Source organism: Mesorhizobium sp. NZP2298, from assembly GCF_013170825.1.
Classification (GTDB): Bacteria; Pseudomonadota; Alphaproteobacteria; order Rhizobiales; family Rhizobiaceae; genus Mesorhizobium.
Genome location: NZ_CP033365.1, coordinates 2493063 through 2604034, shown reverse-complemented (window position 1 = coordinate 2604034; position 110972 = coordinate 2493063). Strand labels below are relative to the sequence as shown.

Genomic DNA, 110972 nt, shown 5'->3' with positions numbered 1-110972 from the left:
TGCTGCGTGCCCGAGGGAACGCTTGCCGAAGCCCTTTCATGGAATATCGCCGCGCCGGCCGGGGACAATCTCGGGGCAGCCGCGGGCGCGATCGGCCTGCTCGACGACGCGCTGTTGCCCGGCGGCCTCGAAGTCAGGCTGGACCGGGGCGGAGCCAACCTTTCCGGAGGGCAACGGCTGCGCATCGCGGTCGCCCGCGCGCAGCTTTCCGGCCGGACCGTGTTGGCTGACGAACCCACGGCAAAGCTCGACCGCCAGACGGCCGAAGCGGTGCGACGCATGCTGCTTGCGATCTCGCGATCACGGCTGGTCGTCGTGGCCACCCATGACCGCGACCTCGCCGCCACCGCAGACATGACGGTCGATCTCACCCCCAACGATGCCATCGAGGTGGCGGCATGAACACTCTCCTTCAATCCTCAAGCCGGAAGTCGTGGCGGCTGGCGACGGGCTTTGCTTTCTCGGCCCTCTGCTGCGGCGTATTGCTCGGCGGTGTTTCCGCCTGGCTGTTGGGATCGGTGGCGATCGCCGGCCTTTCCGCCACCGCCTTCACCTTCAACTTCCACATACCGGCGGCGCTGGTCAGGCTGTTCGCGGTGGGCCGCACGGTCGCCCGCTATGGTGAGCGGCTGGCCGGCCACAAGGCAGCACTCGCGGACCAGGTCGCGCATCGCGTCGAACTTTTCGCCGCGATGGCGGCGGCGCCTGCCGTGCGCAGGGCCGGATGGCAGCTCGGCGATGACGCAAGGCTGGCCGATTATCTCGACGATGTCGAGGACCTCGACTACGCCCGGCTGCGTGCCGGACTGCCTGCGCTGACGCTGGCCTGCGGCATCGCCGTCCTCATTGCGGGTTCGGCGATGCTCGCGCCGCTCTCCCTTCTACCGATCATGCTTCTGCTGCTCGCCATCCTGTTCGCGGGGAACGGGGTGGCCAAGGCTGGCGCCATGGCATGGGAGCGCGCCAGGTCGATGCGTCGCGGGGGCGCAGGCAGGCTTGGCACGGCCATGGCGTCAGCCGTTCCGCTCAAGGCCGAAGGTGCCTGGCGCCATGAGTGTGGCGAAGCGCTTGCCACGCTCTCGCGCGCGGATGGCGAGATGCTTGCGCTTCGCCGCCTGCAGGCCGGGCTCGACACGCTCTGCGCCGCCTTCGGTCCGCTTGCCGGCATCAGCGTGATGGCCGCCGCCTGGTATGCCGGACGGCAGGGCACGGAGCTTCTCCTGCCGATGCTGCTTGGCTTTTCGTGGCTGGCGCTTGGCGAAGCGCTGAACGGCGCGTCGCGCATGCTGGTTGCCGTGCTTCGCCGCAATGCCGCCCGGGCCGAGATCGGCAAGTGGACCGAGGTCGGTTCGGCGGACAGGCAAGCGCACGTGTCGGACGAACCGCGCCAACTGCGCCACGGCGCCCTGCAGCGCCGCGCGCCGGACGGCCGGCCCATTGGGGCACCGGTCGCGCTTACGCTCGAAAGAGGTCGGCCAACGGTACTCGTCGGCGCCAGCGGCTCGGGCAAGACCAGTCTGCTCAAGCAGGTTGCCGGCTGGATCGGCGAGGATGGATTTGCCGCCGGCGACCGCATCCTGTCGGCAGGCGAGCGGCGGGCGCTCTCGGCACTGGTGTTGCATGATGCGGTCATCCTCGAGGACACGGTTCGCGCCAACCTCTTCGTCGGCGACGCTCCGGACGCGGCCCTGTGGCGTGCGCTGGAAGCCGTAGAGATGGACGGCCGAATCCGTGAAGCCGGCGGGCTGGATGCCTGGATCAGGCAGGACCGGTTTTCGCTCGGCGAGGTGCAGCGCATCAACCTCGCGCGCGCCTGGCTGTCCTCCATGCCGCTGGTGCTGCTCGACGAGCCGACAGAGCATCTCGACGACGAGCAGGGCGAGCGCATCCTGGAGCGGCTGCTCGCCCACCTGAGCGACCGGATCGTCGCCATTTCCACCCACCGCGCTTTCCCGCTTCGCGACATAGGCACAATCGAGCTGAAACCTTGAACCCTCGACAAGGACGGGCCTTTCATGGCCTGGGCGAGCGTCGCGCGTTTCGACGCTTGGCCGCGCCAGCATTTTCTTCCTCTGGTGCAATGCGAGCGGTCGACTCGATCAGTCCGCCTACCCGAAGATCCGATCGCCCTGTTCATCCACCAGTTGGATGCCCTTCTTGATCGAAATGTCGACGGCATCGTCGAGCCCGGCGAAACGGTCGGCGCGGATGAATTTGTGTTCCTTCACCACGCCGTCGATCTCCTTGGAGACGATGCCGCAGGTCTGGTACTGGCCATCGGCCTTGTAGGGCGTGGCGCTGATCATGAAACCCTTGTGCTCGACCTGCTTGGCCGGTGCCGCACTTTTGGGCTCGGCCGTCTCACCGCCGCCGCCACCGCCGAAAAGACGTTTCAGAAAAGACATGGCTCAAATCTCCTTGTTCGTCCTGCAAACCACGGTCCGTTCGCGATTCACGACGTTGTTGTTCCAGCATGCGCGAATGTGCCGCCGCGTTCCAGCCCCCTGATGAAGACGGCGACCAGCAGTTCGATCTGCTGGTCGATCTCGTCGGCCTGCCGGCGAACGGATCTGGCCGCATAGCCGCTGGTGACGATTCCATGCACGCTTGACCACAAGGTGCGCGCGGCGATCCGGCGCGTGTCGGCGTCGAGGTCGAAATCGCCCCCAGCGAGCACGCCGGCAATGATCTCGAACAACTGGTCGAGCCGAGCCTCATAGGCATCCGGTTCGGCCAGTGTCGGACGCCGCCTGTTGAAGGCAAGCAATGCGGGCCAGCTGCCCGGATGCGCCTCGACGAAGCGCACATAGGCGCCGGCCAGCGCCAGCAGGCGCTGGCGCACATCGGTGATTCCGCGCCGGGAAAGATCGGCCATCGCCGCCGCCCCTGCCGCACCGAGTCGATCAAGCAACCGCATGTTGACGGCACGGTGCACCCCCTCGAGATCGGAAAACAGATTGTAGACCGAACCAACCGAGATGCCCGCCTGCTCGGCGATGGTCCTGGCCTTCAGATTGTCCATGCCGCCCTCGTTGAGCAGCACTTCGGCAATCGCCAGCACCCGCTCGCCCGTCTCTTCCTTGTCCAGTGCCATATCAGTCCTTGTGGATGCGAATGCCTTGCGAGGCACGCTGGTTCGAACGGCGATTTCCCCTTGTTTACCATACAAGGGGTTTCGTGAACAGCGTTCAAAAATCTCTTGAACAATGTTCATTTCCTGTTATGTTGGCTTCGTGAACATTGTTCACAGCACAATTCGAAGGGAGAAGAACCATGCTTAGCCTGATCAGAACACTGCTTGATGGCGCCAGCGCACGGGCCGAGGACGGCCTCAAGGATCGCTTCGCCATCGACCTTCTGGCGCAGCGCATCCGCGACGCCGAGGCGGGTCTTGCCGCCGCCAAGCAGACGCTCGCCACGCTGATCGTGCGCCACCGTGCCGAGCAGGCCGGTCTCGACCAACTCGAGCGCCGCCATGCCGATCTGGAAACCCGCACGATCAGCGCGCTCGCCGCCGGCAACAAGGGGCTGGCCGAAAGCGGTGCCGCGGCTGTCGCCGAGTTGGAGAATGAACGCGAGGTCCGCCGCGCCACCGTGCAGAGCCTTGGCGAAAAGACGTTGCGGATGCGCGTTTCGGTGGAGCGGGCGCATCGGCGCATCATCGACCTCAACCAGGGCATGATCTCGGCCCGGGCCATCGATGCCGAGCGCAAGGCGCAGTCGCGCCTCGTCAGGTCGATCGGCAATTCTGGAAGCCTCAACGACGCCGAGGAGCTCTTGGCCCGCATCAAGGGAGCCAGCGACCCGTTCGAGGAGTCCGGCATTCTCGACGAGATCGACGGCGAGCTGCGTCACGAAGCAATCCGCGACCGGCTTGCCGACGCCGGGCACGGCGCGGCGGTGAAGGTGCGCGCCAAGGACGTGCTCGAGCGCCTGAAGACCATCAACTGAAAACCAGCCTTTGCAGACCTGATCTCATCAAAACCCAACCATCAAATCAACGGAGAACTCCAATGAACGCCAATCAGACCTACATCATGTTCAACACCGCCTCGGTCGGTGCCGCCTATTTCATGCTCGGCCTGTCGCTTTGGCTGGCGCCGGTCGACCTGGCGACCAAGGGTTACTGGGCCATGGGCATTTTGCTGCTCACCGGCAGCCTGGTGAACCTGGTCAAGTACCGCACGGATGAACGCCTGTCGGCCGAGATGACCGCCAAGATCGAAAAGGCGCGCAACGAAAAGCTGATCAGTGAGTATGTCGGCAAGGAATGATGCCCTCCGCATCATCGCCAACAAAAAAGCCCGGGTCTCCCCGGGCTTTTTTTGCGTACCGCGAAATGCCGCCCGCCTCAGCGGGGCGACAGCGCTTCCAGCGCTTCCGCCGCGGCTTCTAGAATGGCGATCGCCTCGGCCTGCTTTTCAGCGGGGGCATCGACGATCTCGCCCAGCGCCGCGCGCAGGCGGTGGCGGATGGCGCGGAATTCGTCGCGCGTTTCCGAACGTTCGCCACGGCCACCACGGCGGTCCTCGCCATCGTCATTCCAGCCGAACCAGTCGCGCGCCTTGGCCATCTTGCGGCCGAAACGCTCGAGGTGTTCGAGCACGCCGTCGATCATCTCGCGGTTGTCGGCGAGATGCGCCCGGCCGGCCTCGGTGATGGAGAACACCTTCTTGTTGCCTTCGCTCGACGAGACGGCATAGCCAGCCTCTTCCAGGAAGGTCAGCGTCGGGTAGACCACGCCCGGGCTCGGGCTATAGATGCCGCTGGTGCGCTCTTCCAGCGCCTTGATGATGTCGTAGCCGTGGCGCGGCGCCTCGGCCAGCAGCGACAGCGTGATCAGCTTGAGGTCGCCGTCGGCCAGCATCCGCCCGGCGCGGAACATGTCCCCCGGCCCGCCGCGTCCGCCACCGCGACCACCATGTCCGAACGGGCCAAAGCCGCCACCCCCTCTGCCACCGAACTTGCCGGCCATGTGCATGAACATGCGTTCGCCAAAATGGCCGCGTCCGCAATGATTGTCTTTGTGCATTGTTTGCTCCTTGAGTTCTATCTTACGATATAACTTAAGTAGGCGCACGCCTCCATGGAGTCAAGATATATCTTACGATGTATCTGAGTGCGTGCCAGCCGAGCCGATCTCCCGGTTCGGGGCGTTCCATTCAACGAGATGAAGTCGCTACCAGCGGCCCTTGCGCCGGTTCCAGGCGTAGAGCAGATCGGCGAAACGATCATAGGCAAAGCGGGTCAGCGGCAAGGCAACCGGATTGCCGAAAAGCGTGGCCAGCCAGCCTTCGCCTGGCGTTATCCGCCACACGGCGATGGCGACGTCGGCGCCGACCAGCAAGCGGCCATCCGCATCGGTGGCGTGCAGCCGCCGGCGGATGTCCTCCACCGAGGCGCCGCGTCCGGCCAGGGCCGCCGGCTCCAGATTGATGTCGCGAAATTCGATCCGCCCGGCCCTGACCGCTTCGATCAGCCGCCGCTTCTGCCTGGCAATGCCGGCATCGCAGACGGGGCATCGCGTGTTGTACCAGACGGTCAGTTCAGGCCTGGGGGTTTGCTTGAGCATGATCCTGGCGTGCTCAGCCGTGGCCGTGCCTGTGGTGCAGGTCCGGATAATGCGGATGGCGGTGGCGCATCGGCGCATGCCGGTGCCAGTGCGAATGGGGCTCGCTCACCGGCCCGTCATGATCGTGCTGGTGGTGTTCGTCATGCACATGGCTGTGCTCATGTTCCAACGCCTCGTGGTCGTGCTCATGGTCGTGGCGCTCCGACAGATGCAGCCACAGGCCGATGCCCATCAGAAGTCCCGCCAACGCCAGCTTGAAGGTGACGGCATCGCCCAGGATGACGATGGCCAGCAGCGCGCCAATGAACGGAGCCAGCGAGTAATAGGCGCCTGTCCGCGCGGTACCAAGATGGCGCAACGCCAGGATGAACATCACAAGGCTGACGCCGATGCCAAGGAAGCCGACGGCGGCCGTGGCAGCGACAATGGATATCGCGGGAAACGACGCTCCGGCAGCAAGCGCCAACCCGACATTGGCCGCGCCCGCCACCAGGCCCTTCAGCATGGCGATCACCACCGGGTCGGTCGCCGAGATCTTGCGGGTGAAGTTGTTGTCCAGTCCCCATGCCAGGCAGGCCCCGGCGACTAGCAGCGCGCCGAGATTGAAGGCGACACCCTCACCCTGCCATGACAACAGTACCGCGCCCGCCAGAATGGCGAAGGCGCCAACCAGCAGGCGCCGGTCGACATTCTCGCGATAGACGAGCCAGGCGATAGCCATCGTCGCCAGCCCTTCCAGGTTGAGCAGCAGCGCTGAACTGGATGCCGTGTTGAGGCTGAGGCCGAACATCAACAGCACCGGCGCGAGGATGCCGCCCATGCCGATCGCCAGCGCCAGCCAGGGGAAATCCCTGGCGGCCAGTTGCGCTTCGCCGGCCGCGGCCTGTTTGCCGCGAAACAGGCGATAGAGAGCAAGGCCAATGCCCGCGCCGAGATAGAGCAGGCCAGCCAGCATGAAGGGGCTGACGCTGTTGAGCAGCAGCTTGGAAAGGGGCGGCGTGGCGCCAAACAATGCGGCCGAAAACAGGGCAAGCGGCACGCCGGGCCACAGATGGGAATGCGAGTGCGGCTCTGACATGGTCCTATCCTTGTACCAGGGCGACGACGTGGCTGCTATTTGCGGCGCATCGCGGCCTTTGGGCCGATGCATTTGTTGTCGCGAAACAGCGCCCATTCCTCGCACAGGCGCCCGTTAGGCAAGCGGCAGAAGCCGTATTCGTTGCCGGCCTTGTCCTTCCTGACCATGAAACGTCCGCCGATCTCGCTGCAATGGACCGATGCCGGATTGGCCATGCCGACAGGTTTTTGCGCGGCGGCGCCGACGTCGATCGGCATGGATGATATCAAGGCAAGGGCGACGGCCAGTATCGAAAAATTGTTCATTGCGATCCCTCTTGGCCGCATATCTACCACGGCGAGGCATCCTGTCCCGAGGCAACAGTCAAATATGTCGGAACGCGCCGGATCAGGTGCCATCAAGGCAGCACCCGATCCGGTTGTCCGCGAACACTATCCGAGCGAAGTGATGATCTCGCGATAAGCGAATTCGGGGAAGGCCTTGAGCGTTCGCGTCCGGATATTACCGCTCGCCGCCAGCATCAGCGAGAAACGCGCGAGCACCGCGTCGTCGGGGGCTTCGACCACTGCCACCATGTCGTATTCGCCCATGGTCAGATAGAACGACTTGAACGAGCCGCCCATATCTCCCAACTGCTTCCTGGCGGCGTCGAGCCGCTTGGGTGAATCGCGCACGTTTCTGGCGCCCTGCTCCGTCCAGTTCATCAGCACGATGTAGCTTGTCATGGCTCACCTCCCTCCGGGGCCACGGAGCACGGCGGCTTCGCCGGGGCGGGCATCCGGGTTGTCGCCCAGAAAATGCATCCGAAGTGGAATTATCCTCCTGCGGCGAACGTCCTGCAAGGACGCATCCACGCCATCATTTGCGGGCTGGAAGTGACACTCGGCGGCGACCAGGGAAAGCCGGTTTGAAAACCTGCCTGATTGCTGCAATCTCCGTCGTGGCCATGGTGGAAATCCCAGGCTGATGTCCAGGACCGATCCAGCCGCCGGAGGGCTTCATGCGCGAGACAACAGACCTGCCACCGGCATCGATCGAAATTCCCGCCGCGTGGGCCGGCGAGCTCATGGCGAAGCATCCCGACCGTTGGCTGGTCGAACTGGACCCTCGCGACGTCGCCGAGCTGGAATTGGCGGCAACCAGCTTTCTCGCCGGCTCTCGGGACATAGGCGGCCTGACCAAGGCCGATTTCCCCTTGCCCCGGCTTGCCGGCCATCTTGCCGCCCTTCGCGAAAAACTGATCGCCGGCATCGGGTTCGAGGTGCTTCGCGGCCTCCCGGTCGAGAGATATTCCGCTGCAATGACGGCAACCATCTTCTGCGGGATTGGCGCGCATCTGGGAAGCGCACGCTCGCAGAATGCCCAGGGCCATATACTCGGCCATGTCCGCGACATCGGCGCCGACGCCAGGGACGCCACGACACGCATCTACCAGACTGCCGAGCGCCAGACGTTTCACACCGATTCCGCCGATGTCGTCGGCCTGCTCTGCCTGAGCGATGCCATGCAAGGCGGCGAGTCCCTGCTGGTCAGCACGGTGACGATCTACAACGAGATGCGCAAAAGCCGGCCTGATCTGGTACGCCTGCTGTTCGATCCGATCGCCACCGACCGGCGCGGCGAGATTCCGGAAGGCGAAAAGCCCTACTTCGAAATCCCGGTCCTCAACTGGCATGCGGGACTGCTGACCGGCATCTATCAGCGCCAGTACATCGACAGCGCGCAGCGCTTCCCCGATGCCATGCGGCTGAGCGCCGCCCATGTCGAAGCGCTGGATCTCTTCGACAGCCTTGCCAACGATCCGAAGCTGAACCTGTCGATGCGGCTTCGGCCCGGCGACATGCAGTTCGTCTACAATCATTCGCTGCTTCACGACCGCATGGGGTTTCGCGACTGGCCGGAACCCGACAAGCGGCGCCACATGCTGCGCCTGTGGTTGTCAATTCCCGGCGACCGCCCGCTGCCCGAATGCTTCAGGCAGCGTTATGGCTCGATCGAGATCGGCGACCGGGGCGGCATCATCGTCAGGGGGACGCGGCTGAACGTGCCGTTGAGACCAATTCCCGGCAAGTCTGAAAACGGCTTTCCGTCGATGCAGAAAAACGAAAAAGGGCGCCAATCGGCGCCCTCAATTCCTCGCGGCAGATAAAACTCAGCTGTCGAGGAAGCTGCGCAGCTTGCGCGACCTGCTCGGGTGCTTGAGCTTGCGCAGCGCCTTGGCTTCGATCTGGCGGATACGCTCGCGGGTGACCGAGAACTGCTGGCCGACTTCTTCCAGCGTGTGGTCGGTGTTCATGCCGATGCCGAAGCGCATGCGCAGGACACGCTCCTCGCGCGGCGTCAGCGAGGCCAGAACGCGCGTGGTGGTCTCGCGCAGATTGGCCTGGATCGCCGCGTCGATCGGCAGGATCGCCATCTTGTCCTCGATGAAATCGCCCAGATGCGAATCCTCCTCGTCGCCGACCGGCGTTTCGAGCGAGATCGGCTCCTTGGCGATCTTCAAGACCTTGCGCACTTTTTCGAGCGGCATTGCGAGCTTTTCGGCCAGTTCTTCCGGCGTCGGCTCGCGGCCGATCTCGTGCAGCATCTGGCGCGAGGTCCGCACGATCTTGTTGATCGTCTCGATCATGTGCACCGGGATGCGGATGGTGCGGGCCTGGTCGGCGATCGAACGCGTGATCGCCTGCCGGATCCACCATGTCGCGTAGGTCGAGAACTTGTAGCCGCGGCGGTATTCGAATTTGTCGACCGCCTTCATCAGGCCGATATTGCCTTCCTGGATCAGGTCGAGGAATTGCAGGCCGCGATTGGTGTATTTCTTGGCGATGGAGATGACGAGGCGCAGGTTGGCCTCGACCATTTCCTTCTTGGCGATCGCGGCTTCGCGCTCGCCCTTCTGCACCTGGTTGACGATCTTGCGGAATTCCAGGATCGAGATCGCCGTTTCGGTGGCCAGGTGCTGGATCTCGGCGCGCAGATCCTTGATCGCATCCTTCTCGTTCTTGGTGAATTCCTTCCAGCCGCGCGAGGTCAGATTAGCGATCGAGCGCGTCCAGTTCGGGTCGAGCTCCGAGCCCTGATATTCCTTCAGGAATTCCTCGCGGCGCACGCCATAGCTTTCGGCCAGCCGCAACAGCTTGCCCTCGTTCTGCACCAGGCGCTTGTTGATGTCGTAGAGCTGCTCGACCAGCGCCTCGATGCGCGCCGTGTTGAGCGACAGCGACTTCACCGCCTTGATCAGCTGGTCCTTCAGCTCCTTCAGCCGGCGGTCCTGGCTGGGCGACAGCGTGCCGGCGGCGGCCAGACGGTTCTCGACCTGCTGGTCCTGCAGCTTGCGCAGCTTCTTGTAGGTGTCGGCGATGACGTCGAGCGTCTCCATCACCTGCGGGCGGAGTTCCGCTTCCATCGCCGCCAGCGACAGGCTGGCCTCGTCTTCGTCTTCCTCGTCGTCGTCCCCGATGCCGCGCGTATCGGCGCCGACATTGGTGATGTCGTCTTCATCGTCGCGCCCGCGACGCGGCTTTTCCTCGGCCTTGGGCGCTTCCTCGATGCGCTCGACCACCGGCGCCTGCTTGGCTTCGGGGCCGGCATAGGTGGCTTCGAGATCGATGATCTCGCGCAGCAGGATCTTGGATTCGTTGAGCTCGTCGCGCCAGATGATGATGGCCTGGAAGGTCAGCGGGCTCTCGCACAGGCCCGCGATCATCGTCTCGCGGCCGGCCTCGATGCGCTTGGCGATGGCGATCTCGCCCTCGCGCGACAGAAGCTCCACCGAACCCATCTCGCGCAGATACATGCGCACGGGATCGTCGGTGCGGTCGGTCGGCTCTTTCTTGGTGGTGGTGGCGGCAACCGCCGTACCGGTCTGTTCGGCCAGTTCGTTGGCGTCTTCCTCGGCGTCCGCCGCGGTGTCGCCAGCCTCGGCCTCTTCGCCCTGCTCGTCATCCTCGACGACATTGATGCCCATGTCGGACAGCATTGCCATCGTGTCCTCGATCTGCTCGGAGGTCACTTCCTCGGAAGGCAGCACCGAATTCAGCTCGTCCATCGTGACATAGCCGCGCTTCTTGGCGGCCTTGATCATCTTCTTGACAGCATCATCGGAAAGGTCGAGCAAAGGGCCATCGGTGGCGCCTTCGCGTTCGGTCTCGACCTCTTCCTTTTCCTTAGTCGCCATAATTTTTATCTTCTCCAAGCGGCTGCCATCGAAGCCGCGTAAGCTGTCGGACCAGTCGAAACCGGATGTGCTCGCTTATGAAACGCGCTTCACCGGGCCAGAACCGCATCTACCTTGTTTGGTACATGTCGTTGCCCCAAAACCGGTTTCCACTCTTGGGCGACATGCATTAAGTCCAGATTAACCCTGATATCTGTGGCAGGCGGCCTGCCTGTCCAGTGACCAGTACCTCACATCGCTCATTTCCCGTCGGCGCGGGTGCGGGTTAACGTTTCGAATCGTCCTGATTCCGCCATTCTGTCGGAAGGTCAAGCGCCTCTGGCATGATTCGCATGAAAAAAGCGAATCAATTACCCGACTTAGCGCGCCCTGCCCCTTGGGGAAGTCCGGCCACGCTCTCATTCCTGTACTCAGCTGCACTTAGGCTCGCCCGGCCCTGCCCGACGAAACGCCAAATCCTTCGATCAGCGCTTCCGTCGCCTGTACATCCTGAAACTGCGCCTGAATTTCGATCAGATGGCGGAAGTTTTCGTCCGAAGGATCCGCTTCGAGAGCCGCTTCCGCCTGTTTCAGTTCCTTATGTAAGGTGCGCGCGCTGCGCTGCAAGTGCAGTGCCTGGTTCAGAGCATCGCGGGCATCGTCGAGTGCGGCCGTCTCCAGCGCCGGCCATTGCCGCGCCCGCCGGATCAGGCCGACGGCGCGCTCCCAGATCTCCGCGCAGCCGGCGCGTTCGATCGTCGCCACCACGGCATGGCGGTCATTGGCCATGTCATGCGCCATCGCGTCGAGGATGGCGGCATGCAGCCGCTGCAGCTCGGAATTGGCGAGGTCGAGAAATTCGACATGGGCGAAATTCTCGTCGATCAGCGCCGGATGGTTGACCAGCGCCACGATGATCGTCGCCTCGCGCACCGACATGCCCTCGCTGCCGCGCTTGACCAGCGCCGACTGGCCGAGGCTTTCGGTGATCGCCATGCGGCCGCCACCAGGCTTGGCGAATTGTCCGCCGGGTGCGGCTGCCTTGCCCTGCCCCGGTTTCCAGTCCTGGCGCCCTTGCCGCGCATCGCGCTGCGAGCCGAAGAAGCTCTTTTCCCGCTCACGCATTTCCTGCTGGTAGTGATAGCGCGTGCTTTCGTCGCGGATGCGGCTGGTCAACTCCCGCAGCGTCTTTCCCAGTTCCGCCCGCCGTTCCGGCGTGTCGAAGACACCGCCCGCCGTCTCCCGCATCCACAACAGGTCGACCAGAGGCCGCGCATCGGCTAGCACCGCGCGGAAAGCGTCCGGCCCCTCGGCCTTGACGAGGTCGTCGGGATCCTTGCCTTCCGGCAGCAGCGCAAAACGCGCCGAACGGCCGGCCTGCACCGAGGGCAATGCCAGATCCGCGGCACGCCATGCCGCCTTCAGCCCGGCCTTGTCGCCGTCGAAGCACAGCATCGGCTCCGGCGCCATGCGCCACAGCAATTCTAGCTGGTTTTCGGTGAGCGCGGTGCCAAGCGGCGCCACGACATTCTCGAAGCCGGCCTGCGCCAGCGCGATCACGTCCATGTACCCTTCGACGGCAATCACCGTGCCGCCCTTGGCCAGAGCCTTGCGGGCACGGGCGAAATTGTAGAGCACATTGCCCTTGTGGAAGAGCTCCGTGTCGGGCGAGTTCATGTATTTGGCCAGCGCATCGGGCGCCAGCGCCCGGCCGCCAAAGGCGATGATCTTGCCGCGCGAATCCGGGATCGGAAACATGATGCGGTCGCGAAACCAGTCATAGGAGACCGGAATGTCGTCGCCATGGCGCACCAGTCCGCAGGCCTCGATATCGGCTTTCGGCACGCCTTTTGCCGCCAGATGCTCCTTCAAGGCGTTGCGGCTGTCGGGCGCGAAGCCGAGCCGGAACGAATGCTGCGTCGCCGGCGTCAGCCCGCGGTCGCGCAGATACGCGCGGGCCTTGGCGCCCTCGGGTCCCTGCAGCCGTTCCTGGAAGAAGGCGGTCGCCATTTCCATGACGTCGGTCAGGCTGGCGCGTTCCTTCTCGCGCCGTTCCTCCTGGACGTCGCGGACTGGCATCGGGACGCCGGCCATTTCGGCGATCTTCTCGACCGCTTCGGGAAAGCTCATTCCGTCGAGTTCGGTGAGGAATTTGAAATGGTCGCCCGAGACCGAGCAGCCGAAGCAATGGTAGCGGCCCTTCTTGTCCTCGCAGTGGAAGGACGGGCTCTTCTCGCCATGGAACGGACAACAGGCCCAATAATCGCCGCGCGACGTATTGGTCTTCTTGCGATCCCACGCGACGCGCTGGCCGACAACAGATGAAATCGGCACGCGGTCGCGGATCTCGTCGAGAAAGGCGGGCGGAAAGCGCATTGAGGGAACTCGTTTTCCCACCATATAAGCATACCCTCGAAATCCGACGACCCCCAATGCGGACGATGCCCGGTTTCCACAGGGCAAAAAGAAAGGCGGCCCTTGCAGGCCGCCCTTCCCAGCTCAATCCAGCGATCGAACCTTACTGCGCGGCAAGCGCGCCGAAGATGACGCCGGAGAGGATGCCGACCAGGACATAGTCGTTGCCGACGCGGATCCATTCCTGGCCGCGGCCGGGACGGTGCAGGCCGTAGCGGCCATAGTCGCGGATCGGCTGGTGCTGCCTCCAGCCGGAATATTTCTGGCCGTTGCGCCAGTTGTTGCGCTTCACGACGACCTTCTTCTTGTAGACGCGCTTCCTCACGTCGTTGTGGTGGCCTGGCTTCTGCCAGTCGACCTTGGTGTAATTCGACTGTGGCGCGACCGGCGCGTTCATCGGCGCGGCCTGACCGGTCATGGAGGTGGCGGCCAGCATCGCGACAGCGAGAGCGGAAAGGACAATGCGTTTCATAAGAAGTCTCCTTGGTTGTCGATGCCCGAGGAATAGCGGCCAAGGGATGAACTGAAACTGAACGGCAGCATTACAATTGTGTAATGAAATCCTTCGCTTATTTCGAATATTTGAACATCATCGCAAAGACAGATGCCACAAGCACGGCAGGCCGGCTGCTTCCCGCCCCGCCGCGACCCGGCGATGCAACCATTTGCGCACCCGTCCATTTCCCGACACGGCCTGTCGTCCTGCGGCGGCCCCTTGAGATCGACAAGATTTTATTATCCGGCTAAAATATTCTAGCTATATATGACGACTGCCATGATCATGATTCGTACCCTCGCTTCCCTTCCTGATCGCCGCGCCGCCCGCACCGCGCGCCCCGCCCGCATGCAGGCGCCGCAATGAGCGGTTCCGTCGTCCTTCTGCATTTGGCCGGCGCGGTCGCGCTGATGCTGTTTGCCACCCGCATGGTCAAGACCGGCGTCGAACGCGCTTATGGTGATGTGCTGCGCCATCGTCTGCGCGCCACCATGCGCAATCCAATCATGGCGGTGCTGGCCGGCACCGGCCTTGCGATCGCGCTGCAAAGCTCGACCGCCGTGACGCTTCTGGTAGGCTCCTTCGCCGGCTCCGGCATCGTTTCGGGTGCCGCCGGCCAATTGGCCGTGCGTGGCGCCGAGATCGGCTCGGCGCTGGTGGTCAAGCTGCTGACCTTCGACCTCACGCTTTTGGTGCCGCTCTGCCTGATCACTGGCACGGTGATGTTCATGGCCACCGAACGGCGCGACTGGCGCCAGACCGGCCGCATCCTGGTCGGCATCGGCCTTTTGATCCTGTCGCTGGAAATGATCGGCCAGGCGTCGGAGCCGCTGCGCAACAGCCAGCTCATGCCGGTCATCATCAATTACTTCTCCAGCGATTCCATCACCGCCTACCTGCTGGCGGCGCTGATCACCTGGCTGTTCCAGTCGAGCATCGCGGCGGTTCTGCTGATGGCGACGCTGGCCGGCCGTGGCCTGATCAGCCCGGAACTCGGTGTCGTCCTCATTCTCGGCGTCAATCTCGGCTCCTCCATCATCGCGCCGATGCTGACCCGCTCGGCCGGACCCGCCGTGCGCGTCGTGCCGATCGGCAATCTCCTGATGCGCGGGCTTGGCTCGCTGGTCATGCTGATCCTGTTCATGATCTTCCGGCCGCATGTCGGCTTCCTCGGCGCGACGGCCGCGGATCAGATCGTCAACGCCCACATCCTGTTCAACGTCATCATCCTGCTCGCAGGCCTGCCGCTGGCCGGTTTCGTCTACCGCGCCTCGGAGAAGATCGTGGCACTTGGCACCAAGCCGGAGCCAACGGCCTCGCTCGACGTCATCGAGTTGTCCGCCCTCAACGACAGCGCGCTCGACGTGCCGAGCCAGGCGCTGGCCAACGCCACGCGCGAGGTGGTGCGGGTCTGCGAGACGGTCGAGATCATGCTGAAACGCATCATCGAGCTCTATGAGAGCGCCGACGCCGACAAGATCAAGGCGCTGGCCGCCCTCGACGACCGCGTCGACCGCAAGCATGCCGCTATAAAACTCTACCTCGCCAAGGTCACCAAGAACCCGCTGACCGAGGACGAGGCGCTGCGTTGCCAGGAGCTGATCGGCGCCTGCGTCAAGCTCGAGCAGGTCGGCGACATCATCGTTCGCAACATGCTGGTGCATGTGAAGAAGAAGTTCGATCGCGGGCTGGAATTCACCGACGAAGGCTGGAGCGAATTGTGCGCCTTCCACAGCTCGGTGCTGGCCAATGCAAGGCTTGCCTTCAACGTGCTGGTCTCGCGCGACCCAGAAACCGCCCGCCAGCTGGTGCTGGAAAAGGACCAGTTGCGCGACCGCGAGAAGGAAACCAGCGCCAGCCATTTCCTGCGGCTGCGCGAAGGCACCGCCAAGAGCGTCGAGACCAGCTCGATCCATCTCGACACCATCCGCGACCTGAAGCAGATCAACTCGCTGCTGGCGTCGATGGCCTATCCGGTGCTCGAAGAGCGCGGCCTGCTGACGGGGTCAAGGTTGAAGGCGAGCTGAGGTCACCCCACCGGCTGCGGTCTTCACGTGACGGCAAAATACCTTTGCTCCGCTTCCGCCAAGCAGGATAAGGATCGACCGCCCAGGCTTTCGGAGGAATCGATGGACACCCATTCGCGCAGTTTTGCCAAGGCGCTATCCTGGCGTGTGACCGGCACCATCGACACGCTGATCATTTCCCTGGTCGTGACAGGAAGCGTCAAACTGGCCGCGGCCATCGGCATAACCGAGGTTTTCACCAAGTCCCTGCTCTACTATTTCCACGAGCGGGCGTGGTTGAAGATCCCCTATGGCCGCAAGACCACAGCCTGAAGCTGCCGGTCAAGAAAACCTAAAGTCGCGACAAAAATTTCTGGATTGCCCCAGCAGTCCATCCGTGGTTTGAGGCCGTTCCAGCCAAGGCTTCCCCATGTCGCTTCCGCTTGTCGCCCTGTTCATCGCCGCTTTCGCTTTCGGCACCACCGAATTCGTCATTGCCGGCGTGCTGCCGCAGGTGGCGCAAGGGCTTGGCGTCTCGGTCCCATCCGCTGGCTATCTCGTTTCCGGCTATGCTTGCGGCATCGCCATTGGCGGCCCGCTGCTGGCGCTCGCGACCAAGTCCTTGCCGCGCAAGACCTTGCTGCTCGGCCTCGCCGTCGCTTTCACCATCGGCCAGGCGGCCTGCGCGCTGGCGCCCGACTTCATTTCCATGTTGCTTCTGCGCATTGCCGTCGCGGTCGCGCACGGCGCCTATTTCGGCGTCGCCATGGTGGTCGCTGTCGGCCTCGTTCCGGAAGACAAACGCGGCATGGCGGTGGCGGTCATCCTGTCCGGCCTCACCGTCTCCAACGTCATCGGCGTGCCGGCCGGCACCGCGATCGGCAACATCTGGGGCTGGCGCGCCACCTTCTGGGTGATGTGCGGGCTGGGCGTGGCGGCAACTTTTGCCATGGCCGCCCTGTTGCCGCGCACCACCGGCTCATCGGCCAAGCCCGCCGGCCTTGCCCGAGAGGTCCGCGTGCTGGCACGCCAGCAGGTCTGGACCTCGTTGATCCTGATGCTGATGCTGATGCTCGGCCAGTTCTGCCTGTTCACCTACATCACCCCGACTTTGCTGGAGATCACCGGACTCGACGAGAACCTGGTGCCGTGGGTGCTGCTGCTCAATGGCGTCGGCGCCACGCTTGGCGTCTTCCTCGGCGGCAAGCTGTCGGACTGGAAGCTGATGCCGTCGCTGATCACCATGCTCGCCTTGCAGGCGGTGACGTTGGCGGTAATCTACGCCGTCAGCCCCTACCCCGTGCCGATGGTCATCGCGATCGTCATCTGGGGCGGCCTCAACTTCGCCATCGGCACGCCGATCCAGACCCGCATCCTGGCGTGGACGGCGGATGCCGCCAACCTCGCCTCCTCGCTGATCCCGTCCGGCTTCAATGTCGGCATCGCGCTTGCCGCGTCGTTGGGCGCCGCCATGCTCAATGCCGGCTACGGCTACCGCAGCCTGCCGGTGGTCGGAGCTTTGGCGATGCTGGTCGCCGTCGTGGTCGCAATTGTCTCCCAGGTCTGGGAAGGGCGCAGCAACACCACGCCGCCGCTCACCGCTCCAGCCGAGTAGCGGCCTCAGTTTTCGGTCTCCTTCAGCACATCGATGAAGGCCCGCAGCGCCGGCGGCACCAGCCGATGGCCCGGATAGTAGAGGAACAGGCCGGGAATGGGCGGACACCAATCGTCCAGCACAGTGACAAGCGCCCCCCGGTCGAGGTGAGCCTTGGCGGATTTGTCAGAGATGTAAGCGATCCCCATGCCGCCGGCGGCTGCCTCGGCCATCAACTCCATATTGTCGAGCGTCAGTGCGCCAGGGACATCGATGGCGATCTCCTGGCCATGTTTCTCGAACTCCCATCGGTAGGGTTTGCCACTTGGCAACCGAAAGCGGATGCAGGTTTGATCCCTAAGATCATCCGGGACGCGCGGAACCGGGCGGCCGGCCAGATAGGCCGGCGATGCAACGGCAATGAAGCGTGTCGGCCCGCCGAAGCGCACCGCAACCATGTCTTGCGGCACAGCCTCGCCCAGACGGATACCGGCATCAAAGCCTTCAGCGACGATATCGACCAGTCTTCCCTCGGTGACGAGATCGAGCGAGACCTGGGGGTAGCGCTGAAGAAAGACCGACACCACGGATCCGAGCAACAGTCGCGCGCCGATCTCGCTGGTGTTGATCCGCAGCGTCCCTGACGCAAGACCACGGAAGTCGTCGACCTCAGCCAATGCGGCGTCGATATCCGACAGAAGCGGCCGCAGCCGCGTGACGAGCCGCTCGCCCGCCTCGGTCGGCGCAACGCTGCGCGTGGTGCGATTGAGCAGGCGCACACCCATGCCCCGTTCCAGCGTCCGCATCATGTGGCTGAGCGTGGAAGGCGAAAGGCCGAGATCGTCGGCTGCCTTGCGGAAGCTGCGATGCGAGACAATCGCGGCTAGCGCCGTCAATTCCGGAAGTCCGGGCTTGCCATTCATGGGAAATCTTCATCAAGCCATATGAAATTGAACGGATAGTATCATGAGTTGGATGGCGTAGTCTTGGCCGAACTCAGCAATGAAAGGACATCTCCCATGACCAGGACATGGTTCATCACCGGCACCTCATCCGGTTTCGGGCGGCTTTTGACAGAAAGGCTTCTGGCCCGTGGCGACCGTGTCGCCGCGACCGTACGAAAGCCACGGACGCTCGCCGATTTGAAGGCGCAACATGGCGATCGGCTCTGGATCGCTTCGCTCGAAATGACCGACACCGATGCGATCCGGGCGACGATCAGCAGGGCCTTTGGCGAATTGGGGCGCATCGATGTCATCGTCAGCAATGCCGGCTATGGCCTCTTCGGCGCCGCTGAAGAACTGGAGGACAGCCAGATCCGCGACCTGATCGACACAAACCTCGTCGGCTCGATCCAGCTGATCCGGGCAGCACTGCCGCATCTGAGGAAACAGCAGGGCGGCCGCATCCTGCAAGTCTCCTCGGAGGGCGGACAGATGGCCTATCCCGGCTTCAGCCTCTATCACGCCACCAAATGGGGCATCGAGGGCTTCGTCGAATCCGTTCGCCAGGAGGTTGAGCCGTTCGGCATCGGGCTGACGCTCGTCGAGCCCGGGCCGACACGCACGAACTTCGGTGCCAGCCTGGTCAGCTCCGGGTCCACGGATGCCTATGACAACACCCCGGTCGCGGACTTACGCCGGGCTTTTTCCGAGGGTTCGTTCGACATCAAGGGCGATCCCGGCAAGATGGTCGAGGCGATGATCGCCTCGGTGGAGCAGGATCCCGCGCCTCGACGTTTGACCTTCGGCGCCGCCGCCTACGCCTCGATCCGCAGCGCGCTGCAGGGCAGGCTTGCGGAGTTGGAGAACCGGAAGGACGCGGCACTCGCCATGGATATCGACCCCTGACCAACGGTAGCGTGCCGGTCACCCGCGCCAGCGCAAGAGGCGCATGGCGTTGGCGGTGACCAGCACCGTGGCGCCGGTGTCGGCCAGGATCGCCGGCCAGAGGCCGGTGATGCCTAAGATGGTCGTGACCAGGAAGACTGCCTTCAGCCCCAGCGCCACGGTGATATTCTGGCCGATATTGGCCATCACCGCCCGCGACAGCCGCACCATCCGGACAACGTCCGTGACGCGGCCATGCAGGATCGCGGCATCCGCCGTTTCCAGCGCCACATCGGTGCCGCCGCCCATGGCGATGCCGATGTCGGCGGCGGCGAGCGCCGGTGCGTCATTGATGCCGTCACCGACCTTGGCCACTGTCAGCCCTTCGCGCTGCAACTCGCCGATCATCCGCTGCTTGTCTTGCGGCAGCAGTTCCGCCCGCGCCTCGATGCCGAGCGAGACGGCGATGGCTTCAGCGGTACGACGATTGTCACCGGTCAGCATTACCGCGCGGATGCCCTCGGCCTTCAGCGCCGCGATGCCCGCCGCCGCGTCCGGCCGCGGCTCGTCACGCATTGCGATCAGCCCGGCCAGCACACCATCGGCCACCAGCACCGACACGGTCTTGCCCTGGCCGTTGAGGCTATCGACGGCAAGGCGCTGCGCTTGCGTCATGTCCGTGCGTTCACCCGCCGCCGGGCCGGAACCGAGGAAGACGGCGACGCCGCCGACGCTGCCCTCGACTCCCTTGCCGGAGATCGCCTTGGCCGAGAGCGCCGGCGGCACCGGTGCCTTGTCCGCCTTTGCCCTGTCCAGGATCGCCACCGCCAGCGGATGGCTGGAGCCCTGCTCGAGTGCCGCTGCCAGCGCCAGCACGCTGCGTTCGTCGCGGCCATAAGCGACGATGTCGGTCACGACGGGCTTGCCCGCGGTCAGCGTTCCGGTCTTGTCGAAGGCCACCGCCGTGATCCGGCGGAAACTTTCCAGGACCGCGCCGCCCTTCATCAGCAGGCCCCGCCGGGCGCCGGTCGCCAGGCCCGCGGCGATCGCGGCCGGCGTCGAGATGACCAGCGCGCAGGGACAGCCGATCAACAGGATCGCCAGGCCCTTGTAGATCCATTCATTCCAGTCGCCGTTGGCGACGAGCGGCGGCAGCACCGCCACCAGCGCGCCGACCGCCAGCACGCCCGGCGTGTAGTAGCGCGAGAATCGATCGATGAAGCGTTCGGTCGGCGCCTTGGCTTCCTGCGCCTCCTCCACCAGCCGCACCACGCGGGCGATGGTGTTGTCGGAAGCGGCCGCCGTCACTCGCACTTTCAACACGCCGTCGCTGTTGATCGTGCCGGCGAAGACCGGCTCTCCAACGCTCTTGCGCTTCGGCGTGCTCTCGCCGGTCACCGGCGCCTCGTCAATGTCGCTCGAACCCTCTGTTATCTCGCCATCGGCCGGGATGCGGTCACCCGGCCGCACCGTGATGACGTCGCCGACGGCAAGCTGTTCGGCGGGAACTTCAACCGTGCCGCCTCCCCGCTCGACCAGCGCCGTCTTCGGCACCAGATCAGCCAGACCCTGGATGCTGGCCCGCGCACGGCCGGCGGCGACACCCTCGAGAAGCTCCCCGATCAGGAACAGCACCACGACGGCTGCCGCTTCTTCCGTGGCACCGATCATCACGGCCCCAACGGCGGCGATGGTCATCAGCATCTCGATCGAGAACGGCGTGCCGGCCAATGCCGCCATCAGCGCGCGCCTCGCGATCGGAACGAGACCGACCAGCAAGGCAGCCAGGAAGACCCAACGCTCGGTCGTGGGATACAGATGACCGATGCCATAGGCGGCCAGAAGCGCTGCCGCGCAGGCCAGCGTCAGCGCCGCGCGACGGCCGCGCCACCACGCCTGCCCAGGCTCGGCATGGCTGTGGAGATGGGATGATCCTGCAGCCTCCTCGGTGATTTGTCGGCTGCCGCCATGGTCATGGCCCTCGTGGTCGTGACCTTCATGGTCATGGCCTTCGTGATCATGAGCGGAATGATCATGCGCCTTGGCCGCTGGCCCACCGGTCCCGGCCTCCGCCTTGACGATGCCGTAGCCCAGCCGCGCCACCTGCTGCAGCACCTTGTCATCGTTGAGCGGACCGCCATGGCTGACGGTCATCGAGGCGCCGGTCACCGAAACCGAGACATCGGCCACTCCGTCGAGGCGACGCACCGCCGTATCGATCTTGGCCGCGCAGGAGCCGCAATCCATGCCGCCGATCCTGAACCGTGTCTGCTTTAGAGGAGCCGTCATCACATTACCTGTCTGCTCTTTCACCGGCTTGGCGCGCCGGGCCTTGAACCTTGATGTCAGCCAATGTAATTGCTCTAGTCACTAGAGCTTCAAGAGGCAAAACGCATGTTTTCGATCGGTGATCTCTCCCGCCGCACCGGGGTCAAGGTGCCGACCATCCGCTATTACGAGCAGATGGGCCTGGTTGCGGCGCCCGAGCGCTCGGAAGGCAACCAGCGTCGCTACTCCAGGCAGGAGCTGGAACGGCTGGCCTTCATCCGCCACGCCCGCGACTTGGGCTTCGCCGTCGAGGACATCCGTTCGCTGATCGAGCTTAGCAGCCATCCCGAGCAGCCTTGTGGCCATGCCGACAAGATCGCGCAGGAGCAGCTGGTTTCCGTGCGCGAGAAGATCGCCCAGTTGAAGCGGCTGGAAACCGAGCTCGAGCGCATCGCCTCTTGCTGCGACGGCAAGACGGTCGGCGACTGCTACGTCATCCGCGCGCTGTCCGACCACGCGCTCTGCGCCGACGAGCACATCTGACCCATGACCGGGACCGTCAGGGATTTCGGCCTGATTTGCGGCACCTTGCCGCCGGGCACGCTGAGTGCGATCACCGACGTGCCCGGTGTGCGCGTCGGTCACCGCACGCTGCGCGGCGGCGACATCAACACCGGCGTGACCGCGATCTTGCCGCATGGCGGAAATCTGTTCCGCAAGAAGGTGACGGCGGCAAGCCATGTCATCAACGGTTTCGGCAAGACGGTCGGCCTGACGCAGGTGCAGGAACTCGGCACCATCGAAACGCCTGTTCTCTTGACCAACACGCTCTCGGTCGGCATCTGCGCCACGGCGCTGATCCGCGACGCCATCCGCCAGAATCCGGATATCGGCCGCACCACCGGAACCGTCAACCCGGTGGTCGGCGAATGCAATGACGGTCCGCTGAATGACATCCAGGCCCTGGCGGTAACCGAAGAACACGCCCTCGCCGCACTGGCGGACGCTCACCAAGGCGCGGTCGAACAGGGCAATGTCGGCGCCGGAACGGGAATGAGCTGCTTTGGCTTCAAGGGCGGCATCGGCTCGGCGTCCAGAAGAATCGCGCTTGGCGGCGAACATCACCTTGGCGTTCTCGTGCTCTCGAATTTCGGCAGGCCGGGCGACCTCATTCTGCCTGATGGGCGCCGGCCCGATCCCAGGCGGCCGGCCGGAGCCGAACGCGGCTCGATCATGGTCGTGCTGGCAACCGATGTGCCGCTCGAACACCGCCAGCTCGAGAGAGTGGCACGCCGCGCCGGAGCAGGCATCGCCACGCTTGGCTCCTTCTGGGGCCATGGCAGCGGCGACATCGCCATTGCCTTCAGCACCGGCAATCTGGTCGACCACGATGAAAGCCGCGATCTTGTACCGCTGCTGGCGCTCAACGAAGCGCGCATCGATATCCTTTTTCGGGCGGCGGCGGAAGCCACGCAGGAGGCCGTGCTGAACTCCATGCTGTCGGCCGAAGCCTTCACCGGCAGGGCGGGCAAGCATCGCGCATCGCTGGCCGACTGGCTGCGCGATCAGGCCGGGTGACAAGGCGCCCTACAAATCGATCCGGAACCGCAGACTCTCGACCCCGCCATAGGCGGCGTCCTCGAGGAAGCGCCCGACGAGCTTGCCGCCATTGGCCAGGATCACCTTGTGTGACGCCGGATTGCCCGGTTTGGCGGTAATCTCGACGTAGGGAAGGCCGACCGCCCTTGCCTCGTCGAGCATCAATCGCAAGGCCTCGGTGGCGTAGCCGCGCCGCTGCTTCCAGGGCACCACCGCATAGCCGATATGGCCAAGCACATGCGACGGCAACATCGCCGTTCCCTTCTGCCAGCGAAAGCCGATCGAGCCTGACGCCTCGCCATCCCAGATCCAGCGGCGAAATCCCGGCAGGCGCGGCACTTGCGTGCCATCGGGCAAGGTGATCGGGTCGCCCCTGGCCTCGGGGTCATCTAGGCTGGCCAGGAAGGCCACCGGATCCTGCTCTATCGCCGCGAGCTGCTCGCGCGTTGCCTCCATGAGCCGAACATTGTCCGGCGACCAGCCGCGCTCGAGCGCCGCCTTGTAGGACGGCAGATGTTCAAGCGCCGGTTTGACGATCTCGATCATGATCCATGCTCTCTCAGTCACGCGAGGGATAGCCTTGGCCGCCGGAGCGCTCAAGCCGCCTGGAAGCGTATCTCGCCCTCGTTCAGGAAGCAGGCCTTGTCGAAGAGGGACAAATCAAGCGGGTTGGGCAGGCGAACATCACTGATATCCGGGACCGGCTTCTTCGCGGGATCGTAGGACCGGTCGATCTGCGAGATGAAGACCAAGATCACGCCGCTATCGCGCGCGAAAGCCTTCAGCGTGCGGACCTGGTCCATCAGGCCGGGGTTCTCTCGTTTCTGATCGAGCAGTTGCAGATAATCGATGACCGCCAGCGTGCCGCGCGGCGCCGACCCCAACATCCTGACGATATAGCCGGCGCTGATGGCATCGGAAGTGTCGAACTCGAACAGTCGGTCGAACCGGGCCGGCTCGACGCCGATGGCGCGGAACCGCTCCAGCACATCGCGTTGCGTATATTCCAGCGTGAAGAACATGCTGCGATGGCCCGACTTCATCGCTTCGACCGCCAGTTCGAGGCTCATCAGCGTCTTGCCATGGCCCGGCCGCGCGCCGACCAGAACGAGATCTCCAGGTGTCAGTCGCGCGAACAACCTGCTGGCGGGCGCCGTCTCGGACAGCTTCGCCGCAAGCAGGCTCCAACTGGCAAATCCCTCTTGCGTGGCAATACGGTCGAGCGCCTGGTGGAGCGGGATTTTTGCCTCGCGCGACAACAGCCTGGCTTGACGCTTCAGATGGTAGACGGGCGCGGATAGAATCATCTCAAAAACCTCCTGGTGCGAGCAGTCTTCGCAACCCCTCCTTATGCCTGGTGCTCGAACAGTCGGTTCGGTGATGAGAGTGCCCCGCATGAACGAATGCTTTCCCGGTGGAGGGAGGAGGCGTGGGCCACGCCAGAATCAGATGATAGCTCAATCCGAACGGACGTAGAATTGGCGGGACGAAAATCGTTGAACCCCGCACGCACCGGGAGACTTCAGCCAGCGTTTGCGAGGGCGACCGCATCCTGGCCTGCCGGAAAACGGAGCTTGCCCGAAGTGTCGTGGGCAGCGGCCCAGATAGCTTCGGCAACGTCGCTTTCCTTGGTGGTCAGCGCGGGCTGGGCGAAGGCCGCGAAGATCGGGGCCGCGAAATCGGCATAGGCTTCCGGGATCATGTCTTCGATGCGCACCGAAGTGTTTTGCGTAAATCGCGTTGTCGGCGCGTATCCTGGCTCGACCAGCTTTGCGCGGATACCGAAATAGGCAAGTTCGTGCGCGAGCGATCCAGTGAAGCCCTCGATGGCCTGCTTGCTGGCGGTGTAGGCGGCCGCCAAGGGCATTGCAGCGAGGGTAACGCTTGAGGTGACGTTGACGATCGCGCCGGACCGGCGCTCGCGCATCTGCGGTATCACGGCCTGCGCCATGGCCATCACGCCAAGCGTATTGGTCTCGAAGACCTTGCGGATGTGCGACATGGTCGTCGCTTCAAAGGCGCCGACCACGCCGATGCCTGCATTGTTGACAAGAACGTCGATCGGGCCCGCGGCTTCGACAGTCGCCGAGATGCTGGCCTCGCTGGTGACGTCCAGCGGCAGTATCCTCAGGCGCTCCGAGCGCGGCAGTATGTCCTCCCGCGGTGTCCGCATGGTGGCGATGACGTTCCACCCGTTGACGAGAAAATGGCGGGCAGTCTCAAGGCCATAGCCAGATGAACAGCCGGTGATGAGGATCGTTTGCATGCTAAGCTCCGTTGGTTTCAATGCACCTTTCGTAGGCTTGCAAACGCAGACGATCTATAATCAATAGTCCTGTTTTTATTTCCAACTGTCCAAAAATGGCTCATCCCGAGCAGGGAGCAAGTGATCAGCGTCGATCAGCGAAATCTTTTGAAGAAGCCACGCCGCGCGAGGCACGGCCTTACGCGGTCAAGCGGACACCACCGTCGCGGGCGAACTTTCCCGGCGAACAACCAAGCCGTTTCCTGAAAGCAGTGCTGAAGGCGCTGGCGGACTCGTAGCCGATCTCACCGGCTATTTTGTCCAGGGTTTTCGAGCCTCGAATGAGAGCATCCTTCGCCAGCGCCATGCGCCAGCGGGCCAGGTACTCGATCGGGCCGCAACCGAGCGCGTCCACGAAGCGAGCCGCGAAGGCCGACCGAGAGAGTCCCGCGATCCTGGCAAGTTCCGCGACCGTCCAGCCCGCCCGGACATCCTCGTGCATGGCGCGGAGCACGCGCGCCAGCGCCGGATCCCGCATCCCGCCGAGCAGGCCGGCCGCGCCGGAACCGATGCCACGCCATCGCAACGCTTCGACGAGCAGAACCTCGAGCAATCGCTGCAAGACCATCTCCTTGCCCGGATCTTCGTTCTCGCACTCCTCCATGATGAGGCTGACGACCCTGCCAAGCCTGGAGGAACGGCCCTGCGATCCGGGCACCTGGATGACGCTCGGAAGGAGCGCGAGCAGGAGCGCGGCGTTGACCGGCTCGATTCGAAACGTCCCGCCGAGCGCGACAAAATCCGGGTCTCCATCTTGCTCGCCATGCTGGATGGCAACGTCCATTGGCGTCCGGAGCTCACAGTCGATGCCTGGATGGCTGCTGAGCGAGAAGGCCGGCGTGGAAGGCACCAGGAGGAAGTCTCCCTTCTCGAACTTGACTGGATCCTGACCCGCAAACGCGATCCAGCACGCGCCCTCCACGATTATTGTAAAACCAGGCGCATCATAAGCGGCGTAACGCACGCCCCATCGGCCACGCCCCTTGATGGGCTTGGAAATCGCCGTGCTGGGTTGCAAAAGGGCAATGATGTCACTGAGGGGATCCATTTCGGACGATCCGTAATTATTTTGCGCCCGATAATTATAAATCGTCCTCCCAGCCTGTCCAGTTTGGCTTGGTGGCGCGCAAGCGTGCGGGTTGTCCTGCAATGCGTCATGCGCTGCCGATCGCAAAACGGCCGTTGTCAGGCACGCTAAACAAGATGTGTCTCGCCGATGGGCGCGGGACATTTTATGATTGGTTGCGGATATGACGCCGCAAGGATTCGCATGGCTTTGGCAGGAGAATTGATCCGGTGCGGTTGAGATCTGTCCCGTTGGGTGTGGTCGTCACCCTCAGCCTTCTTGTCATCGTCATCGCCTTGACGGCGACTGCCCGATCCTTCGCCGCACTGCAGCCATCAGCTGTTCCGGCCTGGCTGCAGGTCCATGTCGGCGACAGCGACGGCCAGATCTCGGCCGTGGTGCTGGAGCGGGCGCGTGCGCTCTACCTGAAAAAGGTGGCGCAAGGCGCGGTCAGGAATCCCTGTTACTTCGCCATGGACGCTACACGTCCCGGCGATCTCGGCAATGGCGTGCTGGGGCGCCGGTACTATGTCATCTGCGAGGCCAGCCAATCGTTTCGCGCCATCGCGTCAGGTCACGGCAGCGGAAAAAATCTGAAAGGCACGGCCGATTTTTCAAATGGCAGGCGCTGCTCCAAGAACTTCGGCAATGCCATGGATTCGGAGCTGACCGCCGGCGGCGCCTATGTCACCCGCGAGGCGAAGACCTCCTTCAAGGGCTTTTACAGCGCCAGCGCGAAACAGAATGCCGCCTTCCTGCGCACCTTCATCCAGTTCGACGGCGAGGGCGAAGCCGCCAATGCGAGACAACGGGTGATCGGCGGCCATGCGGCACAGGTGCTGCGCGCCACGTGCATGCGCAAAAGCCCGAACAGCTCCTACGCCGACCATGATGGCCTGGTACCGTTCGGCAAGCTGGTGGACTATGCCGGCGGCCGCAGCAATGGCTGCACCAGCTGGTCGCCGGCGGACGCGCGGCAGATCATCGCGATGGTGAAGGACAATCCGACGACACTCTACATCTATCCGGAATCGCGCGACATCGCCGCCGTCGCGCAGGCGGCCAAAGGCCATTCGCCATCCGGCGAGGCGCCCTATTGGAACGCATCCTGCCTTAAGGAAATCGGCGCGCCGAAATTCTGGCCGCGAAAAACCCTCGAGCCGATGATCGCCCAGTACAAGAAGGATCACCCCGCACCGCCCGCGCAGCCGCTGCCAATGTGCAAGGAGCCGTAAGGTCCCGCTTCAGGTCGTGAGACAGCGGACCCCACGAGACCAGACTCTCGGTCCGCGCAAGAAATCGAGCACGGCCTCTATGAGCTCTGCCGGATACTCCACGTTCGACAGGTGAACCGCGGGCAGGACAAGCGGCTTCGCGCCGGCACGGCTGCGGCGATCAATTCGCCATGGCTGGCCGCCGTCACCGTGTCGTGCTGGCCAGCGATCACCAGCGTCGGCCGGTTGATCAGCGCTACCGTACTCCGAAGGTCGGCATCGCGAACGGCGGCGAACAGGCCAGCCAAACCTTGCCGGTCGATACCGATGACCGGTTCGTTGGCCGTCGCCGATCATCGTGCTCGCGCGACAGCTTTCGGGGTAGTGCCAAAGGTGCGTCGAAAGGCGTGCGTGAAAGCACTCTGCGACATGTAGCCGAGCTTGCTGCCGATGCCTGCTATGTCAGCATCGCCACGGGCCAACGCCGCATGAGCGAGAGCAAGGCGCCACGCCCGCACATAGCCGAGCGGCGGCTGTCCCACTTGGCGGGTGAACGCTGCCGAGAAGGCCGCCCGCGACATGCCGGCCACACTGGCGAGTTGCGCCACCGTCCATGGCCGGGCAACATCTCCATGAACGGCGCGGAGCACGCGGCCGAGCCCTGGATTCGAGAGCGCGCCAAGCCATCCGGTCTGGATGCCCTGGGCTCCTTCCGCGTAGGCGCGGATCGCCTCCACCAGAAGCACATCGGCCAGGCGGGCGCTCACGATCCGACTTCCCATGGCGGCGCGTTCCATTTCGCCATTCAAAAGCGTGAGGATTGTCGTCACCGCACCAGATGCCGTCGAGGACCGAGGAACCAGCAGGAAGCCCGGCAGCATGTCGAGCAGGAAGTCCGCGTTTTCCGGCGAGAACGTGACGCTTCCACCGAGGGCGATTGTCTCGTCGCCACCAAGACGCACGACGTCGCGGCCGTCATAGAGGGCCCGACCGTCGAGAGGCGGCAGTGTCGGGTCGCTGGCCATCGCGTAGGTCATGCGTCCGATCAGGCAGACGTCACCTGCGCTCATCGGTTGAGCGTCTTGCCCCGGCACGGTCAACCAGATGGTTCCTCTCAACAGCGCCACGAACTTCAGTCGATCAAGAGCCGGAAATTCGAGGGCCCACTGGCCCGCGGCTTCCAGCCGGGTGCGTCGGGTCACTGTCGCGCCGAGGGCAATCAGCACGTCGGATAGAGGATCAGTCGTCGCGTTAGACGATTGCGATAAATTCATGGACGTTCCGATATATAAAATCTTGTCCGGTGGCCTTATCTCGGTAGAGAAGGAGAATTGCAATGAGCATAGTGGACAAGGTCATCGCCATCACAGGCGCAAGCAGCGGGATTGGGCGTGCGACAGCAAAACTTCTCGCGCGACATGGGGCCTTCGTCGTGCTCGGCGCCCGCCGCGAGGATAAACTGGCCGTCGTCGTCGACGAGATCGCGGCCGCGGGGGGCAAGGCCGTATACAAGACGACCGACGTCCGCCAGCGCGGCGATCTCGAGGCCCTCGTCGGTTTGGCGATCGAGCAGGGCGGCAAGCTCGACGTCATCGTGAACAATGCAGGGATTGGGCCCATATCGCGCTTCGATGCTCTGCGCGTGGAAGACTGGGACGCCATGATCGACGTCAATCTGCGCGGCACGCTCTATGGCATCGCCGCAGCGCTGCCAGTGTTTCAACGTCAGCAGTCAGGGCACATCATCAATATTGTCTCGACGGCCGGGATCAAGATCCTCCCGACCATGGGCGTCTATGCGGCGACGAAGAATGCCGTGCGCACAATCACCGAGGCCCTGAGGCAGGAGGCAGGGCCACACCTCAGGGTTACCGAAATATCACCAGGCATGATCTCGACGAACTTTGCAGATTCAATGACCGATCCGGTCGTCAAGGAAGCCATGGGCAAGCGCATCGGCCACCTCGCAATCTCGCCCGATGCTATCGCTCGCGGTGTCGTCTACGCGATCGAGCAACCGGCCGATGTGGACGTCGGCAGCATCGTCATACGACCGACGGCTCAGGATTGATGGTCGGTTTCATGTGATGGATCGACAGCCGCTCCCTGCCTCCCTCGGCAAGCGGGTCCAAGTTTCACGACAGATCAAGGCATTGAAAATGAACCGACGTGATATGACAGGCGCAACGTTGGCGGCAATTCCGCTGCTGGGGGATGACTGCGATGAGCACCGCACAGCCGACGAAAGACGACGAACTGGCTACGATCTGGGGCAAATGGATCGCAATGTGTAATGGCGATCTGGCCATCGCGGGCCAGATTATCGCGCCGGACTACAAGCTGCACATGTCCCCGCTGGGAGGCGAGGACCTCTCGATCTATGCCGGACCCGACGGCATGGCCGGCTGGATCGGCCAGTTGCACGCCGCCATCGATCCGTTCGTCTTTGAAGTCCAGGTCCAGCCCTTGTTCGGTGAGGGCATGATCGCTGGACGCTGGCTGGCGAGCGGCACATACAAGGGCGGGTTCCCGGGCGCCAAGGCCAAGCCTGGCACGGCCATCAGATTTGCGGGCGCCGATTTCCTGCGCGTCGAGAACGGCAAAGTTCGCGAATATTGGCTGAGCGCGGACCAGCTCGACCTGCTCAGGCAACTCGGCATGATGGGCTGATCGGTTCCCCTGTACCGCCATAGCGCTCGACCAACGACAGTTCGGCGATCCTGTGGGCGACGGGATACTGTTGCTCGGACCGTTCAGGCTCAAATGGCTGCGGCAGTGGATGCAGCGAAGGCACGGCGAGCGAGCGGCTTGTCGATGCGCCTTACGTCCGTGTCGAGGATCGCGGCCCAGGTGGCTCCTGAACATTGGGCGCCTACGGCCAGAACGCCTGGGCTTACTGCAGCAGGCCTTTGACGATGCCGCTTGCCTTGCCGAAATCCATCTGGCCGGCATATTTCTGCTTCAGCGCCGCAATCACCTTGCCCATGTCCTTCTGGCTGGCGGCACCGGTCTCGGCAATCGCCTCGCGCGCCGCGGCCGTGATCGCGGCATCATCGAGCTGGGTCGGCAGGAAGCCGCGGATGATCTCCATCTCTCCGCGCTCCTGCGCCGCCAGTTCCGGCCGCTTGCCGTCTTCGAACGCCTTGGCCGATTCCTCGCGCTGCTTCACCATCTTGGCCAGGATCTGCAGGATCTCCTCGTCGCTCGCGGGATCCTTGCCGGCACCGCGATTGGCGATGTCGCGATCGTGGATGGCCGCCTGGATCAGCCGCAATGTCGGCAGCCGATGCTTGTCTTGCGCCTTCATCGCGCTCTTCAGGGATTCGGCGATTTTTCCGCGCATGATGCTTTCTCCTTCGGTCGGCGCGGACAATAGCGCCGGGGCCTAGCCAAGGCAAACCCAGATATTGTGGATCAAGCCTCTGATATTGCTTGATGAAATAAATCATGGCGGCATTTCGCATGATCATTGACCGCCCTGCCCCCTTCCCCTATGTACTGGGCCTTGCATGAACTGAAGCTTGAATGCGTGGAGGCCGCGAATTCGCCGCTCCGCGCCGTTTGCTGCGCGGATGGCCCGCCGGGCCTTTGCAGCGCGCAGTGTGATAGGAGTGCCGCCATGGCCGAGACGACGCCCGCGCTGACCCCACCTTGGGCCACCGAAAAGCCGACCGCCCTTCTGGTGCTGGCCGACGGGACCGTCATCGAGGGCCGCGGTCTCGGGGCCACCGGTTCCGCCGTCGCCGAAGTCTGCTTCAACACCGCGCTCACCGGCTATCAGGAAATCCTCACCGACCCCTCCTATGCCGGCCAGATCGTTACCTTCACCTTCCCGCATATCGGCAACATCGGCACCAATGGCGAGGACATCGAGGACCTCAACCCGGCCGCCCGCGCCGGCGCCGTCGGCGCCGTGTTCAAGGCCGATGTCACCAACCCGTCCAACTACCGCGCCGCCGGCGGTCTCGACCAGTGGCTGAAGAAGCGCGGCATCATGGCACTGTCGGGTATCGACACCCGCGCGCTGACCGCGCTGATCCGTGAAAAGGGCATGCCCAACGCCGTCATCGCGCATGCGCCGGACGGCGTCTTCGATCTCGACGACCTGAAGCAGCGCGCCGCCGCATGGTCGGGCCTGATCGGCCTCGACCTCGCCAAGGAAGTCACCTCGGGCCAGTCCTCGGTCTGGCGCGAGACGCCCTGGGTGTGGAACGAAGGTTTTGGCGAACAGACTGATCCGTCCCTGCACGTCGTGGCCATCGACTATGGCGTCAAGCGCAACATCCTGCGGCTGCTCGCCGGCCTCGGCGCCAAGGTCACCGTCGTACCGGCCAAGACTGGTGCCGAAGAAATCCTCGCCATGCAGCCGGACGGCATCTTCCTCTCCAACGGCCCCGGCGATCCGGAAGCCACCGGCGGCTATGCCGTGCCGGTCATCCAGGATCTGTTGAAGACCGACATCCCGGTGTTCGGCATCTGCCTCGGCCACCAGATGCTGGCGCTGGCGCTCGGCGGCAGGACCGCCAAGATGCACCAGGGCCATCATGGCGCCAACCATCCGGTCAAGGACCACACCACCGGCAAGGTCGAGATCGTCTCGATGAATCACGGCTTCGCCGTCGATGCCGACTCGTTGCCCGAAGGCGTCGAGGAAACCCATGTCTCGCTGTTCGACGGTTCGAACTGCGGCATCGCGCTGACCGGCCGGCCGGTGTTCTCGGTCCAGCACCACCCCGAAGCCTCGCCCGGCCCCCAGGATTCGCACTATCTGTTCCGCCGCTTCGTCAACCTGATCCGGCAAAAGCGCGGCGAGGAATTGCTCGCCGAGCGGGCGTGAACTTACGCCACCGGCCGGCCTTCGCTCGCCTCCAGTATCGCGAACCATTGTTGGCGGTCGAGCACAATGTCGAGCGCCTTGACCATGGCCGCCAGCCGTTCCGGCTTCATTGAGCCCAGCACCGGCACCAGCCGGGCCGGATGGCGCAGCAGCCAGGCGATGGCAACAGTGGCGAGATCTCCGGCGCCGACTTCGGCGGCAACCGCCGCGAGCGCTGCCCGCACCCGAGCTTCTCGGGCTTCCTTGCCGGTGAACAGCGAGCCGCCGCCGAGCGGCGACCAGATCATCGGCGCGTAGCCCAGGCGCTGCGCGTGGTCGAGACTGCCATCGGCCAATGCGGACGTCTTCAGCACCGACATCTCGATCTGGTTGGTGACCAGGGCAAACGGCAGCCGCGAGGCCAGTAGATCGAACTGTGACGGTGTGAAATTCGAGACGCCTACCGCCCTCACCTTGCCGGCCTTGACCAACGCGGCCAGTGCCGCCGCCGTCTCGTCGGCATCCATCAGCGGATCCGGCCGGTGCAGCAGCAACAGGTCGAGATAGTCGGTACCGAGATTGCCGAGCGAGCGGTCGACCGAGGCGGCTATGTGGGCGGCGCTGGTGTCGTAATGCTTCAGCCGGTTTCGCGGGCGGTTGGCCGAGGCCAGCATGATGTCGCATTTCGAGATCAGCTCGATCTCCTCTCGCTTGCCTTTCCAGCGCGACAGCCCGGCGCCGAAGGCCGCCTCCACCCCGTAATTTCCGTAGATGTCGGCGTGGTCGAAACTGGTCAGGCCGAGATCGACAGCGGCGCCGATCAGCCTCCCGACCTGGTCGGCATCAGGGCGGGCGTCGCCGTCGAGCAGGCGCCAGGCGCCGAAGACCAGCCGCGACAGCGACACCCCGTCCTTGGTCAGCACGATGCGGCTGTCATGGCTCATATCGGCGCTCCATCTTCCGCGACGTCGGTGGTGACAGTCCTGACCACGGCCGGCCTCGCCACCTTGGTAACGAAGACGATGAGCGCCAGCACCAGGAAGCACGCACCGACCAGATAGGGCGCGCCGCCGAAGGTCACGGGCGCGCCAGGCCCCGTGAACCAGGAAAAGACCGCCGTGTAGAGCAGCGGCGTGATGATGGAGGTGATCGAGAAGATCGAGGTCATCGCGCCCTGCAGTTCGCCTTGCGCGGAAGGCGGCACCTTGGCGGCGGCGAGGCTCCTCAATGGCGGATCGGCCAAGGCCTCCAGGCAACCCACGACGATCACCGCGTAGATCATCCAGCCCTGCGTGGCGAAGGCATAGCCGAAGGCGCTGGCCGCAGTGAAGATCAGCCCGATTGCCGCCGTCTTCCATTCGCCGAGCCTCGTGATCACGCGCGGCAGCACCGTTGCCATGACGATCGCGCCACACAGGCCGAAGGCGCCGAGCGAGAAGCCGATCTGCTGCTGGCTCCAGCCATAGCGATAGCTGGATACGAACGACCACACCGCCGGGTACATCATGTGGCCGAGCGTCATCAGGAAGAAGACGAGCCCGATCCAGCCAATGCCTTGATACTGGCGCATCTGCAGAAGCGTGCCGACCGGGTTGGCGCGTTTCCACTCGAAGCGGCGGCGATGCTTTTCATCGAGCGTTTCCGGCAGAAAGACCATCGCGATCAGGAAGTTCACGAAGGCGAGCCCGGCGGCGAAATAGAACGGCACGCGCGGTCCGAACGTGCCGAGCAATCCGCCCAGCACCGGCCCGATGACGAAGCCGACGCCGAAGGCGATGCCAAGCAGGCCGAAATTCTTTGCCCGGTTCTCGTCGTTCGAGATGTCGGCGATGAAGGCCGATGTCGTCGAATAGCTGGCGCCTGAAATGCCGGCCAGCACACGCCCGATGAACAGCATTGGATAGGACCAGGCGATAGCGCAGATCAGATTGTCGATGGAAAAGGTCAGCACCGAGGCAAGCAGGATCGGCCGCCGCCCGAAGCGGTCGCTCAGGCCGCCCATGATGGGTGCGAAGAAGAACTGCATGGCGGCGTAGACGAAGAACAGCCAGCCGCCCTCGATGGCCGCCTCGCTGACGCCGACACCGGTCAATTCCTGCAAATAGGCCGGCAGCACCGGCATGATGATGCCGAAACCGATAATGTCGAGCAGCAGCGTGGTGAAAACCAGCGCAAGGCCCCGCCTGGCGGTTTTGGGGTCGATCATGATGGTCAGGCTCCTCCGGCCGCCCTGCGCAGTCGGACGCACCTTATAGGCGAGCCCGCGAAAAGGAACAATGCAAGAACAGCCGGGAATAGTTGATCCTGACACTCACTGACGGCGTCTTCGCCGTCAGTGTATTGCCATGACGCGAGTGCTCAGATCGGGCCGCTCAGCGTGTTGCAGTCCGACAGCTTGCCGCTCTTGTAGCCGCGCGCCAGCCAGGTCTGGCGCTGCTGCGAGGTGCCGTGGTTGAAGCTTTCCGGCACGACATAGCCCTGCATCTTCTTCTGCAGCGTGTCGTCGCCGATCTGCTTGGCGGCGTTCAGCGCGCTTTCGATGTCGCCCTGCTCCAATATGCCCTTCTGCGCCGTGTAGTGAGCCCACACGCCGGCGAAGCAATCGGCCTGCAGTTCGATGCGCACCGACAACTGGTTGGCGTCGGCTTCGCTCATGCCTTGCCGCATCTGATTGAACTTGGACATGATGCCGGTCAGGTTCTGCACGTGGTGGCCGACCTCATGGGCGACCACATAGGCCCGGGCGAACTCGCCGGAAGCGCCGAACTGCTGATCGAGTTGCTGGAAGAAGGTCATGTCGAGATAGACCTTGTGGTCGCCGGGACAATAGAACGGCCCCGCGGCCGCCGAGGCAAAGCCGCACGCCGAGCGCACCTGGCCGGAAAACAGTACCAGCTTGGGGTCCTCATAGGTCAACCCTTGCGACTTGAAGATGCCGGTCCAGGTGTCCTCGGTCTCGGCCAGCACCGTCGCGACGAACTGCTTCATCTCGTCATTGGCGGGTGCCGTGCCGCTGTCCTGGCCACCGCTGTTGTCAGTGATCTGGCCGCCACCGCCCGGCAGCAGGCCACCATCGCCTCCGCCCAGGATCGCCGAAGGATCGAAGCCGAAATACCATCCGGCCAGCACCACCAGGATGACCAGGAAGATGCTGCCGCCGCCACCGGTGCGACCGCCAATGGGGAGACGGAACTGGCCGCCGCCGCCGATCCCACCACCGCCGCTGTCGCTGCGGTCGTCCTCGATATTGTCACTCTGACGACGGCCTCTCCAGAGCATGGCAACTCCTCGCGCTGCAAACTTCCCCGTTGCTCCGGCAGGCCGGCTCAACCCAACAAACAATTAGCCCAATGGTTGCACCAAGTCACAGCATTTTTCGAGGCCGCCGGGGTGCCTGGCATGGTGCTCTGGCCGAGAGCCCGCAAGGCCTGTAGCATCGCCAGCAAACCGGGGGCGTGCGAGGCTTGCAGAGGGTCGGTCAATTCCTGTCGCTGCTGGCAGCGCTGTTCTGCCTTGGCCTGCAAGGCGCCGGCGCGGTGACGCTGGATTCCAGCGTTGCCATCACCGACCCGGCCACCTTGCAGGCACTTGAGCGAGGCGGCCTGTCGATCAGCCGGCTGCTCGGACCCGCGCTCGGTCTCACCCGCGACGTCGACAATCGCGGCCTGTTTTCAGTGCCGGCGCTGGCCACGGTGCGCGACACGGTCAAGCAGGAGATATCGGACGAACCGAAGACCAGCCCCGACCCCTATGTCGCGGCCATGGCCCGATCGGGCGACACCAGCCAGAAGTTCAACCCCAGATATATCGACGATGACGGCTCGACGCTCGACCTGACCGGCGTCGTCAACCGCATGGATCGCGGCTATCTCGGCCACACCGAATGCGGCGAGATCAGGCTGATCTACCGCTTCCACTATTCGGTCGCCGAAAAGCCGGCCAGGGGAAAGGTCGCGCAGCGCATCTCGTCGCGCCTGCCGCTGACCATGAGCCTGGTGTTCAATGCCAAGCCGACGCGAGCGCAGGCCCGTGCCTCGAGGGATTTGCCACGTGCCGCCGACGTATCTTGCGCCGAAATCGCACAGCGCTGGCTTGTCGCCGGCCAGAAGGACCTGCCGCCCGAGCAGTTGGCGGCCTGGCTGCGTTCCGATGAAGGGCCGTTGTCCGGCGCGATGCTGAATTCCTCGCAGATCATGCGGCTCGAACTCAACATGCAGGTGCTGCGGCTATCGGCCTCGACGCGGCGCGATTTCGGCGGCCATGCCGAATATCTCCTGAAAATCTTCAAATGGGACCCGGCGACCTCGAGCTTCCACGAAGCGAAGATGGAGAACCAGATCGACCGCGCGACAGTGCTGGCCGACGTCAAGTCCTTCGCCAAATGGCTGCTCACCGACCGCAACATCTACGACCTCGACCATGGCCGGCTCGTCATCGACGAGAAGTTCCTGAGCAAGAGCGCCGTATCCGTCGCGCCCGGAGGGTTGAGCCGCTCGCAGAACAACATCGCCTATGGGCTGGTTGACGACGCTGATATCGACAAGGCGCTGCGGGACTATGTCGCCCGGGGCAACACGCTCGCCAGCATAAAGTCGGTGGCCGGTTTCAATCTGCGGCTGAACGAGATGAGTTGCACCGGCTGCCACCAGACGCATGGCATTGCCGGCTTCCACTACACCGGCGCCGACCCCGCCAGTGAACCGCGGCGCAACGCCGTCTTCGTGCCAGGCTCGGCGGTGTTCTTCGCCGACCTGCCGCGCCGCCGCGCCATCGTCGAGCAATTCGCCGCCGGCGGCCATCCGGATTTCACCAGAGGCTTCGCTGCTCGTCCGGATCAGAAATATGCCGAAGCGCTGAAGGGCACCGACCTGTACAATGGCTGGGGCTCGATCTGCTATCGCGGCGAGGACGCTAGCTTCAAGGACTGGACCTGTGGTGCCGGCCTGCGCTGCGCCGGCGTCCATGAAAGCGCCATCCATCCGGGCTTCGGTACTTGCGTCAGCGAGAAGGGCACCGCGGTCGGCGATCCCGTCGAGTTCGGCCAGATAAGAATGTCGACATGGGGCAACGACCAGTATTGCCGCCTGTCGCCGGCCACCGCCAAGGCATGCGCCATCGACCCCGCGCGTGACAAGAAACCATTGGTCAAGCTCGCCGGCTATGGCGCCGCGCGCCAGCGCTACGACAACCCCGAACAGAAGACCGGCGGCTTTCCCGGCGGCATGCTGCGCAAGGCGACCTGCGACAGGCTTCCCGACGAGGCGACATGCGGTCGTCTCGCCAAGACCGGCTTCAACGACTGCGTCGCATCCGGCAAGGACCACAAATTCTGCACCAGGGAATTCACCAAGACCGCCGGCCTGCGCGCCTGCGACAAGGCGCATCCCTGCCGCGAGGACTATATCTGCACCGCCGGCTACGACGACCTGCCACAGGCCAAGCCCGGCGAAGGCACCTGCATCCCGCCCTATTTCATCTTCCAGTTCCGCGTCGACGGCCACCCCAGAAGCTGGGTGCAGGATGTGCGGGAGTGAACATGCCGGCTCCTTGACGCCGGCCCGGCCTCAGCCCTTCTGCTTGGCGCCGGCACTCTTGCCGTCGGAGCTTTTCGAGCGCTCCTCGAAACGCGCGGCGCCCTTTTTCAGCGGACGGCCGGTTTCGGCCTCGGTCTTGCGCTCGTCCTTCGCGGCCGCCTGTTTCAACCCTTTGGCGGCTTGCTTGCCCTTGGCGGTCGGTGCTTGTTCAACGCCCATTGCTTCCTCCCTTGGTGCGACATCAGGAGCAACGTGCGTAAGGTGCGGTGGTTCCGGCGGCCGTCCGAGAACGGCCGAGCGGCCTGGAGCGGTTCAGCGTTTCACGGAATCGCTCCAGCTATTTGTTTTTACGCAATTCCCAAGGGCAAGCGCTACGCGCTTGTCCCGGGAAAACCGTTACACACTTTTCCTGGAATTGCTCTAACGCGGCGCGGTCATGGCCTTGCGAAATGCTTCCAGCGTCTCGGCGCTGACATGGTGCTCGATGCCCTCGGCATCGATGCGCGCCGTTTCGGCGCTGACGCCCAGCGAACGCAAGAAGGCTTCCACCGTCTGGTGGCGGATGCGGCTTTCTTCCGCCACCTTGCGGCCGGCATCGGTCAGGAACACGCCGCGATAGGGTTTTCTCGAAACGAGCCCGTCGGCGCACAGTCGCGTCAACATCTTGGCCACCGTGGGCTGGGCGACGCCGAGCCGTGCGGCGATGTCGACCTGGCGCGCCTCGTTGCCGTCCTCGATCAGGTCGGCGATCAGCTCGACATAGTCCTCGACCAGCGCACTGCGGCGCGCTTCGCGCGTCTGCCTGAACCCTTCCGAATGGACATCGGCGTCGGGCAAGGGCTCGCGCGGAACCGGTCTGTTCTTCAGCGCCAATGCGCGCTCCTCCTCGGGAGTTTGGCCGTCGCGGCTTTTATAGCACGGGCTCTGATTCTTCAGGCCGTTTATTTGCATTCCCCCACAGGCGCAACCGGTGTTTCCGATTGGCGCTTGCACACGCACTTCGGAGCGTCCGGCAAAAAGCACCGACAATGAAATATAGCCTATTGCATAATGTTGAGCCATGACATAGGTTACGGATATCCTCCGGACGTCGCGGAAAGCCTTTCCATGTCAGAAGCAGAAGTTACAGCCACCCGGTCCGAATGGCGGTTCGCCGGACGGGACGAGGACGATCAGCCCAGCCTGCGCGAGGTCAATTCCTCCGTCGCGGTGCCGAATTCCGGCGTCTGGTTCCGCCGTCTGTTCGCCTTCATGGGCCCCGGCTACATGGTGTCGGTCGGCTATATGGATCCCGGCAACTGGGCGACCGACCTCGCCGGCGGTGCCCAGTTCGGCTACACGCTTTTGTTCGTCATCATGCTGTCCAACCTGATGGCGATACTGCTGCAGGCGCTGGCCGCACGCCTTGGCATCGCCACCGGCCGCGATCTCGCCCAGGCCTGCCGCGCCTATTATCCGCGCCCGGTCAATTTCGTGCTGTGGATCGCCTGCGAACTCGCCATCATCGCCTGTGACCTCGCCGAAGTCATCGGCACGGCGATCGCATTGCAGCTGCTGTTCGGCATTCCGCTGATCGGCGGCGCCATGCTCACCGCTCTCGACGCCTTCCTGGTACTGCTCCTGATGAACAAGGGGTTCCGCTATCTCGAAGCCTTCGTCATCGCGCTTTTGATCATCATCTTCAGCTGCTTTGCCATCCAGATCTTCGTCGCCGCCCCACCGGCCGGCACGATCCTGCATTCGATGTTCGTGCCGTCCTCGGAAATCGTCACCAACCCGGCGATGCTTTACATCGCGATCGGCATCATCGGCGCCACCGTCATGCCGCACAATCTCTACCTGCACTCCTCGATCGTGCAGACCCGCGCCTATGAGCGCACGGAAAAAGGCAAGCGCGACGCCGTCAAATGGGCGACGATGGACTCCACCATCGCCCTGATGCTGGCGCTGTTCGTCAACGCCGCCATCCTGATCGTGTCGGCTGTCGCCTTCCACAATACCGGCCACCAGGATGTCGCGGAGATCGGCGAGGCCTTCGAGTTGCTGTCGCCGCTCCTGGGCCTGGGCATCGCCTCGATCCTGTTCGCCGTGGCGCTGCTTGCCTCCGGCCTCAACTCGACGGTTACGGCGACGCTTGCCGGCCAGATCGTCATGGAAGGGTTCCTGCGCCTGCGCATCCCCAACTGGGCCCGGCGGCTTCTGACGCGCGGCCTCGCCATCATCCCGGTGGTGGTCGTCACCGCGCTCTACGGCGAAAAGGGCACTGGCCAGTTGCTGGTGTTCAGCCAGGTCATCCTGTCCATGCAATTGCCCTTCGCGGTCATTCCGCTGGTACAGTTCGTCTCCGACCGCAAGAAGATGGGCAGCCTTGCCATCCCGCGCGCCGTGGCGGCCCTTGCCTGGGTGGTCGCCGCGATCATCCTGGTGCTCAATTTCAAGCTGCTCTACGACACGATGTTCGGGGTCGGCTAAGGTTCCCCCGGATCGCGAGACAAACCGCCAAATCGCGCTATCTTGGCGCCATGAGCACGATAGAAGATATCAGGAGATTCTACGCGCGGCTGATGGCGGCCAATGCCGCCTCATCGGATCCACGCCTGGAGGAGGTTTTCGCCAGCGTGCCGCGCGAGGCCTTCCTCGGCCCCGGACCGTGGACGATCGTCGCCGGCAACAGCAGGGTCACGACGCCCAGCGCCGACCCCTCCCATATTTACCAGAACGTGCTGGTGGCGCTCGATGCCGACAAGGGCATCAACAATGGCGAGCCGTTCCTGCACGCCATGTGGATCGGAAAACTGGCACCGAAACCCGGTGAGACCGTCATCCATATCGGTGCCGGCACCGGCTACTACACAGCCTTGCTCGCCAGGCTGGTGTCGCCCGGCGGCATGGTCATCGCTTTCGAACTCGACGACAAGTTGGCCGATCTGGCGCGCAGATATCTCAAAGCTTACGGCAACGCGACTGTCGTCCATGGCGATGCCGTGACCATGCCCTTGCCGCCATCCGACATCATCTATGTCAACGCCGGGGTCGTCGCCCCTCCAGCCGGATGGCTGAAGGCATTGCGCCCCGGCGGCCGCATGATCTTCCCCTGGCGCCCGGCCGAGCGCGTCCCGCTGGCGGTGATGGTGACCCGCACCCAAAAGGGTTTCGCCTGCGATCCGTTCATGCGCTCCTGGTTCATCCCATGCTTCGGTGCCTCGGTTGCGGATCTTGCCGCGAAGATCCCGACCCGCGAGCAAGCCACGCGCAGCCGCTCGATATGGCTGACGAGCGACAAGGCGCCGGACCGCACGGCCACGGCCATCTTCGGCGACGTCTGGTTCTCATCGAAAGATCTCCGCGCCAAACCCGGCAACTGACGGATCGATGGGCAGGCTTGTCCAAAATTTCGCGACCCCTGTCGGGATGGCCGCGGGCGGTCCGTCCTTGGGCCATGGTCGGGCCGTGACGGCGTGGATGGAACAAGGGAGAGACCAATGAGAAAGATCATCGCCGCCACCTTCGTCAGCCTGGACGGCGTCATGCAGGCGCCGGGCGGGCCGGAGGAGGATCCCGTCGGCGGCTTCAAGTTCGGCGGCTGGACCTTCCATTACTTCGACGAGGTGGGAGGCGCGGCAATGGAGGAACTCTTCTCCAAACCCTTCGCCCTGCTGCTCGGCCGCAGGACCTATGACATCTTCGCCGCGTACTGGCCGTATCAGAAAGATCCGATTGCGGATGCATTCAACCCGGCGACCAAATATGTGGCGACGCATCGGCCTGACACCCTCATTTGGCAGAACACGCAATCGCTTGGGCCCGACATCGTCGCGACACTGCGCCGCCTCAAGCAGGAGGATGGACCTGACCTCCTCATCCAGGGATCGGGCAACCTGATCCAGACCTTGCTCGCCAACGGGCTGATCGACGAAATCCGGCTGATGATCTTCCCGCTGCTGCTGGGCAAGGGCAAACGGCTGTTCGGCGATGACGCCATGCCGGCCGCCTTCAGGCTTGCCAAGTCGCAGACCTCCAGCACCGGCGTCATCATCGCGACCTACGAACGATCAGGCGAAATCGAGGTCGGCTCCTTTGTCACCGGGGAGCCGTCCGACGCCGAGCTCGAGCGGCGCAGGAACTGGAAATAGCGGGACCCGGCGTTGGCACCTTTCCTCTTCCCCGATCGACGGGGGCGAGGAAACCTAGTGCTGCTTGGTCTCACGCCGCGACAGGCCGGCGCGCCAGTCCATCGCGTATATGCCGCGCGAATTCCTGCGCCGCCGGCCCGACGCCGTGCCTTGGCACATGCAGGTTGATCGAAAAATTCGGCAGCGGCGGCAGGCCGGCCTCGAACGGCAGGATGTCGAGATCGGCCGGCACGGTCGAAGCGAGCCACGTGGTGACGGCAAGGTCGGAGCGCACCGTCGCCGTCGTCGCGTCGATATTGCCGTTCTCGAACACAGTGCGCCATTCCAGCCCATGCTCGTTGAGCGCCGCCAGCACCACCGGCCGGAAGGCGCAGGTGTCGGCGACGATCGACACCGGCAGCGGCCGCTTGGCGCGCGCAGTGCCGCCTCTGGCGCCGACCCAGACCAAGCGGTCGATGGCCAGGCATTCGCCTGATGTCGGGCCGACCCGCTCCTCGATCACCGCAAGGTGGATGGTTCCGGCCGCGAGCGCTGACGCCAGTTCCGGCGACGAGGCGCAGACCAGCGAGATCTCGACCTGCGGATAGGTCTCGGCATAGGCCTTCAGCACCGGCGCGAGCAAGGTTCCGACCAGATCGTAGGGCACGCCGAGCCGCACCTGCCCGGCGACCGCGGAGCCCGCCATCTCCGCCCAGATCTCGTCGTTGAGGCTGAGCAGGCGCCTGGCCTTGTCGAACAGCCGCTCGCCCGACCGCGTCAGGCGCAGGCCGCGCCGGTCGCGCTCAAACAGGCTGCAGCCGAGCGTCTCCTCCAGCCGCTTCACCTGCTGGCTGACGGCGCCCTGCGTCAGGTGCAGCACATTGGCGGCCGCCGTCATGCTGGCCTTGTCGGCGACGGTGACGAAAGTGCGCATCAGCGCCGTATCGAGATTGCGGATCATATCGGCATTGTAGATGCTAATGCCTGATATCACAAACATTGCATTTACTGATGCCGGCCCAAGCCTACCATGGGGCCTCCGAGAAGGACGCCCCATGCTCCAGCCCATCCTGCCGCTCATCCTGTTTGCCTTCGTGGCCACGGCCACGCCTGGTATCGCCACAACCTTGTCGACTGCCTCGGGGGCGCAGTTCGGTTTTCGCCGGTCCGTTCCGCTGATGATCGGCAGTGCCGCCGGCCTCGCCACCGTGACAGGCGCAGCCGCCGCTGGGCTCGCCGGCCTGCTGCTTGCGGTCCCTGCGCTGCAACTGGCGATGAAGATCGCCGGCTCGCTCTATCTTCTTTGGCTGGCGGTCAAGATCGGTCGCGCCGGGCCGCCCAATCTCGACGTGAGCATGGCCAGGCCGAACAGCTTCCTGGGCGGCGCCGGCATCCAGTGGATGAATCCCAAGGGCTGGGCGATGGGGCTGGGTGCGGCGGCCTCGTTCGCCGCCTTGGCCGACGGCCCGGGACAGCTTGCCCTGCTGCTCGGCTCGACCTTCGGCCTCACCGCCGCCATCTCGCTGTCCGTCTGGTGCCTCGCCGGCATGGTGCTGGCACGGCTGCTCAAGACCGAGTGGCAATGGCGCGCGCTCAACATCGTGCTGGCGCTGGTGCTGGCGGCGTCGATCATCCCGATGTGGCGGTCGGCGTGAGGCGATGGCCCAGTTCCTCGCCCCCATAGAATGGGAGCGAGGAACCCAAGCCTTGCTGCCTCAAGCCGCGTAGCGGGCGGCCGGCTTGCCGGCGTGCAGGCTGCCGTAGAAGGCTTGCCGGGCACCAAGGAAAGTGTCCAGCTTGCCGGCGTCGGCAAGAGCGGGCACGGTGACGGCTTCGCCCCTGGCCAGGCCGACAAGCGCCGCATCCACCATATCGTCGGCGGACATGACGATTTCCTTCGGAAGCTGGTCGATATCGCTGCCGGCAAGTTCCCAGAAATCGGTCCGGGTCGCGCCCGGCAGCACCACCTGCACCTTCACATTGGTGCCCGCGACCTCGCGGTGCAGGGCCTCGGTGAAGTTAACGACATAGGCCTTGGTGCCGCTGTAGATGCCGCCGAACGAGGTCTCATAGGCAAGCACCGAGGCGATATTGACGATGGCGCCGCGGTTGCGAGCCAGAAGACCCGGCAGCACGGCACGGGTCAAACGGGTCAAGGCGATGACATTGACCTTGATCATGCGTTCGGCCGCGTCGGCGTCGGCCGTCGCCACCACCTGCTGGCCGCCAAGGCCGGCATTGTTGACGAGCAGCGTCACGCTGTCGTCGGCCGATATCAGCCGCTCTACACGGCGCACGTCCTCGTCATCGGACAGATCGGCTGTGATGAAGCTGACCTTGCGATCGTAGGCGTAGCGCAGTTTCTCAGCCAGTTCCTCGAGCCGGTCGGCGCGCCGCGCCACCAGAACCAGGTCGTAACCCTGCCCGGCCAGCCGGTCCGCATAGACCGCGCCGATGCCCGATGAGGCGCCGGTGACGACCGCCGTGCCCTTGTTTGCCTGTCCACTCATTGTCCTGTCCTTCTGTCTCGAACTGTTCGCTTCGACCTTGTCGCCGGCACCGTGGACGTCAGCCCTCACCTTGCCGGCAAGCCGCCTGATTGATTTAGTGGTATATGCCACTATCGGTAAAATAGGCATATGCCACTATCTTGTCAATGAGCGCATCCGGGATTATTTGTCAGGCGGCAGCCGGACATCATGTCCGCGCCGCCGAGGGAACCGTCATGTCGAAAGAGGCCCTGCCCGGACTGTCGCTCTGCAACAACGCCATGCTGCGTCGCGCGACGCGCAAGATTGGCCAGTACTACGATGATGTACTGGCGCCCTCGGGCCTGAAAGCCACGCAGCAGGGCCTGCTCTATCAGATCCACATCTCCAACGAACCGGCGATGGGCGCCATTGCGTCTGCCCTGATCATGGATCTGTCGGCGCTCGGCCACACGCTGAAGCCGCTGATCCGCGACGGCTATGTCGAGACCTTCGCCGATCCGGCCGACCGCCGCATCAAGCGGGTGCGGCTGACGCCTCAAGGGTTGGTCAAGCTCGATGAGGCGATGAAGCTGTGGCGGGTGGCCCAGCAGCGTTTCGAAGACATGGTCGGCAAGGAGAAGGCAGCGAAGTTGCGCGCGGCGCTGGATGATGTTTCCGCGCTGGATTTTGATTTTCCGCCAGCCAGCTGAGCTGGCCGGCGGGTTCAAGACAGGTTCTACTCAGCCGGCATCGCGACCGGCCGTGCCACCCAGCGGCCGGCCAGCACGATGCCGAGCCCGATCAACGGGAAGGCGGCGGCGACCAGGCCGAGGTCGGCCGGCGCGCCGTAGCGCAGCACGCCACCGCCAACCACCGCGCCCAGCGCCACGCCGAGATAGAGCGCCGAACCGTTGAGCGACAGCACGATCGGGGCCGCGTCGGGCGCCAGCTTGATGATGCGGCTGGCCTGCGCCGGCGGGAAAGCCCAGCCGACGATGCCCCACGGCACCATCATCGCCATGAGCGCCGGGCCGGCAATATGCTGCGGCAGGAAGGTCGGCACGACCGACAGCATCACCAGCATGGCCGCGCTCAGCGCCAGCGACCAGCCTACGGTGCGGGTGGCGCCAAAGCGGTCCGCCGCCTGGCCGCCGGCGATGTTGCCGATGACCGCGCCGACGCCGAAGGCGAGCAGCATGCCGGGCAGCGCGATCTGGCTGAGCCCGGCGCCCTCGATGGCAAGCGGCGCGACATAGGCAAAGACGGTGAAGGCGCCGGTCAGCGCCAGCAATGTCGTCACAAGGATCGGCATCACGCCGGGCCGCATCGCCGCCGCCAGCCGGCGCCTGAGCGGCAGCCTGGTACCGACGATACCGCGCGGCAGCCGGTACCACAGGATGGCGCCGGCGAGCGCGCCAAGCCCGGCAATGGCATAGAAGGTGCCGCGCCAGCCGGCGACCGCCGCGACCAGCGCGCCAAGCGGCGCGCCGACGGCGACGGCCACGGTGGTGCCGCCGACGACGACGGCGATGGCACGCGCCCGGTGATGGTCATCGACCAGCGCCACCGCCGTGCCCTGCGCGGTCGCGGCGAACAGGCCGGAGGACAGCGCCATGATGATGCGCGCCGCCAACAGCACTTCGAAGGATGAGCTCAAGGCGGCAACAACGTTGCCGATGACGAAGAACACCAGCGTCCACAGGATGACGCGGCGCCGGTCCCATTCGCCGGTCAGCGTCGCCAGGATCGGCGTTCCGACCGCATAGGCGAGCGCGAAGGCGGTGATCAGCGAGCCGGCGAGCGGGATGGAAATGCCGGCATCCCTGGCGATGTCGGGCAGAAGGCTGGAGATGACGAAGCCTTCGGTCGAGATCGTGAACGATCCGAGCGCGAGCCAGAAGAGCCGCTTGTCCATGGCAGGTGTCCTTAGTTCAAAAGTTATTGAACAATTGGACATAACAGGCCATGATGTCAATGAAGCCAGGGGAAAATAGCTGAACCATCCTGACAGCCCTGTGTCAGCACGGATCCCAGGACGGAGAAACACTGTGCACGGCCACGGCGGGACAGACGCGTTGAAATCGGCCCGAACTGTGCTTAGGTTCCAGCCATGACCTTGCCACACCCCAATACGGACCAGATCAGCCTGCCCATCGTGCTTGGCGTGCTCGGAGACCCGACGCGGCTGGCTATCGTGCGCTATCTCGCCAGCAAGGAAGGCGTGCCGCTGAACTGCAGCCAGTTCCTCGACCTCGCCTCCAAGACCAACCTCAGTTACCACCTTGCCAAGCTGCGCGAGGCCGGCGTCACCCGCGCCGAAGTGGCCGGCACCAACCGCATGATCACGCTGCGCCGCGCCGACCTCGACGCCCGCTTCCCCGGCCTGCTCGACAGCGTCATCGCCGCGGCCGTGGACGACCCGGCACTGCCGGCGGTCGGCGGCCACGACCTCGAAGTACCGGCCTGAATCACGACGCGGCGTTAACTGCCAACGCAAGGAAGCGCCCATTGCGGCCGCTTCGCGGCCACCTCTTTCCCGATCCGCGAGGAAGAGGAAACGCTGCCTCACCACCGGAGCCTCCCCATGCGCATTGCCGTCCTCGCCGATATCCATGGCAACGTCCTGGCGCTGGACGCCGTGCTGGAGGATCTGCGCCGGCGTGGCGGCGCTGATCTCGCCGTCAATCTCGGCGACAGCGTTTCCGGCCCGCTCTGGCCTCGCGAGACGTTTGCCCGGCTTGAGGCGCTGAAGCTGCCGACGGTGCGCGGCAACCACGACCGCCGCGTCGCCGCCGATCCCGCGGACGAGACCATGTGGGCGTCCGACGTCTACGCAAAGGAGCGGCTGACCGAGGCGCAGCGCCAGGTTCTCTTCGCCCAGCCGCTGACGCTGGAGATCGCGCCAGGCATTGTCGCCTTCCACGCCCGGCCCGACCATGACGAGAAATATCTGCTCGACGCGATCGTCGATGGCCAACTGGTGCGCGCGCCGCTGGCGGCGATCCGGCGGCGGCTGAAGACACTCGACCCCGCCTGCCGCATCGCGCTCTGCGGCCACAGCCACCGCCCGGAGCTGATCCGCGTCCCCGGCGGTCCCGTCATCTTCAATCCAGGCAGCATCGGCTGCCCCGCCTATGATGATTCCACCCCGCCCGCGCATGTTTCCGAACAGGGCTCGCCGCATGCGCGCTACGGCATCGTCACATTGGGCGGCGAAGGCCGGCCCGACCGTTTCGAGGCCATCGCCGTCGACTATGACCATGAAGCGGCGGCGCGACAGGCCGAACAGGCGGGACGCCCGGAATGGGCTCACGCGCTCAGGACCGGCTTCATGCCGTAAGCATCCCTCAACGGCCAAATCCGCGATCCTGACCCATGAATCCACACCGCCGCTGAGGCTTTGGAAGCAACGGCGGGGCTCCTCCCGCCGGACCAGCACCATGGCTCGTTTGAATTTTCGGACTTACATGGCGGCGCTTCGTCCCTTATAAAACCGGCCGGGTACGCGGCGGAACCGCCACGGCATGGTGATTTGAGTATCGGCGCACGGCCAAATGAAGAGGCGCACAGTTACGCTCCGAAAAAGTTTGCATGCGCTGATTGCGGCTCCGTTGCTGATGGCGGCGTGGCCGGCTGTCGTGCCTGCCCAGGCCGAAGAGGCGCCGTTCATCTCCATCGTCACCGGCCTCGCCCCCGACGACCTGCTCAATATCCGCGCCAAGCCATCGGCGATCGGCAAGACCGAAACCCGCCTGGCTGCCGGGGCAAGCGTCAGGAACCTTGGCTGCAACGACATTGACGGGCACCCATGGTGCAAGGTTGTATCGGACAATCCCAAAGCCACCGGCTGGGCGCCCGCGCGCTACCTCGTTCCCGTCAACCCGGCAACCGTGCCCAGCCCCGACCAGGCAGCGGATGCACCGCCAGCCGCTCCCGATGCGGCCATGCCCGCCGCCGGCGACCCAGCCGCGGCGACAGCAACCGCCGCCCAGGTATCCAGCAGCGTCACGGCGCCGCCCGACCTGACGGCAAGGCTGGGCGGCGTGGCCCAACCCGTGGCCCCCGAAGCTCAGGTGAAATCCGCCGCCACCATCGCCATGCAGGATGCCTACGGCCTGGCCCTGGCGGCGAGTGAAACGCCGTCGACCGGGGAAATAATCCCGGCCCCCGACGGCGATGCCGGTACGGCGGACAGCGGCTCGGCGGCGGGATCCGCTCCCGTTCCCACGCCGCGGCCGGAATCCGCCGATGCCGCGCCCGCTCTCGACACGCAGACCGTTGCCGAACTGCCGCCGCGGCCCGCCGCCCTTGCCTCTGGCGGTGGCCTCGAGATCCCCTGCTCCCGCTATTTCGGCCAGCCGATGGAGCGCTGCGCGGCGACCGTCGTGCACAAGGGCGCCGACAAGGCCGACATCATCGTGATCTGGCCCGACGGCGGCAGCCGCGTCATCTCCTTCGACGCCCGCCTGCCGGCCGGCTCGAACGGACACAGCGAATTCCGCTACACACGCGAGGGCAGCCTGAACCTGATCCGCATCGGCGTCTCCGAACGCTTCGAGATCACGGACACGGTGGCGTTTGGAGACTAGGGATTAGGCAGTAGGCAGTAGGGAATAGGCAGTAGGGGCATACGCTCGAGGCGCTTGAAGCTCCCCTGCTGTCTATTGCCCAATCCCTACTGCCTTCTTCGCATTTTCGGGGTTACATCCGCCAAAACTCTTCCCTATAAGGCCCACCTAGCCTGATACCAGAATCGCGAGCACAACCGGCCGGGTCTTCCCGTCCCGGTTTTTTGTGCAAGCCGCCCGCCAAACGGAACTTCGCCATGCCAAGACGCACTGACATCAAGTCGATCCTGATCATCGGGGCCGGCCCCATCGTCATTGGCCAGGCCTGCGAGTTCGACTATTCCGGCACCCAGGCCTGCAAGGCGCTGAAGGAGGAAGGTTTCCGCGTCATCCTGGTCAATTCCAACCCGGCCACCATCATGACCGATCCGGAACTGGCCGACGCCACCTATATCGAGCCGATCACGCCCGAGGTGGTCGCCAAGATCATCGCCAAGGAGCGGCCCGACGCGCTGCTGCCGACCATGGGCGGCCAGACCGCGCTCAACACCGCGCTGTCGCTGCGCCGCATGGGCGTGCTCGAGCGCTACAATGTCGAGATGATCGGCGCCGACGCCACGGCCATCGACAAGGCCGAGGACCGCGCGCTGTTCCGCGAGGCGATGGGCAAGATCGGCCTGGAAACGCCGAAGTCGATGCTGGCCAACGCCACCGACGTCAAGAACGCCGACCGCAAGACGCATGAGGCCGAGCGCGCCGCCCTGAAGGCCGAGAAGCCGGACAATCTCGACGCCGCGCTCGACGCGCTGGAAACCCGCTGGAACCTCGGCGAAGGCGACCGCAAGCAGCGCTACATCAGCCACGCCATGGCGATCGCCGCCCAGGCGCTCGACCATGTCGGCCTGCCCGCCATCATCCGCCCCTCCTTCACCATGGGCGGCACCGGCGGCGGCATCGCCTACAACAGGGCCGAATTCTACGAGATCGTCCAGTCCGGCCTCGACGCCTCGCCGACCACCGAAGTGCTGATCGAGGAAAGCGTGCTCGGCTGGAAGGAGTATGAGATGGAGGTCGTCCGCGACAAGGCGGACAATTGCATCATCGTCTGCTCGATCGAGAACATCGACCCGATGGGCGTGCATACGGGCGACTCGATCACCGTCGCCCCTGCCCTGACGCTCACCGACAAAGAGTATCAGATGATGCGCAACGCCTCGATCGCGGTGCTGCGCGAGATCGGCGTCGAGACCGGCGGCTCCAACGTGCAGTTCGCCGTCAACCCGGCCGATGGCCGCCTTGTCGTCATCGAGATGAACCCGCGCGTCTCGCGCTCTTCCGCCCTGGCCTCGAAGGCGACCGGTTTCCCCATCGCCAAGATCGCCGCCAAGCTCGCCGTCGGCTACACGCTGGACGAGCTGGAGAACGACATCACCGGCGGCGCCACGCCCGCCTCCTTCGAGCCGTCGATCGATTATGTCGTCACAAAAATCCCGCGCTTCGCCTTCGAGAAATTCCCCGGCGCCGAGCCGGTGCTGACCACCGCCATGAAGTCGGTCGGCGAAGTGATGGCCATCGGCCGCACTTTTCAGGAATCGCTGCAGAAGGCCTTGCGTGGCCTCGAAACCGGCCTGACCGGCCTCGACGAGATCGAGATCCCCGGCCTCGGCCACGGGGCGGCAGTTGCCAACCATGCCGACGACCGCAACGCCATCCGCGCCGCACTCGGCACGCCGACGCCCGACCGGCTGCGCATGGTGGCGCAGGCGATCCGCATGGGCACCTCGCTGGAAGACGTGCACGCCATGTGCAAGATCGACCCGTGGTTCCTCGAACAGATCGCCGGCATCCTCGCCATGGAAGCGCGCATCCGCGAACACGGCATCCCGCAGGATGCCGTCAATCTGCGCATGCTGAAGGCGATGGGCTTCTCCGATGCCCGCCTCGCCTCGCTGACGAAGACCGACGCGGAAGTCGTTCAGAAGATTCGCGAAAAGCTCGACGTTCATCCGGTTTACAAACGCATAGACACCTGCGCGGCCGAGTTCGCCTCGCCCACCGCCTACATGTACTCGACCTATGAAGTGCCCTTCGCCGGCGCGCTCGCCAACGAGGCCCAGGTCTCGTCGCGCAAGAAGGTCGTCATCCTCGGCGGCGGCCCGAACCGCATCGGCCAGGGCATCGAGTTCGACTATTGCTGCTGCCATGCCGCCTTCGCGCTGCGCGACGCCGGCTATGAAGCGATCATGATCAACTGCAACCCGGAGACGGTCTCGACCGACTACGACACGTCGGACCGGCTCTATTTCGAGCCGTTGACGGCGGAGGACGTGCTGGAGATCCTGCGCGCCGAGCAGGCGTCGGGCGAACTGGTCGGCGTCATCGTCCAGTTCGGCGGCCAGACGCCGCTGAAGCTCGCCGACGCGCTGGAGAAGGCCGGCATCCCGATCCTCGGCACCTCGCCCGACATGATCGATCTGGCGGAGGACCGCGACCGTTTCCAGAAGCTGTTGCACAAGCTCAACCTCAGCCAGCCGAAGAACGGCATCGCCTATTCGGTCGAGCAGGCCCGCCTCGTCGCCGGCGAACTCGGCTTCCCCTTGGTGGTGCGTCCCTCCTATGTGCTCGGCGGCCGCGCCATGCAGATCATCCATGACGAGGGCATGCTGCAATCCTATCTGCTCGACACCGTGCCCGGCCTGGTGCCGGAGGACATCAAGCAGAAATACCCCAACGACAAGACCGGCCAGATCAACACGCTCCTGGGCAAGAACCCGCTGCTGTTCGACACCTATCTGTCAGGCGCCATCGAGGTCGACGTCGACTGCCTCTGCGACGGCAAGGCGACCTTCGTCTCCGGCATTCTGGAGCACATCGAGGAAGCCGGCATCCACTCGGGCGACTCGGCCTGCTCGCTCCCCGTTCACTCGCTGCCTTCGGAACTGGTCGACGAGCTGGAGCGCCAGACGGCGGCGCTTGCCCGCGCGCTCAATGTCGGCGGGCTGATGAACGTGCAGTACGCGATCAAGGACGGCACGGTCTATGTGCTGGAGGTCAACCCGCGCGCGTCAAGAACCGTGCCTTTCGTCGCCAAGACCATCGGCCGTCCCATAGCCAAGATCGCGGCCCGCATCATGGCCGGGGAGACGCTGGAAGACGCCTTCGCCCATTACGGCGCCATGCCGGATGCGCGCAACCCCGGCCACATCGCGGTCAAGGAAGCCGTCTTCCCCTTCGCCCGCTTCCCCGGCGTCGACATATTGCTCGGCCCGGAAATGCGCTCGACCGGCGAAGTCATGGGCCTCGACCGCGATTTCGCGCTCGCCTTCGCCAAGAGCCAGCTCGGCGCGGGTGTTGATCTCCCCCGCGCGGGCACGCTGTTCGTCTCGGTGCGTGACGAGGACAAGAAGGGCATCTTGCCGGCGGTCAAGCGCCTGGCCGGCCTCGGCTTCAAGGTGCTGGCCACCTCAGGCACGCAGCGCTTCCTCGCCGAAAACGGCGTCGTGGCCGAGAAGATCAACAAGGTGCTGGAAGGCCGCCCCCACATCGAAGACGCGATCCGCAACCGCCAGGTGCAGATCGTGTTCAACACGACGGACGGCCAGAAGGCGGTGTCGGATTCGAAATCGCTGCGGCGTGCCACACTGATGCAGAAAGTGCCGTATTACACGACGCTGTCGGGTGCGGCGGCGGTTGCCGAGGCGATTGCAGCGCTGAAGGCAGGGAGCCTGGAGGTCAGGCCGCTGCAGGAGTATTTTGCTTAGGCGACTAGCTCCCTTCTCCCCGTTCAACGGGGAGAAGGTGCCGGCAGGCAGATGAGGGGCAGCGGCTACTCAGGCTCATTTTGAACTGGAATTGGCAATTCACGTAAAAGTCTTAAGACGTCATCGTAACGAGACCTTTGCAAAACCCTCATCCGTTCGATGAGTGAAGGAACTTGAGCCTCGCCCATACGATTTTGGACGAAACGGATTTGGCTATCGGACCTGCCGTAGACCAACTTGTCGGCGGCACCGACAACAGCAGCGTTTGTGGCGCTAACCAGCTTGTCTTCCCCAATACGCTTAATCTTTTCAATAAGAGCTCGGTCGTTGACCCCAACGAATAGCTTTCGCGGCCCAATTGGCACGATGACGTGTGATTCTGCACTCCCGAGTACGTTGGTATAGATTACCGGTCGATCCGACGTCAGGAGCTCGTGGACAGCTCTATCCACTGTCAACACTGACCACTCCATCGCTGCCAATCCAGATATCAATCTTTCGTTCGACATCAAATTTTTTGCGTGCCTAATGGCACGAGGCGCAGCTTTCGCTAGGAATTCGTCAGTCATTTGCTCGAAAGTTCGAGCCTCATTTTCGCGCTTTAGTGCCTGAAAGATATTCTCAAAACCTGGGGCGATCGTCGAAGATAGCTCTGTGATGTTTTCGCGCAGCATTCTAATATCCGAGGGCATTCGCGACAAAAGCGTGGCAAGAAAACCCGACCAAGCGAGGCGTTGTGCAACCGAGAATTCTCCACCGTTAAGCATGGTCTGAAGCGCATCAGCAGCCTTGCTATCGATTGGGGAGAGAAACTCGCGCTCCATCTCATGCGCGACTTCGTCAGGCAGACCTTGAATGGCGTAAAGCCTCGATATGTAACCCGTGCCCTCTGGGTGAACTCGCTTAGGCTTCACCTGATTGCCGAAAGGCTTACTGAATTCGATCAGCCGACCATCAGTTTGAGCCCAGCGTTTCAAGTAGAAGACCGGCAAGAAATGGTGCTTGATCGGTTGACCCGCTCGCATTCACGTCAACTCTGGAAATCTATAAATCAAAAACGGATCAACCTGTAACATGTCCCCTCGTTGCCGCGACGTCGATAATGTTTCAACAGCTGCGCTAAATTAAAACGAGGAAGTGACACAGCCAAGATTCAAGTTACGGTGATGCTCTGAGTCTTGGGGTGGGCACATGTCAACGAAACTGGTGCGCCAGAAGGTTGCAGAATTCCTGAAAACAGACGACCCAGGAGTGCTCTGCATCCGAGGCAATTGGGGCACGGGCAAGACCTACACTTGGAACGATGAGCTGGAGAAAGCTGCAAAGGTCAAGGGCGGTATAGGTTTAGAAAAATATGCCTATGTGTCTCTCTTTGGGCTGAACAGCATCGAGGAAGTGCAGCGCCACATTGCGACCCAGACGATCAAGCGAGAACGGATAGGCCAGCCTTTCGATGCGACCAACCTTACCGCTGCCTACGAAGACGGTGTGACGCTTGTAAAGAAGTTAGCTGGCCGGTTCGGCGGTTTCTTAGGCGATGGCTACTATGGTGCCGCTGCATCGCTAATGACACTGCTTATTCGCAATCGCCTCATTTGCATAGACGACCTTGAACGCAAGGGAGAGCACTTGCGGAGCGGGGACGTTCTTGGGCTAATTTCGCAGTTGACGGAGGAGCGTCATTGCAAAGTAGCCCTTCTTTTGAATGACGAGCGACTGGATGATCGCCCACAGTTCGAGGGATTCCTTGAAAAGGTCGTCGACCTCAACCTGCGCTTCATACCCTCCGCAAGTGAATCTGCTGCGACTGCTCTCGATAACCTGAAAGCTGCTCCAATTCCAACAGACGAAGTTCGCGAGCAAACCATCCTGCTCGGAATCGACAATATCCGCGTCATTCAGAAGATTTATAGCATCGTAAGCGATATAGCTCCGATGCTCGAAGACTATAAGCCTGGCGTGTTGAGGGCGGTAACGAAATCACTGGTGCTATTTGGATGGTGTAACTACCAGCCTGAGATGGCACCGACCCTGAATTTTTTAAAGGCGATTGGAGAGTATTCCTTCGCAACGCAGCCCCCGAACGAAGAGGTTGCCAAGCTGCGGGAAAAATGGGAGCCGAAACTAAGGCAATATGGCTTCACCCATACTGACGATTTCGACCTTGTCCTAATGGACGGTATTATCAATGGGTATTTCGATCCGGACGTGGTGGCTGTTTATGCGACCGAACTCAACAAAATCGAGCAGTCCGCCGAGGCGAATGCCAAGCTGGAAAAGGCATGGGATTCATATCGCAACTCGTTCGATGACAATGGAGAGGAATTAGTCGCTGAGCTTATGGAGTGCTTTGAGGCCAACGCGCAGTTTTATTCCCTAGGCACAACATCGCAGCTCATCGACTTGTTTGGCAGGATTGGGCACCAGGAAGAGGCGAAAAAGGTTTTTGACCTTTATGAAATGGCGCACGATGGCGATGTGAGCGCTTTTGACGTTGAGCGCCTTTTCCGCTTTGGCATGGAACTGCCTAAGGACATTCTTGCAAGGGTAATGAAAGCTAGAGAGGGCGTGAAGCCTGATCTCTCCAATGATGCGCTTTTCTTGGGTTTGAAAGAGGCCGGATTCGGTTCGGATATTGCGGCGCAATTGGCAAAACTACCGGTAGAGGAATACGTGCGGGTGCTCACGAGCCATCGCAACGAAGAGCTTAGGAAAATACGCGAAGGCCTCACGGACTATCTCAATGTCTCAAACCCGACCAATATCGCTATAGAAATCATGTCCCGTGCAGCCGATGCGCTCCAAATTATAGCAGCACGAAGCCCACTGGACAGTGCCAGAGCCCACACTTGGCAGTTAATACAATGGCAGAAAAAGTTTGGACGGCTGCCAGATGCAGAGCTCGCTGTCATTCCAAAGGCGACAGACGCCCCGGAAGAGGCTGCGCCTGCCGCTTGATTGGTCGGACGCCTATGGCGAAGTGCATCCAATGGCGACAAGGGCACACAGTTCTCCGAGAAAATAGGAGGGGACTTGCGGTTCTCAAGCCACCGCCACACACTCAATCTCGATATCAAACTCCATCGGCCAAGACGCCACCGGCACAAAACTCCGCGCCGGCGGGTTGACGTTGAAATACTTCGCGTAAACCCGGTTGATGGCGTTGTAGAAGCCGGAATTGACGGCGTAGATGCGCACCATCACCACGTTTTCCAGCGAGGTGCCGGCCGCCTCCAGGCAATGTTTCAGCGCCTTCAGCGACGCCTCGGTCTGCACCTCGATGTCGCCGCGCACCATCTCGCCGGTCACCATGTCCACCGGCGGCGTCGCCGAGATGAACACGAAGCCGTTGGCCTTCACCGCCGTCGAACAGGGCAGGCCGAGGGCCCGCACCTTGTCCGACATGACCGGCACTTCGATGACTTCCTTCTTCATGGCAATCTCTCCGTTTGCGGGGGAGCTTATAGCGCTACCGGCCAAACGCCAGCGCCGAGGCATGGTCCAGGGTTCACGCCACCGCCACGCACTCGATCTCGATGTCGAACTCCATCGGCCATGACGCCACCGGCACGAAGGTCCGCGACGGCGGGTTTTCGGGAAAATGCCTGGCATAGACCCGGTTGATGGCGTTGTAGAAGCCGGAATTGACGGCATAGACGCGCACCATCACCACGTTTTCCAGCGAGGTACCCGCCGCTTCCAGGCAATGTTTCAGCGCCTGGAGCGAGGCCTCGGTCTGCACCTCGATGTCGCCCTTGACCAGCCTGCCGGTCGAGATATCGAGCGGCGGCGTGCCAGACACGAAGACCAGCCCCGCGCCCCTGGTCACCAGCGAGAGCGGCACGCCGAGCGCCCGCACGGCCGCCGACAGCACCGGCACTTCGACAACTTCCTTCTTCATGGCATTCTCCCCAGGGGTTTGCGGGGCAGCTTATCCGGCCACCGGCCGAACGCCAGCGCCGATGCATGGTCCAGCGCTCACCCCTGCCCCGGATACGGCGTGCCGTCCTTGTGCAAAAACCGCCCATCCGAACTCGGGCTCATCATGTCGATGTCGGAGCACGTGATGACATCGTCCGGGTTGCGCGAGCCGACCTCGAGGTAGCGGGCTGTAACCGACGACCGGTTGATCATGTGATGGCCGTTGCCGCTGTTCTTGGCGAAGGCAGCACTGTCGCCCGCCTTGAGCAGCGTCTCGCCGCCATCCTCAACCAGCGTCAACTCGCCTTCCAGCACATAGACGAGTTCATCCTCATGGCTGTGCCAGTGGCGCTGGCTCGACCAGCCCCCGGGCGGGAGTGTCATCAAATTGACGCCGAAATCGCTGAGGCCGCCGGCATCGCCGAGGCGCCGGCGGGTACGGGTGGCGCAAGCGGCATCGAAGGGCGCGGGGTAACCGGAACCTTGGCGGACGGGGACGGATGCGAGGTCGATCTTGGGCATGGGTGCTCCCGTGGATTAGTGGGGGAAGTCTATGGCACTGCGGGCGCCGGCACAGAGCCACTTTGCGGCAGCGGGTTGCCAGGCTATTGCAGCCGTCGGAGATTGGCCGAAGCGCCCCCAGCTTCGTCATCCTAGGGCGTAGCAGCCGCGGAGCGGCGTCGCGGAGACCCTGGGATCCATGCCGCGACATCCACGAGAGGCACAGCGGCGCAGAATTCTGCACCGCTGCAACGCACAGGAGTCCCGGCATGGATCCTCGGGTCTGCGCCGCCCGTGGATGACGAAGCGAGGGATGGCTCAGCCAGTCTCGGCACACGGTCAACCCGCGATCCCCTAATGCACCGCCGCCAAATCCCTGACATGCATCTCATGCATCTTCAGCGTCGCCAGCGTCTTCTTGGCAAACTCCTTCAGCGCCGGGTCGTCGCCGGACTGGGCGTAGGTGGAGAACATCGCTACCGCCTGCTTGTGCGCCTGTGTCTGCAAGGTGATGTATTTGGCCTGGAAGGCGTCACCGTCCAGCGCCTCGAGCTGGTCGAGCATCGCCTGGTCGTTCGGCAGCAGCGGCGGACCTTCGGGCGTTACGGAAGCCGTGGTCTGGCTCGTTTCCAGCGCGGCCTTGAAATCCTGGCCGGCCTTGGTGTGGTCCTTGACCATCAGCGCGGCGAAAACCTTCACATCGGCCGCAACGCCCTTCTTCAAGGCCAGCTTGCTGCTCTCGATCTCGAAGCGGTTGGCGCTGACCAATGTCCTGGTGAAGGTGTCGGTGTCGACCTTGTTCTCCGACACGGGCGGCACGCCGGTGGACGGCGCCGCCTGCTGGGCGAAGGCCGAAGGCGCGCCGGCCACAAGGGCCAGCATGGCGATGGCAAGATGCGGTCTCATGATACTCTCCATGTCGGTGCCCTCGAAGGCCCAACGCGGCAGAAGCGGTGAGGTTGCCCCCGCAGCGTCCCTTCTCCCGTGCGGGAGAAGGGTAAGCGGCGGCCTCACGCCTGCAGTGTCACCTCACCTTCGTCCTCGCCGTCCCAGTAATGGGCGCGCGTGGCCTCGACCTTGATCATGGCCAGCCCGGGCGTGTCGGTGCCCTGCTCGAACCACTCGTCGATGTCCTCGTTCCAGTGTTCCTCGAAGGCGGCCTTGTCGCGGATGATCTCGGCCTTGCCCTCGACGGCAACCCAGAAACCATCGTCGCCCTTGAAGGCCAGCGAGACGTTGGCGTCGCGCTCGATCTCGGCCACTACCTCAGACTTCTCCCAGGTGAAGTAGTAGGACGAGCCGTCATAATCGACGTCCTGGTTATTGCTCATCGGCCGGCCGGCGATGGCGCCGCCTTCGGAATGGGTGGACAGCATGGCGACATCGATGTCGCGCATCTTCTCGGCAATTTCGGCAAGGTTTCGGTCGGGCATGGTGTGCTCCTGTCAAAGGGGTTGGCTAGGGCAACGTGCGATCTCTCCTTTGGTTCTCGGGAATTTCTCGGGCGCCAGACATTCATCCGCCGACAATCATCGGCGCGGCAATGCGGCATGCGGGAGCTGCGCACCATCACCACGCATGGTCTGTCCATCTGGACGCTATGGGCGACGAGGCCCCAGCAGAAAGGCTGTCATCACTGCGCTCACGCACGCCACCGCCAACAACGCAACGGCGCCCGAAGATCTGGCCTTTTGGCGAATTGAAACAGTTTGAGTGGACGCATTTTGAACCAGCCCGTTCAGGTCGGACCTGCTGCCATGTCGAACGGAATAGGCACGGGTCAACTCTGCGCCGAACAGAAAGATTTCTGATGAATAGTAGACCCAGAGCAGTATGACGAGCAGCCCTCCGGCCGCGCCATATGACGATGCGATCGCACTTGTGCCGATATACCAGCCGATAAGCGACTTGCCCAATGTGAACAGTGCGGCGGTCACGACAGCACCGATCCCGACATCCCGCCACTCCAAGGCACGATCCGGCAAGACTTTGTAGATAGCGGCAAACATCACGGAGATCAGGGAAAAGGATATCAGGGTGTTGATCGCGCTCAGAACAAATTCGCCGAACGGCAATTGAGCGCTGATCGTGTTGCCCAGAGCCGAGATCGCGGCGCTCGCCACCAGGGATACCAGCAACATGAAGCCGAGTGCGGCGACCAGGCCGAGACTTGCCGCACGCGCGCGCAAGAGACGCGACAGCGAGCTCCCTTTCGTTTCAACTTTCCATATTGCATTCAGGGCCTGCTGCATCTCGCCAAAGACCGCGGAGGCGGTGACGAGCAAGGTGGCCACGCCAACGATGGCCGCCAGCGTCCCCGATGATTTGCTGGATGCTCCTTCGAGCGCTGTCTGAAGCAGCGCCGCGCTTTCTGAACCCATCAGCCCCGATATCTGAGCAGACAAAGCCAACCGCGCTGCGTCATGACCAAATGCGATGCCAGCTATCGCAACGACAATTATCAGAACCGGGGCCAGCGACGTGGCGGCATAAAAGGCCATCGCCGCGCCATGACTAAGGGCATTGTCGTTGACAAAGCCGACCACGCTTTCGCGCACCAAGTCCCATGCGTTTCTAATCGTGAGTCGCACTTCGAATCCGTGAAGGAGGTCGCAAACCGTCTACTATCAATGCAGCGCATCTTCCTATGTTCCGGCCGACTTGAGCGGGAGCTTCACCGGCGATGTGAAGCGCACGATCAATGGTGCGGAAACCGTGCGCAAGGCGAGCAGGGAAGAACCCCTTCTCCCCTTGTGGGAGAAGGGAGGCCGCACCACCCTCAATGGCAGCAGGCCTCCCCATACTGCAGCTGCTCATTCCAATCGGGCCTGCCCTCCGGCGTGAAATCCATCAGGTTCCACAGGATCTCGCAGGTGCCGATGGCGCGCGGGTCCTGGCCGGGTTCCGCCGGCGCGAAGCCGAGCTCCGACGACCAGAAGTGCCTGATGCCGTCACCATCGCGGTGAAACACCGACAGCAGCGGCATCTGCGCGCCGTCGGCATCCTCGGCATTGTAGTCACGTTTGAAGCTGTTGGCGGCCGACGACACCAGCCGCATGTTGCGCCAGCCGCGATCGCGGCCGAGCGTGACGAGGTTTTCGAGCGCGGTTTTCGCCACCACGGCGAAGTTGAAGCCGGCCGCTTCGAGATGCCCGACCGCGCCGTCGAACTGGTCGAGCAGCGCCGTGCAGGACGGGCATGGCTGGTCCGGCCGGGCGAGCCTGGCCGTCCCGCCTGATATCGCCACATCGCGCGTTTCCCGCGGATGGCGCGGAAACATCATGTTGTACAGGATGAGCGAATCCCTGCCGGGCGCGAACAGCTCCGACAGTTTCATCTTCGCCGGCCTGCCACCGGCATCGAGCGCATCGAAGACATAGTCCTGGCGGACCAGCCCGCCCAGCGGCAGCGCACGCCGTGCCTCGGCCACCGCTTCCATGGCTCGGCGCAACTCGATTTCCTTCTTCAGGAGCTTTTCGCGTGCGGTGCGGTATCTGGCGGATTCGTTGGGAAAGGTGATCATGATCGGCTCCTTGGGTCCGCGCGCCGGCGTCCCGGCGCGGTTGCTGTGCGACCCAAGGACGTCTGGCCGCGATCGGTTCCGACATTCTTGCGCGGCTTGCGGAGACGATCGCCAAACCCCGGAAAGAGCGGATGATGGCTACTGCGCCGCCGGCACCGGGCAGTCCAGGTCGCCTTCCTCACAATGGAGATAGCTCTGGAGCTCCTTCAGCCGGTTCTCGGTGAGCCCCGCCTGGCAGTTGGCGACGACCATGGGATAGACGCTGCCGGCGGTTTCGCGCGGTCCGCCCTGGAAGGCACATTCGGAATTGCGGAAGGCGACCCAGGCGCGTTGCGCGTCGACCAGCAATTTCTTCGACGGCGCATTGTCCTTCAGCCGGCCCATGATCTGCTTGTAGGCCTCGTTGAGTTTCTTGTCGGCCGCATCGAAATCCTTGCCGGCGCATTGGTCCATCGTCGCCTGGTCCTGGGCATTGGCGCAGTCGGCGGCGCGCGCGGCGCCGGCAAGGAGCGGGGCCGCAAGGACCAGGGTGGCAAGGCTGGAGAGCAGAAGCCGCATCATGTTTCCTCCTGTTTCGGTCGAGACCGCAGCTTAACCGTCAAGCCATCTCGGGCAAGATGCGATGTGCCACCTTGGTGGATAGTTTCTTTCACGTGTTGGAACCCCTCCGCCTTTCCCGCATTGCCTCCATCGGCTAGGGCTTGCGGGACTGGGGAGAAGAATGCACGACGCCGACGAGATCGACCTGCGCTGCCCGCAAGTGGTGGCCGACAACGCCGCCAAGGGGCTCAGGCTGCGCGAGCGGTTCGGCCGTGGCGGCACCGAGATCGGCGTCGCGCGGGCGACCGAACTGAAGAACCGCGAGAAGCTCGCGCCGTCCACCATCCGCCGCATGGTCAGCTATTTCGCGCGCCACGAGGTCGACAAGCGCGGGAAAAACTACGGCAATGAGGACAACCCGTCAGCCGGCCACATCGCCTGGCTGCTGTGGGGCGGCGATGAGGGCCGCGCCTGGGCGCTGGAGCTCAAGAAGAAGATCGGCAACGCGCCGGATATCTAGAGAGATCGCGCAGGACGGCAGGCCCCGGAACCCCGCGCCGGGACCTGCCGTGGAAGGGCCGACACATGCCGGTGCGGCCTCCTCCTGTGCCCAGCTGATCGACGATCCCGGATCAGCCGAATGGCGTCATGACGCTTCATTAGCATGGGCAGGCGGCCGCCTCCGTGAAGCAGTTCACAGAGCACTGGGTTTTCCGCTCGGCGGCGGAGAATCGGCCGGCACCAATCGACAGGAAGCGATCGGTCCCCGGAGCAATTCCAGAAAAAGCGTGAATCTAGCCTTCCCAGGCGACCGGCGTCATCCCCAGCCGCTCGTAGAGCCGTACGGCGGCGGGATTCTCGACCGTATTGGTCTTCAGGTCGACACGGTCAGCGCCCCGGTCGCGAAAGCTGGCAAAGGCATGCCACATCAGCGCTTCGCCGATGCCCTTGCCGCGCGCCTCGGGATGAACGGCGAGGTCCTTGACGAAGGCCGACGTCCAGCACAGTGCCGCCGCCGCCAGCCGGCCCTTGGCGTCGATGACGAGGAAACACAGCGCCGGGTCGAATTCGGGGTCGCCGGAGATGCGCGGCCACCATTCGTCGAACGGGCCGTCGGCGCCGTCGTCGAACACTTCGCTCAGCAGCGCATGCAGGGGCGGCGCGTCTCCGGGCTCGAAGCAACGCATGGTAAAGCCTTCCGGCCAGTGCGGTGCAACGAGCGTCTCGTCGAGGATCTTGCGCAGCCGGATGTCGTTGAGAGCCGGCGGGCGCGGTTCGGGCATCGCGCTCAGGCGTCGGGCTGCAGGCGGCGCCGCTTGCGATCGACGCCGAGGCCGGTCGCCTCGAGCAGGCCCTTGCGCTTGGCGTCGAAATAATAGCCGGTCTGGTAGAGCCAGTCGGCCTTCTTGGCGTTGCCGTCCGCCACCAGCCAGGCGCCACGCAGATACTTGACCGCGTATTTGAGATTGGTCTCGGCGTCGAACAGGCCCTTGGCCGGCCCGTCATAGCCCATGCCGCGCGCCGTCGCGTGCTTGATCTGCATCAGTCCCCAATGGCCATTATTGTAGGCCTTGGGATTGAAGGTGCTTTCGCGGTTGACGACATGGCGCACCAGATCCACCGGCACCTGGTAAAGGGCAGCGTATTTGACGATCAGCCGGTCGACATCGCCGCGCATGCCTGTGTGCTCTTCCGGGGCGGCAGGGCTGAGCGGCGCCGACGGGAACTGCACGAGGGAAGCCGGGTTCTGCGGCACGACATAGGCCACCTGCTGCACGCCGGGCATGGCCTTCTGGCCGCCAGCGACTGCCGGCATGACGATGCCGGCTGTCGTATAGGTCTCGGCGGACTTGATCACGGGCTGAGTTGCGCTCACCGGCTGGCCTGCCTTGGAGGGCGGCGGCGCCTGCCAGGCACTGGGGCTGGCGATCATGATGGCGGGCACGGCCGGAGCCGTCGGCGTCGCGCCGGCAAAGGCCGCGGTCGCCGGCTGGCTGGCTGGCGCGACTGCTGCCTCACCTTCCGAAATGACGGCGCCAGGCGTCAGTTCGGCGGTCTGGACGGGGGCAATGCCGGAGGATTGCGGCAGCACCGAAACGGTGTCCGGCAGCGGTATGGTGAAGCCGGCATCGGTACCAGCGACAGTCGCGGTCTCGGTCAGGGACGGCGCGGCTTTCATCTGCGAGGTCGAGGTGCAGCCGCTCATGCCGGCCGCCGCCATGATCACGCCGATCGCTATAAGGGTATGTTTTGCTGGCAAGCCGCGCTCTGGTCCGGTTTGTCGGGTCGTTAAGATTTCCCTTACACCAGCGATTCCTGGGGGGCAATCGGGGCCATCTGGTGGTTTTCGGGTGGCGGGACGCGGGCGGCGATGCCATATTGTTCCTGATATGTACTGGATGGAATCCCGGATTTCGCGGCTTTGCGGAAAGGAGCGCATCATGGAAACGACATCTTCGATCACAGCCGGCCACGCAGTGTTAGAAACAGTGATCGGTTTCATGGGCATCGCCTGGAGCGAAAAGGGCCTGATCCGGCTCTGCCTGCCCGAACGCAGCCGCGAAGCAGTGGAGCGGCGGCTGATGCGCCATGCCGGCGTTTCCGCCTCCACCGCCCAGCCGTCATGGGTGATCGACCTGATCGCCTCGATCAAGGCTTACGCCGCCGGCGAGGACGTCGATTTCTCCGGCGTCCCGGTCGATCTCGACGGCGTCGACGAGTTCCGTCTCGCCATCTACGACGCGGCACGCAAACTCAGCTATGGCGAGACCACCACCTATGGCGAACTGGCCAAGCGCGCCGGCCATGCCGGCCTGCCGCGCGAAACGGGTGCCGCCCTTGGCGCCAATCCGGTGCCCCTGGTCATTCCTTGCCACCGCATCCTTGCGGCCGGCGGCAAGATCGGCGGCTTCTCCGCGCCCGGCGGCTCGGTCACCAAGGAGAAGATGCTGGCCATGGAAGGCGTGCGCGTCGGCCCGCCGCCTCCGGCGCAAGTGTCCTTCGGGTTCTAGAGGGCCTTGGTCTTGAGGTGTGTTGTGATCAGGTCAGGCAGGGCCGACATCGTTCGCGGCCGGCATCACCTGAACATCAGCACACCTTAGAGCAATTCCAGGAAAAGTGTGAGCGGTTTTCCGTCCGGAAATGCATCAAAAACAAAGAGATAGAGCGTTTCGCCGTATCCGTGAAACGGCGAAACGCTCTAGTGACGGCGCAGGAAGCGGCGGCGGAAATGGTCATTGTCCGGACGCTTGCAGTTGTAGACCGGGCAGGACTTGGTGTCGGCGCTCGGCACATAGGCCCGCGTCCTCACCTCGCCCATGGTGCAGAACTGCTGGCTCTGCACATAGCGGTCGTAGAGCGGCAGCCCCGGCACGCGCTTCGACTGGTAGCGCAGGATGACCGCGCCCTGGCGCGCGATCGTCGACTGCACCTTGCCGCAGCTCATATGCGTCGGGTCGTAGCGCGAGATCGCCTGCGCCTCGGCGGCCACCAGCGTCAGGCAGGCGGCAATCAGAATGGTTTTCATGGTCCTCTCCCCTGATCCGCTACCCAAGGACAGCGCGATTTGTGGCAACGGTTTCACCAGATTGGGGCGGCCGTTGGGCAGTCCCGCAATCACGGCTTTCTCACACAGTCTTGTTTTTCGTGCGAAAGCAGCCTATATCAGTCCCATTGATATTTCGGCCGATCGATCCGGGCCTCGCGATCTTCGCGTTTGCTGACGTCTATCTCCAAAATCTCGATGCACACCGGCTGGACTTCGGTCTGGTCAAACCAAAGCAAATGCAAGGACTATTTTTATGGCAACTGGAACGGTCAAGTGGTTCAACGCCACCAAGGGCTTCGGCTTCATCCAGCCTGACGCGGGCGGCGCGGACGTTTTCGTCCACATCTCCGCTGTCGAGCGCGCTGGACTGTCGACCCTGGTCGAAGGCCAGAAGATCAACTTCGAGATCGAGCAGGACCGCCGCACTGGCAAGTCGTCCGCTGGATCTCTGAGCAAGGCAGCCTGATTTTGCGATAGCGCGCGCCGGACGAGAGTTCGGGGCGCGCGGCAAGTCACGGATGTACTGACAGTCGCGCGAGAAGCGCGCTGGAGCGGAAAGACCCGACAAGCCGGATCAGCAGATAGCTGCCAGCCCGGACCGGACGCTCCCAATCAGGCTACCGAGGATGGGAAGGCGGGATTTATCCCGCCTTTTTGTTTGTCTGGACCACAGCCCTAACCCACCCACTCGATCGGCACATGCCCCGGATCCGCCTCGACGCGGCCAAGCCAGGCCATAACAGCCGGATAAGCGTCGAGCTGGAAGCCGCCCTGCTCGGCCGTATGCGTGTAGGCATAGAGCGCGATGTCGGCGACGCTGAAGGCGTTGCCGGCGAAGAAGGCGTTGTTCTCCAGATACTTGTTCATCACGCCCAGTGCCTTGTTGCCGCGCTCCAGCGTCACGGCCAGCCGCTCGGGCGTGGCATCCCTGGCGCGCTCTGGAAAGGTCAGCAGCGCCTTGCGCACGGCAATGTAGGGCTCGTGGCTGTATTGCTCGAAGAACAGCCATTGATAGGCGAGCCCGCGCTCGTATCTGTCCGCCGGCAGGAAGCGCGTGCCTTCGGAGAGATAGAGCAGGATGGCGTTGGATTCGGCCAGCCGGCGGCCGTCGTCGAGTTCGAGCAGCGGCACCATCGCGTTGGGGTTCTTGGCGACGAAGCCGGCCTTTCGCGTGTCGCCGGTATGCGAACTCACCTCGATCGTGGTGAAGGCGAGGCCAAGCTTGGCCATCAGCAGACGCGGCTTGTAGCAATTGCCGCTGTCGATCATGCTGTAGAGTATCATGGACGATCCCGGAACTGCCTTGACCAGGCGATTATCGCAGCCGCCGCGCCTTCAACCAATGATTTGTTTTGGCGCGACCATCAGCGGCGCTGATATGTGAAAGTGCTCGCTCAAGCGCATGTCGAGATTCAGATCAGGCCGGCATCACCTGAATATCGGCATGCCCTAACCGAACAGCGGCACGACATTGTTCTCCTTGCCCAGCAGCGCATCGATGGCGATCGGCTTTTCGTCGAAGATAGTGCCGGCCAGCGCCGGCCGGGCCAGAAGAAAACCCTGCAGCAGGTCGACGCCACCGTCGAGCGCGACGCGCAGATGGGTGGGCTGCTCGATGCCTTCAACCAGCACCCTGGCACCGCGATCGTGCAGGCTGGACACCAGCGGCCTGAAGAACCGTTCGGCGGCGGCGTGGCGACAGAACTCTCCAAACCAACCGCCATCGATCTTCACGATATCGGGCTGGAGCAGGCTCACCCGCTCCTCGGTCGAGTGGCCGGTGCCGAAATCGTCGATGGCGATGCGGATGCCGTCGCGCCGCATTTCGCGCACCAGCCGAGCGAGAAGCGCGTCGTCCGCCGCCTGTTCGGTGATTTCGCAGACCAGCATACCGGGGGCGAGGCCGAACTCGCCGAGATGCCGGCTCATCAGCCGGATCTCGGCCAGCGCCCGCCCGGGATGGTCGTTGACCATCGGATTGTAGTTGAAGAACAGATCGAGCCCGTCGACGCCGATGTTTTGGAAATTCCTGAGATGCAGAACCCGGCACATGGTTTCGACAAACAGCCGGTCCGACATCGCGATGCTCTCGAAGAACGCCCGCGGCGACCCTGCCCGGCCGCCACGGTGCGGCTCGATCAGCCCTTCGACCGCCACCGCGTGCAGCGTGCCGCCGAGCGGCGCGAAAATCGGCTGGTAGGCGCTGCGCAGGCGGAAATCGCCATGGACGCCGTATTCGATGCCGACCTCATCGACGAAGATCGCGTCGCCGACATTGCGCCGCCGCTCGAGCCTCATGGCGTTACCCGACGCCCGAAGGCTTTCGTCGATCGCGCTGTACGTGGGGCGACGGTGTGGGCAGTGGGCGCATCCCTCGCGGCGGCAATCGGGTCAGGACTGCTTTTTGCGAAAACACGGAAACTCGTCGGCGCCAACTCGGGCCGCGCCAGTACGAAGCCCTGCACCATCGAGGCGCCGGACTTCTCCGCGAGCTCCAGTTGCCAGCCCTCTTCGATACCCTCGAACACCGTGCGGATGCCTTGCTCTTCGAAGCTCTTCACCATGGAGGTCAGCAGGGCGAAACCGGCGCCGGATTCCATCAGTTGCGTGATCCAGAGGGCATCGAACTTGACGATGTCGGGCCTCAACTCCTTGATACGGTTGATGTCGGAATCGTCGGCGCCATAATCGTCGACGGCGATGCGAAAACCGTTGCCCCGCAGCGCCGCGACGAAACCGTGCAGCGTCTCCTGCGATGCCGATCTCTGCTCGGTCACCTCGCACACGACGCGGCCCGGATCGATGCCGGCCTCGTGCAGCACCAGCCGCATTTCACGCAAGGCATGGTCGGCGACCGTCCGCTCGGTGAACACGGACGGATCGAAATTGACGAAGATCGATGCCTCCCGCGGCAGGCAGGCGCCGGCATTGAGGAGATGCAGCGTCCTGGTCAGCGCCTCGATATGCAAGCGGTCGGCGGCCGGACAGGTCGAAAAGAAGGTCGTCGGCGATTGCGCCTCGCCGTCACGGAACGGCCGGATCAGCCCTTCGAAGGCGACAACCGACAGCTTGCCTTCCTTGAAGGCGAAGATCGGCTGGAAGGCACTTTGCAGCGTGTAGAGGCCCCAGACACCTGACGAGGTGCCGTCATCATGACGGATGATGTGGGCAAGCCCGATGTTGCGCGACACGGTTCCTCGCTCCGCGGATTGGCGGAATGGATTGCGATCCTGCCATGCAAGCCTCTACCGCCCGTTAATGAATTTAGTGTTGCCGATCACGCCTCATTGACCGCGCCGTCCCATCTGGCCCAGCCGAGAAGGCTTGCACTGGCGGGGATGATGCGACATGAGAAGCGCCGCGGCCGCTCCTGGCCGCGCCGATCTTCCCAGGAGAGATAAAAGGTCATGGCCTTTCTTGCCGACACCCTTTCCCGCGTAAAGCCTTCCGCCACCATCGCGGTGACGCAGAAAGCGCGCGAGCTGAAAAATGCCGGCCGTGACATTATCGGCCTCGGCGCCGGCGAACCGGATTTCGACACGCCCGACAACATCAAGAACGCGGCGATCGAGGCGATCCGCCGCGGCGAGACCAAGTACCCGCCCGTGTCTGGCATCGTGCCGCTGCGCGAAGCGATCGCGAAGAAATTCAAGCGCGAGAACAATCTCGATTACAAGCCCGAGCAGACCATTGTCGGCACCGGCGGCAAGCAGATCCTGTTCAACGCTTTCATGGCGACGCTGAACCCCGGCGACGAGGTCATCATCCCCCGCCCCTACTGGGTCAGCTACCCTGAAATGGTGGCGATCTGCGGCGGTACGTCGGTGTTCGCCGACACTTCGATCGACAACGGTTTCAAATTGACGGCCGAGGTGCTGGAGAAGGCGATCACGCCGAAGACCAAATGGCTGCTGATGAACTCGCCGTCCAACCCGTCGGGCGCGGCCTACACCGAGGCCGAACTGCGCGCGCTGGCCGATGTGTTGCTCAGGCATCCGCATGTCTGGACGCTGACCGACGACATGTACGAGCACCTGACCTATGGCGACTTCGTCTTCAAGACCATCGCCGAGGTCGAACCGAAGCTCTACGAACGTACGCTGACCATGAACGGCGTGTCGAAAGCCTATGCAATGACCGGCTGGCGCATCGGCTATGCGGCTGGTCCCGTTCAGTTGATCAAGGCGATGGACATGATCCAGGGCCAGCAAACGTCGGGCGCCTGCACCATCGCGCAATGGGCTTCGGTCGAGGCGCTCAACGGCCCGCAGGACTTCATCGCCAGGAACAAGGCGATCTTCCAGGGCCGGCGCGATCTGGTCGTGTCGATGCTCAACCAGGCGCGCGGCATCACGTGCCCGTCGCCGGAAGGCGCCTTCTATGTCTATCCGTCCTGCGCCCAGCTCATCGGCAAGAAGACCAAGGCCGGCAAGGTGATCGACACCGATGAAGCCTTCTGCTCGGAATTGCTCGAGGCGGAAGGTGTGGCGGTGGTGTTCGGCTCGGCCTTCGGCCTCGGACCCAACTTCCGCATCTCCTACGCCACCTCGGACACGCTGCTGGAGGAAGCCTGCACGCGCATCCAGCGGTTCACCGCGTCACTGACCTGATCAGATACGCCATACTGGAAATGAGAAACCCGGCTCAACGCCGGGTTTTTCATGAGCTCGGCTCGGCACTCAGCCGCCATATTGCGCTGACGTCACCGCCTCCAGCCAGTCGGCATGGACACCGTCAAGCGCCTCCTGCATGGCGATATGCGTCATCGCCGATTTCGGCGCCGCACCATGCCAGTGCTTCTCACCGGGGGCGAACCAGATGGTGTCGCCAGCCCTGATCTCCTGCATCGGGCCACCCCATGTCTGGGCAAGGCCGGCGCCAGAGGTGACGTAGAGCGTCTGGCCCAACGGATGCGTGTGCCAGTGGGTGCGCGCGCCCGGCTCGAAGCTCACCAGCGTCGCCCTCAGCCGCGCCGGAGCCTCCGTCTCGATGATCGGCGTCTGCAGAACCCGGCCGGTGAAGTATTTGTCCGGCGCTATGATGGTCGGCACGCTGCCGCAAGCAATGATCTTCATCGTCTGATCCTGAAACTGGTGGTGAAGCGAGCCACGGCAAACGCCGCGGCTCATCGGGGCAAAACGCATTCTCGGCCGATATCACCCAAGGCGCAACCGGCCGTTTGGCCCGCCGTCGCGCGGACGCGGTTTTCTCTCCTTAACCATGAACCTTCCCCGCATGGCGCAACAAGGCGAAACAAGGGCGAATTCAATGTCTTCTTAACAGCTGCGCACTAGCCGTGAGCCTGCATTGCAGGGGCGATGAGATGAGCATACTGGCGACGATCAAGGACCATAGCGGCCGGATCTACCGTGCCATCCAGGCCCTGCTTTTGATCAGCATCGGCGCCGCGTTGCTTGGCACCGTCGAGATGTCGGAAAACCTGCCCTCCAACAGCGCCTACGCGGTCTCGATCCTCGCCACGGGGCTCGCCCTGCTGGCGCTGATGTACATGCGCAGCAGCGTCGTTCATAGCCTGAGATCCGCCGCCGCCGCCGAGGCGGAAAAGCATCATTTCCTGACCAGGGACGCGATGACCGGGGCGATGACCCGCCGCTATTTCCTGGAAGCGCTGGGCAACAGCTTGGGCACTATGCGCGACCGGCGCGATGCGGCCTTGCTGCTGATCGACCTCGACCATTTCAAGCAGCTCAACGACACGTTCGGTCATCAGTTCGGCGACCGCACCCTGGCGCATCTCGTCAAGACCACCGAGCGCATCTTTGCCGGCGGCATGGTCGGCCGGCTCGGCGGCGACGAATTCGGCGTCATCATCCCGCACGGCGATCTCACCGCCATCAACAAGGATATCAGGCAATTGCTGGATGCCATGCGGGCCGGCAAATCGCACGAAGGCAAGACCATTCCGCTCTCCATCTCGATTGGCGTGGCACTGGCGCCGGCCCACGCCTCGAACACAACGGAACTGATGCTGGTTGCCGACCTGGCGCTCTATGAGAGCAAGGCGGCGGGCCGTGGCCGCGTCACCGTGTTCGACGAGGAGATGCTGTCCGACAAGCGCTACCGCCGCCTGGTCGAGCGGGAATTGCGCGCCGCGGTCTATCTCGGCGAACTCGAGCTGCACTACCAGCCGATCGTCAACCCGGACAGGTCCACCTATGCTTTCGAGGGACTGATCCGCTGGCGCCATCCGATTCGCGGCCTGATCTCCCCGGCTGAGTTCATCCCGATCGCCGAGCGCTCGACCCTGATCGACATGGTCGGCGAATGGGTGTTCAAGCGGGCTTGCGCCGATATCGGCCATTTCTCCGGGCGCCGCATCTCGATCAATGTCTCTGGCGAGCAGCTGAAGCGCGACGAGATCGTCACCATGTGCGACCGCGTGCTGAAGGAAACCGGCCGTTCGGCGGCACAATTCATCATCGAGATCACCGAGACGGTGGCAACCGCCGCCACGCCGGAGATCCTGCGGCGCCTCGAAGCGTTGCGGGGCCTCGGCTTTCACATCGCGCTCGACGATTTCGGAACCGGCCATTGCGGCTTCAACTATCTGAAGACCTTGCCCATCGACAGCATCAAGATCGATCGCTCCTACATCCGCAGTCTTGCCCATGACCAGGTGGCACAGATCTTCGTTTCGGCGCTGGCGCAGATCGCGCGCATCCAGGACGTCACCATCGTGGCGGAGGGTGTCGAGACACAAGAAGAGTTCACGCTGGCCAAGGCCGCCGGCTGCAATCGCTTCCAAGGCTATTTCTTCGGCAGGCCGGCGCCGCGCGACAAGGTGGGATCCTTGCGCGCCATCGATGATGCCGAACCCATGGCACTGAGCGCCTGAGGGGCCGTGCGGCCCGATTTCTATTTTCCTTGCCCTGCCGGCAAACAAGTGGGACGATGCGTCAGGGCAGGTGGCGACAAGAAAAGAACCCCGCCCGCGACGGTCGAACAGGCCGGCCGCCGCTCAGGACCGATTGACCACGCCTGAACCATGCATGCCAGTCGGTCCCTAGGGAAACGCCTGAGTGGAGGTCAGCCATGGGTACTCGCGCCGGAGGACGACGCACGGGACCGAAATGCATTGCCATAGTCGGTCCCTTTGCAAGCGGTAAGACGACACTTCTCGAAGCCATATTGGCCCGTACGGGCGCCATTCCCCGCCAGAACCCGGTTTCCTCGGGCAGCACTGTCTCAGATCATTCGCCGGAAGCACGCGCCCACGCCATGAGCGTCGAGGCGACCGTCGCCACCACCGATTTCATGGGCGAGCAGATCACCTTCGTTGATTGTCCCGGCTCGATCGAATTCTCCTTCGAGGCCGAGCCGGTGCTGGCCGCCTGCGACCTCGCGGTGGTCGTGGCCGAGGCCGACGAAAAGAAGATTCCTGCCCTGCAGCTCATCATGCGCAAGCTCGACGATCTCGGCGTGCCGCGCATCCTGTTCCTCAACAAGGTCGACAAGGCGATAGCAGGCGTGCGCGACACGCTGAAGATGCTGCAGCCGGCAAGCTCGGTGCCGCTCCTGCTGCGCCAGATTCCACTTCGCAAGGACGGCGTCGTCATCGGTTCGATCGATCTGGCGCTGGAGCGTGCCTACATCTACCGCGAGTACGCCGAAAGCGAAGTGGCCCAGATACCGGGCGACGACAAGGCGCGCGAACTGGAAGCACGGTTCTCCATGCTGGAAACCCTGGCCGACCATGACGACCAGCTGATGGAACAGCTGCTCGAGGAGATCGAGCCGCCGAAGGACGCGATCTTCGACGACCTTGCCGCCGATCTGCGTAATGGCGTGGTGACGCCGGTGCTGATCGGCACCGCCGAGAAGGGCAATGGCGTGCTGCGCCTCTTGAAGACGATCCGCCACGACGCACCCGACATCGAGGCGACCCGCAAGCGGCTTGGCGCCCCCGACAACGGCGCCACCCTGGTCCAGGTGATGAAGACGATCCACACACCGCATGGCGGCAAGTTGTCGGTGTCGCGCATCCTGTCCGGCCAGGTAGCCGACGGCTCCGAACTCTGGCTGCCCGGCGGTGAGACGGCGAAGGTTTCCGGCATCTACAAGATGCTCGGCAAGGACCAGTTCAAGCTCACCGCCGCCAAGGCTGGCGACACCGTGGCGCTCGGCAAGCTGGACGAGGTCAAGACCGGCCAGACGCTGACCTCGGCCAAGGGCGGCACCAAACAGCTGTTCGCATTCGAGCCACCGCAGCCAGTATTCGCTTTCGCGCTGCGGCCGAAGGAGCGCAAGGACGAGGTCAAGATGTCGGCCGCCATCCAGCGGCTGGCGGAGGAAGACCCCTCGCTCAGCCTGCGCCACAACCAGGACTCAGCCGAGACAGTGCTGTCTGGCCATGGCGAGATGCATCTGCGCGTCGTGCGCGAGCGGCTGGAGGGCAAGAACCAGATCCCGGTCGAAGGCCATGCCCCGGCCGTGCCCTATCGCGAGACGATCCGCAAATCGGCGCAGCAGCGTGGCCGCCACAAGAAGCAGTCGGGCGGCCATGGCCAGTTCGGCGACGTGGTGATCGAGATCAAGCCGTTGCCGCGCGGCTCCGGCTTCCAGTTCACCGACACCATCACCGGCGGCGTGGTACCCAAGACCTACATCCAGTCGGTCGAAACAGGCATACGCGATTACCTGAAAACCGGCCCGCTCGGCTTCCCCGTGGTCGACGTCGCCGTCAACCTGTCGGACGGCTCCTATCATGCGGTCGATTCCTCCGACATGGCCTTCCAGATGGCGGCGAAGCTCGCCATGAAGGAAGGCATGGCCGCCTGCTCACCGGTGCTTCTGGAGCCGGTGATGAAAGTCGAGATCGTCACGCCGTCGGACGCAACCTCGAAGATCATCGCACTCATCCCGCAGCGGCGGGGCCAGATCCTCGGCTATGACGCCCGGCCCGGCTGGCCGGGATGGGATGTCGTCGAGGCGACCATGCCGCAAGCCGAGATCGGCGACCTGATCATCGAACTGCGCTCGGCAACGGCGGGCGTCGCCAGCTATCGCGCCGCCTTCGACCACATGGCCGAACTCACCGGCCGTCTCGCCGACGAAGCGATGAACACCAACGGCAAGGCCGCCTGATTTCGCCGCGATCAGCCACGTCTCGCGGTTTAAGGCGAGACGTGGCTGGCAGGACCGTGAGGGGCGACGTCAACGTTGGGGAAGTTCATGACCAGCGGGATCGAAGCATGCCACCCGGATGTGAGCCGCGGCCTCGACGGTGACATGCATAAACCAAAAACGACGCCCGGGGGGCCGGACGCCGTTTTGTTTGCGGACCGTTTTCTTGGGAGGAGAAACGGCAGGTCCGCCGCATATGCCGTCGCCGGGTTCGGCGGAAAAGGTTCGGACGCGGTAGCCGCCTGAGCCCGGGCCGTACGAGTGATGCCCCCATCCCTCGTCCCACCACACCGCGTCCTAGCGTCTACATAGCATCGGAAGGCATCGTTGTCATGTTACCAGAGGTTACATGACACTGTTACGCGGCAATTCTGGTGAATTCCCCGGTCGCTCCGGCAAGGCCCGGGCAACAAAAAAGCCGGATCAACGAAGATCCGGCTGAGTTTGATTGGAAGTGCCTGTTAAGGCTAACCTCCAGAGGGGAACACTCGAGGGCGCTAATGGGAGGAGAACGCGCCCAGGAGATGATCTATATATCTGCTCATCATGCCCAAGAAACAAGCATCTATTTTGCAACACACGCATGCAAAAAGACGCAGGCTGTGGTCTAACCCATTCCGAAATCCAATAGGACCAGCAGAATCACCAAAACGGAGCACGCTGCGGGCCATTTCTCGTTGTGAAAAGTGTTAATCCAGGCCGATTTTGCTCCAAAAAGCCGAAAACTCCTGATGACCTGGAATCAGGCACTGGCCGTTCAATTCTGAGGCAACCAGGCGGGAAGCAGCCAATGCGTCCTTTTTCAGCCATTGCCGGAAGCAGCGTTTTCCTGATTGCGGCGCCAGGTGTGGTTGCCGGACTTGTCCCCTGGCTGCTCAGCGACCGCTGGGGCTTGCCGTGGTCCACCGTACCGGGCTTTGTTCTTGCCGGCGGCATCCTCATCGTCGCCGCAGCCGCCGTGCTGCTGCATGCCTTCGCCCGCTTCGCGCTCGAGGGGTTGGGCACCCCGGCCCCAATCGCGCCGACCGAGAAGCTGGTGATCGGCGGCGTCTATCGCCATGTCCGCAATCCCATGTATGTCGCCGTGCTGTCGATCATCCTTGGCCAGGCATTGCTGTTCTCGAGTTGGACGCTTCTCGCCTATGCCGTCATCGGCGGTATTGCCATGGGTTCCTTCGTCAGGTTCTACGAGGAGCCGACGCTCGCAAGCCGCTACGGCGCCGACTATGAAACCTATCGCCGCAACGTCCCTGGCTGGCTGCCGCGCGCGACACCCTGGCGGGGTTGACGAGCAGTGAGGAGCGCCGCCCAGGGCATCTCGAGGTCCAGGTCAGGCCGGGTCGAGAATGGTGGCTTCCGAGAACCGGAGCAGCGCGTATTAAAGTACGTGAGCACGTTCCACTGCGACGCAGCAGAACGGGGAAGCGCAGGAGGCTGCCATTCGCAGGCCGGCCTCACCTGGATATCGACATGCCCTCAGAAGGACCAGCTTCTGGCCTTGGCAATGATGAAGTCGCGGAACACGTGCAGCTTGGCCTGGTTCTTCATCGCATCGGGATAGGCGAAATAGGTGTCGAAGGACGGCACCTCGGTTTCCGGCAGCAACTGCACCAGGCCGGAGTCCTTGCTGATCACATAGTCCGGCAACATGGCGATGCCGGCGCCGCCCTGGACGGCGCGCTTGATCGACAATATGTCGTTGATCTGCAGCGACGGCACGCGCTGGCCGCCCTCGAAATCGCCGACCGTCTCCAGCCAGTTCAACTCCGACAGATGCGACGGCACCGGCAGGCCGAAGGTGACGATGCGATGGTTTCTGAGCTCGGCGACCGAGGCCGGCTTGCCATGCTTGGCGACATAGGACGGCGCCGCGTACAAGTGGAAATGCACGGTGAACAGGCGGCGCTGGATCAGGTCCGGCTGCTGCGGCTGGCGCAGCCGGATGGCGCAGTCGGCCTGGCGCATGGTGAGGTCGAGTTCCTCGTTGGCGAGGATCAGTTGCAGGCTGATTTCGGGATAGAGCTCGATGAATTCCTGCACCCGCTCGGTCAGCCAGCCCGCGCCGAGGCCGACGGTCGTCGTCACGCGGAGCACACCGGAGGGCCGATCCTTGGTCTCGGTCAGGCGCGACTTGATGGTCTCGAGCTTCATCAGCACGTCATGCGCCGTGCGGAACAGCATCTCGCCCTGCTCGGTCAGCACCAGACCGCGCGCATGGCGATTGAACAGCGGCACGCCGACATCATGCTCGAGTGCACTGACCTGCCGCGATATCGCCGATTGCGACAGGTGCAATGTCTCAGCAGCGTGCGTAAACGACCCCGCTTCCGCCGCAGCGTGAAACACGCGTAGCTTGTCCCAGTCCAACGCCATGATTCCCCTCGTTCTGTTTGGCGTCTGAATGAAAAATCAGGCTTTTACACGGCGTCTCTAAGCCGTTTTTTTAACAATCTGACAGCGGCCCTATTCCGCTGCTTCGCGATGCACCTCGATGCCGGCCAGATACTTTTCCGCCTCGAGCGCGGCCATGCAGCCAAGCCCCGCCGCCGTCACCGCCTGGCGATAGACATCGTCGGTTACGTCGCCGGCGGCGAACACGCCGGGCACGTCGGTGCGGGTCGAATCCGGCGCCGTCCAGAGGTAGCCGTTAGGCTTCTGCTTCAGCTTGCCGACGAACAGTTCGACGGCCGGTGCGTGGCCGATCGCCACGAACACGCCGTCCACCTTGAGGTGGCTTTCGGCGCCGGTCACCGCATGCTTGAGCTTCAGTCCCTCGACTGAAGGCGGCAGCGGCGCCTTGCCGGGGCGGCCGGTGATCTCGTCGACGATCGTGTCCCAGATGACGCGGACATTCTCCTTCTGCAGCAGCCGCTCGCGCAGGATGCGCTCGGCGCGGAAGTCGCTGCGCCGGTGGATGACGGTCACGCTCTTGGCGAGGTTCGACAGATAGAGCGCTTCCTCCACCGCCGAATTGCCGCCACCGACCACCGCGACATCCTTGCCGCGATAGAAGAAGCCGTCGCAGGTGGCACAGGCCGAAACGCCGAAGCCCATGAAATCCTGTTCGGTCGGAATGCCCAGCCACTTGGCCTGCGCGCCGGTGGCGATGATCAGCGCGTCGGCCGTGTAAGTCGTGCCGGAATCGCCCTTGGCGCGGAACGGCCGCACGTTGAGGTCGACCTCGGTGATGATGTCGTTGATGATGTCGGTGCCGACATGCTCGGCCTGCTTGAGCATCTGTTCCATCAGCCACGGGCCCTGGATCGGATCGGCGAAACCGGGATAGTTCTCGACATCGGTGGTGATCATCAGCTGGCCGCCCTGCTGCAGGCCGGCGACGAGCATCGGCTTCAGCATGGCGCGCGCGGCGTAGACCGCGGCGGTATAGCCGGCAGGGCCGGAACCGATGATGAGAACAGGCGCGTGCTTGGTGGTCATTTAAAGCCTCAGCGGGGCAGACAATCGGATGTGCCTTGGAGAAAGACGTGGAATTCGCGCTTAATGTAAGGGTTGCCAACCACGCCAGCAAGACGAACGGGCCGTCGTCCCCGGAAAGCTTCGGCCCAAGCGGTTATTCGCATGATCGCCGCTTTCGTTACGGTTCAAAAATCGCGTTGATGAGGGCTGGCGCCAACACAAAAGTCGTTTAATTACAAAATCGCGAAAGATTCTTGCGCCGAGCACAGACAACCATGCCCCTGAAAGCCGACCTCGACGCCATCGACTGGAAGATCCTGCGCGAATTGCAGGCCGACGGACGCATGACCAATGTCGAGTTGTCGAACCGCGTTGGCATTTCTGCCCCGCCCTGCCTGCGCCGGGTCAAGCGGCTGGAGGAAGCCGGCATCATCCGCGGCTACCGCGCGCTGCTCAACGCCCCGGCGCTCGGCCTCGATGTCGTGGCCTTCTGCCTGGTCGGCCTGCATCATCAGGCCGATGCCGAGCTGCGCACCTTCGCCGAGCGCACGCGCGGCTGGCCGATCGTGCGCGATGCCTGGATGGTCTCGGGCGAATCCGATTTCCTGCTGCACTGCGTGGCAAGCGACCTCGGTGCCTTCCAGACCTTTGTCATCGAGGAACTGACCTCGACGCCGAATGTCGACACGGTGCGCACCGCGCTCACCATCCGCCGTGTCAAGGATGAAGGCCTGGTCTCCTTCGAGCGCCCCTGAACCGGACGACCGCCTGCGCGCCTGCGAATTCCTGGTCTCCGTCACACCGGTGCCGCGTTGGTATTCGACAGAGGCTGATGTACAAGGCTGGACGGCTCTGCCGGACTTCGTCGCTGAACTGACCGCCTGATTGGTTTCTCAAGCAATTGCTGGAAAAATGTGTAACGGTTTTCTGCCCGGCATTGCGTAAGAACAGATGGCACAAGCAGCGTTTGCTCCGGGGACGGCCCGCCATGGGAAGGGGACCATGACTCGATTTGCAAGCCCGGTCTCGGCGCTTATCATCTGCGTGGACGAGGCCGACATGATCGGCCCGTGCCTGGAAAGCATCGATTTCTGCGCCGAGATCATCATCGTCGATTCCGGCTCGACCGACGGCACCGTCGAATGCGTGAAAGGCTATATCGCCAAGGGCTACCCGATAAAGCTGCTGCACAATGACTGGCCGGGCTTTCCCCGTCAGCGGCAATTCTCGCTCGACCATGCCACACAGCCCTGGTGTCTTTCTATCGACCCGGACGAGCGCGTCGATGACCAGCTACGACAGTCGATCGTGGCCATCACGCAGGCGGCCGACAACAAGATCAGCGGCTGGTACATCCGCCGCCGCGATTGGCTGAAGGGCTACGGCTACGCGCACCGCTGGGTGCTGCACAACAGGCTGATGCGGCTTTTTCGCCGGGAAGGCGCCACCATGGATCTCACCGCGCGGGTGCACGAAGCCTTCCACGTTCCGGGCGAGACCGGCACGATCGAAGAGGGCGTCCTGCTGCATCGCCGTGAAATATCGGTCGAGGAGGATCTTGCCCGCGCCAACGCCTATTCCGGCCTCAAGGCCGTCACGCTGGTCGAGAAGGGCAAGAAGCCCGGCCTGGTGCGGCTGGTGCTGTCGCCGTTCGGCAACTTCCTGAAATTCTACCTGGCCAAGCGCTACTTCCTGTGCGGTCGGCACGGTTTCGTCTACTCGATGTCGGTGATGATCTATTCCTTCGCCACCGAAGCCAAACTTTACGAAGCCTCCGAACGCAACGATCCTGTATGAGCTGTATGTCCTGGCTCAGGACCTGTCGTCCCGGCCGAGCATTTCGATGGTGGCGAGCAGACCACCGAGGTCGCTGGCATCCCGCAGGGGCCTGACTGCGAAACCGGCCTGAGCCGCCGCCTCGCCGTCAACCAGCCAGCCCTGCGGCAGGCCGGCGCGCCGGCCTGCCTGCATGTCGGCCAGTTTGTCTCCGACGATCAGCGAGCGCCCAAGATCAATGCCGAGGCGCTTGGCAGCCTCGATCAGCATGCCCGGATTGGGCTTGCGCATCGGATGATCCGATACGCCCAGTGGCCCGAAACCCGCCTCGTGGTAGGCGCAGGCAAGCACCATGTCGACGAACACGCCCTGATCGTGCAGCAGATCGAGAACGCGGCCGTTCACCGCGGCGAAGACGCTCCAGCCGAAATAGCCGCGCGCTATGCCGGACTGGTTGGTGACGACGACAACCGGAATCCTGGCCTCGTTCGCGGCTGCGATCGCCGGCAGCATCTGCGGCCTGAGCTCGATCTCGGCCGGATCGCTGGGATAGTCGGTATCGATGTTGATGGTGCCATCGCGGTCAAGGAACAGCGCCGGCACGTGCTGCGGAAAAACCCGGTCGCCGATCCGCTCGATCCACACCCCCGGCTCGACCAGCGGGTGCGATACCCCGTCAGCCATTGTGCAGGCGCGTTTCGACCACCTCGCACAGATGGTGGTAAAGGCACAGATGTCCCTGCTGGATGATCGGCGTCGAGGTCGAGGGCACGTTGAGCAGTATATCGCACAGCGGCTTGAGCTTGCCGCCGGTATCGCCGGTCAGGCCGATCACAGTCATGCCCATCATCCGCGCCTGTTCGGCGGCGGCGAGAATGCTCGGCGAATTGCCGCTGGTCGAGATCGCCAGAAGCACGCCACCGGCCGAGCCATGCGCCTCGACCTGGCGCGAAAACACCGTGTCGAAGCCGTAATCATTGCCCCATGCGGTCAGCACCGCCGCGTTGGCCGGCAGTGCTATGACATTGTAGGCCTTGCGCTCCTTGAGGAAACGGCCGACGAGTTCACCGGCTATGTGGATGGCATCGCTGGCCGAACCGCCATTGCCGGCGATCAGGAAGGCCTTGCCCGACGAAAGCGCCGTCACCACGGCGCTCGCCGCGCGCTCCATCTCGCCGGTCAGGTCACGCTCGACCATCGCCGTGATCGCGGCCGCCGAGCGGACCAGATAGTCATTCAGTTCAGACATGAAACCCTCAGTTGGTGCTGCCGCCCGCGCGCAGTTTTCCGATGGTGCCGGTGGTGCTCTTGCCAGCGACGAGATCGACCAGCACGACGCGTCCGCCGGCCTTCTGCACCACATCGGCGCCCACCACCGTCTCGATCGTGTAGTCCGCGCCCTTGACCAGTATGTCGGGCAGAAGCGCCTCGATCAGCGCCAGCGGCGTATCCTCCTCGAACACCACGACCGCATCGACCGAGGCCAGGGCCGCGAGCACGCAGGCGCGGTCATGCTGGTCGTTGACCGGGCGGCCCGGCCCCTTCAGCCGCCGCACCGAGGCATCGCTGTTCAAGCCAAGCACAAGCCGGTCGCACTGGCTGCGCGCCGCGTGCAAGAGGCTGACATGGCCGGCATGCAGGATGTCGAAACAGCCATTGGTGAAGCCGACGCTCAGGCCCTCTTCCTTCCAGGCCGCCACCATGCGCGCGGCCGATGCGGCATCTAGGATAGCGTCCTTGTGGGCGGTCGGTCCATGCGAGCGGAACAGCGCGCCGGTGAGCTCCTCGACCGTCAGCCGCGCGGTGCCGCGTTTTCCCACAACAACCCCGCCGGCGGCATTGGCGATCGAGGCCGCCGCGACGGGATCGGCACCCGACGCGAGCGCCAGCGCGAACGTTGCAATCACCGTATCGCCCGCGCCCGAGACGTCGAACACTTCGCGCGCCTGGGTGGCGATGTGGCGCGCCTCATCCGGGCCGACGACGCTCATGCCTTTTTCACTGCGCGTGGCGACGACAAAGTCGAAGCCATGCGCCGAGATCAGCTCACGGGCCGCCGCGACGATCTCGTCATCGGCGAACACCGCATGGCCGACGGCCTCGCCAAGCTCCTTGCGGTTGGGGGTGATGGCGGTCGCGCCTGCATAGCGCGCATAGTCCCTGCCCTTCGGATCGACCAGCACCGGTTTGCCCGCCTCGCGGCAGATTGCGATCAGTTCGGCGGCGACGCCATCGAGCAGGATGCCCTTGCCGTAATCGGACAGGATGACGATGTCGGCCGCCGTGAGTGCGGCGCGAAAATGCCGGATCAACCCGGCCCGCTCCGTTTCGCCGAGCGGCTTGATCTCTTCTTCGTCGAAGCGCAGCACCTGCTGGTTCAGTGCGCTGAAACGGCTCTTCGACGAGGTCATGCGGCCACTCTGCTGCGCCAGGCCTGCCGTGTCGGCGCCAAGCTCGCCAAGCATCCGCACCAGGCTGTCGCCGGCCGTGTCGGTGCCCATCACCGAAACCGGAATGGCGCGCGCGCCGAGCGAGATGATGTTGGCCACGACATTGCCGGCGCCGCCCATCGCCGAGGTCTCGCCGCGCCCGTGCAGCACCGGGATCGGCGCTTCCGGGGAAATGCGCTCGATGACGCCGTTGACGAAGCGGTCGAGGATGATGTCGCCGACCACCAGCACGGCGACGTCGCCAAAGCGCGCAATGGCGCGGTGCAGGGGTTCGGGTGAAGGCGGATTGTGCTTGATCATGTCACTGGCAACGCGCTGGGAAAAACCGTCTCTGGAATATAGGGGGCGGCTGGCGACCGTTCATGCCTGCCGATATACCGCAATTCGAGCCGGCGCAACGGCGATGCCCGTCAGCTCTTCTGCAGGGCAACGTGGACGCCGAGCCCGACCAGCACCGCACCACCGGCCCGCTGCATCAGCCGCTGCGCCCGGCTCGAACGCCGCAGCCGGCCGATCACCAACCCAGCAAGGAAGACGCAGACGATATCGGCCGATGAGAACATCAGGTTGACGATAGTGCCCAGCACGACGAATTGCAGCCACACCGGGAAGGCCGCCGAGGCGTCGATGAACTGTGGCAGGAACGCCATGAAGAAGATCGCGGTTTTCGGATTGAGCACCTCGACGGTGATGCTTTCGAAAAAAGCACGGCGCGCTGATTTCCGCTCGATGGCGGGCAGTGCCACGTCGCCCTCGACGCGCTTGCGGAACAGCGAGACACCGAGCCAGATCAGATAGAGCGCGCCGACCAGCTTGACCGCCATGTAAAGCGGCGGCACGGCGTGGAACAGCACCGACAGGCCGGCGGCGGCGGCAAAGACATGCACGTAGCCGCCAAGATGGATGCCGAGTGCGGCCGTCAGGCCCGACCAGCGCCCACGCGCCATCGTCTGCGCCGCGGCATAAAGCATGGCCGGACCTGGAATATAGGCGAAGATCGCCGTCGTGGCGAAAAATGCGATGAGCAATTCGGTCGACGGCATTTTTTGTCCCTTATGATCCTGGCCTGCGGATCGAACCTACAGAAGCGAAAGCTTTGCGGCGCCACTGTGGCGCGCCTGCCCTCCTGCACCTGCTTTGTCGACAGCCCGGCTGGCCTCCCTTATAAGGACCGGAATCGCAAGCAACCAGAGGCCTTCATGATCATCGTCACGGGCGGCGCCGGCATGATCGGCTCCAACATCGTCGCCGCGCTCAACGCCGAGGGCCATGACGACATCCTCGTCGTCGACGATCTCACCGACGGCCACAAGATCGCCAATCTCGCCGATCTCAGCATAGCCGACTACCTCGACAAGGATGACTTCCTGCCACGCCTGGAGGCCGGCGGCCTCGGCCGCATCGAGGCCGTCTTCCATCAGGGTGCCTGTTCGACCACCACGGAGTGGAACGGCAAGTTCATGATGGAGGTGAACTACGCCTACTCGAAGCGGCTGCTGCATGAGTGTCTCGCGCTGCGCGTGCCCTTCCTCTACGCCTCTTCCGCGTCCGTCTACGGTGGCGGGTCCGAGTTTCGCGAGGAACCTGCGCTTGAGCGGCCGCTCAATGTCTATGCCTATTCCAAGAAACTGTTCGACGACTATGTCAGGCGCACCGTCTTCGACACCGATCATTCGCCTGTGGCCGGCTTGCGCTACTTCAACGTCTACGGACCGCGCGAGGCGCACAAGGGCGCGATGGCGTCGGTTGCCTTCCATCTGTTCAACCAGGTCGAGCAAGGCCAGAACCCGAAACTGTTCGGCGCCTATGACGGCTTCGGACCCGGCGAGCAAAGCCGCGACTTCATCCATGTCGGCGATGTCGCGGACGTCAATCTGTGGCTTTGGAATCGCGGTTCGAGTGGCATTTTCAATTGCGGAACCGGCCGCGCCCAGCCTTTCCGTGCCATCGCCGAGACGGTCATCGACACGCTGGGCAAGGGCGAGATCGAGTTCATCCCCTTCCCCGACCACCTCAAGGGCAGCTACCAGAGCTTTACGCAAGCTGATATGTCCCGTTTGCGCGCGGCCGGTTATAATGGCCAATTCCGGACAGTCGAAACCGGTGTCAGAGACTATGTCGAATGGCTGAAAGCCCAACGATCCTCGTGATCGGCCCACGCTGGGTTGGCGACATGGTGATGGCGCAGTGCCTGTTCTCGGCGCTGAAGGAACTCCATCCCAACGCCGCGATCGACGTGCTGGCGCCGGCCTGGGCCGCACCGCTGGTCAAGCGCATGCCTGAGATCCGCCAGCAGATCGACTTTCCGCTGAAACCCGGCGCGCTCGAATTCACCCATCGCCGCCGCTTCGGCCGCCTGCTGCGCGGCCGCTATGACATGGCCTATATCCTGCCCGGCAGCTGGAAATCGGCGCTGATCCCGTTCTTTGCCCGCATCCCGCGCCGTTTCGGCCATCTGCGCGAAATGCGCTATGGCCTTCTGACCGACGTCGTGCCGCTGCCGGAGGCTCTGAAACGGCGCACCGCGCAGGCCTATTTCAGCCTCGCCAAGGGCGGCGGTTTTCGCGCGCCTCATCTGACCGTGGATGCGGGTAACCAGGCCACCTTGCTCCACCGTTTCGGGCTGACCCCACAGGGATTTGTAGCCCTGATGCCTGGCGCCGAATTCGGCCCTGCCAAGCGTTGGCCAAGCGAAAGCTATGCCGGCCTGGCCCGCGAGTTCATGGGCAAGGGCTTGAAGGTCGCCCTGTTCGGTTCGAAGAACGACCGCGACGTCACGGCGGAGATCGCGGCCCTTGCCCCCGGCGCCGTCGACCTCGCCGGCCAGACGCGGCTGGAGGACGCCATCGACCTGATCGCGGCGGCAAGGCTCGCCGTCTCCAACGACAGCGGGCTGATGCATGTCGCGGCCGGCGTCGGCACGCCGATTGTCGCCGTCTATGGCTCGACCTCGCCCGACAATACGCCACCACTGGCGGAGCGGCGCGAGCTGGTCTGGCTTCACCTCTCCTGTTCGCCCTGCCACCAGAAAGTCTGTCCGCTCGGCCATCTCAACTGCCTGAAGACATTGGAAGTCGGCCAGGTCGCAGCGGCGGCGGACCGGCTGCTGGAACTTCCGGCAGCGGCATGAAGGTCCTGATCGTCAAGACATCGTCGATGGGCGATGTCATCCACACCTTTCCGGCCGTCGAGGATGCCAGCCTGAACCGGCCGGACGTGTCCTTCGACTGGTGCGTCGAAGAGGCGTTCGCCGGCATTGTCGCCCTGCACCCGGCGATCGCGGGGATTCACACGGTCGCCATCCGGCGCTGGCGCAAGGCGCTTTTCAGTAGCGGCACATGGCGCGAGGCAGCCGCGTTGCGCCGCACGTTGCGCGAATGCCGCTACGACCTGGTCATCGACGCGCAGGGCCTGCTGAAATCGGCCCTGGTGGCGCGGCAGGCCGGCGCGCCGATCGCCGGCTTCGACCGGTCGAGCGCGCGCGAACCCTCGGCGACACTGTTTTATGACGTCACCTACACCGTGCCGCGTGAGCTACACGCCATCGAGCGGACAAGGCGGCTGTTCGGGCTGGCGCTCGGCTATCAGCCCGATCTGTCGACGCTCAACTCAGGCATCGTGCCGCCACCCGGCACTCTGGCCGGCGCCATCGGAAAAACCGCCTTCCTGCTGCACGGCACCAGCCGCGAGGACAAGAAATGGCCCGTCGAAGACTGGATCGGATCGGCCCGCCTGCTGGTCGAGCGCGGCATGATTCCGGTTACCACCTGGTCGAACGACCGTGAAAAGGCCGTGGCCGAAGCGATCGGCAAAGCCGTACCTTCCACGGCGGTAGTGCCAAGGTCACCGCTGGCTGACATCGCCGCCATCCTCGGCCGCTCGACACTGGTGATCGGCGCCGACACTGGTCTGACCCATCTGGCTAGCGCCTTCGGCCTGCCGACGGTCGCGGTGTTTTTGGCGACGGAGCCGGGGCTGACAGGCCCGCGTGGGCAATTTGCGTCGACACTGATGGCCGCGGCAGGCGGGCGTGTAACGCCGGCGGAGGTGGTGGCGGAGGCAGAGAGGCTGCTTAATCTCAAAGCGCCGGCCTAGGACCTTTTCAGAATTCGCTCTGGCGAGTCGAATAGAGTGGTTTTCGAGAACCGGAGCGGAACGTACTTAAAGTACGTTCCGCTTTATCAAAATGTCCTAAATGAACTGCACCTGGACGATCTCATAGCCCCTGGCACCGCCAGGCGCATTGACCTCGATGGCGTCGCCGACTTCCTTGCCGATCAGCGCACGCGCGATCGGAGAGGAGATCGAAATGCGGCCGGACTTCACGTCGGCCTCCTGGTCGCCGACGATCTGGTAGGTCTTCTTTTCCTCGGTGTCCTCGTCGACCAGCACCACCGTGGCGCCAAACTTGACCTTGTCGCCGCTGAGCTTGGTGACGTCGATGACTTCGGCGCGCGCGATCAGGTCCTCGAGTTCGTTGACGCGGCCCTCATTGAGGCTCTGCGCCTCTTTCGCGGCATGATATTCGGCATTTTCGGACAAGTCGCCATGCGAGCGCGCTTCCGAGATCGCCTCGATGATGCGCGGCCGCTCTTCCTGCTGGCGCCAACGCAGTTCTTCCTTCAATGACGCGAACCCCTCGCCTGTCATCGGGACCTTGTTCATGATGCCTGACCTTTCCTGCCGCCACCCCCGCGTTCCGGGGAAAGCCTTGTCGATGGGTACAAAAAGAAAACGGTCCGGCAGCCTCGGGCTAACGGAACCGTTTCACCACAATTTCCCCTAATATAGCAATGTCAGCGGGTTTTTCACGCCCAAAAAATCGGTTTTGCAAAAATCATCCCCGCTTTCACCAAGAGGAGGCAGCCAATGAGGCTGGAGACAACAAAAAAGCGGCCGCGATCGCTCGCGGCCGCTTCGACAAGCCCTGGGAGCCTGATCAGCTCCGCATGAAATGCTCGATCTGCTCGGACAGCATGCCGTATTCGCGCGATCCCTTGCCGGTGCGCTTCTCGATTTCCATCAGCTGCTGCTGTGCGCCGGCGAGATCGCCGATCTGCAGGTGCGCCTCGCCGAGATATTCACGCACCAGCGTGTAGTTCGGGTCGATGCGCAACGCTTCCTCGTAATAGCCGAGGCCAACGGTGACACGACCGGAATGGCGGTGCGAATAGCCGAGATAGTTGAGAATGCGCGGATCCTGCTTGTTGGCGGCAAGGGTGAGCACCGAGATCGCCTCGTCATAGCGCCCGGCCATAGCCAGCGCATGACCCGCATCATAGATGCTGTCGTCGTCCAGCATGCCTTCCTGGGGGGCGACACACTTTTTCTTCTTCTTGTCCCACACCTCTCCCTTCTTGCACTGGGTCACAGTCTGGTCGCTGCCACCACTGCTACCCGCCGCGAACACCGGGACAGCAAAGAACTGCAGCGCGACAAGGGCAGTCGCGGCCTGGATCAGCATTCTTTTATGCATCGAAGCCTCCTTGAGGGGTGAGAATGCAACACTAACGCCAAGCGGCCCGCGTTTCATCCCGGAAAAAAATTCGAGTGGAGAACATCAGGTGACGGATGCCGCAAATCCGCTATCATCCGGCAAACGACTGACGGAGATGGCCCGTGCAGCGGCGGCTTGAAAAGGACTGGGACCTTACGATCGGCCCCGACACCGTGCGCCTGTTCATCCTCAAGGCCAAGGCCCTGAGTGCCGCCGTCAACGAGGACTACGACGACGGCGCCGAACACGAGGTCGAGCTCGATGGCGAGGCGCATGCCAACCACCACCATGACGGCCTTGCCGAGGAAAGCTCGGAAAACCTCACCGAGGAAGAATTGCGCGAGCTGATCAACGACCTCAATGTCGATGAAGCCGCCGAGCTGATTGCACTCGCCTGGGTCGGGCGCGGCGACTACGACGCCTCGGAATGGTCGGACGCGGTGACCGCGGCACGCGAACGCGCCAACAAGCGCACGGCGAAATACCTGCTTGGCATGCCACTGCTCGCCGACTGGCTGGAGGAAGGCCTCGAAGCGATCGGCGCGTAACGCCGAAGTAACCGATTGTGATCGCCGCAAGCGCCCATCCAGGCAACTTCGGCATGCCGGCGCCGTTTCGGAACGATGGCAACGCTGAGCTTTTCCCGATTTTGCATCCTTGCGCTGCCTCTGGCGGCGGCGGCCCTGCTGGTGACGCCGGCCGACGCCAGGCATCGTCACAGGCATAACCAGCCGCAATCACCCAGGATGGCGCAGCCATTGACGCAGCACCTGGACCAGCCGCTTAGGTCGAGGGGCAAGCAGCGCCTGAGATCAAGGGGCAAGCATCCGCCAAAGACACAACAGGAAACGCCGGACGAGCGGACTTCCCCCGCCGATGTTCCGGTGCCCGAGCCGCGTCCCGCGGACGCTCAAAAAACCGACGCCGCAACGGGGCAAGAGCAAAAGACGGAAAGTCCAAAAGCCCCGGGCGCACCCAGCCAGCTCAATGAAGAAAAGGCTCGTCAGGCAAGGGAGGCACATCCCGAGCCGTCAGCCCCCGCACCTTCAGCCCGAGAGCCATCAGCCGAAACGGAAAGCGGGCCGGAGCCGCCACCCGAGGTGCCGATCCCGACACAAAGGCCCGACAATGCTGGACCTCAGGCTGAGCCGCCTGATGTAGCGCCGCAGCCGCTTGAAAAACCGGCGGATGCCGGCGACAGGAAGATGCTTCCCGACCCGCGCTCGGCCGAACTGCCCGCGGACAGGATGCCTGCGGAGGAAGTCGCTTGCCGTGAGCGGCTGAAGGCGCTCGGCGTCGAATTCGAGGAGCACAAGGCTGAAAGCGATCCCGAGATCGGCTGCTCGATCCCCTATCCGATCGTCATCAAGACGCTCAACAAGTCGGTCGCCATCGGTCCCGGCACCGAGTTGAATTGCTCGATGGCCGAGGCGGCCGCCCGCTTCACTGCCGATGTTGTTCAGCCGGCAGCCAGGGCGGAGTTCGGCACGGAAGTGAAATCGATCAGCCAGGCCTCGGCCTTCGTCTGCCGGCCGCGCCACGGCACCAGGAAATTGTCGGAGCATGCCTTCGGCAACGCGCTCGACATCGCCAGCTTCACCTTGTCGGACGGCAGGAGAATCGAGATCGGCCCGTCACCGCCGGAGAAGGACGCCAAATTCCTCAACGCCGTGCGCAAGGCCGCCTGCGGGCCATTCAAGACGGTGCTCGGGCCAGGCGCCGACGCCGACCACGCCTTGCATGTCCATCTCGATCTCGAGCCACGCAAAAATGGCGGCACGTTCTGCCAATAGGCGCCGATAGGCGCACAGCCCGACGCGCCGCAATTCAGCCTCAGGAATGAACGCGGGCGCTGAGTTTTCCTTTACCCTTGATCGTTAAAATGCCGGATATCTGGGAACAGGGATTCCGCCGATGGCCGGAACATTCCGCGCCGCCGTAAGGGTTGCGCGCCGAGCAAAACCCGTAATCATGGTGGCCGCCAGTCTTGCGCTGGCCGCGGTCTCGGCCTGCAATACCGGCAGCGTGCTGTCATTGCAGCCGGCGGTCGATGTCGGCGCGCAAACGTCGGCGGTGCCGCAATATACGGGCATGCAACGGCTTGTCCCCTCCAATCCCTACATGACGCAGGCCGCCTATCCGCGCATGGATGAGCCGATGTCGCCGGTCGAGCAGATACCTGCCAGCGAAACCGATTGCCGCCGGCAGCTGAAACGCCTCGACGTTGCCTATACCGACCTGGCGCCGATCCACGAAGGTCAGTGCGGCATCGACTATCCGGTCAAGGTCACGTCCATTGGCAGCATCCAGATGAAGCCGGCCGCGACGCTGACCTGCGACATGGCCGCCACCTTCGCCGCCTGGACGAAGAACGAACTCGTTCCTTCCGCCCGCTGGCGCTATTTCTCCGGCGTCAGGACCATCCACCAGGGCTCGAGCTATTCCTGCCGCAACATCGCCGGCGAAGGCGTGCTGTCCGAGCACGGCAAGGGCAATGCGCTGGACGTCATGAGCATCGAGCTCAACAATGGCGACGACATCGACGTGCGCAAGCCCGGCCTCTTCGCCTTCCGCACCCGAGGCTTCCTCAACAATGTGCGCGCCGACGGCTGCCAGTATTTCACCACGGTGCTCGGCCCCGGCTACAATTACGATCACCGCAACCATTTCCACTTCGACATCAAGAACCGCAAGAACGGCTATCGCGCCTGCCGGTAGTGCCTACCGCCCAAAAGTGCCCTCGGTTCTGGTGAAACGACATGCTCTGGCATTGGCGCTCGTACCCTCTGCCGCCGGCCGACGACTCCGCATAGAGTGACGCCGGAACGGTCGGGCGACGGCATATGAGCCAGCGGAGTATTCAGCGACGCATTGCGATCTGGATGGCGGCCTTTTTGGCCGCCTGGCTCGCGCTTGCCTATTTCGCTGCGCCGGAATTCTGGACATTCCGGGAGCGCGGCTTTCGCGACCAGCGCTTCGAGATGGTGACGCATACGCCGCAAGGCATTCCCGGCGACCCGATCAATGTCGGCCTTGTCGGCACCGAGAAGGAGGTGGTCCATGCCTTCGCCGTCGCCGGTTGGGACACCGCCGATGCCGTCACCCTGAGAACCGCCATCGATATCGGCGAAAGTGTCCTGTTTTCACGTCCCTATCCCGATGCGCCGATGAGCCGCCTCCTGTTCGAAGGCCGCGCCCAGGATCTCGCTTTCGAAAAGCCGGTCGGCAACAGTGCCGACCGACGCCACCACGTCCGTTTCTGGCGGACGGAAACGGTCGGCGACGACGGCCGTCCGCTCTGGTTGGGAGCCGCCAGCTTCGATCGCGGCGTCGGCCTGAGCCACGACACGGGTGCGATCACCCATCACATCGGTCCCGACATCGATGCCGAGCGCGACTTCCTGATCGGCGACCTGAACGCGGCCGATCTGCTGGCATCGACCAGCGACATGGCGGGCATCGGCGCCACCAGGACCGGCCGCAATGGCGGCGGAGACCCCTATTTCACCGACGGCAAGGCAATCATTGGCGTGCTGAAACAGCCACGGTGAGAAACTGCAGCCTCAGGCAGGGCGATCTCGAAATGGCCTTGCCGGACTGTCCGTTTGAAAACATCGTCGTGCACGACGTCTGGCCAGTGACGCGCGCGCTTGCGCCAAAAGTGCGGGTTGTCGTCGACGCTCTCGTCGAACACTTTTCGGCGCCGTCGAGGGACAATGCCTGAAAGACACGCGTCATATTCTAAAAATGACGACCCGCTATTTTCGAGCCCCCCGCCGTAATGCTATTGAGCCCTCATGCTATACGTTGAAATCGCTATCGTGGTCGTCCTCATCTGTGTGAACGGCCTTTTGTCGATGTCCGAACTCGCCATTGTCTCATCGCGCCCGGCACGGCTCAAGGCAATGATCGACCGCGGCGTCAACGGCGCCGGCCGGGCGCTGGATCTCGGTTCGAATCCAGGCAAGTTCCTGTCCTCGGTGCAGATCGGCATCACGCTGGTCGGCGTGCTCTCCGGCGCCTTCTCCGGCGCCACGCTCGGCGACCGTTTGTCCGTGTTCCTGGCCTCGGCCGGCATGCGCGAAAGCGTCGCCGACCCGCTCGGCGTCGGTATTGTCGTTGCCATCATCACCTATTTCTCACTGATCGTCGGCGAACTGGTGCCGAAGCAGATCGCGCTGCGCGACCCGGAGCGGGTTGCCGCCCGCGCGGCCCCCGCGATGACCATTCTTGCCACGATATCGGCACCGCTGGTCTTCCTGCTCGACATTTCCGGCCGCGCCATATTGTGGCTGCTTGGCCAGCGCGGTGAAAGCGAGGAAAAGGTCACCGACGAGGAGATCAAGATGCTGGTCGCCGAGGCGGAGCATCACGGCACCATCGAATCCGACGAGCGGCGCATGATCGCCGGCGTCATGCGGCTTGGCGACCGCGCCGTGCGCGCGGTCATGACGCCGCGCACCGAGGTCGACTGGATCAATCTGCAGTCCGACGACACGACGATCCGCAAGCTGCTGATGGAAACCCAGCATTCGCGCCTGCCGGCGGGCGATGGCGGCGTCGACGTGATGGTCGGCGTCGTCCAGACGCGCGACGTGCTGGCCGCGATCCTTGCCGGCCGCACGCTCGACCCGCGCAAGCATGTGCGCGCCGCCCCCATCGTCTACGACCAGGCCGATGCGCTGGACGTGCTGCACAAGCTCAAGGAATCCGATGTGCCGATGGCGCTGGTGCATGACGAGTACGGCCATTTCGAAGGCATCGTCACGCCCGCCGATATCCTGGAAGCCATCACCGGCGTGTTCCGCGCCGACCTCGATGCCGGCGACGAGGAAAACGCCGTCAAGCGCGAGGACGGCTCATGGCTGCTGGCGGGCTATATGCAGGCCGACGAGATGGCCGAGATCCTGGGCTTCGACCTGCCCGAAAACCGCGACTACGAGACCGTGGCCGGTTATGTGCTGTCGCACATGCACCATCTGCCGGCGACCGGCGAATGCGTCGAGGCCCAAGGCTGGCGCTTCGAGGTGGTCGACCTCGACGGCCGCCGCATCGACAAGCTGATCGCCACCCGCCTGCCCGGTAGCCAACGCGAAGCGGTGCGGTGACCGCGAATGTCGACTCTTGATCCTGACACGTTGCCCGCGAGCCCCATTGAACGCCGCAATGGGTGAAAGCGGACGACGCTTCATCGCTCTCGGAAAAGCAAATTCGCGCGCCCCTTTGAAAAGCCGATCCGGCCATAGAAGGAAACGAGATCGTCGGGGCAGTACAGTTCGAAACTGCGCACCTGAGCCAAGGTCTCGTGCTCTACAATCCGATTGACGATAGCTTTTCCAAGCCCCCGGCCACGAAAATCGCAATGGACGATAACGTCGAAGATCATCGCCTTGAATGTGTAATCCGTCAGCACGCGTGCGAACGCGACCAATCGGTCATCATCCGAGCAAAGGCCGATCGCTAGATCGGAATGCTCCATCATCTTGATTACATCCTCAAACTCTCGCCCTGCGGTCCACCACTCCTTGCTGTAGAGATCATAGAGTTCGCGCTGGCGCTCACCTTCGAACGTTTCTATCCATCGGCCTTGCATATCGTCTCCCGCGTCTCGACCTCCCAATAGAGCAGGAGGAAAACTTGATGGGAAGGCATGTGGCGGCAGGCCAAGACGTTCGACAGCATGCGACTAACAAACGCTCAAACCGCGGCTTCGATCGGCTCGGCCAGCCTGGGGTTCGAGCGCGCAGCGATCAGGCAGCTTGCCACGATGAGGCCGGCTCCGGCCAGCGTCGTCCAGGTCACCGCCTCGTCGAAGAAGAACCACCCGAGCGCGATCGCCCAGATGAAGGCCGAGTATTCGGTTGGGATCAGATATTGCGCTTCGGCACGCGCATAGGCCCAGCTCATCAGGAACTGGCCGGCGAGCGACAGTGCCGTCACCCCGGCGAGCGGAAGCCAGAGATTGCCAGGCAGAGCAATGGCGAACCAAGGTGCCGCCAGACCGAGCATGACCGCAACGCAAAGGTTCTGGAACAGCATGATCTCGATTGGCTTGGCCAGGAGCGCCTGTTGCCGCGCGAGGATCAGATTATAGGCATAGAACACCGTCGACACGAGCACCGCCGCCGTACCGAGCAGCGCATCGCCGGCATAGGTTTTCTGCCCGAACTGGCCGGCCACGATGATCACGACACCCGCAATGCCGGCAAGCGAGGCCCAGATCGCCTTGCGCTGTATCCTCTCGCCCAAAAGCAGTGCGGCCAGCAGGAGCGCGAACAGCGGCGCCACGAAACTGAGCCCGATCGCCTCCGCCAGGGGCAGCCTTGCAAGCCCCCAGAAGAAACACAGCAGGACTATGCCGACAATCAGCGCGCGCAGCGCATGCAGCCTCAGCACCGAGGCTACGGGAAGCGAGCGCGGCCCTGCCAGCCAGCCCGCGCCCGCGACCACGGTCGCCAGCATGCTGCGCCACAGCACTGTGTTGTAGACGCCGACCGCGATGACCAGCACCTTCATCCCCGCGTCCATGCCGGACAGCAGAAAAATGCCAAGCGCGCAAACGAGCACCGGGATCATGGGGGAAACGGTGCCGGCCAGATTAGGTGATTTCACGCGGGTTTACTCGAGGTGTCGGATGCAAGCTGACATATCAGGGCAAACTGGCAGGGCCAGATGGCAGCCTCGCCCATGTGGCGGTCCAACGCTGTCGGTCCTGGGCATGATCCGAGTTTCGAACTTTTTTGCCGCGCCTGTCGATTTCTCCATCTCCCGTTCGTCGTATCATCGAACCAACCCAACCAAGGAGAAGACCATGCGGTTCATGATGCTGATGATTCCCGCCGGCTACGCAGAGGCGGCGCCCGACGTCATGCCCGACGCCGAAGCGGTGGAGGGAATGATGAGATACAATGAGGAGCTCAAGAAGGCCGGCGTGTTGCTGGCGCTCGACGGGCTGCATCCGCCGTCATCGGGCGCTCGGGTGAGCTTCAAGGGCGGCAAGCCAGCCGTCACCGACGGGCCGTTCGCCGAGGTCAAGGAAGTGCTCGGTGGCTATTGGGTGATCGACGTGCGCTCGCGCGAGGAGGCCATCGAATGGGCTCGCCGTTGCCCCGCCGGAGAGAATGACGTGATCGAGGTCCGCCGCGTCTTTGAGATCAGTGAGTTCCCCGAGGACGTCCAGCAGGTGGTTGAAGGTTTCAACGAGTTGAAGAGTTGACGGCTACAGCCACCATCGAAGCGGCCACCATCGAAGCGGTCTGGCGGATCGAGCAGCCGAAGCTTGCCGCCAGGCTCGCCCGTTATCTCAGGGATATCGGACTGGCCGAGGAGATCGCGGGGGATGCCTTCCTGCTGGCGTTGGAGCGCTGGCCCCGGGACGGCATTCCGCGCAACCCGGCCGCCTGGCTGACCCGGGTCGCTGGGAATCGGGCGCTCGACCGGCTGCGCCGCACCACCATGATCGATGGCAAGCACCGCGAACTTGCCATCGACCTCGCCGGTCTGGAGCGCGAGATGCCCGATATCGAGGCCGCGCTCGACGCGGATATTGACGATGACCTTCTGCGGTTGATCTTCACCGCTTGTCATCCCGTGTTGCCGGCCGATCAGCGCGCGGCACTTGCCCTGCGGCTGCTGGGCGGGCTGTCCACGCCTCAGATCGCCCGCGCCTTCCTGGTGCCCGAAGCCACCATCGCCCAGCGCATCGTGCGCGCCAAGCGGACCCTTCGCGATGCCGCAATCCCGTTCGAGACGCCACGCGGGCAGGAGCGCCGCGAACGCCTCGCCGCAGTGCTTGAGGTGGTCTATCTCACCTTCAACGAGGGCTATGTGGCGACCACGGGGCCGGACTGGCTGCGCGCCGATCTCTGCGGCGAAGCGCAGCGCCTCGGCCGTTCGCTGGCGGCGCTGATGCCTGATGAGCCGGAGGTGCAGGGGCTGGTCTCGCTGATGGACCTCAACGCCTCGCGCTTCCCCGCCCGCACCGGCAAAGCGGGCGAACCGATCCTGCTGCTCGACCAGGACCGCGCCCGATGGAACTGGTCGCTCATCCGGCGGGGTCTCGACGGCCTGAACCGGGCGTTGGCCCTGACGCCGACACCAGGCCCCTATCTCTTGCAGGCGATGATCGCCGCCTGCCATGCCCGCGCGGCAACCGCCGCCGACACCGACTGGATCGCGATATCAGCCTATTATCAGGCCCTGGCCTTGGCGGCCCCCTCGCCCATCGTCGAAATCAATCGCGCGGTGGCCGTCGGCATGGCGTTCGGACCCGCGCAGGGCCTCGCCATCGTCGAGGCGCTGAAGGATGAGCCACGGCTGAAGGACTCGTATCTTTTGCCGACAGTGCGCGGCGATCTCCTGGAGAAACTGGGGTATCAGGCGGAAGCCCGCGCCGCGTTCCGCCAGGCCGCGGAATTGACCGGCAATGACAGGGAACGCGCGCTGCTGCTTACCCGCGCGGGCGACTAGCCCAAGTGCCTGCACTCGGCCGGTGCGCTGGTGAGTTTGACCTCAATGGGCGTCCGGCGGCGGCGCCTTCGGCGCGACATTGCGCAGGAACGGTACCAGCGCGGTCGCGATGACGAAGGCGACCATGATCACCAGGAACGCATCCGCGTAAGCCATGGTCGATGCCTCGCGGTAGGCCAGCGCCCAGAGTTGCTTCAGCGAAGCGGTGTGACCATCGGCGACCGCGCCGGGCAATTGGCTGTAGCGCAGCGCGACATTGTCGACGAGCCGCATCGCGGCCTCGTTCTGTGGCGTCAGATGCGAGGCGATCGTCAGGAAATGGAAGTTGGTGCGGTCGTTCAGGATCGCGCCGCAAATGGCGATACCGACGGCACCGCCGAGATTGCGCATCGTGTTGAACAGGCCGCTGGCATATTTCAGCCGTTCGGGCGGCAGGCTGCCCAGGCCGAGATTGACGCTCGGCGCCACCGCGAAGACCTGCGGGAAGCCGCGGAACAGTTGCGGGATCAGCAGTTCGGCCGCACCCCACTGGCTGGTGATGGCGCTGAAACTCCACATCGACGCGCCGAAGGAGGCCAGGCCGAACATCATCAGCCAGCGTGTGTCGAAGCGCTTGGCGAGAAAGATGTAGACGGGAACGCCGATCATCGAAGCGACGCCGGTGGAAAACACCGCCACCCCGGTCTGGAATGCGTCGTAGCCGCGGACATAACCGAGGAACAGCGGCGTCAGATAAATCGTGGCGAAGATGCCGATGCCGGTGACGAAGGACAGGAAGCAACCAATGGCGAAATTGCGGTTGCCGAAGGCGCGGAAATCGACCACCGGCTGCGCATAGGTCAGGCTGCGGATGATGAACAGAACCATGGTAACGCTGGCAACGATGGCGCCGTTGCGGATCGTTGCATCGTCGAACCAGTTCCAGCGCGTACCCTCCTCCAGAACGTACTCCGCCGTGCCGAGACTGACGGCCATCAGCACCATGCCGATATAGTCGGCGCCCTTCAGCAGCGACGGATCGGCCTTGTCGATCTTGACCAGCAACGCGACGAGCACGGTGATGATGGTGCCCGGAATGACATTGACATAGAACAGCCAGTGCCAGCTCAGCGTGTCGGTGATCCAGCCGCCGATGACGGGCCCGAGCGTCGGCGCGATCGAAGCGATGCTGCCGACCACCGCGGCCGCGTAGACCCGCCTCGGACCCTGGAAATAGTGGAACGACGAGGTGAAGACCGTCGGGATCATCGACGCGCCGAGCAGCCCTTGCAGCGCGCGGAACACGATCATGCTTTCGATGCTCCAGGCGAAGCCGCACAGCATGCTGGCCAACGTGAAGCCGGCCGCCGAGATGGTGAACAGCCAGCGTGTCGAGAACACCCGGGTGAGCCAGCCCGACAGCGGAATGACGATGATCTCCGCCACCAGATAGGAGGTCTGCACCCAGCCGATCTGGTCCTGCGCCGCCGACAGGCCGCCGCCGATGTCCTGCAGCGAGGACGCGACGATCTGGATGTCGAGCAGCGCGATGAACATCCCCACGCACATCACCATGAACGGCAGGATGCTGGCGATGAAGGATTGTGGTTCGGCGCGCTCGGGCATGGCGTCCTCAGTGCGAGCCGGTATCGACCGTCACGACGGTGGATAGGCCCGGCCGCAGCGCGACCTTGTGCGCCTGATCCGGGTCGATGGTGATCCGGACGGGAACGCGCTGGACGATCTTGGTGAAATTGCCCGTCGCGTTCTGCGCCGGGATGACGCTGAAGATCGCTCCGGTCGCCGGTCCCAGGCTGGTGACATGCCCCTTGAGCGGCGCGTCGGGGGCAATGTCGGTATAGACCGTCGCCGCCTGGCCGTCGGCCATGCTGCGCAACTGGTCTTCCTTGAAATTGGCATCGACCCACAGACCCTTCTCCGGGACAATCGTCAGGAGATAGCTGCCCGGCGAGACATAGGTGCCGACCTGCGCCAGCCGGTTGCCGACGAGGCCGTCGATGGGCGAGCGGATCTGCGTGAAGCCGAGATCGAGTTCAGCCGTATCGAGATCGGCCTTGGCGGCCGCCACGGCAGCGGTCGCCTCCGCAATCTGCGTGTTGAGCACATCGAGCTGCTGTTTGGCGGCTGCAAGCCCGGCGCGCGAGGCGGCGACGGAAGCCTTGGCCTGGCCGTCGGCGGCGAGACTTCTCTGGGCGTCCTGCTGTGAGCCGGCCTTGGTGCTGGCCAGCACCGCATAGCGTTGAGCGTCCTGCGCGGTGAACGTAGCGGCGGCACTCTTGGCTTCGAGATCAGCCTGCGCTTGTTCGATCAGCGAATTCTGCAGCGAGACCTGGGCACGGAGATTGTCGAGCGCGGACTGCTGCTGCTGGACGGATGCCTGCGCACGCTCCACCGCTGCCTTGAAGGGCCGGTCGTCGATGCGGATGATGAGCTGGCCGGCGGCGACATGCTGGTTGTCCTCGACGAGGATCTGATCGATATGCCCGGCGACCCGTGGCGCCAGCGGCGTGACGTTACCGCCGACATAGGCATCGTCGGTCGACATGAGGAAACGGCCGGCCTGCCACCACTGAAAGCCATACCAGCCGGCGACGCCGATCACGATCGCGGCGCCCAGCATGACGAACGGCTTGCGCCGGTTCTTTGCAGGCGCGGGAATCTGGACGACCGACGGCTGCGCTGGCTGCAACTCGGCAGCGGAGAGAACCTTGTTCATTTGCCCAGCGCCTCTTCGCGGCTTTGATCAACCAAAGTGTTGTCGATCAGCGGCAGGCCGGAACCCTCGCTGCTGAAGCGATAGCGCCGCCGCATGCGATCGGTGGCCTTGGGCGCCGTCGCCATGGTGAAGCCCTCGCTGTCGAGTTGCCTGCCGCTCTCGCGGTCGACCAGCACGGGCTCGGCCCAGCGCCCGTCGGCCTTGTCCACCACCACCAGGCTCGGGCCCTCGGGCGCGAGATGCTTGTTGCCCCAGGCGAGCAGGGAGAGCAGCACCGGACGGAAATCGCGCGCTTTTGCCGTCAGCAGATATTCATGGCGAAGCGGCCGCTCGCAGTAGGCGCGCTTTTCGAACAGCCCACGCTCGACCAGGCTGTTCAGACGGCGCGTCAAAATGTTGGGCGCGATCTCCAGGCTCTTTTGAAACTGATCGAAGCGCGTCAGCCCCTGGAACGCGTCCCTGAGCAACAGGATACTCCACCACTCGCCGACATCGTCGAGGCTGCGCGCGATGGGGCACGGGCGTGTTTCGAAGCTTGTTTTTGCAACCATGGCCGGAGTCTCTTTCAAGATGAAAGTGACTCCTAGCCAAGTTAGTTTCATTATGCAAGTCACTAAGGCGTGATCGGAACGAGGTGGCTTTCGTCGTTGGAGATCGTGGATGGAGATCCATCCAGCCCACAGGGTGAGACAGGGCCTAACGGTACGCCGCTGGTCGCCCGCGAATGAGCTGGACGAGAAGCACCGCCTCGCCGACTGCATCATCCGGCCACGGCAGGCGCAGCACGCACAATTGGCTTGGATCGAATTCACCGGGCGGGTTGCGGACACTGGCTACTCATTGCAGACTGTCGATATCTACAGAACGGAACGGCGAATGCACCGCATAGCTTCGGGCGAATTTCATTGGACCTATACTCTTGGCGACCTGCGCATCACCGCCTTGCGCGATGGCTATGTCGACATGCCGGTCGGACGGCTTCGGCAAAACGGCGACAAGCCATTTGGCGATGATTTGCCGCCACAGGTCGCGTTGATTGGCGGTCAACTCAGGCTTTCGGTCAATGCCTTCGCGATCGACGATGGGAATGAGATTACGCTGATCGATACCGGCGCCTCGAATGCCTGGCACCCGACCATGGGCCGGCTTCCCGAGGCGCTGGACGAAGCCGGCATCGATGTCGAAAAAGTCCACACTGTCTGCTTCACCCATACGCATCTCGACCACATCCATGGCCTTGTGCTTGCCGACGGTCGGGACGCTTTCCCGCGCCTGGCGCGCCTGCTGGTTCCCAGGCAGGAACTCGGCCTCTTCCGCGCCGTAGCGCGGCTCAAGCGATTTCACGGCATGGCGCGACCATTCGAAGCCGGAGACAGTATCGGGACCCATGTCGACATTATCGGCGCTCATGGCCATGAGGTCGGTCACAGCTGCTTTCGCGTTTCGAGCGGCGGCGAGCGCATTTTGATCTGGGGCGACACCGTCCACGTCCCGTCGCTTCAGTTCGATCGGCCTGAGGTGACGTGGGAGTTCGATGGGGATCAGGACCAAGCGCGCGAGAGCCGGTTGCGGCTGCTGGCTCTTGCGGCGGACGATCTTTGCTTCGTTGCCGGCGCGCATCTGGACTCGCCCGGCATTGGCCGTGTCGTGCGGTCTGGCGGCGCCTTCCGATTTGAACCGCTATAGCCGCTGTAATTGAAAAGGGCGGCGCAAGCGCCGCCCCCTATCTTCGAGCTTCTTCTGGCCCTGGCGCACGGCGAGGAAGTCGTCCTAGGCGATATGGAGAGCCGACTTGACCGGCGTTACCGTCAACCGATCTGAATGCGGCGTGTCACCTGTCCGTTACTCTCCCAATAGGTGTGTTTTTTGGCGATCCACGGATCACTCATCGCCGGCTGGATATTGCCGCTCGTATCGATCGCGCGCGAGGTGACGGTGTGCTCCCCGGCGGGAGGCTTGGGCCAGTCGAGAGACCACATCTTCCAGGCAAACTCCGCCTCCTCCGTATGGTCGATGGTCGCCGGCATCCACGGCCCATCGTCGATCTTCACCTCGACCCGGTCGACCGGCGCGCCCCAGGCGGCTCCGACGATGCGGTAGTTGCTACCGACCTGAGTGACCCGGGCCGGCGCCGATTTGAGGCGCGCCCGGCCGACGGAGGTTTCCACCCACACGGTCTCGCCTTTATGGTCTTCCTCGCGAAGCGTGACGTAGTCGCGTCCCATGAACCGGTTCTCGAAGCGCTGGTCGCGCACGTCAATGCGCTTGAGCCATTTCGCGTTGGCGACCCCGTACCAGCCCGGCGCCACCAGCCGCAGCGGGAAACCGTTGTCGGGCGGCAAGGGAGCGCCGTTCATCTCGTAGCAAAGGATGTTTTTTGGATCCATGGCTTCGGCGACCGACATGCTGCGCGCGAAATTTTGCTTGAACTTGACCTCGTCGGCTCGTTTGATCTCGCCTTCGTCGGCACCCCAGAAGACGACCTCGATGCCGCTGTCGAGGACCCCGGCTTCCTTCAGGATCGGTGCGAGCGGTGTGCCCGCCCAGCGCGCGTTGCCGATGCCGCCGTTGAAAAACGGAAGGCCGGTATTGCCCGAACATTCAATCGTGAACGTGACTTCCTGGCGCGGACGGGCCTTGATGTCGGCAAGCGTCAGGGCCATCGGCTTTTTGACCATGCCATCGATTTCGAGCTTCCACGTGCTCTCGTCGATGACCGGTCGGTTGAAGTGCGCGATTGAAAAGAATTTGTCGTTGGGCGTTACCCAGGAATCGAGTCTCTCCCAGACGAGCTGGTTCTTGATGACCTCCGGAACAGGGTTCGGCGGTAGTTTGTCGAGCCATTCGACGATCTTCTCGCCGGGCCGTGCAGGAAAAGCGTAAACACGCGAGGTATGGAGAGCGGCAATTGCGGCAACGGCCACACTTCCCTGGATAAGTTCTCTGCGTTGAAGATGAGGCATGCTGTTTCCTCCCAGTTGGTCCGGAACGGGCTGCAGCGTGCTATTCGGGCCATAGCCTGATCTCGGACAGGCGCACAAAGGAACGACTGCCACCCGGAAGTAATCCGGATGGGTCATGCGGTCAGCGACGCGTCTCAAGCATGTAAAGCATTGGACGAAACTCTGGCTTGGGTTTCGTGCTTGGAGAGTGCGCCCGGAAAAAGGATGTGTCCACAACTTGGACGGGATATGTTGACCTTGCGGCCGATTTCCGTTCCGTTGCAGTTCGGGACCCGCTTCCGGCACTAAGTGTTCGCTTGACGGTGTCCTGTTCTAGCTGAGGGCACTAAAGCCTCTCACCGCCCGTCCCTGGCCTTGCGCATAGGCGTTCGGGCTGGTGTCGTGCAAGGCAACCCGGATTGGTAGCGGCTACCGGGCCACCGGCCACAAGCGGTTTCACACAATTGAAAAGGGCGGCGCAAGCGCCGCCCCATATCCCTTGGGAGGATAATTCGACCGGCGATCAGGCCGCCTTGATTTCTTCGTCGACCACGTCGGCGTCGCGCGCCTTCTTCAGAGCCTTGGCCCACCAGGCGACGTCGTTGACCAGCGCCGTGGCGGCCTGGTTCAAGTGTTCGAGGTCTTCGAGTTTCTTCTCGCCCTGGCGCACGGCGAGGAAATCGCCCCAGGCGATATGGACAGCCGACTTGACCGGCGCCATCTGCAACTCGACGGCATGGAGACGGAGCTGCTCGACGGCGCGGGCGCCACCAACGCTGCCGTAACCGACGAAGCCGGCCGGCTTCTTGTTCCACTCGTTGGCGGCATAGTCGATGGCGTTCTTCAGCACGGCCGTCGGGCCGTGATTGTATTCGGCGGCGGTGAAGATGAAGCCGTCATATTCGGCGACCTTCTTCTGCCAGCGCTGCGCCACCTCGTTGGTCGACGGCACCCAGGCGGAAGAGGCGACTTCGTCGAAGAAGGGCAGCGGGAAGTCACGCAAATCGACGATCTCGACGTCGATGTCGGCATGCGACTTGGCGATCTTTGCGATCCATTGTGTGGGCACATCGGCGAAGCGCGCGGCGCGCGTCGAACCGACGATGATGGCGATTTTCGGCTTTGACATGGGGGCTCTCCATTCCAGTAAAATGCTGGTATCGTTTAGATACCGGAGCTATATGAGATACTGTCAACTCGCGACGCAAGGAGGCACCTTTTTGTTACTGAGGCACCCGCACCGCACCGAAGACTGCCGCGCGATTTCCGAAATCCTGCAGCGCGTCGGCGACAAATGGACCGTTCTTGTGGTCGGCAAACTTGGCGACGGACCTTTGCGTTTCAACGAGCTGCGCGCCGCCGTCGGCGGCATCTCGCAAAAGATGCTGACCACGACCTTGCGCGGGCTGGAACGCGACGGGTTCGTCACCCGCACCGTGTTCCCGACCATCCCGCCGCGCGTCGACTACGAGCTGACGGAACTCGGCCACGAACTGCTGATCCCGGTCAGCGCGCTTGGCGAATGGGCGCGCAGGAACACGCAGCGTGTGCGCGCGGCACGCGAAAAATTCGACGGCATGCACGGCTGAAACCTTTGCACGGCAAGGTGTCGGGCGTTTCGCGTTGTGTGAAGTTGTCTGATGGCCGGGAATTCGTGGCTCTCTAAACGAGGCCTCGCAACCTTGTCCGATGGCGCTTCAGGCCGACCAACGCTCGGCGCTGCTTTGATGAAGACAATCGTAAACCCAGGATGACCATTAGCTTCCTGGCGCCAGGTTCTCGCAAGGCGCCGGGCTGCAGATCGCACATGTCGCGGCCGGCTCCCTGACGCCCTTGCCGGCACGCAGGCAGGAGGTGCGCGGAAGGTCCTCTTTGACTGCGGCATAGGCGGTTACGCCAAGCAGGCAGATCACGGCGACAAGGGCTGCCACCAGCCAGCTGTTCAGTATGTGTTGACGCATTGTCGCCCCTCCAACGCCGGCACAATCAGGCGTGAAGGCAACCATTGGATGTCGCGGAGCGCATCGCCCGCGCGGATGATGTTACAATTGCCCCTGGACTGGGAGAACGGGGACTGGGAGAACGGGGTTTGCGAGAATGAGCTTTCGTCAACTCTCGGCCGGCACGGCCTTCGGCTTGCCCTCGCCGTCGAGCGCCACCATGATGAAATCGGCGTGCGTCACCTTTTCCATCAGGTCGGAGAGATAGCGCTGCGCCCAGGCCTCGACCTTCAGCGTCATCGAGGTACGGCCGACGCGTTCGACATGGGTGTAGATGCACAGCGTGTCGCCGATCTTCATCGGCTTGGCGAAGGACATCTCCTTGACCGCCGCCGTCACCACGCGGCCCCTGGCCCGCTCGGCGGCGCGGATGCCGCAGGCAAGGTCCATCTGCGCCATCACCCAGCCGCCGAAAATGTCGCCGGCCGCATTGGCGTCCGAAGGCATGGCGAGCGTGCGCAGCGTCAGGTCTCCGATCGGCCGTCCGTCCGCGTAGTGCACCATGGGCAGAATCCTTGTGAGGTGATGGTCATCGATCCCGTATCGCCGCTGCAGGAACAGGTCAACGCGCCGCAGCTGCTGTTTCCTCGCCTCCATGGGCCATAGGCTAACATTGGCATTCGCCCGGTTGTGCCTGATTCTCAGAGCTTCGGGTTTTAGAGCGGGCTTCCCCCACTCCGTCGACTGCGCGGCGTAAGACCAGGCGCTAGCTGAGAGGCGCACCTCTCAAAAATAACCTGCAAGGTTCGCTCGGATGCGGTCCAGCACCGTGCTACCAGACAGGTCGGGGATGAACGCCTTGCCGGTGATCGCCTCATAGGCCTGCGCATAGACGTTGGAGGCCTGTTCGACGATCTCGTCCGGAATCTTCGGGATCGGGTCCCTGTAGGGATCGCAGCGCGCCGCCACCCACGAGCGGATGAAATCCTTGTCGAAGCTGTCCGGCCGGGTGCCGTTGGCCAGGGCCTGTCCATAGCTCGCCGCGATCCAGTACCGGCTGCTGTCCGGCGTATGGATTTCGTCGGCCAGGATGATCGTGCCGTTTCTGTCGGTGCCGAATTCGTACTTCGTGTCGGCCAGGATCAGGCCGCGCTCGGCGGCGCGTGCCTGGCCGCGGGCGAACAGTTTCAGGGCATAATCCGAGACGGTGTCCCATTGTGCCTGTGTGAGCAGTCCCTGTTCGAGGATCTCCGCTCTCGACAGCGGCTCGTCATGGGCGCCATCCGCTGCCTTGCTCGTCGGCGTGATGACCGGCTCGGCCAGCTTTTCATTGTCGCGCAGCCCGTCCGGCAGTCGCATGCCATACATGTCGCGTTCGCCGCGCTTGTAGCGGGTCAGGATCGAGGTGCTGGTGGTCCCCGCCAGATAACCGCGCACGACGATCTCGACCGGCAGGATGTCGAGCCTGGTGCCGACGACGACATTTGGGTCGGGGTATTCGAGCACATGGTTCGGACAGATATCGGCGGTTTCCTCGAACCAGTACCGTGCCGTCTGGGTAAGGATCTCGCCCTTGAACGGGATCGACGTCAGGATGATGTCGAACGCGCTGAGCCGATCGGTGGCGATGATGATGCGCCGCCCGTCCGGAAGGTCGTAGTTTTCGCGGACCTTGCCCTTGTAGTGGCCCGGCAGCTCGGGAATGAAGGCATCCGACAGGATCCGCATATGATTTCCTGCCTTCCGCAGAGTTGCCAGCGCATGATTCCGAAAAGTTGCAGACTTTTCGGAAAAAATCATGGGCCAGAATAATGATAATGTCCCGCATAAGCTGTCGACCCCATGCATATCAAGCGCGATTGTCGGTATTCCCCGCAACTCGACCCGGCATGCCAGTCGCTTTTTTCACAACGCATGCCGGAAGGCGCGGCGACGCGGCGAACCCGTCGCGTCTAGGCTGCGGCCAGTTTTCCGGAGCCACCCATTTCCATCATGCAGACTTTTGACTTCATCATCGTCGGCTCCGGCTCGGCCGGCTCGGTGCTCGCCGACAAACTCTCGGCCTCGGGCCGTTTCTCGGTGCTGGTGCTGGAGGCCGGCGGCACGGACCGCCGCTTCTACGTGCAGATGCCGCTTGGCTACGGCAAGACCTTCTTCGATCCCGCCGTCAACTGGAACTACAAGACCGAGGCTGACCCAGGCCTCGGCGGCAATGTCGACCACTGGCCCCGCGGCAAGCTGCTCGGCGGGTCGAGCTCGATCAACGCCATGGTCTGGATCCGCGGCGCGCGCGAGGATTTCGACGACTGGCGCGCCGCCGGCAATCCCGGCTGGGGTTATGACGATCTGTTGCCCGCCTTCAAGGCGCTCGAGGACAATGAGGCGGGCGCCGACAGATGGCGCGGTACCGGCGGCCCCCTGCATATCAGCAACACGACGAACGCCGTCCACCCGCTGACCAAGCGCTATCTCGCCGCCGGGCAGCAGGCCGGCCTGCCGCTCAACCCCGATTTCAATGGTGCTGCCCAGGAAGGCGTCGGCACCTACCAGATCTCGACCAGGAACGGCCGCCGCATGTCCGCCGCCCGCGCCTTCCTGCGCCCGGCCATGAAGCGCGCAAACGTCCGCGTCGAAACCAATGCGCTGGCGAGCCGCATCCTGTTCGAGGGCAAGCGCGCCGTTGGCATCGAGTATTTGCAGAACGGTCGGACGAAGACGGCCCGCGCCGGCCGCGAAGTCATCCTTTCCGCCGGCTCGATCAACTCGCCGCAGCTCATGCAGCTTTCAGGCATCGGTCCGGCGGCTTTGCTCAAGGGGCTGGACATCCCGGTCGTCCATGCCAACGAGAATGTCGGTGCCAATCTGCAGGACCATGTCGGCATCAACTACACCTTCAAGGGCAATGTGCCGACACTGAACCAGATCCTGCGCCCCTGGTGGGGCAAGCTGCTGGTCGGCATGCAGTACATCCTGACCCGTTCCGGGCCGCTGTCGCTGTCGATGAACCATGGCGGCGGCTTCTTCCGCACCGACCCGGCATTTACGCGCCCCAACATGCAGCTTTATTTCCAGGCGTTCTCGACCGTCATCCCGAAGAGCGGCGAGCGGCCGATCCTGACGCCTGACCCCTGGCCGGGCTTCTCCATCGGCCTGTCCAACTGCCGTCCGTCGAGCCGGGGCGAGATCATGATCCGCTCCAGCAATCCGCTGGAATACCCAAGGATCGTCGCCAACGCCTATTCCACCAATGCCGACGTCGAGGAGATGCTGGCGGCGGTGAAGTTCGTGCGCAAGATCGCCTCGATGCCGGCGATGGCGGAAATCATCCAAGAAGAAGTCCTGCCCGGCCCGTCGATCCAGTCGGACGCCGACCTGATCACGGATTTCAGGAAACGCTCAGGCACCGTCTATCACCCGGTTTCGACCTGCCGCATGGGGCCTGATCCCTCGCGCTCCGTCGTCGATCCGCGCCTCAAGGTGCATGGGCTCGAAGGCCTGCGCGTCATCGACGCCTCGATCTTTCCCGACAACATCACCGGCAACACCAACGCCGCCTCGGTCATGACCGGATGGAAAGGCGCCGAACTGGTTCTGGAGGACCAAAAATGAAGATCACCGACGTCAAGACCTGGGTTGTCGGCAACCCCCCGCCCGGCATCGGCGGCAAGTATTTCATCTTCGTCAAGCTGACCACCGACGGCGGCGTGGTCGGTTATGGCGAGGCCTACAACGCTACCTTCTCCGCTCATGTCACCGCCAAGCTGGTCGAGGACATGGCCGAACGCTATCTGATCGGCCACGATCCGCACGACATCGAGAACTTCTTCCGCCGCGCCTATTCGTCCGGCTTTACCCAGCGTCCTGACGTGACCGGCATGGGCTGTTTCTCGGCACTTGAAATGGCCTGCTGGGACATCGTCGGCAAGGAAGCCGGCAAGCCGGTCTACAAGCTGCTCGGCGGCCAGGTGCATGAGACGCTGCGTTCCTACACCTATCTCTACCCGCACACCGGCAGCGTCCATTCCGAGGACGCGCCGGACGGCAGGAACGTATACAACGACCCTGAAATGGCGGCCGCCTGCGCGCTCGAATATGTCGAGCAGGGGTTCAATGCCGTCAAGCTCGACCCGGCCGGTCCCTACACCGCTTTCGACGGCCACCAGCCGCGCCTGCTCGACATCGATGTCTCCACCCGCATGATCAAGGCGATCCGAGAGGCGGTCGGAAACCGCGCCGACATCCTCTTCGGCACGCACGGCCAATTCACCGCTTCCGGCGCGCTGCGCATGGCCCGCGCCATCGAGCCCTATGATCCACTGTGGTTCGAGGAACCGGTGCCGCCCGACATGCCGGAGGTCATGGCGCAAGTAGCCCGCGCGACCTCGATCCCGATCGCCACCGGCGAGCGGCTGACGACCAAGTTCGAATTCGCCCGCGTCATTGAGAACCGCGCCGCGACCATCCTGCAGCCGGATCTTGGCCGCTCCGGCGGCATTCTCGAAACCAAGAAGATCGCCGCCATGGCCGAGGCCTATCACATCCAGGTCGCGCCGCACTGCTATTGCGGGCCGATCGTCGGTGCCGCCAACATTCAGCTGGCGGTGACGCTGCCCAACTTCCTGATCCTGGAATCGCTGAAGCAGTGGGACGGTTTCCACGCGACGCTGCTCAAGAAGAAGATCGAGTGGCAGGACGGCAATGTCATCCCGTCGAAGGAACCGGGGCTGGGCGTCGAGCTCAACGAAGCGGTCTGCGACGCCCATCCCTACACTGGCAAGGACCTGCATCTGCAGATGATGCAGACGCCGCTGATGCCATGAGCGAAAGCTACGCCTTCATCGGCCTCGGCCATCTCGGCGGCAACCTTGCCGCCAGCCTGATCCGCAACGGCTTTGCGGTCACGGTCTTCGACCGCGACCCAGCGGCGGTCGAGCGCCTCGTTGCGCTCGGCGCCACCGCCGCGAGCAGTCCCGCGGAAGCGGCCGCCCGCGCCGGCAACGCCATCTCTTGCCTGCCCTCGCCAAAGGTCAGCGAAGCAGTGCTGGCCGGCCCAGGCGGATTGCTCGAAGGCCTGCCTTCAGGCGGCACCTGGATCGAGATGTCGACCAATGGCCGCGACGAGATCGTGCGGCTTGCCGCCCTCGCCTCCGCCAGAGGCGTCGAGACGCTGGAGTGCCCGGTCACCGGCGGCGTGCATCTGGCGGCGGTTGGAAAAATCACCGCGCTGGTCGGCGGTGATGCCGCGCTCTACGAACGCCATCGCGCGGCGATCGAGGCGATGTGCGCGCGCTCCTTCCTGATGGGACCGATTGGCTCGGCGGCGGTGATCAAGGTCATCACCAACATGCTGGCCTTCATCCATCTCGTCGCCGCCGGTGAAGCGCTGATGCTGGCCAAGCGGGGCGGGCTCGACCTCGCCCAGTCCTATCACGCCATCGTTGCCTCCTCCGGCAACAGCTTCGTCCACGAGACCGAAAGCCAGCTCGTCCTCAACGGCTCCTACGACATCGGCTTCACCATGGACCTGGCGCTGAAGGACCTTGGCTTCGCGCTGGGCATGGGCAAGGATTTCGGCGTGCCGCTCGAGCTGGCGTCACGCGTCAACGCGATTTTTCAGCAGGGCAAGGAAACCTATGGCGGCGGTGCCTGGTCGACCCAGATCGTCAAATTGCTTGAGGATGCCGTCGGTACCGACCTGCGCGCGCCCGGTTTCCCGGCCAAATTGGAAATCTGAGCCGCAGCCAGAAAACCAAGCGATTTCATTAGCTTGAATCGATAGCCGGATTCAGTTTCGAAAAGACTTGAATCAATCTGGCAACGCCTTGATTCAATATCTGAGCGTCAGCGCCCCGGGCAGGATCTCGAAGGTTGCCGGTATGCGCCCGGGCGACTCACCGTCTATGTCGACCAACGCGCCGTTCTTTTCCACATCACCCAGCGGTTCGACAACCACTTTCTTGCCGCGCAGGATCGTGATTGCCGGATGGTTGCGATGCCGGCCGCCATAGAGCAGCCTGATGTCCCAGATCAGCTTCAGCTTGCCCGCCGCGCGCAGGATGACGATGTCGAACTGCCCGTCGGTCAGCTCGGCATCGGGCGCGATCATCATGCCGCCGCCGAAGAACTTTCCGTTTGCCACCGCCACCAGCGCCATGCGCGCTTCGACAGGCGTGCCGTCGTCGACCGTGATCCGGACATCCTGGAAGCGGTAGCGGACGAACTCGACCACGGTGCGCCACAGGAACAGCGTCTTGGCCGACATCTTGCCCTTGCGCTTGTCGGCATTGACGGCGCGGTCGGTAGCGCCTGACAGACCAAGGCCGGCGATGTTGATGAAGTGGCGGCTGGCCAGCGCACCATGGTCGTCGATGTAGCAGATACGGCCAGCATCGATCTTACGTCCCTCTGCCTCGGCGATCCGCTTCAAGGTCGCGTCCACCGCCTTCGGCAGGCCGAGCCCGCGCGCGAAATCGATGCCAGTGCCGCATGGCAGCAGGCCGAGCTCGGTCATCCTACCGCTCTCCTCAAATGCCTGCAGCAGCCCGTCGGCCACTTCGCTGGCTGTGCCGTCACCGCCCGCCGCGATCACCAGTTCGTAACCGCTGGCCGCGAGGTCGATGGCCAGCCGTTCGGCATCGCCCTCGGCCTGCGTCTCGCGCAGCTCGAAATCGCCAAAATGCTTTTTCAGCGAGGCGGCAACCTCAGGCCAATGCCGTTTCAGCCGGCCGCCACCGGCTATCGGATTGAGAACCACCCCGACTTTCAACACGCGCCCTCCCCGGCGCCGAACATGCATGTCCGGTCGTTTGCCGGCATTGAAGCCCGTGCCCGTCGGCGGAGCAAGGGGCGCTGTCGGTCGGAGCCCTAAAAAGCGGGGCAGGCTGTCTAAGGCAGCCGGCGCCGAAATTCCGGGCTTGTGGCAAACGGTCCCCGATAATCCCGCTATCCACAGGCCCATGGCCATTCCCCGAGACACTTACCCGGCGTACGTTAAACCCATCTCAGGCGGCTACCGATCGCCAAGCCGAAAGGCGGAAGTGAAAGGCGGATTTCCTGAGGCCCGTACGGCCCGGAGCGAGAGCAGGCTTGCCTGTTTTGAGGGACGGTAGCCGAGACCTACGGGGCCGCGGAAAGCGTGCCAACGCCGACGGCGGACCGATGCTGCCATGAAGGACGGCAAAAACCTTCGATGGCACGCAGGGCAAGGCCTGCAAGGGCCAAGACCGGCGTGGTCTGGAACGGACGCCGCCTTCGGGTGGTGGCTGGCAGGACCGTCAAAATCAAGGCCGGCATGGCGCGACGACTTTACGGAAGTTGCTGCCGCGACCGTGTCCTGATCTGACAGGGAGGCGCTGGGAGAAATCCCGGCGCCGACCGTCTTTGAAATCTATCTCCCACAATTTTTACGGTGTTTTCGGCTGGGGCTGCAACCGGCGGCAAAATCGGCTAACGTTCGATGTCGTCAGGGTCCGTTTGAAAAACGAGCTCGTAGAAGGGGGAGACTTCATGACGCTCATCCAGAAGCTTGCCGTTGGCTATGCCTTCCTGTTCTTCGCCGTCGTCGCCGTCGGCTACATACCGGCGTTCAACGACGCCAACGGCAATCTGTTCGGCCTGTTTTCGCTGCAATGGTACGATGACCTGCTGCACGCCTTCTCGGGCGTCTGGGCGCTGGCCGCTGCCTTCATCTCGCATCGCCAAGCGGTATTCTATTTCAAGCTGTTCGGCT

Annotated in this window: 114 protein-coding genes and 1 pseudogene (2 of these 115 cut by a window edge); 53 read left to right on the top strand and 62 right to left on the bottom strand. The window is 63.6% G+C overall.

Annotation, left to right across the window (positions count from 1 at the left end):
• Positions 1 to 402 carry the end of an ATP-binding cassette domain-containing protein gene (locus EB231_RS12610; protein ID WP_172349087.1) on the top strand. It extends 1209 nt beyond the left edge of the window, so the window shows 402 of its 1611 coding nt (coding positions 1210–1611); the start codon falls outside the window, past its left edge; the stop codon is at positions 400 to 402.
• A complete protein-coding gene (locus tag EB231_RS12605; protein WP_172349086.1) occupies positions 399 to 1991 on the top strand; it encodes an ATP-binding cassette domain-containing protein in 1593 nt (530 codons plus the stop codon). The genes EB231_RS12610 and EB231_RS12605 overlap by 4 nt, the downstream gene beginning before the upstream one ends.
• Before the next feature lie 117 nt (positions 1992 to 2108).
• On the opposite strand, the gene EB231_RS12600 is transcribed toward EB231_RS12605, so the two are convergent.
• Both EB231_RS12600 and EB231_RS12595 read right to left on the bottom strand, forming a co-directional pair.
• A complete protein-coding gene (locus EB231_RS12600; RefSeq protein ID WP_172349085.1) occupies positions 2109 to 2405 on the bottom strand; it encodes an HlyU family transcriptional regulator in 297 nt (98 codons plus the stop codon).
• 47 nt (positions 2406 to 2452) lie between these two features.
• Entirely contained in the window at positions 2453 to 3094 is a 642-nt protein-coding gene (locus tag EB231_RS12595) for a TetR/AcrR family transcriptional regulator (RefSeq protein ID WP_172349084.1), read from the bottom strand.
• 179 nt (positions 3095 to 3273) lie between these two features.
• Between EB231_RS12595 and EB231_RS12590 the strand changes: the two genes are divergently transcribed.
• Both EB231_RS12590 and EB231_RS12585 read left to right on the top strand, forming a co-directional pair.
• Positions 3274 to 3951: a PspA/IM30 family protein gene (locus tag EB231_RS12590; RefSeq protein WP_172349083.1), complete on the top strand. Its 678-nt coding sequence runs from the start codon at positions 3274 to 3276 to the stop codon at positions 3949 to 3951.
• A gap of 62 nt (positions 3952 to 4013) precedes the next feature.
• Complete coding sequence (locus EB231_RS12585; RefSeq protein ID WP_023779112.1) at positions 4014 to 4274, top strand: YiaA/YiaB family inner membrane protein; 261 nt, start codon at positions 4014 to 4016, stop codon at positions 4272 to 4274.
• 77 nt (positions 4275 to 4351) lie between these two features.
• Here the strand turns inward: EB231_RS12585 and EB231_RS12580 are convergent, their stop codons facing one another.
• The 5 genes from EB231_RS12580 to EB231_RS12560 all read right to left on the bottom strand — a co-directional run bounded on the left by EB231_RS12580 (position 4352) and on the right by EB231_RS12560 (position 7375).
• Complete coding sequence (locus EB231_RS12580; protein WP_172349082.1) at positions 4352 to 5032, bottom strand: PadR family transcriptional regulator; 681 nt, start codon at positions 5030 to 5032, stop codon at positions 4352 to 4354.
• Between the two features lie 147 nt (positions 5033 to 5179).
• Positions 5180 to 5572, bottom strand: coding sequence for a thiol-disulfide oxidoreductase DCC family protein (locus EB231_RS12575; protein WP_172349081.1), 393 nt, complete (start codon positions 5570 to 5572; stop codon positions 5180 to 5182).
• Between the two features lie 13 nt (positions 5573 to 5585).
• Entirely contained in the window at positions 5586 to 6650 is a 1065-nt protein-coding gene (locus EB231_RS12570) for a DMT family transporter (protein ID WP_172349080.1), read from the bottom strand.
• Between the two features lie 35 nt (positions 6651 to 6685).
• A complete protein-coding gene (locus EB231_RS12565) occupies positions 6686 to 6955 on the bottom strand; it encodes a putative hemolysin (RefSeq protein WP_172349079.1) in 270 nt (89 codons plus the stop codon).
• 126 nt (positions 6956 to 7081) lie between these two features.
• Positions 7082 to 7375, bottom strand: a complete 294-nt coding sequence (locus tag EB231_RS12560; protein ID WP_056578573.1) for a GYD domain-containing protein — start codon at positions 7373 to 7375, stop codon at positions 7082 to 7084.
• Positions 7376 to 7650: 275 nt separating this feature from the next.
• Between EB231_RS12560 and EB231_RS12555 the strand changes: the two genes are divergently transcribed.
• On the top strand, positions 7651 to 8799 hold the full coding sequence (locus EB231_RS12555) for a TauD/TfdA family dioxygenase (RefSeq protein WP_172349078.1): 1149 nt from the start codon (positions 7651 to 7653) through the stop codon (positions 8797 to 8799).
• Between the two features lie 3 nt (positions 8800 to 8802).
• On the opposite strand, the gene rpoD is transcribed toward EB231_RS12555, so the two are convergent.
• From rpoD to EB231_RS12540, 3 genes are all read right to left on the bottom strand, one after another.
• Positions 8803 to 10827, bottom strand: a complete 2025-nt coding sequence (gene rpoD / locus EB231_RS12550; RefSeq protein ID WP_056578576.1) for an RNA polymerase sigma factor RpoD — start codon at positions 10825 to 10827, stop codon at positions 8803 to 8805.
• Positions 10828 to 11247: 420 nt separating this feature from the next.
• Complete coding sequence (gene dnaG / locus EB231_RS12545) at positions 11248 to 13182, bottom strand: DNA primase (RefSeq protein ID WP_172349077.1); 1935 nt, start codon at positions 13180 to 13182, stop codon at positions 11248 to 11250.
• 142 nt (positions 13183 to 13324) lie between these two features.
• On the bottom strand, positions 13325 to 13693 hold the full coding sequence (locus tag EB231_RS12540) for an RcnB family protein (protein WP_140774628.1): 369 nt from the start codon (positions 13691 to 13693) through the stop codon (positions 13325 to 13327).
• A 386-nt stretch (positions 13694 to 14079) separates the two neighbouring features.
• On the opposite strand from EB231_RS12540, the gene EB231_RS12535 reads away from it, so the two are divergent.
• The 3 genes from EB231_RS12535 to EB231_RS12525 all read left to right on the top strand — a co-directional run bounded on the left by EB231_RS12535 (position 14080) and on the right by EB231_RS12525 (position 17338).
• Positions 14080 to 15744 carry a Na/Pi cotransporter family protein gene (locus EB231_RS12535; RefSeq protein ID WP_172349076.1) on the top strand — a complete coding sequence of 555 codons (1665 nt, stop codon included), beginning with the start codon at positions 14080 to 14082 and terminating at the stop codon, positions 15742 to 15744.
• A gap of 102 nt (positions 15745 to 15846) precedes the next feature.
• On the top strand, positions 15847 to 16056 hold the full coding sequence (locus EB231_RS12530; protein WP_172349075.1) for a DUF2061 domain-containing protein: 210 nt from the start codon (positions 15847 to 15849) through the stop codon (positions 16054 to 16056).
• A 97-nt stretch (positions 16057 to 16153) separates the two neighbouring features.
• Entirely contained in the window at positions 16154 to 17338 is a 1185-nt protein-coding gene (locus EB231_RS12525) for an MFS transporter (protein ID WP_172349074.1), read from the top strand.
• 5 nt (positions 17339 to 17343) lie between these two features.
• On the opposite strand, the gene EB231_RS12520 is transcribed toward EB231_RS12525, so the two are convergent.
• Positions 17344 to 18240 carry a LysR family transcriptional regulator gene (locus EB231_RS12520; RefSeq protein WP_172349073.1) on the bottom strand — a complete coding sequence of 299 codons (897 nt, stop codon included), beginning with the start codon at positions 18238 to 18240 and terminating at the stop codon, positions 17344 to 17346.
• A gap of 96 nt (positions 18241 to 18336) precedes the next feature.
• Here EB231_RS12520 and EB231_RS12515 point away from each other — a divergent pair, with 96 nt between their 5' ends.
• Positions 18337 to 19167, top strand: a complete 831-nt coding sequence (locus EB231_RS12515; protein WP_172349072.1) for an SDR family oxidoreductase — start codon at positions 18337 to 18339, stop codon at positions 19165 to 19167.
• Between the two features lie 18 nt (positions 19168 to 19185).
• Here EB231_RS12515 and EB231_RS12510 read toward each other — a convergent pair whose 3' ends face one another.
• Complete coding sequence (locus EB231_RS12510; RefSeq protein ID WP_172349071.1) at positions 19186 to 21435, bottom strand: heavy metal translocating P-type ATPase; 2250 nt, start codon at positions 21433 to 21435, stop codon at positions 19186 to 19188.
• Between the two features lie 105 nt (positions 21436 to 21540).
• Here EB231_RS12510 and EB231_RS12505 point away from each other — a divergent pair, with 105 nt between their 5' ends.
• A complete protein-coding gene (locus EB231_RS12505; protein WP_172349070.1) occupies positions 21541 to 21957 on the top strand; it encodes a MerR family transcriptional regulator in 417 nt (138 codons plus the stop codon).
• A 3-nt stretch (positions 21958 to 21960) separates the two neighbouring features.
• Positions 21961 to 22992: a DmpA family aminopeptidase gene (locus EB231_RS12500; protein ID WP_172349069.1), complete on the top strand. Its 1032-nt coding sequence runs from the start codon at positions 21961 to 21963 to the stop codon at positions 22990 to 22992.
• Positions 22993 to 23001: 9 nt separating this feature from the next.
• On the opposite strand, the gene EB231_RS12495 is transcribed toward EB231_RS12500, so the two are convergent.
• The 4 genes from EB231_RS12495 to EB231_RS12480 all read right to left on the bottom strand — a co-directional run bounded on the left by EB231_RS12495 (position 23002) and on the right by EB231_RS12480 (position 26366).
• Entirely contained in the window at positions 23002 to 23559 is a 558-nt protein-coding gene (locus EB231_RS12495) for a GNAT family N-acetyltransferase (RefSeq protein ID WP_172352883.1), read from the bottom strand.
• Positions 23560 to 23609: 50 nt separating this feature from the next.
• Positions 23610 to 24320, bottom strand: a complete 711-nt coding sequence (locus tag EB231_RS12490; RefSeq protein ID WP_172349068.1) for a DNA helicase — start codon at positions 24318 to 24320, stop codon at positions 23610 to 23612.
• A 215-nt stretch (positions 24321 to 24535) separates the two neighbouring features.
• On the bottom strand, positions 24536 to 25279 hold the full coding sequence (locus EB231_RS12485; protein ID WP_172349067.1) for an SDR family oxidoreductase: 744 nt from the start codon (positions 25277 to 25279) through the stop codon (positions 24536 to 24538).
• Between the two features lie 178 nt (positions 25280 to 25457).
• Positions 25458 to 26366: an AraC family transcriptional regulator gene (locus EB231_RS12480; protein ID WP_172349066.1), complete on the bottom strand. Its 909-nt coding sequence runs from the start codon at positions 26364 to 26366 to the stop codon at positions 25458 to 25460.
• 248 nt (positions 26367 to 26614) lie between these two features.
• On the opposite strand from EB231_RS12480, the gene EB231_RS12475 reads away from it, so the two are divergent.
• On the top strand, positions 26615 to 27619 hold the full coding sequence (locus EB231_RS12475; RefSeq protein WP_172349065.1) for a hypothetical protein: 1005 nt from the start codon (positions 26615 to 26617) through the stop codon (positions 27617 to 27619).
• Positions 27620 to 27628: 9 nt separating this feature from the next.
• Here the strand turns inward: EB231_RS12475 and EB231_RS35130 are convergent.
• Positions 27629 to 27942, bottom strand: a pseudogene (locus EB231_RS35130) (alpha/beta fold hydrolase); the annotation flags it as partial.
• Positions 27943 to 27951: 9 nt separating this feature from the next.
• The gene (locus EB231_RS12470) at positions 27952 to 28935 is read right to left on the bottom strand and encodes an AraC family transcriptional regulator (RefSeq protein ID WP_246740924.1); all 984 of its coding nucleotides are present in this window, start codon (positions 28933 to 28935) and stop codon (positions 27952 to 27954) included.
• On the opposite strand from EB231_RS12470, the gene EB231_RS12465 reads away from it, so the two are divergent.
• Together EB231_RS12465 and EB231_RS12460 are read left to right on the top strand one after the other, a co-directional pair.
• The gene (locus EB231_RS12465) at positions 28935 to 29669 is read left to right on the top strand and encodes an SDR family oxidoreductase (RefSeq protein WP_172349064.1); all 735 of its coding nucleotides are present in this window, start codon (positions 28935 to 28937) and stop codon (positions 29667 to 29669) included. The two genes, EB231_RS12470 and EB231_RS12465, sit on opposite strands and share 1 nt — an antisense overlap.
• A gap of 152 nt (positions 29670 to 29821) precedes the next feature.
• Positions 29822 to 30268, top strand: coding sequence for an ester cyclase (locus EB231_RS12460; RefSeq protein ID WP_172349063.1), 447 nt, complete (start codon positions 29822 to 29824; stop codon positions 30266 to 30268).
• A 223-nt stretch (positions 30269 to 30491) separates the two neighbouring features.
• Here the strand turns inward: EB231_RS12460 and EB231_RS12455 are convergent, their stop codons facing one another.
• Positions 30492 to 30941, bottom strand: a complete 450-nt coding sequence (locus EB231_RS12455) for a GatB/YqeY domain-containing protein (protein ID WP_172349062.1) — start codon at positions 30939 to 30941, stop codon at positions 30492 to 30494.
• 276 nt (positions 30942 to 31217) lie between these two features.
• Between EB231_RS12455 and carA the strand changes: the two genes are divergently transcribed.
• Entirely contained in the window at positions 31218 to 32435 is a 1218-nt protein-coding gene (carA, locus tag EB231_RS12450; protein ID WP_172349061.1) for a glutamine-hydrolyzing carbamoyl-phosphate synthase small subunit, read from the top strand.
• 2 nt (positions 32436 to 32437) lie between these two features.
• Here carA and EB231_RS12445 read toward each other — a convergent pair whose 3' ends face one another.
• From EB231_RS12445 to ypfJ, 3 genes are all read right to left on the bottom strand, one after another.
• Positions 32438 to 33358 (bottom strand): aldo/keto reductase, encoded by a 921-nt coding sequence (locus EB231_RS12445; RefSeq protein WP_172349060.1) that lies wholly within the window; start codon positions 33356 to 33358, stop codon positions 32438 to 32440.
• Positions 33355 to 34620, bottom strand: coding sequence for a TCR/Tet family MFS transporter (locus EB231_RS12440; RefSeq protein ID WP_172349059.1), 1266 nt, complete (start codon positions 34618 to 34620; stop codon positions 33355 to 33357). Before EB231_RS12440 ends, EB231_RS12445 begins: the two co-directional genes overlap by 4 nt.
• A gap of 152 nt (positions 34621 to 34772) precedes the next feature.
• Positions 34773 to 35693, bottom strand: coding sequence for a KPN_02809 family neutral zinc metallopeptidase (ypfJ, locus tag EB231_RS12435; protein ID WP_172349058.1), 921 nt, complete (start codon positions 35691 to 35693; stop codon positions 34773 to 34775).
• 185 nt (positions 35694 to 35878) lie between these two features.
• On the opposite strand from ypfJ, the gene EB231_RS12430 reads away from it, so the two are divergent.
• Positions 35879 to 37948: a hypothetical protein gene (locus tag EB231_RS12430; RefSeq protein WP_172349057.1), complete on the top strand. Its 2070-nt coding sequence runs from the start codon at positions 35879 to 35881 to the stop codon at positions 37946 to 37948.
• Positions 37949 to 37978: 30 nt separating this feature from the next.
• Here the strand turns inward: EB231_RS12430 and EB231_RS12425 are convergent, their stop codons facing one another.
• Together EB231_RS12425 and mntR are read right to left on the bottom strand one after the other, a co-directional pair.
• Positions 37979 to 38167: a hypothetical protein gene (locus EB231_RS12425; protein WP_056578647.1), complete on the bottom strand. Its 189-nt coding sequence runs from the start codon at positions 38165 to 38167 to the stop codon at positions 37979 to 37981.
• A gap of 201 nt (positions 38168 to 38368) precedes the next feature.
• Positions 38369 to 38821, bottom strand: coding sequence for a manganese-binding transcriptional regulator MntR (gene mntR / locus EB231_RS12420; RefSeq protein WP_056578997.1), 453 nt, complete (start codon positions 38819 to 38821; stop codon positions 38369 to 38371).
• A gap of 234 nt (positions 38822 to 39055) precedes the next feature.
• Here mntR and EB231_RS12415 point away from each other — a divergent pair, with 234 nt between their 5' ends.
• From EB231_RS12415 to EB231_RS12405, 3 genes are all read left to right on the top strand, one after another.
• A complete protein-coding gene (locus tag EB231_RS12415; protein WP_172349056.1) occupies positions 39056 to 40420 on the top strand; it encodes an Nramp family divalent metal transporter in 1365 nt (454 codons plus the stop codon).
• 50 nt (positions 40421 to 40470) lie between these two features.
• Positions 40471 to 41313, top strand: a complete 843-nt coding sequence (locus tag EB231_RS12410) for a protein-L-isoaspartate O-methyltransferase family protein (RefSeq protein WP_172349055.1) — start codon at positions 40471 to 40473, stop codon at positions 41311 to 41313.
• A gap of 117 nt (positions 41314 to 41430) precedes the next feature.
• Positions 41431 to 42081 (top strand): dihydrofolate reductase family protein, encoded by a 651-nt coding sequence (locus tag EB231_RS12405; protein ID WP_172349054.1) that lies wholly within the window; start codon positions 41431 to 41433, stop codon positions 42079 to 42081.
• A 70-nt stretch (positions 42082 to 42151) separates the two neighbouring features.
• Here the strand turns inward: EB231_RS12405 and EB231_RS12400 are convergent, their stop codons facing one another.
• Positions 42152 to 43060 (bottom strand): LysR family transcriptional regulator, encoded by a 909-nt coding sequence (locus EB231_RS12400; protein WP_172349053.1) that lies wholly within the window; start codon positions 43058 to 43060, stop codon positions 42152 to 42154.
• A gap of 55 nt (positions 43061 to 43115) precedes the next feature.
• Here EB231_RS12400 and EB231_RS12395 point away from each other — a divergent pair, with 55 nt between their 5' ends.
• Positions 43116 to 43715 (top strand): LysE family translocator, encoded by a 600-nt coding sequence (locus tag EB231_RS12395; protein ID WP_172349052.1) that lies wholly within the window; start codon positions 43116 to 43118, stop codon positions 43713 to 43715.
• 60 nt (positions 43716 to 43775) lie between these two features.
• Here EB231_RS12395 and EB231_RS12390 read toward each other — a convergent pair whose 3' ends face one another.
• The gene (locus EB231_RS12390; RefSeq protein WP_172349051.1) at positions 43776 to 44570 is read right to left on the bottom strand and encodes an SDR family NAD(P)-dependent oxidoreductase; all 795 of its coding nucleotides are present in this window, start codon (positions 44568 to 44570) and stop codon (positions 43776 to 43778) included.
• Positions 44571 to 44785: 215 nt separating this feature from the next.
• Here EB231_RS12390 and EB231_RS12385 point away from each other — a divergent pair, with 215 nt between their 5' ends.
• Positions 44786 to 45241 carry a MarR family winged helix-turn-helix transcriptional regulator gene (locus EB231_RS12385; protein WP_172349050.1) on the top strand — a complete coding sequence of 152 codons (456 nt, stop codon included), beginning with the start codon at positions 44786 to 44788 and terminating at the stop codon, positions 45239 to 45241.
• A 26-nt stretch (positions 45242 to 45267) separates the two neighbouring features.
• Here EB231_RS12385 and EB231_RS12380 read toward each other — a convergent pair whose 3' ends face one another.
• The gene (locus EB231_RS12380; RefSeq protein ID WP_172349049.1) at positions 45268 to 46446 is read right to left on the bottom strand and encodes an MFS transporter; all 1179 of its coding nucleotides are present in this window, start codon (positions 46444 to 46446) and stop codon (positions 45268 to 45270) included.
• A gap of 195 nt (positions 46447 to 46641) precedes the next feature.
• On the opposite strand from EB231_RS12380, the gene EB231_RS12375 reads away from it, so the two are divergent.
• From EB231_RS12375 to carB, 4 genes are all read left to right on the top strand, one after another.
• A complete protein-coding gene (locus tag EB231_RS12375; protein ID WP_172349048.1) occupies positions 46642 to 46998 on the top strand; it encodes an ArsR/SmtB family transcription factor in 357 nt (118 codons plus the stop codon).
• A 117-nt stretch (positions 46999 to 47115) separates the two neighbouring features.
• A complete protein-coding gene (locus EB231_RS12370) occupies positions 47116 to 47871 on the top strand; it encodes a metallophosphoesterase family protein (RefSeq protein ID WP_172349047.1) in 756 nt (251 codons plus the stop codon).
• Positions 47872 to 48085: 214 nt separating this feature from the next.
• Positions 48086 to 49120, top strand: a complete 1035-nt coding sequence (locus EB231_RS12365) for an SH3 domain-containing protein (RefSeq protein WP_172349046.1) — start codon at positions 48086 to 48088, stop codon at positions 49118 to 49120.
• Positions 49121 to 49356: 236 nt separating this feature from the next.
• Positions 49357 to 52860, top strand: a complete 3504-nt coding sequence (carB, locus tag EB231_RS12360; protein ID WP_172349045.1) for a carbamoyl-phosphate synthase large subunit — start codon at positions 49357 to 49359, stop codon at positions 52858 to 52860.
• A gap of 65 nt (positions 52861 to 52925) precedes the next feature.
• Here the strand turns inward: carB and EB231_RS12355 are convergent, their stop codons facing one another.
• On the bottom strand, positions 52926 to 53852 hold the full coding sequence (locus tag EB231_RS12355) for a DUF4238 domain-containing protein (protein ID WP_172349044.1): 927 nt from the start codon (positions 53850 to 53852) through the stop codon (positions 52926 to 52928).
• 199 nt (positions 53853 to 54051) lie between these two features.
• On the opposite strand from EB231_RS12355, the gene EB231_RS12350 reads away from it, so the two are divergent.
• The gene (locus tag EB231_RS12350) at positions 54052 to 55818 is read left to right on the top strand and encodes a hypothetical protein (RefSeq protein WP_172349043.1); all 1767 of its coding nucleotides are present in this window, start codon (positions 54052 to 54054) and stop codon (positions 55816 to 55818) included.
• A gap of 84 nt (positions 55819 to 55902) precedes the next feature.
• Here the strand turns inward: EB231_RS12350 and EB231_RS12345 are convergent, their stop codons facing one another.
• From EB231_RS12345 to EB231_RS12310, 8 genes are all read right to left on the bottom strand, one after another.
• Entirely contained in the window at positions 55903 to 56295 is a 393-nt protein-coding gene (locus EB231_RS12345; protein WP_172349042.1) for a RidA family protein, read from the bottom strand.
• A 73-nt stretch (positions 56296 to 56368) separates the two neighbouring features.
• A complete protein-coding gene (locus tag EB231_RS12340) occupies positions 56369 to 56761 on the bottom strand; it encodes a RidA family protein (RefSeq protein ID WP_172349041.1) in 393 nt (130 codons plus the stop codon).
• A 77-nt stretch (positions 56762 to 56838) separates the two neighbouring features.
• Positions 56839 to 57303 carry a cupin domain-containing protein gene (locus EB231_RS12335; protein WP_172349040.1) on the bottom strand — a complete coding sequence of 155 codons (465 nt, stop codon included), beginning with the start codon at positions 57301 to 57303 and terminating at the stop codon, positions 56839 to 56841.
• Positions 57304 to 57636: 333 nt separating this feature from the next.
• Positions 57637 to 58188 carry a DUF4142 domain-containing protein gene (locus EB231_RS12330; RefSeq protein WP_172349039.1) on the bottom strand — a complete coding sequence of 184 codons (552 nt, stop codon included), beginning with the start codon at positions 58186 to 58188 and terminating at the stop codon, positions 57637 to 57639.
• A 104-nt stretch (positions 58189 to 58292) separates the two neighbouring features.
• The gene (locus EB231_RS12325) at positions 58293 to 58715 is read right to left on the bottom strand and encodes a pyridoxamine 5'-phosphate oxidase family protein (RefSeq protein WP_172349038.1); all 423 of its coding nucleotides are present in this window, start codon (positions 58713 to 58715) and stop codon (positions 58293 to 58295) included.
• Positions 58716 to 58880: 165 nt separating this feature from the next.
• The gene (locus tag EB231_RS12320; protein WP_340163213.1) at positions 58881 to 59840 is read right to left on the bottom strand and encodes a YihY/virulence factor BrkB family protein; all 960 of its coding nucleotides are present in this window, start codon (positions 59838 to 59840) and stop codon (positions 58881 to 58883) included.
• Between the two features lie 221 nt (positions 59841 to 60061).
• Positions 60062 to 60805, bottom strand: coding sequence for a DUF899 family protein (locus EB231_RS12315; protein ID WP_172349036.1), 744 nt, complete (start codon positions 60803 to 60805; stop codon positions 60062 to 60064).
• 138 nt (positions 60806 to 60943) lie between these two features.
• On the bottom strand, positions 60944 to 61363 hold the full coding sequence (locus EB231_RS12310) for a lysozyme inhibitor LprI family protein (protein ID WP_172349035.1): 420 nt from the start codon (positions 61361 to 61363) through the stop codon (positions 60944 to 60946).
• A 163-nt stretch (positions 61364 to 61526) separates the two neighbouring features.
• Here EB231_RS12310 and EB231_RS12305 point away from each other — a divergent pair, with 163 nt between their 5' ends.
• A complete protein-coding gene (locus tag EB231_RS12305; protein WP_172349034.1) occupies positions 61527 to 61865 on the top strand; it encodes a hypothetical protein in 339 nt (112 codons plus the stop codon).
• Positions 61866 to 62139: 274 nt separating this feature from the next.
• Here EB231_RS12305 and EB231_RS12300 read toward each other — a convergent pair whose 3' ends face one another.
• Both EB231_RS12300 and EB231_RS12295 read right to left on the bottom strand, forming a co-directional pair.
• Entirely contained in the window at positions 62140 to 62628 is a 489-nt protein-coding gene (locus EB231_RS12300; protein WP_172349033.1) for a GNAT family N-acetyltransferase, read from the bottom strand.
• Between the two features lie 5 nt (positions 62629 to 62633).
• On the bottom strand, positions 62634 to 63605 hold the full coding sequence (locus tag EB231_RS12295) for a lytic transglycosylase domain-containing protein (RefSeq protein ID WP_172349032.1): 972 nt from the start codon (positions 63603 to 63605) through the stop codon (positions 62634 to 62636).
• A 181-nt stretch (positions 63606 to 63786) separates the two neighbouring features.
• Here EB231_RS12295 and EB231_RS12290 point away from each other — a divergent pair, with 181 nt between their 5' ends.
• Complete coding sequence (locus tag EB231_RS12290; protein WP_172349031.1) at positions 63787 to 64356, top strand: methylated-DNA--[protein]-cysteine S-methyltransferase; 570 nt, start codon at positions 63787 to 63789, stop codon at positions 64354 to 64356.
• A 188-nt stretch (positions 64357 to 64544) separates the two neighbouring features.
• On the opposite strand, the gene EB231_RS12285 is transcribed toward EB231_RS12290, so the two are convergent.
• Positions 64545 to 64871 (bottom strand): hypothetical protein, encoded by a 327-nt coding sequence (locus EB231_RS12285; protein ID WP_172349030.1) that lies wholly within the window; start codon positions 64869 to 64871, stop codon positions 64545 to 64547.
• 274 nt (positions 64872 to 65145) lie between these two features.
• Between EB231_RS12285 and EB231_RS12280 the strand changes: the two genes are divergently transcribed.
• The gene (locus tag EB231_RS12280) at positions 65146 to 65358 is read left to right on the top strand and encodes a cold-shock protein (RefSeq protein WP_010910991.1); all 213 of its coding nucleotides are present in this window, start codon (positions 65146 to 65148) and stop codon (positions 65356 to 65358) included.
• Between the two features lie 209 nt (positions 65359 to 65567).
• On the opposite strand, the gene EB231_RS12275 is transcribed toward EB231_RS12280, so the two are convergent.
• The 3 genes from EB231_RS12275 to EB231_RS12265 form a co-directional block, all read right to left on the bottom strand.
• Positions 65568 to 66176, bottom strand: coding sequence for a glutathione S-transferase family protein (locus EB231_RS12275; protein WP_172349029.1), 609 nt, complete (start codon positions 66174 to 66176; stop codon positions 65568 to 65570).
• Between the two features lie 165 nt (positions 66177 to 66341).
• Complete coding sequence (locus EB231_RS12270; RefSeq protein WP_172349028.1) at positions 66342 to 67190, bottom strand: EAL domain-containing protein; 849 nt, start codon at positions 67188 to 67190, stop codon at positions 66342 to 66344.
• Positions 67187 to 68083 carry an EAL domain-containing protein gene (locus EB231_RS12265; RefSeq protein WP_172349027.1) on the bottom strand — a complete coding sequence of 299 codons (897 nt, stop codon included), beginning with the start codon at positions 68081 to 68083 and terminating at the stop codon, positions 67187 to 67189. Before EB231_RS12265 ends, EB231_RS12270 begins: the two co-directional genes overlap by 4 nt.
• Positions 68084 to 68299: 216 nt before the next feature.
• On the opposite strand from EB231_RS12265, the gene EB231_RS12260 reads away from it, so the two are divergent.
• Positions 68300 to 69502 carry a pyridoxal phosphate-dependent aminotransferase gene (locus EB231_RS12260; protein ID WP_172349026.1) on the top strand — a complete coding sequence of 401 codons (1203 nt, stop codon included), beginning with the start codon at positions 68300 to 68302 and terminating at the stop codon, positions 69500 to 69502.
• Between the two features lie 69 nt (positions 69503 to 69571).
• Here the strand turns inward: EB231_RS12260 and EB231_RS12255 are convergent, their stop codons facing one another.
• Complete coding sequence (locus EB231_RS12255) at positions 69572 to 69967, bottom strand: (R)-mandelonitrile lyase (protein ID WP_172349025.1); 396 nt, start codon at positions 69965 to 69967, stop codon at positions 69572 to 69574.
• A 248-nt stretch (positions 69968 to 70215) separates the two neighbouring features.
• Here EB231_RS12255 and EB231_RS12250 point away from each other — a divergent pair, with 248 nt between their 5' ends.
• The 4 genes from EB231_RS12250 (at position 70216) to EB231_RS12235 (ending at position 75324) form a co-directional block, all read left to right on the top strand.
• Positions 70216 to 71748 carry a putative bifunctional diguanylate cyclase/phosphodiesterase gene (locus EB231_RS12250; RefSeq protein WP_172349024.1) on the top strand — a complete coding sequence of 511 codons (1533 nt, stop codon included), beginning with the start codon at positions 70216 to 70218 and terminating at the stop codon, positions 71746 to 71748.
• 197 nt (positions 71749 to 71945) lie between these two features.
• Entirely contained in the window at positions 71946 to 73997 is a 2052-nt protein-coding gene (locus EB231_RS12245; RefSeq protein ID WP_172349023.1) for an elongation factor G, read from the top strand.
• A gap of 87 nt (positions 73998 to 74084) precedes the next feature.
• Positions 74085 to 74282 carry a hypothetical protein gene (locus EB231_RS12240; protein WP_172349022.1) on the top strand — a complete coding sequence of 66 codons (198 nt, stop codon included), beginning with the start codon at positions 74085 to 74087 and terminating at the stop codon, positions 74280 to 74282.
• Between the two features lie 544 nt (positions 74283 to 74826).
• Complete coding sequence (locus EB231_RS12235) at positions 74827 to 75324, top strand: methyltransferase family protein (RefSeq protein WP_172349021.1); 498 nt, start codon at positions 74827 to 74829, stop codon at positions 75322 to 75324.
• Between the two features lie 188 nt (positions 75325 to 75512).
• Here the strand turns inward: EB231_RS12235 and EB231_RS12230 are convergent, their stop codons facing one another.
• Together EB231_RS12230 and trxB are read right to left on the bottom strand one after the other, a co-directional pair.
• The gene (locus EB231_RS12230) at positions 75513 to 76409 is read right to left on the bottom strand and encodes a LysR family transcriptional regulator (protein ID WP_027044146.1); all 897 of its coding nucleotides are present in this window, start codon (positions 76407 to 76409) and stop codon (positions 75513 to 75515) included.
• 90 nt (positions 76410 to 76499) lie between these two features.
• Positions 76500 to 77474 (bottom strand): thioredoxin-disulfide reductase, encoded by a 975-nt coding sequence (trxB, locus tag EB231_RS12225; RefSeq protein WP_056578751.1) that lies wholly within the window; start codon positions 77472 to 77474, stop codon positions 76500 to 76502.
• A gap of 254 nt (positions 77475 to 77728) precedes the next feature.
• Between trxB and EB231_RS12220 the strand changes: the two genes are divergently transcribed.
• Both EB231_RS12220 and EB231_RS12215 read left to right on the top strand, forming a co-directional pair.
• On the top strand, positions 77729 to 78208 hold the full coding sequence (locus EB231_RS12220; protein ID WP_019860544.1) for an Lrp/AsnC family transcriptional regulator: 480 nt from the start codon (positions 77729 to 77731) through the stop codon (positions 78206 to 78208).
• 247 nt (positions 78209 to 78455) lie between these two features.
• Complete coding sequence (locus tag EB231_RS12215; RefSeq protein WP_172349020.1) at positions 78456 to 79250, top strand: glycosyltransferase family 2 protein; 795 nt, start codon at positions 78456 to 78458, stop codon at positions 79248 to 79250.
• A gap of 15 nt (positions 79251 to 79265) precedes the next feature.
• Here the strand turns inward: EB231_RS12215 and gmhB are convergent, their stop codons facing one another.
• From gmhB to EB231_RS12195, 4 genes are all read right to left on the bottom strand, one after another.
• Positions 79266 to 79913, bottom strand: a complete 648-nt coding sequence (gene gmhB / locus EB231_RS12210) for a D-glycero-beta-D-manno-heptose 1,7-bisphosphate 7-phosphatase (RefSeq protein ID WP_172349019.1) — start codon at positions 79911 to 79913, stop codon at positions 79266 to 79268.
• Complete coding sequence (locus EB231_RS12205) at positions 79906 to 80478, bottom strand: D-sedoheptulose-7-phosphate isomerase (protein WP_172349018.1); 573 nt, start codon at positions 80476 to 80478, stop codon at positions 79906 to 79908. Before EB231_RS12205 ends, gmhB begins: the two co-directional genes overlap by 8 nt.
• Positions 80479 to 80485: 7 nt before the next feature.
• On the bottom strand, positions 80486 to 81979 hold the full coding sequence (gene rfaE1, locus EB231_RS12200) for a D-glycero-beta-D-manno-heptose-7-phosphate kinase (RefSeq protein ID WP_172349017.1): 1494 nt from the start codon (positions 81977 to 81979) through the stop codon (positions 80486 to 80488).
• 110 nt (positions 81980 to 82089) lie between these two features.
• Positions 82090 to 82722: a LysE family translocator gene (locus tag EB231_RS12195; protein WP_172349016.1), complete on the bottom strand. Its 633-nt coding sequence runs from the start codon at positions 82720 to 82722 to the stop codon at positions 82090 to 82092.
• 156 nt (positions 82723 to 82878) lie between these two features.
• Between EB231_RS12195 and rfaD the strand changes: the two genes are divergently transcribed.
• The 3 genes from rfaD to waaC are packed head-to-tail and all read left to right on the top strand — an operon-like array spanning position 82879 to position 85774.
• Positions 82879 to 83829: an ADP-glyceromanno-heptose 6-epimerase gene (gene rfaD / locus EB231_RS12190; RefSeq protein WP_172349015.1), complete on the top strand. Its 951-nt coding sequence runs from the start codon at positions 82879 to 82881 to the stop codon at positions 83827 to 83829.
• A complete protein-coding gene (waaF, locus tag EB231_RS12185) occupies positions 83802 to 84809 on the top strand; it encodes a lipopolysaccharide heptosyltransferase II (RefSeq protein WP_172349014.1) in 1008 nt (335 codons plus the stop codon). The genes rfaD and waaF overlap by 28 nt, the downstream gene beginning before the upstream one ends.
• A complete protein-coding gene (gene waaC / locus EB231_RS12180; protein WP_172349013.1) occupies positions 84806 to 85774 on the top strand; it encodes a lipopolysaccharide heptosyltransferase I in 969 nt (322 codons plus the stop codon). Before waaF ends, waaC begins: the two co-directional genes overlap by 4 nt.
• Before the next feature lie 96 nt (positions 85775 to 85870).
• On the opposite strand, the gene greA is transcribed toward waaC, so the two are convergent.
• Positions 85871 to 86344, bottom strand: coding sequence for a transcription elongation factor GreA (gene greA / locus EB231_RS12175; RefSeq protein WP_008877613.1), 474 nt, complete (start codon positions 86342 to 86344; stop codon positions 85871 to 85873).
• 274 nt (positions 86345 to 86618) lie between these two features.
• Positions 86619 to 87155, bottom strand: coding sequence for a tetratricopeptide repeat protein (locus EB231_RS12170; RefSeq protein ID WP_095789106.1), 537 nt, complete (start codon positions 87153 to 87155; stop codon positions 86619 to 86621).
• Between the two features lie 143 nt (positions 87156 to 87298).
• Here EB231_RS12170 and EB231_RS12165 point away from each other — a divergent pair, with 143 nt between their 5' ends.
• From EB231_RS12165 to EB231_RS12140, 6 genes are all read left to right on the top strand, one after another.
• Positions 87299 to 87724: a DUF3775 domain-containing protein gene (locus EB231_RS12165; RefSeq protein ID WP_172349012.1), complete on the top strand. Its 426-nt coding sequence runs from the start codon at positions 87299 to 87301 to the stop codon at positions 87722 to 87724.
• 657 nt (positions 87725 to 88381) lie between these two features.
• On the top strand, positions 88382 to 88969 hold the full coding sequence (locus tag EB231_RS35125; protein ID WP_246740923.1) for an extensin-like domain-containing protein: 588 nt from the start codon (positions 88382 to 88384) through the stop codon (positions 88967 to 88969).
• A 121-nt stretch (positions 88970 to 89090) separates the two neighbouring features.
• Positions 89091 to 89894, top strand: a complete 804-nt coding sequence (locus tag EB231_RS12155) for an extensin-like domain-containing protein (RefSeq protein WP_172349011.1) — start codon at positions 89091 to 89093, stop codon at positions 89892 to 89894.
• A 125-nt stretch (positions 89895 to 90019) separates the two neighbouring features.
• A complete protein-coding gene (locus EB231_RS12150) occupies positions 90020 to 90727 on the top strand; it encodes an LssY C-terminal domain-containing protein (protein ID WP_172349010.1) in 708 nt (235 codons plus the stop codon).
• Positions 90724 to 90900, top strand: coding sequence for a hypothetical protein (locus tag EB231_RS12145; RefSeq protein ID WP_246740922.1), 177 nt, complete (start codon positions 90724 to 90726; stop codon positions 90898 to 90900). The genes EB231_RS12150 and EB231_RS12145 overlap by 4 nt, the downstream gene beginning before the upstream one ends.
• Positions 90901 to 90973: 73 nt before the next feature.
• Positions 90974 to 92284 carry a hemolysin family protein gene (locus tag EB231_RS12140; protein ID WP_172349009.1) on the top strand — a complete coding sequence of 437 codons (1311 nt, stop codon included), beginning with the start codon at positions 90974 to 90976 and terminating at the stop codon, positions 92282 to 92284.
• 80 nt (positions 92285 to 92364) lie between these two features.
• Here EB231_RS12140 and EB231_RS12135 read toward each other — a convergent pair whose 3' ends face one another.
• The gene (locus EB231_RS12135) at positions 92365 to 92769 is read right to left on the bottom strand and encodes a GNAT family N-acetyltransferase (RefSeq protein ID WP_172349008.1); all 405 of its coding nucleotides are present in this window, start codon (positions 92767 to 92769) and stop codon (positions 92365 to 92367) included.
• A 104-nt stretch (positions 92770 to 92873) separates the two neighbouring features.
• Entirely contained in the window at positions 92874 to 93752 is an 879-nt protein-coding gene (locus EB231_RS12130) for a DMT family transporter (protein WP_172352880.1), read from the bottom strand.
• A 235-nt stretch (positions 93753 to 93987) separates the two neighbouring features.
• Here EB231_RS12130 and EB231_RS12125 point away from each other — a divergent pair, with 235 nt between their 5' ends.
• Together EB231_RS12125 and EB231_RS12120 are read left to right on the top strand one after the other, a co-directional pair.
• On the top strand, positions 93988 to 94392 hold the full coding sequence (locus tag EB231_RS12125; protein ID WP_172349007.1) for a YciI family protein: 405 nt from the start codon (positions 93988 to 93990) through the stop codon (positions 94390 to 94392).
• Positions 94389 to 95645, top strand: coding sequence for an RNA polymerase sigma factor (locus tag EB231_RS12120; protein ID WP_206681907.1), 1257 nt, complete (start codon positions 94389 to 94391; stop codon positions 95643 to 95645). The genes EB231_RS12125 and EB231_RS12120 overlap by 4 nt, the downstream gene beginning before the upstream one ends.
• A gap of 42 nt (positions 95646 to 95687) precedes the next feature.
• On the opposite strand, the gene EB231_RS12115 is transcribed toward EB231_RS12120, so the two are convergent.
• From EB231_RS12115 to EB231_RS12105, 3 genes are read right to left on the bottom strand one after another with little or no spacing between them, the layout of a single operon-like run.
• Positions 95688 to 97250 carry a DHA2 family efflux MFS transporter permease subunit gene (locus tag EB231_RS12115; protein ID WP_172349006.1) on the bottom strand — a complete coding sequence of 521 codons (1563 nt, stop codon included), beginning with the start codon at positions 97248 to 97250 and terminating at the stop codon, positions 95688 to 95690.
• Between the two features lie 7 nt (positions 97251 to 97257).
• The gene (locus tag EB231_RS12110; RefSeq protein ID WP_172349005.1) at positions 97258 to 98361 is read right to left on the bottom strand and encodes an HlyD family secretion protein; all 1104 of its coding nucleotides are present in this window, start codon (positions 98359 to 98361) and stop codon (positions 97258 to 97260) included.
• Positions 98358 to 98912 (bottom strand): winged helix-turn-helix transcriptional regulator, encoded by a 555-nt coding sequence (locus tag EB231_RS12105; protein ID WP_172349004.1) that lies wholly within the window; start codon positions 98910 to 98912, stop codon positions 98358 to 98360. Before EB231_RS12105 ends, EB231_RS12110 begins: the two co-directional genes overlap by 4 nt.
• A 109-nt stretch (positions 98913 to 99021) precedes the next feature.
• On the opposite strand from EB231_RS12105, the gene EB231_RS12100 reads away from it, so the two are divergent.
• On the top strand, positions 99022 to 100047 hold the full coding sequence (locus tag EB231_RS12100; RefSeq protein WP_340163207.1) for an MBL fold metallo-hydrolase: 1026 nt from the start codon (positions 99022 to 99024) through the stop codon (positions 100045 to 100047).
• 122 nt (positions 100048 to 100169) lie between these two features.
• On the opposite strand, the gene EB231_RS12095 is transcribed toward EB231_RS12100, so the two are convergent.
• Both EB231_RS12095 and EB231_RS12090 read right to left on the bottom strand, forming a co-directional pair.
• Positions 100170 to 101324 (bottom strand): sulfite oxidase, encoded by a 1155-nt coding sequence (locus tag EB231_RS12095; protein WP_172349002.1) that lies wholly within the window; start codon positions 101322 to 101324, stop codon positions 100170 to 100172.
• A 502-nt stretch (positions 101325 to 101826) separates the two neighbouring features.
• Entirely contained in the window at positions 101827 to 102432 is a 606-nt protein-coding gene (locus EB231_RS12090) for an NADPH-dependent FMN reductase (RefSeq protein WP_056578821.1), read from the bottom strand.
• A 91-nt stretch (positions 102433 to 102523) separates the two neighbouring features.
• Between EB231_RS12090 and EB231_RS12085 the strand changes: the two genes are divergently transcribed.
• Positions 102524 to 102892, top strand: coding sequence for a winged helix-turn-helix transcriptional regulator (locus EB231_RS12085; RefSeq protein ID WP_172349001.1), 369 nt, complete (start codon positions 102524 to 102526; stop codon positions 102890 to 102892).
• A 168-nt stretch (positions 102893 to 103060) separates the two neighbouring features.
• On the opposite strand, the gene EB231_RS12080 is transcribed toward EB231_RS12085, so the two are convergent.
• From EB231_RS12080 to EB231_RS12070, 3 genes are all read right to left on the bottom strand, one after another.
• Positions 103061 to 103264 (bottom strand): hypothetical protein, encoded by a 204-nt coding sequence (locus EB231_RS12080; protein ID WP_172349000.1) that lies wholly within the window; start codon positions 103262 to 103264, stop codon positions 103061 to 103063.
• Between the two features lie 147 nt (positions 103265 to 103411).
• Entirely contained in the window at positions 103412 to 103807 is a 396-nt protein-coding gene (locus EB231_RS12075) for an acyl-CoA thioesterase (RefSeq protein WP_140774704.1), read from the bottom strand.
• Between the two features lie 222 nt (positions 103808 to 104029).
• The gene (locus EB231_RS12070; RefSeq protein WP_172348999.1) at positions 104030 to 104971 is read right to left on the bottom strand and encodes a phosphoribosylaminoimidazolesuccinocarboxamide synthase; all 942 of its coding nucleotides are present in this window, start codon (positions 104969 to 104971) and stop codon (positions 104030 to 104032) included.
• A gap of 264 nt (positions 104972 to 105235) precedes the next feature.
• Between EB231_RS12070 and EB231_RS12065 the strand changes: the two genes are divergently transcribed.
• From EB231_RS12065 to EB231_RS12055, 3 genes are read left to right on the top strand one after another with little or no spacing between them, the layout of a single operon-like run.
• Positions 105236 to 106852: a GMC family oxidoreductase gene (locus EB231_RS12065; RefSeq protein WP_172348998.1), complete on the top strand. Its 1617-nt coding sequence runs from the start codon at positions 105236 to 105238 to the stop codon at positions 106850 to 106852.
• On the top strand, positions 106849 to 108063 hold the full coding sequence (locus tag EB231_RS12060; protein ID WP_172348997.1) for a mandelate racemase/muconate lactonizing enzyme family protein: 1215 nt from the start codon (positions 106849 to 106851) through the stop codon (positions 108061 to 108063). Before EB231_RS12065 ends, EB231_RS12060 begins: the two co-directional genes overlap by 4 nt.
• Positions 108060 to 108977, top strand: coding sequence for an NAD(P)-dependent oxidoreductase (locus tag EB231_RS12055; protein WP_172348996.1), 918 nt, complete (start codon positions 108060 to 108062; stop codon positions 108975 to 108977). The genes EB231_RS12060 and EB231_RS12055 overlap by 4 nt, the downstream gene beginning before the upstream one ends.
• A gap of 93 nt (positions 108978 to 109070) precedes the next feature.
• Here the strand turns inward: EB231_RS12055 and EB231_RS12050 are convergent, their stop codons facing one another.
• Positions 109071 to 110009, bottom strand: a complete 939-nt coding sequence (locus EB231_RS12050) for a diacylglycerol/lipid kinase family protein (protein WP_172352878.1) — start codon at positions 110007 to 110009, stop codon at positions 109071 to 109073.
• Positions 110010 to 110749: 740 nt separating this feature from the next.
• Here EB231_RS12050 and EB231_RS12045 point away from each other — a divergent pair.
• Positions 110750 to 110972, top strand: the 5' portion of a protein-coding gene (locus EB231_RS12045) for a DUF4383 domain-containing protein (RefSeq protein ID WP_172348995.1). Its footprint extends 212 nt past the window's final position; 223 of the gene's 435 nt are visible here — the first part of the coding sequence; its start codon is at positions 110750 to 110752; its stop codon lies beyond the right edge, outside the window.

Bases quoted from the DNA above. Each gene is read 5' to 3' on its own strand.
- EB231_RS12230 (WP_027044146.1), bottom strand. From the start codon at position 76,409: ATGGCGTTGGACTGGGACAAGCTACGCGTGTTTCACGCTGCGGCGGAA.
- EB231_RS12270 (WP_172349028.1), bottom strand. From the start codon at position 67,190: ATGAGGCTCGAGCGGCGGCGCAATGTCGGCGACGCGATCTTCGTCGAT.
- EB231_RS12390 (WP_172349051.1), bottom strand. From the start codon at position 44,570: ATGAGTGGACAGGCAAACAAGGGCACGGCGGTCGTCACCGGCGCCTCA.
- EB231_RS12480 (WP_172349066.1), bottom strand. From the start codon at position 26,366: ATGGATCCCCTCAGTGACATCATTGCCCTTTTGCAACCCAGCACGGCG.
- EB231_RS12170 (WP_095789106.1), bottom strand. From the start codon at position 87,155: ATGCATAAAAGAATGCTGATCCAGGCCGCGACTGCCCTTGTCGCGCTG.
- EB231_RS12130 (WP_172352880.1), bottom strand. From the start codon at position 93,752: ATGATCCCGGTGCTCGTTTGCGCGCTTGGCATTTTTCTGCTGTCCGGC.
- EB231_RS12575 (WP_172349081.1), bottom strand. From the start codon at position 5,572: ATGCTCAAGCAAACCCCCAGGCCTGAACTGACCGTCTGGTACAACACG.
- EB231_RS12455 (WP_172349062.1), bottom strand. From the start codon at position 30,941: ATGCGCGGAAAAATCGCCGAATCCCTGAAGAGCGCGATGAAGGCGCAA.
- EB231_RS12260 (WP_172349026.1), top strand. From the start codon at position 68,300: ATGGCCTTTCTTGCCGACACCCTTTCCCGCGTAAAGCCTTCCGCCACC.
- EB231_RS12115 (WP_172349006.1), bottom strand. From the start codon at position 97,250: ATGCCCGAGCGCGCCGAACCACAATCCTTCATCGCCAGCATCCTGCCG.
- EB231_RS12315 (WP_172349036.1), bottom strand. From the start codon at position 60,805: ATGATCACCTTTCCCAACGAATCCGCCAGATACCGCACCGCACGCGAA.
- EB231_RS12540 (WP_140774628.1), bottom strand. From the start codon at position 13,693: ATGAAACGCATTGTCCTTTCCGCTCTCGCTGTCGCGATGCTGGCCGCC.
- EB231_RS12345 (WP_172349042.1), bottom strand. From the start codon at position 56,295: ATGAAGAAGGAAGTCATCGAAGTGCCGGTCATGTCGGACAAGGTGCGG.
- EB231_RS12330 (WP_172349039.1), bottom strand. From the start codon at position 58,188: ATGAGACCGCATCTTGCCATCGCCATGCTGGCCCTTGTGGCCGGCGCG.
- EB231_RS12080 (WP_172349000.1), bottom strand. From the start codon at position 103,264: ATGCGTCAACACATACTGAACAGCTGGCTGGTGGCAGCCCTTGTCGCC.
- EB231_RS12280 (WP_010910991.1), top strand. From the start codon at position 65,146: ATGGCAACTGGAACGGTCAAGTGGTTCAACGCCACCAAGGGCTTCGGC.
- EB231_RS12245 (WP_172349023.1), top strand. From the start codon at position 71,946: ATGGGTACTCGCGCCGGAGGACGACGCACGGGACCGAAATGCATTGCC.
- EB231_RS12305 (WP_172349034.1), top strand. From the start codon at position 61,527: ATGCACGACGCCGACGAGATCGACCTGCGCTGCCCGCAAGTGGTGGCC.
- EB231_RS12510 (WP_172349071.1), bottom strand. From the start codon at position 21,435: ATGACGGCTCCTCTAAAGCAGACACGGTTCAGGATCGGCGGCATGGAT.
- EB231_RS12240 (WP_172349022.1), top strand. From the start codon at position 74,085: ATGACCAGCGGGATCGAAGCATGCCACCCGGATGTGAGCCGCGGCCTC.
- EB231_RS12565 (WP_172349079.1), bottom strand. From the start codon at position 6,955: ATGAACAATTTTTCGATACTGGCCGTCGCCCTTGCCTTGATATCATCC.
- EB231_RS12485 (WP_172349067.1), bottom strand. From the start codon at position 25,279: ATGCAAACGATCCTCATCACCGGCTGTTCATCTGGCTATGGCCTTGAG.
- EB231_RS12195 (WP_172349016.1), bottom strand. From the start codon at position 82,722: ATGCCGTCGACCGAATTGCTCATCGCATTTTTCGCCACGACGGCGATC.
- EB231_RS12250 (WP_172349024.1), top strand. From the start codon at position 70,216: ATGAGCATACTGGCGACGATCAAGGACCATAGCGGCCGGATCTACCGT.
- EB231_RS12335 (WP_172349040.1), bottom strand. From the start codon at position 57,303: ATGCCCAAGATCGACCTCGCATCCGTCCCCGTCCGCCAAGGTTCCGGT.
- EB231_RS12105 (WP_172349004.1), bottom strand. From the start codon at position 98,912: ATGGTTGCAAAAACAAGCTTCGAAACACGCCCGTGCCCCATCGCGCGC.
- EB231_RS12585 (WP_023779112.1), top strand. From the start codon at position 4,014: ATGAACGCCAATCAGACCTACATCATGTTCAACACCGCCTCGGTCGGT.
- EB231_RS12405 (WP_172349054.1), top strand. From the start codon at position 41,431: ATGAGAAAGATCATCGCCGCCACCTTCGTCAGCCTGGACGGCGTCATG.
- EB231_RS12445 (WP_172349060.1), bottom strand. From the start codon at position 33,358: ATGAGCCATGACAGCCGCATCGTGCTGACCAAGGACGGGGTGTCGCTG.
- rfaE1 (WP_172349017.1), bottom strand. From the start codon at position 81,979: ATGATCAAGCACAATCCGCCTTCACCCGAACCCCTGCACCGCGCCATT.
- EB231_RS12140 (WP_172349009.1), top strand. From the start codon at position 90,974: ATGCTATACGTTGAAATCGCTATCGTGGTCGTCCTCATCTGTGTGAAC.
- EB231_RS12135 (WP_172349008.1), bottom strand. From the start codon at position 92,769: ATGCAAGGCCGATGGATAGAAACGTTCGAAGGTGAGCGCCAGCGCGAA.
- rfaD (WP_172349015.1), top strand. From the start codon at position 82,879: ATGATCATCGTCACGGGCGGCGCCGGCATGATCGGCTCCAACATCGTC.
- EB231_RS12410 (WP_172349055.1), top strand. From the start codon at position 40,471: ATGAGCACGATAGAAGATATCAGGAGATTCTACGCGCGGCTGATGGCG.
- EB231_RS12125 (WP_172349007.1), top strand. From the start codon at position 93,988: ATGCGGTTCATGATGCTGATGATTCCCGCCGGCTACGCAGAGGCGGCG.
- EB231_RS12570 (WP_172349080.1), bottom strand. From the start codon at position 6,650: ATGTCAGAGCCGCACTCGCATTCCCATCTGTGGCCCGGCGTGCCGCTT.
- EB231_RS12460 (WP_172349063.1), top strand. From the start codon at position 29,822: ATGAGCACCGCACAGCCGACGAAAGACGACGAACTGGCTACGATCTGG.
- EB231_RS12290 (WP_172349031.1), top strand. From the start codon at position 63,787: ATGGAAACGACATCTTCGATCACAGCCGGCCACGCAGTGTTAGAAACA.
- carA (WP_172349061.1), top strand. From the start codon at position 31,218: ATGGCCGAGACGACGCCCGCGCTGACCCCACCTTGGGCCACCGAAAAG.
- EB231_RS12380 (WP_172349049.1), bottom strand. From the start codon at position 46,446: ATGGACAAGCGGCTCTTCTGGCTCGCGCTCGGATCGTTCACGATCTCG.
- EB231_RS12595 (WP_172349084.1), bottom strand. From the start codon at position 3,094: ATGGCACTGGACAAGGAAGAGACGGGCGAGCGGGTGCTGGCGATTGCC.
- EB231_RS12590 (WP_172349083.1), top strand. From the start codon at position 3,274: ATGCTTAGCCTGATCAGAACACTGCTTGATGGCGCCAGCGCACGGGCC.
- EB231_RS12605 (WP_172349086.1), top strand. From the start codon at position 399: ATGAACACTCTCCTTCAATCCTCAAGCCGGAAGTCGTGGCGGCTGGCG.
- EB231_RS12060 (WP_172348997.1), top strand. From the start codon at position 106,849: ATGAAGATCACCGACGTCAAGACCTGGGTTGTCGGCAACCCCCCGCCC.
- EB231_RS12495 (WP_172352883.1), bottom strand. From the start codon at position 23,559: ATGATCGAGATCGTCAAACCGGCGCTTGAACATCTGCCGTCCTACAAG.
- EB231_RS12285 (WP_172349030.1), bottom strand. From the start codon at position 64,871: ATGAAAACCATTCTGATTGCCGCCTGCCTGACGCTGGTGGCCGCCGAG.
- EB231_RS12385 (WP_172349050.1), top strand. From the start codon at position 44,786: ATGTCGAAAGAGGCCCTGCCCGGACTGTCGCTCTGCAACAACGCCATG.
- EB231_RS12415 (WP_172349056.1), top strand. From the start codon at position 39,056: ATGTCAGAAGCAGAAGTTACAGCCACCCGGTCCGAATGGCGGTTCGCC.
- EB231_RS12520 (WP_172349073.1), bottom strand. From the start codon at position 18,240: ATGAATGGCAAGCCCGGACTTCCGGAATTGACGGCGCTAGCCGCGATT.
- carB (WP_172349045.1), top strand. From the start codon at position 49,357: ATGCCAAGACGCACTGACATCAAGTCGATCCTGATCATCGGGGCCGGC.
- waaF (WP_172349014.1), top strand. From the start codon at position 83,802: ATGGCTGAAAGCCCAACGATCCTCGTGATCGGCCCACGCTGGGTTGGC.
- EB231_RS12065 (WP_172348998.1), top strand. From the start codon at position 105,236: ATGCAGACTTTTGACTTCATCATCGTCGGCTCCGGCTCGGCCGGCTCG.
- trxB (WP_056578751.1), bottom strand. From the start codon at position 77,474: ATGACCACCAAGCACGCGCCTGTTCTCATCATCGGTTCCGGCCCTGCC.
- dnaG (WP_172349077.1), bottom strand. From the start codon at position 13,182: ATGCGCTTTCCGCCCGCCTTTCTCGACGAGATCCGCGACCGCGTGCCG.
- EB231_RS12560 (WP_056578573.1), bottom strand. From the start codon at position 7,375: ATGACAAGCTACATCGTGCTGATGAACTGGACGGAGCAGGGCGCCAGA.
- EB231_RS12090 (WP_056578821.1), bottom strand. From the start codon at position 102,432: ATGTCAAAGCCGAAAATCGCCATCATCGTCGGTTCGACGCGCGCCGCG.
- EB231_RS12600 (WP_172349085.1), bottom strand. From the start codon at position 2,405: ATGTCTTTTCTGAAACGTCTTTTCGGCGGTGGCGGCGGCGGTGAGACG.
- waaC (WP_172349013.1), top strand. From the start codon at position 84,806: ATGAAGGTCCTGATCGTCAAGACATCGTCGATGGGCGATGTCATCCAC.
- EB231_RS12300 (WP_172349033.1), bottom strand. From the start codon at position 62,628: ATGCCCGAACCGCGCCCGCCGGCTCTCAACGACATCCGGCTGCGCAAG.
- EB231_RS12505 (WP_172349070.1), top strand. From the start codon at position 21,541: ATGTTTTCGATCGGTGATCTCTCCCGCCGCACCGGGGTCAAGGTGCCG.
- EB231_RS12440 (WP_172349059.1), bottom strand. From the start codon at position 34,620: ATGATCGACCCCAAAACCGCCAGGCGGGGCCTTGCGCTGGTTTTCACC.
- EB231_RS12535 (WP_172349076.1), top strand. From the start codon at position 14,080: ATGAGCGGTTCCGTCGTCCTTCTGCATTTGGCCGGCGCGGTCGCGCTG.
- EB231_RS12055 (WP_172348996.1), top strand. From the start codon at position 108,060: ATGAGCGAAAGCTACGCCTTCATCGGCCTCGGCCATCTCGGCGGCAAC.
- EB231_RS12310 (WP_172349035.1), bottom strand. From the start codon at position 61,363: ATGCGGCTTCTGCTCTCCAGCCTTGCCACCCTGGTCCTTGCGGCCCCG.
- EB231_RS12425 (WP_056578647.1), bottom strand. From the start codon at position 38,167: ATGGGCGTTGAACAAGCACCGACCGCCAAGGGCAAGCAAGCCGCCAAA.
- EB231_RS12220 (WP_019860544.1), top strand. From the start codon at position 77,729: ATGCCCCTGAAAGCCGACCTCGACGCCATCGACTGGAAGATCCTGCGC.
- EB231_RS12070 (WP_172348999.1), bottom strand. From the start codon at position 104,971: ATGCGGATCCTGTCGGATGCCTTCATTCCCGAGCTGCCGGGCCACTAC.
- EB231_RS12580 (WP_172349082.1), bottom strand. From the start codon at position 5,032: ATGCACAAAGACAATCATTGCGGACGCGGCCATTTTGGCGAACGCATG.
- EB231_RS12100 (WP_340163207.1), top strand. From the start codon at position 99,022: ATGGAGATCCATCCAGCCCACAGGGTGAGACAGGGCCTAACGGTACGC.
- EB231_RS12515 (WP_172349072.1), top strand. From the start codon at position 18,337: ATGACCAGGACATGGTTCATCACCGGCACCTCATCCGGTTTCGGGCGG.
- EB231_RS12110 (WP_172349005.1), bottom strand. From the start codon at position 98,361: ATGAACAAGGTTCTCTCCGCTGCCGAGTTGCAGCCAGCGCAGCCGTCG.
- EB231_RS12400 (WP_172349053.1), bottom strand. From the start codon at position 43,060: ATGTTTGTGATATCAGGCATTAGCATCTACAATGCCGATATGATCCGC.
- EB231_RS12235 (WP_172349021.1), top strand. From the start codon at position 74,827: ATGCGTCCTTTTTCAGCCATTGCCGGAAGCAGCGTTTTCCTGATTGCG.
- EB231_RS12365 (WP_172349046.1), top strand. From the start codon at position 48,086: ATGAAGAGGCGCACAGTTACGCTCCGAAAAAGTTTGCATGCGCTGATT.
- ypfJ (WP_172349058.1), bottom strand. From the start codon at position 35,693: ATGCTCTGGAGAGGCCGTCGTCAGAGTGACAATATCGAGGACGACCGC.
- gmhB (WP_172349019.1), bottom strand. From the start codon at position 79,913: ATGGCTGACGGGGTATCGCACCCGCTGGTCGAGCCGGGGGTGTGGATC.
- greA (WP_008877613.1), bottom strand. From the start codon at position 86,344: ATGAACAAGGTCCCGATGACAGGCGAGGGGTTCGCGTCATTGAAGGAA.
- EB231_RS12255 (WP_172349025.1), bottom strand. From the start codon at position 69,967: ATGAAGATCATTGCTTGCGGCAGCGTGCCGACCATCATAGCGCCGGAC.
- EB231_RS12555 (WP_172349078.1), top strand. From the start codon at position 7,651: ATGCGCGAGACAACAGACCTGCCACCGGCATCGATCGAAATTCCCGCC.
- rpoD (WP_056578576.1), bottom strand. From the start codon at position 10,827: ATGGCGACTAAGGAAAAGGAAGAGGTCGAGACCGAACGCGAAGGCGCC.
- EB231_RS12155 (WP_172349011.1), top strand. From the start codon at position 89,091: ATGGCCGGAACATTCCGCGCCGCCGTAAGGGTTGCGCGCCGAGCAAAA.
- EB231_RS12370 (WP_172349047.1), top strand. From the start codon at position 47,116: ATGCGCATTGCCGTCCTCGCCGATATCCATGGCAACGTCCTGGCGCTG.
- EB231_RS12500 (WP_172349069.1), top strand. From the start codon at position 21,961: ATGACCGGGACCGTCAGGGATTTCGGCCTGATTTGCGGCACCTTGCCG.
- EB231_RS12275 (WP_172349029.1), bottom strand. From the start codon at position 66,176: ATGATACTCTACAGCATGATCGACAGCGGCAATTGCTACAAGCCGCGT.
- EB231_RS12375 (WP_172349048.1), top strand. From the start codon at position 46,642: ATGACCTTGCCACACCCCAATACGGACCAGATCAGCCTGCCCATCGTG.
- EB231_RS12350 (WP_172349043.1), top strand. From the start codon at position 54,052: ATGTCAACGAAACTGGTGCGCCAGAAGGTTGCAGAATTCCTGAAAACA.
- EB231_RS12215 (WP_172349020.1), top strand. From the start codon at position 78,456: ATGACTCGATTTGCAAGCCCGGTCTCGGCGCTTATCATCTGCGTGGAC.
- EB231_RS12465 (WP_172349064.1), top strand. From the start codon at position 28,935: ATGAGCATAGTGGACAAGGTCATCGCCATCACAGGCGCAAGCAGCGGG.
- EB231_RS12530 (WP_172349075.1), top strand. From the start codon at position 15,847: ATGGACACCCATTCGCGCAGTTTTGCCAAGGCGCTATCCTGGCGTGTG.
- EB231_RS12340 (WP_172349041.1), bottom strand. From the start codon at position 56,761: ATGAAGAAGGAAGTTGTCGAAGTGCCGGTGCTGTCGGCGGCCGTGCGG.
- EB231_RS12325 (WP_172349038.1), bottom strand. From the start codon at position 58,715: ATGCCCGACCGAAACCTTGCCGAAATTGCCGAGAAGATGCGCGACATC.
- EB231_RS12525 (WP_172349074.1), top strand. From the start codon at position 16,154: ATGTCGCTTCCGCTTGTCGCCCTGTTCATCGCCGCTTTCGCTTTCGGC.
- EB231_RS12150 (WP_172349010.1), top strand. From the start codon at position 90,020: ATGAGCCAGCGGAGTATTCAGCGACGCATTGCGATCTGGATGGCGGCC.
- EB231_RS35125 (WP_246740923.1), top strand. From the start codon at position 88,382: ATGCTTCCCGACCCGCGCTCGGCCGAACTGCCCGCGGACAGGATGCCT.
- EB231_RS12205 (WP_172349018.1), bottom strand. From the start codon at position 80,478: ATGTCTGAACTGAATGACTATCTGGTCCGCTCGGCGGCCGCGATCACG.
- EB231_RS12490 (WP_172349068.1), bottom strand. From the start codon at position 24,320: ATGATTCTATCCGCGCCCGTCTACCATCTGAAGCGTCAAGCCAGGCTG.
- EB231_RS12075 (WP_140774704.1), bottom strand. From the start codon at position 103,807: ATGGTGCACTACGCGGACGGACGGCCGATCGGAGACCTGACGCTGCGC.
- EB231_RS12095 (WP_172349002.1), bottom strand. From the start codon at position 101,324: ATGCCTCATCTTCAACGCAGAGAACTTATCCAGGGAAGTGTGGCCGTT.
- EB231_RS12395 (WP_172349052.1), top strand. From the start codon at position 43,116: ATGCTCCAGCCCATCCTGCCGCTCATCCTGTTTGCCTTCGTGGCCACG.